The sequence below is a fragment of the Pseudoclavibacter endophyticus genome (assembly GCF_008831085.1).
Classification (GTDB): Bacteria; Actinomycetota; Actinomycetes; order Actinomycetales; family Microbacteriaceae; genus Pseudoclavibacter; species Pseudoclavibacter endophyticus.
This window is the reverse complement of record NZ_WBJY01000001.1, coordinates 1,887,933-2,003,275: the sequence shown is the minus strand read 5'-3', so window position 1 is coordinate 2,003,275 and position 115,343 is coordinate 1,887,933. Positions and strand designations below refer to the sequence as shown.

Sequence of the window (115,343 nt, the reverse complement as noted above, 5' to 3'; positions counted from 1 at the left end):
AGCTCAACGACCCGGAGAACGTTGCCAACGCGGTGCTGTTCGCCCTCTCCCAGCCGTCAGGATGCGAGGTGCGGGAACTCTTCATCGCCCACGCCGAGGAACCGTCGTGGCCATGATCGGGCGGGGTTGACCGGAGCGCGGCTCAAGCGTTCTCCACAGGTCTCCCCGAGTTCGCCGAGCGTTTGCGCGGCGGTGCCAGACTTCGTTCGCAGGGATGCTCGCGGCCGGTCCGCGGTGGCGCGCGCAGGTGCGCCCGGCCCGTCCCTGGTGCCGCACACGAAGGGGAGCGGATGCGACGCCATCGAACCGACCACGACGCGAAACGGTGCACCTCGGCAGGCCGCGGCTCGATCGGACGCGGACGTGACCGGAGCGAACGCGGGTCGGCGCAGGCCTTCCTGGTGCTCACGGTCGTGACGCTCATCGTCGTGATCGGCCTCGTCGTCGACGGCGCAGGTAAGGTCCAGGCGGCGACAGCGGCCCAGCAGGTCGCGGCATCCGCCGCGAGGGCGGCGACGAACGCGATCAGCGGCGACACCGTCGACGGCGCCTCCCTCGCCGTCGACCCGCACCTGGCCGAACACGCGGCGCTCGAATATCTCGCCGCAGCCGGCATGACGGGCGTCGCGGTCGCCACCGGATCGACGATCACGGTCACGACCGAAACGACGTACGAGACCCGCTTCGTGTCGATCATCGGCATCGGCGTCCTCACGGTGACGGGCGAGGCGGAGGCCAGTCTCATCACGGGCCCCGACGACCTTCCCTGAGGCACGGCTCACGGCTCCTGCAGGGGCGATCAGCGTGGCGGCGCGACCTCGCGGCGTGACCGCGCCCACAGCAGCACCGGGATGAGCAGCAGAGCCAGGACGCCACCGGAAACCGAGAGCCAGTGGAAGCTCGTCGCCGCCATGACCATCCCGGACATCGCCCCGCCACCGGCCCCGGCGAGCGCGACGAGCACGTCGATGGTCCCCTGTGCACGGGCGCGATTGGCCGGCACGGTCGCGTCGACCACGAGCGCAGTGCCCGCGATGAGGCCGACGTTCCAGCCGAGCCCGAGCAGGACAAGCGCGAGCAGGAGCATCCCGAGGGAATCGTCCGGCGCGAGCGCCGCGACGAGTCCGGCGGCGAGCAGGATGACACCGGATGCGATCGCCATACCGGTGCGCCCGACCCGGTCGACAAGCCATCCCGTCAACAGTGACGGAAGGAACATCGCCGCGACATGGAGACTGATCACGAGGCCGACCGCGTCGAGCTCGTGACCGTGCGCGCGCATGTGGACGGGCGTCATCGTCATGATCGCGACCATGGTGATCTGGGTGAGCACCATGATCGTGGCGCCCACGAACGCGTTGACGCCGATCCTCGGCGCGGGCCCGGCGGCGGCCTCGTTCCCGCCCCCATCATGAGGGACTCCGCCGATCCCGCCGGGGCCGGTCGCGTTCCGCTCCTCCGCCTGCTCCGCAGCATCCAACTTGCGCGCGAGCAGGAAGGGATCGGGCCGGAGGAACACGACGAGCGTCGCGCCGGCGAGCAGGTAGGCCGCCCCCGCGAGCAGGAACGGGCCCGTCAACGCCGGGATGCCGAGAGCCTCGGCGAACCGACCGAGCGGTTCGATGAGGTTCGGTCCTGCGACGGCGCCGAGCGTCGTCGAGACCAGCGCGACGCTGATCGAGGTCGCCCGGCGGGACGCCGGGGCGAGGTCGCCGCCCGCGTACCTGGCCAGGAGGTTCGTGGCCGTTCCGGCGCCGTACACGAAGAACGAGACGAACAGAAGCGGGACGCTGCCGATCACGGCCGCGAGGGTGACGCCGAGCGCGCCGATCCCGCCGGCGGCGAAGCCGATGCCGAGGCCGCTGCGGCGCCCCCAGCGCTGCGTCAACCGGCCGACCAGAAACGCGGTGAGTGCCGAGCCGAGCGTGAACAGTGCCGTCGGCAGGCCCGCAACGCTCCCGGTGCCGAGCAGGTCCTCCGCCAGCAGCGCGCCGACCGAGATTCCAGCGGCGAGCCCAGCCCCGCCGAGCACCTGGCTGACGACGACGACGGCGAGGGTGCGGCGCTGCACCCGTTCCCGCAGGGCCTCGCGCTCGTCGCGCGCCGTGGGTTGGCTCATGGCGGACGAGCCTAGCTCTGCAGACGCGATCGGGGCCGCGCCTCCGGTGTCGGTCGGCGGGCCTCGAGCGTGCGCGCTTGTTCAGCTCCGAGTGGCCGCCGTGCTAGTTCAGGGCCGGGGTGTCTTCGGGGATGACACCGTCGCCGTAGAGGTCGAGGGCAAGATCGCGAAGTGCCCGGAGCGCGACGCGCTGCGTAAGCGGGCCGTACGAGATGCGCGCGACCCCGAGTGATTCGTATTCGGCGGCGGACAGGGCGCCAGGCAGGCCGATCACGCTCAGGCGGTTCTCGCCGAGGCCCTCGACGAGCCGCTCCGTCGTCTCGCGATCGAGCACACCGGGTACGAACACGAGGCTCGCCCCCTCGTCGAGGAACGCGCGTCCGCGCTCGATCGCGTCGGCGACGCTCTCGTCGTGGGGCCGGTCACCCGCGCGGACGAACGCGTCGGTGCGGGCGTTCAGCTGAAATGGGACGCGTTCCGCCTCGCTCGCGGCGATCATCGACCGGACGTTCGCGACCGCATCCGGCAGGGGAACCAGCCGGTCTTCGACGTTCGCGCCGACGGCGCCGACCCCGATCGCCCGGCGGACCGTCTCACCCGGATCGCCGTATCCCGCGTCGAGGTCCGCCGAGACGGGCAGGTCCGTCGCCGCGACGATGCGCTCGACCGCCGCGATCATGAGGTCGACGGGCAGCTCGCCGTCCTGATAGCCGTGCGACGCGGCGATCGAATGACCGGCGGTCGCGATGGCCGAGGTCTCGGGCAGTTCGGCCACGGTTCGGGCTGAGATCGGATCCCACACGTTCACGACGCGCAAGATCGTGGGGGCTTGATGCAGATCGGCGAGGGTGCGGGCCTTGTTGATGACGACATCCGGTGTGCTCATATGCGGAACGTAGCGAACGCCCATCCCGAGCGCCTGGACGCGGTGCGCCTCCAGTTGCGGGGGCGCCGCGGCGATCGCACGACGGTCGTGCTCTGGCGCGTCCGCCGCACCCGTCAGCGAACCGTCGTCACGACTCGTGGGCCGTGCGGCGCGAGCGCAGGCGCACCCGCTGGCCGTTCGAGTCCTTCTCGAGCTCCGCGATTCGCGAGCGGGACTTCACGAAGTCGGTGAATGAGCCGTAGCCGATCGACTTCTCGTGGAACGACGGGTCGAGCCGTTTGATCTGCTGTTTCACCGCCGACGTGTGCAGCCATTCGTCGTCGTTCTTGTCATGCCCGAGCGCGAGGGCCCGCCGCAGTAAGGTCGTCGCGGCGCGCGCCGACATCTTCGTGGCCTGCGCGTCGTCGTCGACGTCGCCCTCGCCCGCCGCGCCCGCATCCGCCGACTGGTCGCCGGTGGGCTCGCCCGCCTTGCGCTTGCGCGACTTGCGGCCGCCGGCCCGGGTGGTGGGCGCGGCGTCGCCGTCCGTTGCCGGGTCGGACGCCGCCGCATCTGCGGTGGGAGCATCCGATTCCGACGCGACCGCGGCGTCGGCGATCGCCACGTCTGCGGCGCCGGCCCCGGCGCTGTTTCCCTCCGCGGCGTCGACCTCACCGTCGAGCTCGCCCGAGTCGGCGTCGGAGCCGCTGAAGCCCGGCAGGTCGTCGTAGAGGCTGAAGTCGTTGCACGCCGCGGGGAGTGCGCGGCTCGTCGCGCCGGCCACGCCGACCGCGATGATCGTGCGACCGAGGCGCTTGACGCGCTGTGCGAGGGCGACGTAGTCGGAATCGCCCGCGACGAGCACCACGTGGGTCACGTCGGCGAGCCGGAAAAGATCCTCGACGACGTCGATCGCGAGCCGGATGTCCGCGCCGTTTTTGGTGGCCGACAGCGGGAACATCTGCGTCAGATCGATGGCGCGGTCGACGAGCTGCCTTCGGTAGCCGGCGTTGACCGGCTGCGACCAGTCGGCGTACGCGCGGCTCACGACGATCCGCCCGAAGGACGAGGCGTAGTCGAGGACCGCGCCGATGTCGACGGTCGCCTCGGTGAGCCGCTCGAGCAGCTTCCGATCAGCGCTGACGCTGGCGTTGGGCTCGGTGCGGACCGACGCATCGGATGACGAGGCCGTGTCGTCGGCGGCCGACCTGCCGGAACGACCGCGTGCCCGTCCGGTCGCCGTGTGCGTCGTCGGGTTGAAATCGCGCACCCGATCGCTCTGGAACGCCCCGCGCCCGTACAGCTGGTTGTACCGGGAGATGACGATGTTGTCGAAGTCGATATAGACGGCGACACGGCCTTCGTTCTCCATAGACCCTCGGTCCTCCCGCTGGTTCGATACTGCTCGTTGGCGCTCGGCCGATCAGCAGTACCGTACCCGGGTCGACTGGCGTTGATGCGGCCGCATCGCCGCGCTCAGCCATTCGATCGGTACGAGTCGTCTCGTGGGCGCCGATGCTCCGTGACGGCGGTCAACCGCACCGCCAGCATGCCTCGCCGTCAGAATCGCGACCCGTCTCCCGCATGGCCCCGCACCCGGGACACACCAGGCCGAGCCAGCATGCGGCATCGCCTCCGCCGTCCTGGTCACCCGTCACCGTCTCGGAGCCGCCTCCGGCCTTCGCGCGGGCGCCGTGCACCGCACCGGCGATGGGCACCGCAGCGGCGTTGCGGTCGTCATCGTCACGGTTCACGGTGGCCTCCCTCATCCCGCGATCGTGGCGTGCGCATCGCCGAGCCCCGTTCCTCGCCGTCCGGTTCGCGGATGCACTCCTGCGCGCATGACCGTGCCTGCGCGCCGTGTCCGTGCTGCGTCGCGCGTCACCGCCGTCCCGCTCGTCGTGGCGTCGACGCTACGCCTTCGGCCCCTGCATCGGCACCCCGAAACGTGCGTCAAGGGCGTCCGTTCGAGTCGTGGCCGTGCCCGACCGACGGGATACGCTCTGGGCATGACCGTCGACGTCGCCCCTCGCCCGACGAGCTCCGCGCAGGCCGAGGCGACGAGGGCCGGCTTCGTCGCCGCACCCGAGCGCATCGACGGTGACACCTTCGTCGTGCCGATGCCCACGGGCATCCCCTTCGTGGTCTCGACGCTCTGCTACGTGCTCCGCGATCGCACGGGCGCGGCCCACGTGATCGATCCCGGCGTCAACGCACCCGACAACCTCGACCTCCTGTTTCGAGAGCTGCGGGCCCATGGCATCGACCGCGTGGCGACGGTGACGGCGACCCACCTGCACCCCGATCACGTCGGGCTCGCTCCACTCGTTCGCGAGCAGACCGGCGCGCGTCTGTGCCTCGGGCGCATCGAAGGCGACTCAGTCGACGCGCCGTGGCGGGAACGCGCCGGTCGCGTCGCCGCGCTCGACGCCTGGGGCGTGCCCGGCGATCGACGCGACGACCTGCTCGCGATCCCCGAATCGAAGGCCGGCGCGCGCGGGGCAGACGCGGACCTGCTCTTGGACGACGGCGACGAGCTCCCCGTCGTCGGCCGCAGCGTGCGTGCCCTCGTCACGCCAGGGCACACGCCGGGCCACCTCTGCTTCGTCGAGTCTGAGGCGAATCGGGTGTTCACCGGCGATCACGTGCTGCCGCACATCAATCCGGGCCTCGGTCTGGGACACCCCTTCGATGGCAACGCGACCTCCGTCGGCATCGCTGCGCTCGAGGCGATCGCGGCGCTGGACGCCACCGGTCCTCGCGCACGTTCGGGCGTCACCGTCGACGAGCCCGACCGAGAGCGGTACCTCGATCGCGATCGGCAAGACGCCCCGATCGGCGGCGATCGGGCCCGCCTCGCCGACCGCGATCGCCCGCTCGAGGCACTCCCCGGCCACGGCTACCGGTTCGTCGGGCTGCGCTCACGAGCCCTGGCGATCGCCGCGCACCACCGAGCCCGCACGGCAGAGGTCGCGGCCGTGCTCGAGCGGGATCCGGACGCGAGCGTGTGGGACACCGCCTCGAGGGTGCAGTGGACAGCGGGATGGGACGGCCTGTCCGGTTTCCACCGGTTGTCGGCCCTCGCGCAGACCGCGCAACACGTTGACCGTGCGCGGGCCCGGCAACCCGACGGATCGACGACATCGTGAGGAGACTCTGCGCCGCCCGCGTGCGACGAGAGGAGGGTCGCCGATGACGCAGCGCACCCATGCGGCCGAATCGGAGGTTCCGGCCGACGCCGTCGAACGCGCGCGCCTGCGCACGGGCTACGCTCGCCGGCTCGGACTGAGCGCCGAGGCAGAGGCCGCTCTGCGTCGAGGTGAGCACGCGGCCTTCGAGGACCTCGTCGCCGCCCACGTCGCGGCCATCCCCTTCGAGAACGCACGCGTGATACGTGGAGCCCGGATTCGCACCGACGCCCTCGGCGCCGTGCGTCGCATCGTCGACGATGGCGCGGGCGGCGTGTGCTACGAGCTCAACGGCGCGCTCGCCTGGCTGCTCGGCGAAATCGGGCTGTGCCCGAGGCTCTGGGCCGCGGAAGTGCGGCGCGGCGATCCGCCTCCGCGCGGCTCCGACTCGTCCGAGGAACGCTGGGGCATCCCTGCGGGGCACGGCTGCCTGGAAGTACCGAGGCCGGGCGGCGCTCTGCTCGTCGACGTTGGATTCGGGGGCGAGGGGATCGTCGGCCGCATGGTCGGTGCCGGTCACCGTGTCACGAGCCCGACGGGCCGGCTCTACCGTGTGTCGGGCCCCGTCCCGGGGCTCGAGGCATTCGCCCCAGGCGCCGCGTGGCACAGCACGTCGCCTGACTCGCGCTTCACCGGTTCGCTGGTCGTGAGCGTGACGGGGCGGGACGCGACCCGCACGCTCGTCGGCTCCCCGGGGCCAGGTCGTATCCGCGGGGGAGGCGGCGGCGACCGGGCAGGCGCCGGCGGCGTTCAGGGCGATGGAATCGGCTCGCGGGCGTTCGTCTTCTCGAGTCTCGTGACGTCGCGCGGCGGAGACCGCGAAGAACGGCGCCTCACTCGCGAACAGGCGGCGCGGTTCGCGCGGACGGAACTCGGGTTCGCCGAGGAGCTGCCGTCCCACGCGGTGTCCGCGGATGCGTCGAGTTCCGCGCCGGAACCGGGCCCCGTGCACCTTCATGGATGAGCGCCCCTCATCCGCATGGTCATCCTGAAGCATGAATGGGCCGCAACCGTTGATCCTCTGAGACAGGTGGCCAGTAGAGTGAGCCCCGAAAACACCCGGCCCCGTTGACGCAGCTGGTCGGCGCCCCGGGTGGAATGCCGCCGGCTCGGCGGTGAATCGGCAGATGGGCGCAGTCGTGAGCAGTTCTAACGGAGGCTGGGACTTCAGCGAGTACTCGTCGCCGCCCTCGGGTGCGGGCGGCGGCTCGGGCCTCGGCGGTCGGGGGGATGCCCAGGACGCGTTCGGCAGCTCGAGTCCGTTCGGAGGTCCCAGCCCGTTCGGGGGACAGGCAGCGCCCACGGGGGGACAATCCGGCCCGTTCGGCGAGCAGACCGCCGCGCCATACGACGGGCAGGCCGGTCCAGTGGGCCGGCAGGGGGGTGGCGCCGCCTTCGGCGCGGGCCGCGACCTCTTCGGGAACTCGTCGATGGGCGCCGGCAACGACCTCTTTGGTAGTGCCAGCTCACTCGGCGGCGCGCCAGCCCCGCTCGAGCCGGTCGCCGCGCCGACCGGCTGGCTCTTCGCCGCGGTCGCGCTCGCCCTGGTCTCGGGCGTCGTCGCGTCGGTCTTCGGGGGCATCCCGCTCGTCGCGATCATCTGCTGGGCCCTCGCCGGCCCCGTGGTCATCGGTCTCTTCGCCGTGTATCTCATGCGAGACGTGCGGGCGCGCGCCCACCTGACCTATTCGCCGCCGACCTGGGGCCCGATGCTGTACGCGGCGGGCCTCGTCGTCACGTTCGCCGCCGTCGTGATCGCATCCCTCCAGATCGCGTTCTGGGTCGGGAGGATGTAAGTGACCGTTCGCTCGAATCGCCGTGCTGCCGCGCGGGTCTGCGCCGCTGTGGCCGGCGTGCTCAGCATCGCCGGCCTGTCGCTCGCGGCCGCGGCACCGTCGGCTGCGGCGCCGGCGACGGCGGCATCCCTGATCGCGGCAGGGGCGTCGCCGACCTCGGCCCAGTCGCAGGCGCGGGCCGAGGTGCCCTTCCCTCCGGAACTTCTCGCGATGATGGCGGCGAACACGAAGGAAGACGACACGAGTGCGGTGCAGGAGTTCGGTGCCTGTCTGAACGGTGGTGGCGAGGCCGATTTGCTGCTGCTCGTCGACGAATCGTCGTCGCTCGCCACGACCGACCCCGGCGCCGCGCGGGCAGACAGCGCCTCCTACTTCGTCGGAGAGCTCGCCGACTATGTCTCCGAGGGCGGGCAGCCGGTCGATCTTCAACTCGATGTCTTCGCGCACTCCGCGGAAACCCTCATGCCCTGGTCGGCGCTCGACGACTCGAGCCTTTCGGGCATCCAGGACTCGATCGCGACGCTCGCCGACCGCGTCGACGGATTCGACACCGACTACTGGACCGCGCTCGACGCATCCCAGCGCGCGATGAACGCGAAAGCGGCGGAGAGCGCCGACGGCCCCCCGCGCTGCCAGGCGATCGTGATGTTCAGCGACGGCCAGCTCGACTACTTCCCGCGCACGACACCGGAGGAGCAGCAGCAGTACGGCACCGAGAAGCCGTTCGCACCGGGCGTGCAACTCACGACGCAGGAGGCTGCCGACGAGGTCCGCGAGGCCGCCCGCAACGACATCTGCCGCGACGGTGGGCTCGCCGACCAGCTGACGAGCTCCGGAATCAAGATCTTCGGGATCGGGCTTAGCGTGGACCCCGAGACGGCGAGCGAGTTCGAGCTGTTCCAAGCGATCGTCGAGGGCAGCGGCGAAGACGGCACAACGTGTGGCTCGCTCGGGGATGGCAGTCGAGGCGACTTCTTCCTCGCGGGCGACATCGACGATCTGCTCTTCGCCTTCGACTCGATCGTCGACGACCCCATCCAGGTCGATGGCGGCATCTGCCAGGAAGCGCCCTGTGCGTCGGAGGCGCACGAGTTCGTGCTCGATACGTCGACGCCGGACGTCGGGATCCTCGCGCAGGCGGACGTGCCGAACCTCCAGGTCACGATCCAACTGCCGAACGGCGAGCTCGTCGAGTTTCCCATGACCGACCTCGGCACCCCGTCGACCCTCGACGTCGGCGGCATCGAGTTCGCCTACACCTGGCAGACCGACCGCACGATCTCGATCGACGCGGCGCAGGCCCAGGCGAACAGCGACACGTGGATGGGGCTATGGCAGCTCGCCTTCACCGATCCATCAGGCCAGTCGGCCGGGCAGCAGAGCCGATCGAACATCCACATTTCGGGCTCGCTCCGTCCGTCGGTCGAGGGGCAGGACGCCCTGGAGTTCCATGCGGGCGGCTCGGCCGACATGCAGCTGGGCATCGACGATCGGCGCACGGGGCCGATCGACCCTGCGACGATCCCCGGCGAAATGCGCTTCTCCGCGACTCTGGTGGATGCGGCCGGCACCTCGTTCGACGTGCTCTCGACCGACAACCCGGCCGGGCTCGCCGGCCCGGCCTCGGTCGACCTTTCCGACGCCGCGGTCGGCGCGGCGCAGTTGCGGCTCGTGCTGAACATCACGACGGCGCCGGCGCAGCGGCAAGACGGCACCCCCGTGCCGGGGACGCAATTGGCGCCGGCCGCCGTCAACGTGCCCGTCAACATCCTGACTCCGGCGAGCTACCCGGTGCTCGGCCAGTCGATTGATTTCGGCAGCGCCTCGGGCGACGTCGATCTCACGGCGTCGCTGCCGGTCAGCGGCGAGGGATGCGCCTGGGTCGACCCGGCGGAGACGCCGACGATGGCCGCGGCGCCCGACGGTATCGGCAGCGTCTCGGTGACGGCCGACGACCATGCCTCGGCCGACGCGTGCCTGCAGGCCGGCGGTGATGGGCTCGAGCTCACGTTGCGCACCGACGAGCCGGGGAACGGGACGATCAACGGCACCGTGCCGATCATGCTCGGCTCCGCCGACGGCGCGGGCGAGCCGATTCGCGTCGACGTCCCGTTCACCGCGAACCTCGAGCGGCCGCTCAACACCCTCAATTTCCTGCTCGTGCTCATCGCCGCGCCGATCCTCGGCATCGGCCTGCCCCTGCTGCTGCTCTACCTCGCGAAGTGGGTCATCTCGAAGATCCCGTCGCGGCCCCTCGTCGCGACGACGATCGACGTGACCGTGCAGCACGGGCAAGTCATGCGCGGTGGCGGCCGCTTCGAGCTCGGGCCGCGCGACCTGGTCAACACGGTGGCGATTCCGCCGGGGGGTGGGCGCAGTCTGCGAGTGGGCGACGTCACGCTGAAGGCGCGGACCGGTGCGTCGCCGACGGGCGCCGGGTTCGTTACGGTCGACGCTCCGGGTCGCGCGTCGGCGGGCAGCACGATGCCGTCGACCGACAGGTCCGGGGTGCGTGCGCGGTTGCCGCTCGCGGTGCACAACACCTGGGTGGTGCTGCACCCGGACGGCGCCCCGGGCGACACCGCGCAGGTGCTCGTGCTCGTCGGCGGCGACGCAACGGCCGGTGCACGCGACGATCTGCAGAACGACATCAACCGCCGGCTGCCCGACCTGCTCGACAAGCTCGTGCGGGAGCGCGGCGGGTCGGTGTCGGGAGGCGGCGGCCACGAACTCGCGGCGGCCGGATCGCCGTTCGGCGGGGGGCCGACGCCGCAGCACCAGGGGTCGCCGTTCCAGGCCGGCGGCCAGGGTGCGGCGCCGTTCGGAGGCGGCGGCCAGGGCACGCCACCGGGCGGGGGCCGGGGACCGTCGCCGTTCCAGGGCGGCGGCCAGAGCCCCTGGGGCGCGCAGTAGGGCGTGGATGCGCCGCGGCGGAGTGATGTCGAAGGCACGCAATATCGTGGTCGCGTCCGGACGGCGCGGCGACTCGGCAGACCACCGACTCGGGTAAACGACTAGGGAAAACAAGGAGACAACGGTATGTACAAAGCCCTCGTCGTCGGATGCGGCGGTTCCGGTGGTTCGGCGCTCGCCTACATGATGGATCAGTTGAAGGGCGAGCTGAAGCCGTACGGGATCGACGAGATCCCCTCTGGCTGGCAGTTCGTCCACATTGATGTACCGACCGCGCCCGACACCAACATCGACGGTGTCGGCAACGTCCGCGAGCAGGGCGGCTCCTACATCTCGACCGCACCGACCACGGGCAAGTATCAGGTGCTCGACAACTCGATCTCGCAGTGGATCGGCCAGGCCGGCGCTTTCGGCGAGTTCGGCACCTGGGCCCCGCGCGACCCGGCGCAGATCACGGTGCCCGTGACCGTCGGCGCGGGACAGATGCGTGCCGTCGGCCGCGTGATCACGCTTGCCCGGGCCCGCGACGTCTTCGACGGGCTTAACGCGGCGGTGCGCCGCCTCAACACGGTCGAGACGAACTCGTCGATGGCCCAGTTGGCGGGCGCGCTGCCCGGCAGCGGCCGCTTCAGTCCCGAGAACCCGCCCCTCGTCCTCGTCGTGTCGTCGATGGCCGGCGGCGCCGGCGCCTCGATGGCGCTCGACATCTGCCGCATCCTTTCACTGGTCCCCGGCGTCGACCCGGGTCTGACTGGCGTGTTCATGGTCGCGCCCGACGCCTTCGACCAGCTGCCGGAAGCCGCTCGCGGCGGCGTGCGCGCCAATGCGCTCGCCATGCTCGGAGAGATCGTCGCCACACAGACCGGCGCGGCCGAAGACCACGACATCACGCTGCTGCGCGCGCTCGGCCTCGAGGTGCAGCCGACCGGGCGTCCGCCATTCGCGCGGGTATTTCCCGTCGGCCGTTTCGTCGGTGTCGAGAAGACGCTGTTCGGGGACGGCTCGCAGTCGGCCGTCTACCGTGGCCTCGGCCGCGGACTCGCGGCCTTGACGCTATCCGGCTCCGCCTCGGGCGACTTCGTCTCGTTCGACCTCGGCAACAACTCCGATCCCGCGCCGGCCAACCCCGACTTCCTCGGTTGGGGTGCATCCAACCCGATCCCGTGGGGGTCCTTCGGTTTCGCGAGCCTTTCGCTCGGCCGCGACCGGTATCGCCACTACGCCGCCCAGCGACTCGCCCGTTTCGCGGTCGACCGCCTTCGCACGGGCCACCTGCAGCCGGGCGTGACCACGTCGAGCGTTGATCAGCTGCGCGCGCTCGCCGATTCGCAGTGGAGCCGCGTCGCCAGCTCGGTCGGCTTCCCCGTCGCCGCGGGCTACGGCGCGCTCGCACCCGAGCAGGCTGCAAGCTGGTTCACGACGCAGGCGCTCAGCCGTCAGGAGGCCGACCAGACCGCTCGGCAGATCATCGACGCGAACTTCGCGCCGTTCGTCCCGCAGCCGGCTGGCCAGGCGAACCAGTGGCTGCCGACCCTTCAGCGATTCATGATCGACCGCGCCCCGACCCTGCAGTCGGCGGCGTCCGAGGGCGCGTACCGCTGGGCGTTCACCTGGTCGCAGCGCGTGCACCAGGCGCTCTTGCACCAGGTCCAGGAGGCCACCGAGCTCTTTGGCCTCTCATACGCGCGTGAGGTCCTCGATCGCATCGAGCGGCTCATCCGCGACGACCTCACGCCGCGGCTCGGCGACCTCGCCGGCTACCAGGCCGGCGACCTGTCGCAGATCCCGCCGCAGTTCATGGCCGAGCTCTCCGCGATGAAGGGGGGCATCGCGAATCCGCAGGGACTCGTGGAGCGGTTGTGCGACCTCGAGCGCGTGCAATTGACCGACACGGTCTACGCGCGCGCGGCGGATCTCGCGCGCGGCGTGCTGCTGTCGCTCGTGAGCGAGGTCATCGCACCACTGAAGTCGGCACTGTCCAACGCGATCGGCGTGCTCGACAACGCGGCCTCCGCGCCCCGCGTGGCCAGCGGTCTCGCGAACGTGCAGACCGACCAGTACGGGGTGTGGCCGAGCGAGGTCGACCAGATCGTCCCCGAGCGGTTCGACGTCGCGGAGAACGAGATCCTGCTCACGCCGTCTGCGGGTTTCGATCGCCAGTACGAGAATGATCTGCGTCGCGCCGTCTCCGTCGGCGAACAGCTGGCGACGCTCGACGATGCCCGCGTCATCGGCTCTCGCGCCGTCATCTCGGGGTACTGGCCGGTCGCGGAGGGGCAGCAGGCGCCGGGCGGGCTCCTCTCGGTGCACGCGAACTGGCGCCCGGCGATGTTCAATCGCGACCCGATGACGGGGCAGCCGCTCACGCCCTCGCATGGCAAATACGAACTGCACGTCACGCCCGCAGCGCTCCTCGACCGCGCGCTCCAGTTCGTTCGCCGCCCGGGTGAAGCGTTCGAGGCGTTCTGCTCCCTCTCGCTGCGCGACTACGCGACGGGGGTCGACATCCCGAGCGCCGAGCTGCCGCGCCGCCTGCACGACCTCGTCTCGAAGTTCAACGAGACGCTGACGCGAGCGCTCCCGCTCATCAGCCTCGACGCCGATGCCGTGAACGCCATCCACAACCGGGCGCCCGAATACCGCTTCAAGTTCTCGGCGGTCCCCTTCGAGCACCTGAACGAACTCGTGGGCGAGCTTCGCGGCGTCGTCCGCACCCGCCCGAACGTGGCCGAAGAGGTGGCCGACGCCTTTGACAAGGCACTCGCCAACGCCGACAGGCTCACTCGCATCGACGTGTTCGGGTCCTACCGCAACTACTCGCCGCTCGTGTTCGACGCGCTCCTCAAGCCGGTTTCGCAGCAGTGGACGGGAACGGCACCGCAGGGGCGACTCGCGTTCTGGGCACAGCGCCGGAGCCGACCCCTCGACTCCTCGCTGCCCGAGAGTGATGCGGAGCGCCGCACGATGATCCTGGGCTGGTACGTGGCCCAGATCACAGGCCAGCTGCGCTTCCCCCAGCCGCCCTACGATTCGCCGGTGGAGGTATGGGATGACGAGTCGCGCCGGTGGCTGGAGTTCCCGCACCCACTGCTGACACCTCCGAGCGAGTTCCGGGGGCAATCGGTCGACTGGCTGCCAGCCGTTCTCGAGTCGCACCTCATCGCGATCGCCCGCGCGCACGAGGTCCCGGTCATGTCGTCGCTCCGCCCCTACCGCCGGCTGCGTCGCCTCGCCGATTCCAACCTCCAGCATCCGGAGCGCGGTCTTGTCGACGCCAAGAACGCCGTGCTCGAGCTCGCCCGCTGGATCGAGTCGGGCGAGACCGCTTCCGGCAGCCCGAGTCGCATTGAGGGCGAAACGCTCGAGGAGCGATCGGCAAACGCTCGGCAGTGGGTCGAGCAGATTCGCGAATTCACGGCCGCGAACTTCATCGCGCCCGCGCGGCGGGGAGAATCCTCCGGCCCATACGGTGCGATTCAGAATCGCGACCATGCCGCGAACACTCCCCTCTACCGCGACATCGCGCCCGACATCATCGAGGTGACCTCCCAGCTCGTCGAACTCGTCGACGTCGCGACGCAGCGTGCGAAGCAGGGGACGGCGGCGGCACCCGTCAACTCCACGAACCTGGCCGACTCCGTCGGGCAGGGCGGCTCCAGCAGCGTGCCCGCCGTGCCCGACGCCGGCTTCGGGGCATTCTGATGCGGGTGCTGACGCTCCTCCTCGCGCCGGAGGGGCCCCTCGCCGGCGTGCGCGATGTGCTCGCCGACTGGTCGGCCGCGGGTCTCGTCGACGACTTCCACTGGGTCGAACCGGCCATGCTCGAGGGGGGAGCCGACGCCTCCATCCTCGTGCGCGGCGGTGAACTCCTGAGGGCGCCGTTGCAGTCGATCGCGGGGCGCGAACGGATCGACGGCATTCGGCTCGGGGTCCTCGTGCCGGCACTCGATGGCGTCACGCCATTGACGCGCGGTCAAGAACAGGACATCGTCGATGTGCTCGACCGGTCGTTCGCGAAGGTGCCCGTCACCCGGGTACGCGCGATCGTGACGCGGGCGGACCCCGGGGTGGCCGTGCCGGGCCTCGTCGTCGCCGGCTGGCACAACGTCGTCATCTCGCCGGAGGACTCGACGGGCCCCGGTCTCGGACGCACGCGGCTCGACGCCGCGAGCGACACGGCCGACCTCGGCCGGCACGCCGCCTCCGGTGTCGCCGGGCTGCTCGGCCTCTGGTCGGGCGTCGATCGCGCCCCGCTCGACGGGGAGCGCGTGATCGACGGGCAGCGCGCCCGACTGGCGCGCTCCTACTTCCGTCGCCTCGCGACCGACGAGGTCACGCTGCGCCTGCGCGAGGGCGTGCTCTCGGTGAACGACGGGCTGCCCCTGCCCTCGCAATTCGGCGTGCAGACCGTCTACGTCGACGACGTCGCGCAGGCGAACGAGAACATGGCGACGCGCCTCTGGGCGAAGCACGCGACCGTGCTGCGCGGGCCGCGGGAGACCCACGCACCGGCGCAGCAGCAGCCGATCGGCGCAGGCGAGGCGCTTCGCATGTTCTTCGGCTTCCTCTGGGCCGCGATCAAGAATGCCCCGCGGGCGTGGCTCAACGGCCTCTCGGCCGAGGTCAGCTCGAACGCGGCCGGGGCGATCCAGGGCCTCGTCTACGGTCGCGAGCCCGCCGCGTACTCGGTGTTCGTGCAGGGCGTCACCGCGAACGGGCTGCCGGCGAGCTGGCTCGACTACCGCAACGCGGCGTCGTCGCTCGACCGCCTGTTCGACGAGGCAACCGGTCAGCGTGAGCTTGCGGCGTACGCCGACCTCTCCGGGCTGTGGCAGGACTACGCGGCGGCCGCATTGACCCTCGGAGACGCGGGGGAGCGGGTACCCGGCCTGACCCCGATCGCCGTTGGCGGGCAGCCGGGTGTCATCAGGAACGTCGAGCAGATCGTGCCGAGCTCGTCGGAGGCGTTCGCCGATCTCAAACCGCACGTCGCGGCCAGCGTGAACGCCCGCGCCGTCGAGCCGTTCGACGCGCTCGGCACCCACGACCTGGAGAATCGCATCCGCGTGGTCGCCGAGCAGCCCGCGCTGAGCATCGATGCGTCGGGCGCCCTTGATCATCTGCAGCGGTGGAAGGGCCGCTACGGCCACAGTTTCGCGGCGCGGGTCGGCGGGCGGATCGCCGGCGCGATGGTCGACGTGCAGCAGGAGATCCGGGGCCTGTTCGAGCAGATCCATCGCGCGGCCACGAGCGGCGACGTGCTGTCCGGCCTGCAGCAGCAACAACGCCAGCTCGCGACCATCATGCAGGTCCTCGCGATCATGTCGCTCGTCGGCATCACCGTCACCGTCGTGTTCGGCATCATCGAGCTTCTGCAATGGTGGGTCGTGATCCTCGTCGTCCTCGGCATCCTCGCCGTCTGGTTCGGGGCCGCGCTCATCGTGTTCATGCAGGGACAACGGGCGCTCTTCGCGATCATCAACCGGCGACGAGAAGTCGTGTCGGCCGAGGAGGTCGCGCGGCGCAACCTTCGCCATGCGCTTCGAGATGCTCGGCGTCTCGGCGAGGCGTACGGCCAGTTCCTCGGTTGGTCACGAGTGATCGGTGGCGTGCTCGCCAATCCCTTCGGCGAGCGGCCCCTCCAGCGAGGCGACGACGACCAGAAGTTGACCGGGATGCCGATGTCGACCCGCGTCGGCACCGTCGCCGTCGACGAGACGCACTTGGGCAACACCGTGATGCGGCTCCGGCGCGATCTCTTCGCAACCGGCTGGCTCACGGAGTGCTGGAACGCCGCGCTTGAAGGGGCGGGTTCCCGCATCGGCCCACGCGGGGTCGAACTCGAAGGCCAGCCGCAGCTCATCTTCCGAGAGCGCGGTGACGGCGACGGTAGCCTGCTGCACCTCTGGGGGCGCTCGCTCATCGAGCACGGCATGGACCCGACGATCGGTGAGCGCAAATGGCAGGCCACCATGGCCGAGCTGCAGACGCAGCACGCGAACACCGTCACCGAGCTCGTCCGGCATGTCCGCGATGCCAACGAACCGTCCGGACCGCCCGTGGACTACGCAACGTTCATGGCGGGGCTCGACAGCGAGACCGACCCCGGCCTCGACCGGCTCGACGACCGCGTGCTCAGCGAGACCGCGCAGACCCGCGGTCGCAGCGGCATCGAACGCTCCGTCCCGCAGCGAGCGCAGCAGGGGCTCGATCGCGTCGCATGCCTCACGCAGCTCAGCCAATCGTTCGACGACTACGAGCTCGTCATCGCGGCGCCGCTCACGCGCGCGACATCGGCCGGTCCCGTCCTCGACGACCCAGGCAGGCCCCCCTCGTCCGCCGCGGCGGGGCGCGGTGCGTCCGGACACCGCCAGGACGACACGGAACTGCCGGGCCTCTTCGGCGGCTCACCGTTCTGATGCGACGTGCCGGTGTGAACCGAAAGGCTTCGAGACCCGAATGACCACCTCATCCAACGAGCAAGCGCGCTACGCCGTGCTCGAGCAGTGGGCGAACGCCGCCGCCGGTGGCGGGTTTCCCGTCCCGACGAAGCCGCACCTCGTCGCGATCGCGCAGTCGGGGGGCGTGACCCCGATGCTCCAGCGAGTGCGCGAGGTCGGCATGTGGCAAGGGACCATCGCGTGGCTCGTGCAGCAGGCGGATGCGGGCGTCGTCAACCCGCTCTCGCGGCTGCCCCAGCACCTGGTGCGGCCGGCCGGTGCACCGAGCGGCGGTGCTGGCGCCCCCGCCGGCACGCCAGCAGGCGAGGCCTCGCCGCCCCAGTCCCGCGAACAGCTGCGATTCGACCGATTGCGCGCATGGCACGGGCGCGCCGTGGAGAGCGGCGTCGCGGGGGCGGAGGGGCTCCGCGAGATGCACCTTCGCCTCGTCGCCAACTCGCATGTCACGACGGCGGGCGAGATCCGGTCGATCTTCCCGCCCGTCGTCGGCCGGTTCGCCGACCAGCTCGAGGCCGCGCTCGCGGGTGGCGCGCCGCGGAACGCGGCCGCCGAAGCACAGGTCGGAGGCGCGAACAGTGCGACGGTCCCGGGCGCAGCGGGGCGCGGCGCGGCCAATGGCGGTGCCAACGGCGCCGGCAGCGGGGTTGACGGGCCCGCCGGCGGTGCGAATGGCGGCGGGCGGCCTGACAACGGCCCGGCACCCACCTCGCCGGCGACCGGGGCACGCGCGGCGGGCCAGGGCGCCGCGCCTGGTGGGTCGGGGCAGTTCGTGGCCGGTGCCGTTGCCGGCATCGACGCGCAGCCGGATCGGCCGGCCGACGAGGTCGCGATGGACCCGGCGCGGTCTGGCTCGGGAGCCTCCGCCACGGCCGCCGCTGCGCCGGCCCCGCCGCCGAGCCCATCCCAGCCCGATCTCACGATCGGCCCCGAGGGGTTCGCGCCCTATGAATTCGGCGGCTCCGGCGATGAGCCACTCCCGATCACCCTCCGCCGTCGCCCGGACGGCGGAATCATGCTCACCTGGCCGCCCGAGCGACCGCGCCGAGCAGGGCACGACGGCGCCGGCGACGACCGCGAGGCTCGGCCGGTCGACGCGGGGAAGGCGGGTGAGGCGGACCGCGACGGGCCACCCATCGTCATCGACCGTCTCATCTCCTCGGACGAATACCCGCCGTACTCGCCCGACGCCGCGCGACTCGTCGTCGCGACGCGCGGAACCGAGGCGGTCGACGACCTTGACTTCGCGCACGCCGCCCGCCACTACCAGGTGTGGCGCAACGTCGGCACGTCGATCGAGGATGCGAAGCTCTCGCAGCCGGTGAAATACGCGTCAGGCGAGCTCGTGTCGCCCGTGCTCGACTTCGATCTTCGCGAAGACGAGGGGCGGGTCATCGGCCAGTGGCGTGTGCTTCCCGGCACCACCCGCGTCCAGGTGTTCCGCATCCCCATCCAGCGGGCCGCAGGCGCATCCGGCGACCCCACCTACCGCATCCTGCACGACGACGACAACTTGGGCGGTTTCGTCGACACGACGGCCGAGCGCGGCCAGCGGTACCTCTACCAGGTGTTCGCCGAGGCAGAGTTCGACGGCGTGGCCCGCCTGTCGGCCCCCACGAATCACGACCTCCTCGTCTCGGCGATCCACGAGCCGGTCCGCGACCTGTCGTTCGACCTGCATGACAGTGCGGATGAGCCGCTGTTCGACCTTTCGTGGACCGTGCCGCCCGGCGGGCAGGTCGTCATCTACCGGACTGAGCGGCCACCGCAACCGGGTATCGAGCGCAACGCCGTCAATGTCGCGGCGCTTCCCGGGGCCGGTCTCCCCGACGACCGCCGGCAGTCCCATCCCATCGTCGCCGATGGCGAGCGCGCGTCGATGCGGCAGGTGCCGTGGCCTCGAGGGTGGACCCGCGCGTACTTCACGGCGGTCGTGCTGCTCGGCGACTCGGCATATGTCGGCAACACGGTTCGCGGGGTGCGCGTGCCGAAGGTGTCGCGGCCAAAGGTGCTCGAGCGCGTCAACCGGCAGGTGCTCACCTTCGAATGGCCGGACGGCGCCGACATCGTGCTCGCCTACTCATCGATGACGGGTGTCTCGTCCGAGATCGCCATGCAGGGTCAGCCCATCGAAGTGTCGCGCAGCGATTACCGCGAGCAGGGCGGCCTCGAGTTTCCCCGCGGCCGGCTCGACACCAAGGGATGCGACCTCCACCTCGTCTCCGTCGCCTTCGACGGGGGGCGACGGGTACTCGCGGCACCGGAGGTCATCACGTATCCCGGACTGCTGCGCATCTGGTACCGCGTGCTGACCTCGGCCCTCCCGGACGGACGCCCCCTGATCCGCGTGCAGCTGCTCGCCGAGTCCGACGTCGACCCGGCCCCGCCGTTCGTGCTCGTCCACAATCCGGACCGGATGCCGCTGACGGTCGACGACGGACGACCGATCGCCGTGGTTCCCGAGACGGCGCCAAACTCGTCGCCCCAGCGGCGCTTCGTGCCTTCGCCGCTGCCCTCCCAGGGCAACGGGGTGTCGACCTGGATTGTCGAACCGGATCTCTTCACGCGCGAGGTCGCAGCAGCGGGCTATCTGCGCCTCTTCGCGGCCCTCCCGCCGGAGGTGCTGAAGCGGGTCGCGCTGCTCGACCCCGACGTCAGGACGCTCCGCCTGCAACCGCCTCCGACCGCTGCTGGCTCCGGTGCCGGACCGGCGGCAGCGACACCGGCCCCGGGCGGCCGGCGTGGCTGAGGCGTCGCGCTGGGGCCAGCTCACCTACGCGTCGTTCGATCCGGGCGGAGGCGCGGGCGGCTGGCAGATCAAAGAGACGCGGGGCGATTTCTCACCGGCGGAACTGCGCGAGATCTCCGCCCACCTGGTGACGTCGTTCGATTCGCACGTCCCGCTGCCCGAGTACCCGACGCCCGCCGACGTCGCCTCGCAGCCGCGGCGCTGCGTGCACCTGCTCGCGCACGGCGGCGCGATCGGCGCCGGAATCGGCACGCCGGCCACGGTGTCGGCGGGATGCACGGTGCACGCCGTACAGGCGGGGAACGACGCGACCGGTCGCCCCGGCAACGTCTTCTCGCAAACCGTCCTCGACCGCCGGCCGACCGCGCTTGAGCCCCGCATCCGCCCCATCGAGTTTTGGCGATCATTCGACCTGCTGACGCCGTATGGCGCGCAGGACGTGCTCGACGCCCGGCTCAGGGACGGCCAGTACCCCGCCCCGTCCGGCCTCATGGGACGCGACCTCGTGCTCGATTTCGTCTTCGACGCCGAGACGTGGCGCATGGGGGTGTTGAGCGTGCTCCTCGATGCCGTCGCGGAGGCGTTGCAGGGCGGGCGGCGGGTCGTCATGGTCACGGCGGGGCCCGACCAGGCGGCGCTGTGGATCGCGGCCGTCTCGTGGTGCATGGCGCCAACGACCGCCCGGGCGTTCTCGTGGTCGGTGTATGAGCGGGCGACGCGTCTCAGCGCCGCCTTCGAACGGGGTGTCCACCTCATCGGCGTCCCGCGCGACGACGTCGGGCGCATCGACCGCGACGAGGGCCAGTTCGTCGTCATCGATGAGGACGAGCTCCCATCGCTCGGCCAGCTCGGCGCAGCGCCGCATCGCACGGCCGCCGGCGACGAGGTGCAGGCGACGGCCTGGTCGCAGCTCGCCCAGGAATCGCTCGTCGACGCCCCGACGGCAGCCGGGGTGCTGGGAATGCTCGACGACGTCGCCGACCGGTCCGGACCACGCGTCCTCACGCCGGCGTGGCCACTCGCGGTCGCGCACCTCGTCACCGCCCCCAACGGGAGCGACACGAGCGTCGCCACTCGCGTTGCCGCCGCGGAAGCGCCGAGCGGCACCCTCGATGCATCGCTCGCGGAGCACGTGCGCAGCGCCGTGCGCCGACAGCTCGATACGGGGACGGCGGCGGCGTGGGAGGCCCTCCGCGCGACGCCGCCCGATACATTCCAGGCGTCGATCCTCGCCGAGGAGTACCTGTGCCGGGCGCTCGGCGATCCGGCGTGGCTCACCCGAGACGGCGACGTGCCGTTGCCTGCCCCTGCGGCGCTGGCCGGCGCTGCAACGGAAACGGTCCGGGCCGCCTACGTCGGTGCCCTCGCGACCGGGGAGCCAGAGGTCGGAAGCGGTGCTGCCCAGAGCGGCGTGGCCAAGGACGGCGTGGCCAAGGACGGTGGGGCCGAGGACAGTGCGGCCGAGGACAGTGCGGCCGAGGACAGTGGGGAGAGCGGCCAGGCAGGAGCCTCGGGCGCCGGCGACACCGCTGGCGGGGTGCCTGGCGCAGATCCCGTCGTCGTCCTCCGGCTCGCCGACTTGGGGGTGCGACTCGGGCTCGTCGATGATCCGGCCCTACGCGGGCGCACCGTCGATGCGCTCCGACGTGACGTGGCGCCGAAGCTGCTGCGCGACGACACCGGCCGGGAGCCGCAACAGCCGAGCGATGACGGGGCCGAGCCGATTCTGATGCGGGCCGGGCTGCTCGACCCGCGCCTGCACCTCGAGCTCGTGCCCGAAGCCCTCCGTGCGGTCGTCGCCGCGCGCGCGCCGGGCGCGGCGACGACCGCGAACCCCGACGGAACTCCGGCCGGGCTGCTGCTGCCCTCGGCGGTCGCGTGGATCGGCGAGCGCGGCCTGCCGAGAGCCGGCGTCGCGACCGACGACCTGAGAGATGACGCCATCGGCGACGAGGTCGCGGCCTGGCTCGTGCGGCATCGCCCGCGTGAGCCGGGAGCGGGCAAGGCGCTCGCTGGCCGTCTGCTCCGCCGCTATCGGTCGTGGTACGGCATCCCGAGCGCGCTCCGGGTCGTCCAACCGCGCCACCTGTGGCACCTGGACGAGCTGCTGGAGATCGAACGCGATCACCCGTCCGGCCTGCCTGGAGACTTCTTCGTGCCGCACTTCGCCTGCGCGCCGCCATCACTCGAGCTGACCCGACTCGCCGAGCGCCTCGCCATGCGGGGCAGCACTCGCGAAGCGCGCATCGCGCGCATGCGGCTCGACGCCGAGGCGGCGGGGAGCCGCCAGCCGTCCGTATCGATCGACGACACGCTCCGTCTCACGGAGCAGCTCTGGACGAGCTTCGGCCGCCACTTCGCGCTCGACGTGTTCGCACCCCTCGACCTCGAGGCCTCGCTGCTGAGCGCGGCGAGCAGTCTCGACGTGAGCGGATGGGCAGAGCCCCGTTTCGAACTGCTCCGCGCGGAGGCGGCTTCCGCCGATGCCGTCAACCGCGCCGCGACCATGCTCTCGAGCCATCTCGCGTCGGCGCCGGAATCGCTCGGCCGAGGAACGCTGGCCGGACTCCTCGCGCTCGACGTGATGACCGACCCGGCGAACGCCGACCTGCTCGACCACCCGGCGATCGCCCGAACCCGCCGCGTCGGCGACCTCGCCGATCCGACGGGGCGTCGGATCGTCACCATCGTCGTCGACGCGCTCGTGGGCGGTCTCGACGACGAGCTGCGCCGCGCTATCGTGACCGACGCGGTGGCTCGTCTCGCGTCGGTGGCGGGCGAGGTGTCCGACCGTCGGCGAACCGAGCTCGAACGGCTCGCGACGCAGCGTTTGCGCGGCGACGAACGGTCAAACGGCGACGGCTGGTTCCGCCCGTTCCGCAATCGTCAACTGAAGGAGCACTGATGCCCACCTACATGCTCGAGGGCCAGACGGCGGTGCGGCTGACGCCGAAGCCGTTGACGATCTCACTCCAGATGACGGGCCCGGTTCAGGGCAGGCTCATCGCCATGATGGGCAGCGAGCCGATCGCGGACGCCGTGCGCCCGCGTCCAGAACTCCTGATCCTGCCGACCGTCACCGATACCGTTACGCTCCGAATCGAACCCGTCGGCGCTGATGTGTTTCCGCAGGGGGCGCGCGGGAACGTCAGTGTCAGCGTCAACGAGCCGGGGGCGGTCGACCCCGAGCGCGCCGTGCTCCCGCCCCTCGACCTCGCCGGTCTCTCGCGGCAGACGGCACTTTCGATCGCCCGGGGCGACGACGGCCTGCGCGTACGGTCCGAGGTGCGCGAGGCCGTGCGAATCACGCTCAATCCGCTTGGTGACGCGGCGCGAGTCGTCGCGACCGAACTCGTCGGCAGGCAGCGGCTCGACGACGACGAGGCGATCGATGTCGTCGTCGCGGTCGACGCGTCGGCGTCGTTTCGTCGGCAGGTCGCCGCGGGGCAGCTTCGCCGCGTCGTTGACGTCGTCGAAGGCATCGCCGCGGTCATCGACCCCGATCGGCGGGCAGAGGGCCACGTGCTCACGGCGACCGGATATCCCGTCACGACAGCGCCCGGCCGCACGCTCGCGGCGGCGTTCGCCGCGGCATTCGACGCTGTCACGCCGGAAACCGGAGCGGCGCTTGCGAGCGGGGCGACCTCGCCCCTGCGCGGACTCGCCGCGCACCCCGGCAACGACGCCCCGCGCCGACTCACCTACGTCATCACGGATGCGGCGCCGGCCGACCGGAGCGCTTTCGAGTCGCTCGGGCTGCCGGGGCGGAGCGTTGCGCACCTCGTGGTGATCGGACGCGGCTCGGCGTGGCGGCTGCAGCGGGGACCGGACGTACCGACCACGCTGTTCGACCTGGAGCGAATCGGCGCTGCACCGGCCGACCCGGCGGCGGCCGACCCGCTCGCGACGCAGTTGCCAGCCCTGCGGCCCCTTGTCGCGGACCTGTTGCGGGGACGGCCCGAATGATGCGGAGTTGGGTGAGAGCGTTCCGAGACGAGGGATGCCCACACGAGGGAAGCTCAGATGAGAGGTGCCGAGTTGTGAGGTGCGCAGTTGAGTAAGTGCCCGAACTGCTTCCAGCTGCTGCCCACGATGCAGTACGCGTGGGTCTGCGAGAACCCCCGTTGCACGAAGTACCCGGACCAGGCGGCGAGCCGCTATTCCCCGACGCCGGTGAAGCGCGGCAAAGTGCTCGTGGCGACGGCCCCGCCGGGCGACCCGACCTGGCGCCCGCCGATCGCCGGCGACTGCCCTTCGTGCGCCGAGCCGCTGAGCGAGGCGTGCCCGCATTGCCACTGGGGGCTCATCGAGGGGTGGCGAGGCGGCCACACCGTGTGCGTGGCGATGAACGGGGCGCGTGCGACCGGCAAGAGCGTCTTCATCGCGGTGCTCATCAAGCAGCTGCAGCGCATGGCGCTGCAGTGGCACACGGTCGTGGGGTTCGCCGACGCGCGCACCCGCGACACCTATGAGCGGGTCTACGAGACGCCGCTCTTCGCCGAGCGCGGCCTCATGGGGCCGACGCCGGCCGCCATCACCGACAACGCGTATCAGGGGGCGCCGCTCGTCTTCGATCTCGGCATGATCGGCGGTCAGCGCCGATTTCTCGCGATCCGCGACATCGCAGGCGAAGAGATGGAACGCCCGCCGGCGGAAGCCGGTCACCTGCAGTTCCTCGCGCACGCGAACGCGATCTTCTTCATGTTCGATCCGCTCGCGGTCGCGAACATCCGCGAGAAGCTCGTCGACCTCATCCCCGCTCAGCTTCGCGTCGGCGGCGACCCCCTCACCGTCCTCGGCAATCTGCAGCGTCTCGTTGGCAGGCGCTCTCCCCAGGTGGCGGTCGTGCTGTCGAAGTTCGACGCGCTGCACGCGCTGCGGAACGTCGACGATGTGCAATGGTCGGGCATCATGTCGAACGCCGGCGCCGCCTTTCTGCGCGACCCCAGCGAAGACACGGGCGCGTACGCGGCGACGGACGGACTGCTGCTGAATGAGGAGGTCAAGAGCCTGCTCTACAAACTCGGGGGCGGCGGCGTCGTGCTCGCTATGGAGAATCCGCAGAGCGGAGTGCCGATCCAGCATCAGTTCTTCGCGGTCTCGGCGCTCGGCGAATCGCCCGACGGCCAGCGCCTGAATCCGCACGGCATCGCGCCGTTCCGCTGCCTCGACCCCCTGAAGTGGGTGCTGCACACGAACGGGGTGATCCCGGCCACCTGAGGCACGGCCGTCGCTGGCCTGAGGTACGGCCGTCGCTGGCCGCTTCCTTCGGCGCCGCGTCACTGGGGCGGGTCGCCGAGCGGCCGGTCGTCGAGCGGCTCGAGGCCGGCCGCTTCGAGCGCCCCTCGGATCGCGCGGAGCGCGCTGCGGCCGATGCCGTGCAGTTGCAGGAGCGTCGCCGTCCTCGCGCCGGCCAGGTCGTTGAGCGACGTGTAGCCCGCGCCCTTGAGCGCACGGGCGGCGGGTGCCGCGAGACGCGGGAGCGGTAGCGCCGCATCGTGCGGCTCCCTGCCGTGGCCGGCGTCGGCGAGACGAGCGCCGGCGAGCATCCGGCCGTCGGGGTCCAGCGCTTCGAGCATTGAGCCGAGCGCGCTGCCGAGGTGCTGCAGCTGTGCGGGCGTGAGGGGATCGATGACGAACCGGCGGACCGCGCCGACGTGCCCAGGCGCGGCCGCAGCGAGCTTCTCGTAGCCGGACTCGGTGAGCGTCGCGTTGGTCGCGCGTCGGTCGGCCTCGCATGGCGTGCGCCGCACGTAGCCGGCGGCCTCGAGACCGGCGACGACGCGGGAGAGTCGCGGAAGCGTCGCGGTCGTGTGCGCGGCGAGATCGCTCATGCGCAAGGTGCGGCCGTCGGCCTCCGACAGCATCGCGAGCACCATGTACTCGAACTGTGTCAAGTCGGCGTCACCGTGGAGTTGGGCATCGAGCGCGGCCGGGAGGAGCTGCAGCACGGCGGTCAACCGGAGCCAGGTCTCGCGCTCGTCGGGGGTGAGCCAGCGAGGAGGGTTCATGCCTCCATCATCGCAATTCGACAGTTGCGGCTACAACGTTTCGATGACCTTTCGGTGGACATCCTCCGCGGGCGCCGGGCCGGTCCCGCCGCCCTCCGAGCCTGCTGCGAGGCCCCGGGCGCCTCCGACCTGACCGCGCCCCGCGTAGGCGAGCACGAACCACACCCACGCCGTGGCACCCACGACGATGCCGGCGACGATCGACCAGAACAGGAAGGGCGTGCCGATCGCCCACATCGGGATGTCCCGCGCCGGCACGAACGCGGCGAAGCCGCCGGCGACCAGGGCGCCGAGCCAGCCGCCGACCATGTTGCCGACGTGAGCGCGGCGATGGCCGCGCCGGATGTTGACGACGCCCAGCGTTGTCGTGAGGAAGGTGAAGATCGCGAGCGCGTGAAAGGCGGTGAATCCGCCCGTGAGCGAGTAGATGAACATGCCGCTCACGCAGGTGACGTACATCGCGAGCACCCACGTCCGGCCGATGACGCGATGCGCCCGGTCGCGTCGTCGTCGGACGAGATTCACCGGGGCCAGCAGGACCACGAGGGATGCGGCGATCGCGTGGACCGGGATCACGACTGCGCTGAATTCCATACCAGACAAGATAGAGTCACTATCCAATAAGCGCACCGTGGCGAGCAACGGGGCGTTCCACTCTCCAAGACACGGATCCGGAAGGGCGGACGATGAAGCTCCGACAGCTGGCCGAGCGGACCGGCGCCTCGACGGCGACGATCAAGTACTGGATCCGGGAGGGGATCGTGCCGCCGGGGACGCTGCGGAATCAGACGACGGCCGAGTACGGCACGCCGCACGTCGAGCGGGTCGAGCTCGTTCGAACCCTGCGCGGCCACTTCGACCTGTCGATCGCGGAGGTGCGGCGGCTCACATCGATGATCGATGACGAACGCGCGCCCGTCCTCGGCATCATGGAAGCCTGCCAGCTCATCGCGACGGGTCTCCGCCGACCCGAAGCGCCGGTCGAGGCACGGCACGCGGACCTCGTCGGCGAGGTCGTACGGGGCGCGGATTGGCCGGACGTGGCGAGCGTCGCGCGCGATGCCCTCGCCGAGGCGCTGCACGTCGCAGAAGCCGCCGGGTTCGCCATCCCCGCCGAGCGTCTCGCACAGTACGCGGCGTCGCTCGCCGAGATCGCCGAGCGCGATATCGAGGTCGTGCGGCGTTTCACTGCGGAGCCGAGCCGGGCCGTGGCGGGCGGGCGTCCAGCGCGGCAGGGCGGCGCGACGAGCGAGCAGGACACCTGGAAGCCGAGCAGGGATGTGGTCGCGACGCGCATGCTGCGTGGCGCTCACGTGCAGGTACAGCTGCTGCTCGCGATGAACCAGCTCGCGCACACCTCCGCGGCCATTCGCGCCCATCGTGACGACGCCGGCGGCGATGTGCCGCCACCGGCGCCGTGACATCGCGGCGTCGATAGCGTCGCGGCGTCATCATGACGTCAGCTGCACGACTTCATGATGGCGCACACATTTCGTCACAAAGTTGCTCCCGGTTTGTCGACGGGTCACCGTTATCGAACTCGCGCGCGTCGGAGGCATCGGCCGGATGCCCCGCGCCGGGGCCGAGAAGACGGAGGAGGACGCGTGAACCCGACACTGGTGTACGTCGCCAAGCGGCTCGTGCAGGCGGTCTTCGTCGTCTGGGCGGCCTACACGGTGGCGTTCTTCGTCCTGTTCGCGCTGCCGAGTGATCCCGTCTCGCTGATCCTCGGGCCTGACGCGCAGAACTACCCGCCCGAGCAGCTCGAGGCGCTGCGCCAGCAGTACGGGCTCGACGAGAACCTGCTCGTGCAGTACTTCCAGCGCCTTGGCGGCGTGTTTGTCGGTGACCTCGGCACGTCGTTCGCAATGGGCAGGCCAGTCGGCGAGCTGGTGGGCGAGGCCCTGTGGCCGACCGCGCAGATCGCCACCCTCGGTCTGCTGTTCGCCGTCATCGGCGGAGCGGGGGTCGCGGTCGCCGCCAACTTCACGCGCAACCGATGGCTCGCGAACGTGCTGCTCGCGCTGCCCCCGCTCGGCGTCGCGATCCCCGCGTTCTGGCTCGGGCTCATGCTGATCCAGTGGTTCTCCTTCGGCCTGCCGATCTTCCCCGCGATGGGTGACCGGACGCCCGCGGCGCTCGTGCTGCCAGCGATCACGCTCGCGGTGCCGACGGGGGCGATGCTCGCGCAGTTGCTGTCGAAGAGCCTCACCATCACCCTGCGCGAGCCCTACGTCGACACGGTCCTCGCGAAGGGAGCCGATCGCACCCGCATCGTATTCGGTCATGCGCTCAAGAACGCCGCGCTTCCCGCATTCACCATGCTGGGCCTCATCGTCGGGCAGCTCATCGGGGGCGCTGTCGTGACCGAGACCGTCTTCAGCCGCCCCGGCATCGGGCGCGTGGCGGCCACCGCGGTTGGCGGCCAGGACATCCCGGTCGTTCTCGGCGTCGTCCTGCTCGCCGGGGTCGTGTTCGCGGTGACGAATCTCATCGTCGACCTCGTTTATCCGCTCCTCGACCCGAGAATCGTTCACGCCGCGAGCAGGAGACGGGCCGCCGGGGCTGCCGAGCCGGCCCCCGTTCGCGAAGGGACGACCGCATGACCGAGTTGACGCTCACCGAATCGCGCGAGCCTGCCACCTCCGCGGCACGCGGTGTCTCGCCGGCCGACGAGGCGACGCACCAGCAGGCGCGCGAACTCGACGACCGCTTCACAAGCGACCGGGGCGCCGTCTGGCGACGCCGGGTGCGCGGCATCGCCCGCCGCCCCTCCGTCTTGCTCGCGGTCGCCTGGCTCGCCCTCATGTTCGCGGCAGCCCTGGCGCCGCAGTGGTTGGCCCCGGGCGACCCGCTCACGGGCGTGCCGTCCGAGCACCTGCAGTCGCCGTCGCCGGCGCACTGGTTCGGCACCGACCAGACGGGACGCGACCTCTTCACGCGCGTGATCCACGGCACGGCGCTCACCCTCATGTCGTCGCTGCTCGCGGTCGCGGTCGGCCTCATCATCGGCTCGGTCCTCGGCATCGTCGCGGGATTCGTCGGTCGGTGGGTCGACGACATCATCATGCGCATCGCCGACGTGCTGCTGTCGATCCCGGCGATCCTGCTGTCGCTGGCGTTCATCGCCGCGCTCGGCGTCGGTACGCTCAACGTCGCGATCGCCGTCGGCATCGGCTCGATCGCCTCGGTCTCGCGGATCATGCGCTCCGAGGTGCTCCGCGTGCGATCGAGCCTGTACGTGGAGGCGGCGCACGCGTCGGGAAACACCTGGTTGCGCACGCTCCGGAGGCACGTGCTGCCCAACTCGCTCGGTCCCGTCATCGTGCTCGCCGCCCTCGAGTTCGGCACCGCGATCCTCGCCGTCTCGGCGCTGAGCTTCCTGGGGTACGGCGCGCAACCGCCGACGCCCGAGTGGGGCACGCTCGTCGCCGGAGGACGCGACTACCTCGCGACCGCCTGGTGGCTCACAACGCTCCCCGGCCTCACGATCGTGCTGACGGTCCTGTCCGCCAACCGCCTCGCGAGAGCCGTCGACGCGGAGGGGGTGCGCAACCGATGATCAACGCAACCCAATCTGCGCGCGGCACCGGACCATCGCTATCCGGCGCCGGGCTCTCCGCCGACGGGGCTTCCGGCGCCCCGCTGCTCGAACTCGACGACCTCCACGTGCGCTACCGCACGTCGCGCGGCCACGTCGACGCCGTTCGCGGCGTCTCGCTGTCGATCGCAGCGGGGGAGACCGTCGCGATCGTGGGCGAGTCGGGCTCCGGCAAGTCGACGACCGCGCACGCCATCATCCGGATGCTCGCTGCGAGCGCCGAGATCCCCGCGGGCGCGATCCGGTTCGGCGGTGTCGACCTCGCGAACGCGTCGAACAGCGAGCTGCGTGCCGTCCGCGGACGCGAGATCGGCTTCGTACCCCAAGACCCGACCGTGAGCCTCAACCCGGTCAAGCGCCTCGGCGACCAGGTGGGCGAAGTGCTGCGGATTCACGGGCTGGCCGATCGCCGGTCGGCAGCCGTCGCCGCCGTCGAGGCACTGGCGCAGGCCGGCATCCCCGACCCGGAGCTCCGGGCGCGCCAGTATCCCCACGAACTGTCCGGTGGCCTCAGGCAGCGGGTGCTCATCGCCATCGCGGTCATCGCGAGACCGCGCCTCCTCCTCGCCGACGAACCCACGAGTGCACTCGACGTGACGGTGCAGGCACAGCTGCTCGACCACCTCGACGCGCTGCAGGAGCAGCTCGGCATGGGCATGCTGCTCATCACCCACGACCTGGGAGTCGCGGCCGACCGGGCCGACCGTATCGCCGTGATGTCGCAGGGGCGCATCGTCGAGACCGGCGAGGCGGCGCAGGTGCTGCTCGCGCCACAGCACCCCTACACGCGCCGCCTCATCGATGCCGCCCCGTCGCTGCACACGACGGAGGGCATGGCCGCCCCGCTGCCACGTGCCATCGACGCACCGGCGGGAGCGCCGGGGCGGGACGCCGACGCGCCGGATGCGCTCGTCGTCGCGACGGACCTCGTCAAGAGTTTCGACGTGCGGGATGGCGGCGGTTCCTTCCGAGCCGTCGACGGCGTCGGCTTCGAACTGCGACGTGGCGAGACGTTCGCGCTCGTCGGAGAGTCGGGGTCGGGCAAGTCGACGACGGCCAGGCTCGTGCTCGGCCTCGAGACGCCGACGCAGGGCCGGGTCACGTTCGACGGCGTCGAGATCGCAGCGCTCAGGGGGAGCGCGAGGCGAGCGTTCCGCCGCCGGGCCCAGATCGTGCATCAGAATCCGTACGCATCGCTCAACCCGCGCCTCACGGTCGCGCAGATCATCCGCGACCCGCTCGACGCGTTTCGGGAGGGGACGCGGGCCGAGCGCGACGCCCGGGTGCGCGAGCTCATCGAGCTCGTCGCCCTGCCGCCCGAATCGGCCGACCGCAGACCGGCCGAGCTCAGCGGTGGGCAGCGCCAGCGCGTCGCGATCGCGCGAGCCCTCGCCATCAAGCCCGAACTCATCGTGCTCGACGAGCCCGTCTCGGCGCTCGACGTTTCGGTGCAGCATCAGATCCTCACCCTCCTCGTCGACATCCAGCGGCGCGTCGGTGTGGGCTACCTGTTCATCTCGCATGACCTCGCCGTCGTGCGGCAGATCGCCCATCGTGTCGGCGTGCTCCGCTTCGGCTCCCTCGTCGAGACCGGGCCCGTCGACCGCGTGCTGCTTGAGCCGCAGGCCGAGTACACGCGGACGCTCATCGACGCCATCCCCGGTTCCAGGCTCGCCGCCGTCGACTGACCGCCGCTCGCGGCCCTTCCACATGTCTTCCCCTGCATCACCACATCGCCCGATTCGCCGGGCAGAAGGAACATCACCACGATGACGACACCACGACGCTCGCTGCGCCGAACAGCCCTCGCCGCCGTTGCCTCCGCCTCGGCCCTCGCGCTCGCGCTCACGGGCTGCCAGGGAGGCAGCGCCGCCGACGACGCCCCGGTCGGCGACCCCGTCGCGGGTGGCGACCTCACGATCGCGGTCGGCAACGACCCCACGAACCTCAACCCGTCCGGCAACGGCGCGGGCAACGACACCTGGTATGTCACGCGCCAGCTCGTCGACTCACTGCTCTACCAGAACCCTGACACGAACGAACTCGAGCCGTGGCTCGCCGAGTCGTACGAGGTCAACGACGACGCGACCGTCTACACGTTCCACCTCCGCGACGACGTCACGTTCTCGGACGGGACGCCGCTGACCGCCAACGAGGTCAAGGGCACCTTCGACGATATTGTCGAGGCGGGAGCGCAGTCGTACGCGTTCCAGTTCCTCGACGGCTATGAGGCCACGAACGTGATTGACGAGCACACGGCCGAGGTCGTCTTCTCGACCCCGAACTCCGGCTTCGCGAACGCCACGGCGATCGTCGGGCTCGGTATCGTCGGGGCCGCGACGCTCGAGGTTCCCTACGAGGAACGCAATGACGGGCAGGCCGTCGTCGGGACCGGCCCGTTCACGCTCGGCTCGTACACGACCGACGTGTCGACCGTGCTCGAGAAGCGCGGCGACTACGCGTGGGCTCCGGCCTCGCTCGGGAACGACGGGGCGGCCTACCTCGACTCGGTCACCTTCCAGATCGTGCCCGAGGCGGGAAACCGCACCGGCAACCTGGCGAGCGGACAGGTCGATGTGGCCGGCGGCATCCAGCCCATCGACGTGCCGACGCTCGAGGGCCAGGGCTACAACGTGATGTCGCGCGGCAACCCCGGCATGCTCTTCGGCGTCGGTTTCAATCTCGGAAGCGACATCGTGTCCGACCCGGCCGTGCGCGAGGCAATCTCTCACGCCACGAACCCGCAAGAGATCGTCGATACGTCGCTCGGCGAGCTCTTCGCCGTCGGGACGAGCCCGCTCAGCTCGACGACACCCGGCTGGGCCGACCAGTCGCAGCACTACACGTTCGACACGGCGGAGGCCGAGTCGATTCTCGATGGGGCCGGCTGGGTCGCGGGGTCCGACGGCGTGCGAGAGAAGGATGGCGAGCGCCTGAGCCTGACGCTCGCCTGGATGACCAACTTCGGCCCGAACCAGACCTCGCTCGAACTGCTGCAGCAGCAGCTCGCGGCGATCGGCATCGAGATCGAGCTCGTGGGCGGACCTGTGCCCGACTACCTCGAGCGCACCGCGGGCGGCGATTTCGACCTCGCCTGGGCGAACTTCTCGCTTGCCGACCCGGACGCACTGCGATTCCAGTTCGATCCGGATGGGCGTAACAACTTCCATATCGACGACGCCGAGCTGGCAACGATGTTCGACGAGTCGCTCGCCGCCGCCGAGCCCGCGGAACGCGACGGGAAGTACGCCGAGATCCAGGAGTACATCGCCTCGAACGCGTACTACGTCCCCGTGCATGAGCTGACGACCATCATCGGCTCGAGCGAGCAGGTGCAGGGCCTGCAGTTCGGGGCCGACTCCCGACTCAATAGCCTGGTGGCGACCTGGCTGAACGCCTAGTGGCGCAGGCCCATCGCCTACCGTAACCGGTACCCCACCACCGACAGGAGCGTCATGCCGACCGGCACCATCCGCCTCATCGACCACGACCCGCGGCGGGGGTCGCGCTGCGTCACCGTGATCGGCGCCGGGCCCCGCGGTGTCGGCTGGCTCGAGCGCTTCGTCGAGAACCACCCCGAATACGGGTCAATGCCGCTCGTCGTTCATCTCGTCGACCCCCATCCCGTCGGGGGCGGCAAGATCTGGCGAGACGAGCAGTCAGGCCTGCTCAAGCTGAACTCGCTCGCGGCCGACGTCACGATGTTCACCGATGAGACCTCGACGATTGAGGGTCCGGTCGCCCCCGGCCCCTCGCTCGTCGAATGGGCGGAGGGCGTGCGGGACGGCTCGATCGACGATGTCGACCTCGACCGGGAGGCCGAGCCGGAGCTGGCCGAAGAGCTCGAGGCGCTCGGGCCGGGATCGTTCCCCACGCGTCGCCTTCAAGAGCGTTACCTGTCGTGGTTCTTCCGCCGCGCGGCCGCGAAGCTCGCGGCCGGCTCGCGCATCATGATCCACCCCACCTCGGTCACGGCCGTCATGGACCAGGCGAACGGCACCCAGCGCGTGCACCTCGCCGACGGCTCGAGCATGACGACCGACGTCGTGCTGTATGCCCTCGGGCACACCGAGTCGGAGCCGAGCGCCGAGTCGGCGGCCCTGCTCGAGTTCGCCGAGCAACACGGCCTCGCCTACCAGCAGCCGGCCTACACGGCCGACGCCGACCTGGCGAGGTTCATGCCGGGGGAGCCCGTGCTCGTGCGCGGCATGGGACTCGCCGCGATCGACCTGCTCGTGCTGCTCGGCGAGGGGCGCGGCGGCCGCTACGAGCCGGCGCCGGAGCTCGGCCCGACACGACTTCGCTACGTGCCCTCCGGCCTTGAGCCACGCATCCTCATCGGCTCCCGGCGCGGCGTGCCGTACCACGCCAAGCCGACCGCGCCACTCGCCGGCGACGTGCCTTCTTGCCGGTACGTGACGGCGGGAGCGCTGGCCAAGCTGCTCGATCGGCCGGCCCGCGTCGATTTCCGCGACGACCTCCTGCCGCTCATCCACAAGGAGCTGCTGTACGGCGTCGCCCGTGAACTGTTCACGGGTCACCCCGAGCGCACTCGGGGTTCGTTCGACGACCTCGTCGCGGTGCTGGACGCGCACCGGGCCGACAGCGACGAGGTGCGGCGGGCGGTCGCGGCGGCGATTCCGGATGCGCGCGACCGCTTCGACCTCGCGGCGTTCGACCGGCCCCTCGCCGGCCGCGAGTTCGCGGATCACGAGACCCTGCAGGAGGCGCTGCGCGAGTACGTGCGCGACGACCTCTACCGGCGTTCGTCGCCGGAGCAGAGCGCCACGACGGCGATGTTCTTCAGCCTCCTCTACGCCTACATGGCCCTCGTCGACGTGACGGATCACCCGAACTGGACGGCGCGCTCGATCGCGACGATGTACGGCCAGTGGCACCACTTCTTCAGCTACGTGGCGTCTGGCCCGCCAGGTCACCGGCTCGAGGAGCTCCTGGCACTGTCCGAGGCCGGCATCGTGGAGTTCCTCGGCGGCGACGTGCGCATCGTGCTGGACGAGGGCGATGGCGAGCGCCGGGATGCCGCATTCGTCGCGACGGGCGCCCACCTCGCCGAGCCGGTGCGAGCATCCGCACTCATCGACGCCTGGCTTCCCGACGCCGACGCCGAGACGAGCCTCAATGCGGCGCTCCGCGACCTCGTCGACTCGGGCGTCGGCAAGGTCCACGTGCACGATGACGGGCGCGATGTCGTCTCGACCGGGCGGATCGAGGTGCGCAGCAGCGATTCGCGCATCGTGCGCCCGGACGGGACGGCGCACCCGCGACGGTTCGCGATCGGCGCATACACGTCGGCGCCGTTCGTCGGCGCATTCTCGCGGCCGCGCACCAATGCGGTCGCGTTCCGCGAGAACGACACGGTTGCGCGCGCCATCCTGGAGGTCCTTCGCACGCGGAACGACGCCGCGGTCTGCCTGGCCGAGATCGGTCCCGAGGTGGAGGTGTTCGACGGCGTCGTGCTGGTGTAGGTGCGCCCGGCCGCGGGAGCGCGAGCTCTCGCGGCCGGGCGCGCCGAGCTACTCGGGCTTCGGGGTGCCGGGGGCGGGCACGTTCGCGCGCTCGGCCCCGATCGTGGTGTCGTCGCCGTGCCCCGTCTTGACGACCGTGTCGTCGGGCAGCGCGAACAGCACCGTGTTGATCGACTCGAGGATCACGTCCCAACTGGAGAAGCTGCGACCGGTCGCGCCGGGACCTCCGTTAAACAGGGTGTCGCCGGTAAAGACCGTGCCGAGCTCTTCCACGTAGAGGCACGAAGAGCCGGGGGAGTGGCCTGGCGTGTGCAGCACGCGCACCGTCGTGCCCGCGATCTCGAGCTCCTGCCCATCCGTGAGCTCGCCGTCGGGGGCGGTGTCGTGCGTCAGGTGCCACACCTCCAGGTCGGCCGGGTTGAGGAGCACGGGCGCGCCGACCGCGTCGGCGAGTTCGCGCGCGTACCGGACGTGGTCGTCGTGCGCGTGTGTGCACACGATCGCCTTCACGGTTCGCCCACCGACCGCATCCCGGATCGCCTGCACGTCGTGCGGCGCGTCGATCACGATGCACTCGGTGTCGTCGCCGAGGATCCACACGTTGTTGTCGACGTCGAACGTCTGCCCGTCGAGCGAGAACGTGCCGCTCGTGACGGCGTGGTCGATGCGGGCGGTCATGCGCGTGCCCCCGCCGGCGTCGAGGGCGAGGCGGCGTGCTCGTCGACGTCGTCCACGATCACCACGCTGCGCAGCACGTCGCCCCGATGCATCTTCTCGAACGCGGCCTCGATGTCGCCGATGCCGATCTCTTCGCTCACGAAGGCGTCGAGGTCGAGGCGCCCCTGCTGGTAGAGGTCGATGAGCATCGGGAAGTCGCGCGTCGGGAGGCAGTCGCCGTACCAGCTGGATTTGAGCGAGCCGCCCCGGCCGAACACGTCGAGCAGCGGCAGCTCGAGCTGCATGTCGGGCGTCGGCACGCCGACGAGCACGACCGTGCCAGCGAGGTCGCGCGCGTAGAACGCTTGCGTGTACGTCTCGGGGCGGCCGACGGCCTCGATCACGACATCCGCGCCGTTGCCGTCGGTCAGTTCGCGGATGGCCTCGACCGCGTCCCGCTCCTTCGAGTTGACGGTGTGCGTCGCCCCGAGCGACCTCGCCTGCTCGAGCTTGCGGTCGTCGAGGTCGACGGCGATGATCTTGGCCGCGCCGGCGAGCGCCGAGCCGACGATCGCGGCGGTACCGACACCGCCGCAGCCGATCACGGCGACCGAGTCGCCGCGGCCGACGCCGCCCGTATTGATGGCGGCGCCGAGGCCGGCCATGACACCGCAGCCGAGCAGGCCGGCGGCCGCGGGGCGGGCGTCCGGATCGACCTTCGTGCACTGTCCCGCGTGCACGAGCGTCTTCTCAGCGAAGGCGCCGATGCCGAGCGCCGGGCTCAGTTCGGTGCCGTCCTCCAGCGTCATCTTCTGCGTCGCGTTGTACGTGTTGAAGCAGTACCACGGCCGTCCGCGCTTGCACGCCCGGCATTCGCCGCAGACGGCGCGCCAGTTCAAGATCACGAAGTCGCCCGGGGCGACCCCCGTGACGCCTTCGCCGACGGCTTCGACGATGCCGGCGGCCTCGTGCCCGAGGAGATACGGGTACTCGTCGCCGATTCCACCCTGCTTGTAGTGCAGGTCGGTGTGGCACACGCCGCATGCCTGCACCTTGACGACGGCCTCACCGGGGCCCGGGGCGGGGATGTTGATCGTGACCAACTCGACGGGCGCGTTTTTCGCCCGTGAGATGACACCCTTGACCTGCTGCATGGTTGTGCTCCGATCTCGCGCAGAGCCGTCGGTGGCCGCGCGTCTTCCCAGCATTCCGGACATCGCCGCCCGGGAGCAAATGTGCCGTTCCGGGTTTCCCTGGGGAGGTACCGCGCAAACGCCATGGAACGCAGCGAGGGGTGTACGCCAGGTCTGGTCGCGGGTCAGCTCACCCCTCGGCGTCCGCGGCGACCGCGTCGAGCCCGCGTCGCAGGTCGGCGATGAGGTCGTCGACCGTTTCGATACCGACCGAGAGTCGCAGCAGGCCGTCGCCGATGCCGAGCCGGTCGCGTGTCTCCTGCGTGAAGCCCGCGTGCGTCGTGGTTGCGGGGTGCAGGATCATCGAACGCACGTCACCGATGTTCGTCATGCGGCTCCACAGCTCGACCCGGTCAAAGACGGCGCGGGCGGCGTCCTTTCCGCCGTGCACCGTAAATGCGAAGACGCTGCCGGGACGGCCCCCGTAGCAGCGATCGGCGATTTGGCGGTGGGGGCTCGAGGCGAGCGCTGCATAGTCGACCGACTCGACCTCGGGCTGGCCTTCGAGCCACGTGGCGATCGCGATCGAGTTGGCCAGGTGCTGCTCCATGCGCAGCGACAGGGTCTCGATGCCCTGCTGTAGCAGGAACCCGTTCATGGGCGACACCGCGAACCCGAACTCGTTGACCGACGTGTGCCGTGCGTACATGCCGAACGCGCGGTCGCCGTACTGTTCGAGCGGCGACCGCTTGCCGGGCGCCGGCGGCAGGGCGAGCCGCGGGTAGCGATCGGCGACGGCGCCCCAGTCGAATCGGCCGCCATCGACGATGACGCCCGAGATCGCCGTGCCGTGCCCGCCGAGGAACTTGGTCGAGGAGTGCACGACGATGTCGGCCCCGTGCTCGAGGGGCCGCGAGAGATACGGCGTCGCGATCGTGTTGTCGACCACGAGCGGGAGGCTGTGCGCTCGGGCGACGCGGGCGATGGCGGCGATGTCGATGACGTCGTTCTTCGGATTCGGAATCGACTCGGTGAAGATCGCCCTGGTCCGCGGCGTGATCGCTGCGGCCCAGGCTGCTTCGTCGGTCCAGTCCCACACGTCGGTGAAGGCGACCCCGGCGTCCGCCATCGCGTTCTGAAACAGGATGCGCGTGCCGCTGTAGATGCTCGCCGTCGTGACGAAGTGGTCGCCGGCCTTGCAGAGCGCGAGCATCGTCGCGGCAATCGCGCCCTGGCCCGACGACACCAGCACGGCCTCCGTGCCGCCCTCGAGGGCGGCGATCCGGCGTTCGGCGACCATGTTCGTCGGGTTGAGGTCGCGCGAGTACAGCTGGCCGTCTTCCGACGTGTCGAAGCGGGCCGCGGCCTGGTCGAAGCTGTCGAATCGAAAGGCGTTCGACAGGTAGATGGGTGGGATCCGGGCCCCGTAGTTGCGCTCGGGCACCTCACCGGCGTGCACCTGGCGGGTCTCGAAGCCGAAGCCGTGGAAGTCGTAGGTCGGCTCGGCCGGGCCCCGGCCGGTCGGTGACGGCGTCATTCGCCCGACGCCGCATCGTTGACGAGGGGCACGACCTGCTCGCCGAACCGCTCGAGCTCGGTCAGCGCCGGCGAGAACTGGATCAGCAGCGTGTCGACGCCGACCGCCTCGTATTCGCGAATGCGGTCGGCGACCTGCTGCGGTGTGCCGACGAAGTTGGGGCGCAGCCCCCTGTTCGACACGGAGTAGTCGCGCAGCGAGATCTCGACGTCGAGCTTCGACTTCGACACGAAATCGCGGTACGACTCGTAGGCGGCGCCTTCACGCACGTTGGTGATGCGCTCGAGCTCGGCCTGCGCCTCCTCCTCCGTGTCGCGCACGATCGCGAAGGCGGCCATGCCGAAGTGCGCGAACGGCGGGCGCCCGGCCTCTTCGCGGCGACGTCGCATGTCGTCGATCTTCGCGGCGAGCTCCTCCACCGTGCCGCCGTGCGTGAGGTAGGCGTCGGCGAAACCCGTGATGGATGCCCGGCCCGCTTCGCTCTCGCCCCCGGCGTAGATGAGTGGGAGGGTTTGCGGCTTGGGCTCGAGGTAGGTGCCGTCGAGCGAGAAATGCGTGCCGGTGAACGAGTACGGCGTCTCCGTCCAGAGGCCTCGCAGCACCTCGACGTACTCGGACGTCAGCCGGTAGCGGTCGTCGTGCGCGCTGAACTCAGCGCCGTACTGCCGGGCCTCCTCCGCCCACCACGACGAGACGAGGTTGAGAGTGAGGCGGCCGCCCGCGATCGCCTGGATCGTTGCCGCCTGTTTCGCCGCGAGCGCGACCGGCAGGTGATACGTCGGACGCATCGCGACCATGACCTCGAGTGAGGAGGTCGTGGCGGCGAGCGCGGTCGCGGTCGCCCACGCGTCGAAGACGGGCCCCTCCTGTCCCCGCAGGTCGTTGAGGTTGAGCTCGGGCACCAGCGTGACGTCGAAGCCGCCGCGCTCAGCGGCCAGGGCGATCTCGCGCAGGTGCTCGAACGTGAGCGGCGTGCGCTCGTCCTCTTCGGCGACGTTGCGCAGCCAGCCCCCGGACGTGGGGGTCCAATAGCCGAACCTCATTGGTGACCTTTCTCGATGCGCACCGCGTGCGTGACCTGCGTGTGGCCGGTGTCGGCCGCGACGCCCGGGTGGCCGTGACCTGTGGAATGGGGGGCGGGTGGAGTGGGGACTGGTGGAGAGGGGGACGGGGGTGGCGGCCCTGCGAACCGCCGTGCCCCGCGCGTCACCGTGCCCGGCGCGGACACCGGGCACGGCGTACCACGCTGGGTGCGGGCGGGCCGGCGGAGGCTCGCGTGCCGGTCAGGTGAGCGCCAGCGCCGGCGATAATCCGCCTCGCGCGTCAGCGACCGGCGAGTCGGTGTTCGAGCCACTCGCCGCTTCGCCCCGAAGCCCGCCGAGGAACCGCGCGACCGCACGGGCACCCGAGACCGACCCGTCGGACTCGACGTCCGGGTTGTAGTTCGTATTGGTGTTGATGTCGTACGGCACGAGGCGCCCGTCGGCCGTCTCGATGAACTCGACGCCGGCGATCTCGATGCCCGCGGCGCGCAGGAATGCGGTGAGCTGGGTGATGAGGGGATGATCGGCGTCCACATCGTCTCGCCGCTCGAACATGGGGCGCGCCTCGGGAGCGGCGGGCTCGCTCGCGCTCACGATCGGCCCGTCGGGGTCCGGCGCACCCGGCACGGCGCAGGTCGCCGGGGCCAGGCCGGGCTGGGGGAGCGCGCACGCCTCAGCGGGGCACAGCTCGAAGCTGCCGCCGGAGGTGTCGACGCGCACGGCGTAAAGGTACTGGCCGCCGACGAACTCGGCACGGGTGATGAAGGGCTCCGCCGACGCGATGTACTCCTGCAGCAGCAGGATGCCGTCGACGGGCTGCTCGACCGAGCCGGCCTCCCAGGCAGCGTCGAACTCGTCGTGCGAGTCGAAGCGCTGCACGCCGAGGCCCTTGCCACCCTGGTTGTGCTTCGTGATGAACGGCGCCTGGAGCGTTCGGGCTTGCTCGCGCGGGTCGGCACCCTCGGCGCTCACGAAAACCGCGATCGTGCGGGGCACGTCGAAACCGGCACCGCGCAGGGCCGCGTGTTGCGCGACCTTGCTCACCTCGAGCTCGAGCACATCGCTGCCGCCGACGACGCGGCGCCCGTGGCTCTCGAGCCACCGCAGGGTCGCGCGCGCCTGCTCCTTGGCGTGCACGTTGCCGCGGGTATGCGACGAGGCGCTCAGGCGCGACCAGAACACGCCAGGAGGGGGCGGGGCCGCGAGGTCGATGGCCCCTCCCGTCAGCGGCCACTCGATGAGCTCGACGCCTTCGGCGGTGAACGCCTCCGCAAGCGGCGGGATCCACTCGGGGTTGTCGTGGAGGACATAGACGGGAGTGCGATCGAGCGACGGCATGCCTCCAACGCTAGGGTACGAGCACTCGCCGCCACGCATCGAGGTGTCGTACGCGGTAATGTTCGCCCGGCCCGCGGCGGCGTCGTGGTAGGGATTGGTCGGGCAACGTGGCTCGCACGGTCACGCTGCAGTCGAACGTCCGCATGCAGGCAGCCGTATCGCCTGATATCAGCACAAGGGAGCATCCATGTCTCAGATCGTCGTTTTCGGCGCCACCGGCTACGCCGGGGGCAACATCGCGCGCGAGCTCGCGTCGCGGGGCCACCGCATCGTCGCGGTTTCGCGTTCGATCGAGGCCGAGCAGGCGCCGGACAACGGTGAGGCCCGAGCCGGGTCCATCTTCGACGGCGCGTTCGTGCGGGAGGTGACCGAGGGCGCCGACGTGGTCGTCGTCGCCCTGCGGTTCAACAATGGCGACGAGCCAAACCTTGTCGAGGCGTTCCCGACGCTCCTCGATGTCGCCGCCGAGCGCGGGGCGCGAGTTGGCATTGTCGGCGGAGCGGGCAGCCTGAACGTGGCCGAAGACGGCCCGAAGCTCATCGACACCCCGGACTTTCCCGACGCGTTCAAGGGCGAGGCAGGCGCGGCGGGCGAGGCGCTCGAGCACCTGCGCGCGTATGACGGCGCGGCCGACTGGTTCTACGTGAGCCCGGCGGCGGGCTTCGGGAGCTACAACCCGGGCGAGCGCACCGGCAGCTACCGCACGGGCGGCGACGTGCTCCTGACGGATGCCGAGGGCAACTCCAATATCTCGGGCGCCGACTTCGCGATCGCGTTCGCCGACGAGATCGAACAGCCGAAGCACCACCGCACCCGCTTCGGCGTGGCCTACTAGCGCCGGCGCCGCCCGCCGGGCACACCGCCCGGCGGGGTCAGCGCTGCTCGATGATGCTGTCGCCGCGTTGCGTCACGCGCACCTCGAGCCGTGCGGTGATCTGCTCGTGCATCGCCTCGACATGGCTGATAACGCCGACCGTGCGTCCGCCCGCTCGCAGGGCATCGAGCGTCGCCATCGCGACCTCGAGCGTCTCAGTGTCGAGTGAGCCGAATCCTTCGTCGATGAACAGCGTGTCGAGCCGCACGCCCCCGGCCTGGGCGGTGACGGTGTCGCTGAGACCGAGCGCTAGCGCGAGGGACGCCAGGAAGGTCTCGCCGCCCGATAGTGAGCGCGTGGGGCGGTCGCGGCCCGTGTAGGCGTCGAGCACGCGTAATCCGAGGCCGGATGCCCCACCTCCCTTTCGGCGTGCGTCGTCGTGTTCGAGGCGGTAGCGCCCAGAGGTCATGCTGGCGAGCCGCTCGTTGGCCGCCTCGACGATCTCCTCCATCTGCGCCGCGAGCACGAAGGTCTCGAGCGACATGCGCAACTCGTTCGTCTGCTGGCCTCGCAGGGCGTCGGCCAGGCGGCGCAATCGGTCGTGCCGGTCGCGCTCCGCCTCGGCGTCGGCGACGGCGCGCCGAGCCGTCTGCCCGAGTTCGCGGAGGTCGCCGACGATTCGCCCGAGGTCGCCGCTGAGCGCCAAGGCGCGGTCGCGTGTCTCGACGGCGCGCTGGCGACGCTCGGCCGGGGCGTCGAGGTCGACGGGCTCGGTGGGCAATCCGGCGAGGTCGGGCTCGTCGAGCCGCGCGGTCGTGGCCGTCAGGCGGTCGTCGAAGCCGCGGACCTTCGCTTCGAGTTCCTCCCGATCATGCGGCGCGAGATGCGCAGCGCGTACGGCGCCGAGGCGGCGATTCCAGCCATCGTCGTCGAGGTCGTCTCGAATGTCGGCGAAGGAGCCGTTGACGTCGAGCTCGCTCATCGCGCGGCCGAGTTCGGCCCTCGAGTCATCCCTGGCGCGGTCGGTCTCGAGGAGTTCGCGCAGCGCTCGGGCCGTCGTCGCCGCCTCGTCACGTTCCGCACGGGCGTCGGCCAGCGCGTCTGCCACGCTCGCATGATCGCCGCATAGTCGCGCGAGGCGCTCGTCGAGCTCGGCCAATGTCCGCTCACGATTCGCCACGTCGATGAGCCGGTCGTGCTGGCTCGCGGTCAGTCGCTCGAACTGGTCGTTGTCCGACGCGAGGCTCTGGTCGATCGCCGCGATCGCTTCCACCGTCTCATCGCGCAGACGAATCGCCTCGGCCGCCGCGTCGCGTGCCGCGAGGGCGGCCGCGACCGCCTCGTCGTGCTGGTCGACCGAGCGAGGCCCGGCCTCGCGGCTCGCCTCCCGCAGCTCGTCCTCGATCGCGTCGAGGATCTCCTGCGCCAGCTCAAGGGCTGACCTCGCCGCATCGGCGGCGTCTCCGGCGCTCCGGAGCGCCGCATCACTCACGTCTGCGGCGAGCTCGCCTCCGGGACCGTCGAGGGCGGGAGCCGGATGCTCGGTGCTGCCGCACACCTGGCACGGTGCGCCCGACTGAAGGTTGGCCGCCAGCAGGGCGACCGCGTTGTCGATGCGTGCACGCAGCAGCTCGTTGTGATGCTCGACGGCGCGGTCGGCGGCGAGCCGAGCTTCGCCGCGCGCACGTTCGGCGTCTGCCAACCTGGCCGAGATGCGCTCGGCCCGGAGCGCCGCGGCCCGGGCGGCCTCGGCCGCGGAGAGGTCGGCGGTCGCGCGTTGCTCTGTGGCCGCGATCTGCGCGTGGCCGGCCAGGCGCTCCTCGAGCGTGCGACGAGCCAATGGCGCGTCGGTCAGCCGCCGGCGAACCGATTGGAGACGCTCGGCCTCCTCGGTGACCGCGCGGCGCGCACGTTCGAGATCACGCGCCATCGTCGTCCGATTGCGCTCCTCGTGGGCAACGGGCTCGAGGAGGCCCAGTCGCGACGATGCCTCGTCACGTCGGCGCTCGGCGTCCGCGGCCGCGGCCGCGGCGGCCGACGCGTGCGCGGGGTGCGCGGGATCGTCGGGCCCGGCCCCACGAAGCACCGCCGGATGGCTCGCGTACCGGCGGTCGCGCGAGAGCGCTTGCGCGGCGGTTTGCGCGGCTCGGTCGCTGGCGCGATCCGTCCGCTCGCCGGCTTCGACGAGCGGCATCAACGGGGCGGCGATGGCGGCGTTTCGCAGGCGTTCGCGGTCGCGATCGACCTCGGCTCGCCGGCCCTCGAGGCGTCGCAGCTCGGCGAGGGCGCTGTCGCGGCGTCGCTGGCGGTCGGCCACGGCTCGCGCCTTCGCCAGATCGTCCTCGGCCGCGGCTACCTCGTCGTCGGCCTCGGCCCGCGCGGCCGCGGCGGATGCCACGAGCCGCGCGGTTCGCACGGACGCGGAGTCGATTCGCACCGCGAGGTGCGGTGCGGTGCGGGGGTCGGCGGACGGGTCGGTCACCGACGACGTGTCGAGCGCCGCTGTCGAATCGGGTGTCAGCCGCGCGTGGGTCTCGTTCGTCTGCTGCTCGAGTCGCGCGAACTGTCGCTCGTGGTCGTCGACGATCGCCATCGCGCGCTCGAAGGTCGCGCCGGCGACCCGCCTTCGGGCATCGACGCGCTCGGCGAGCCCGTTGAACCGGTGCGTCGCGAAGAGCGCGCGCAGGAGGGTAGTTCGCTCGGCCGAGTCGGCGACGAGGAACTCGTGGAACCGGTTCTGCGCCAGGAGCACGACCTGCAGGAACTCCTCGGCGGTGAGCGGCAGCAACGACGCCAGGCGTTGTCCCACCTCGCGGGGCTTCGCCGCCACGCCGACCCAGTCACCATCGGGCCGGGGGTCACCGTCGGGCAAGGGGGCGCCGTCGGGCTCAAGCGCGCGGCGACTCGGCTCGTCGACCTGTGCGGATCCGCTTGGTTCCCGCCACTCCCAGAGTTCGGCGTGGGCTTTCGTGAGGGTCATGCCATCGCCGCGCGCCTTCGGCCGCGCGTACTCGGGTGACCGCCTGACGCGGTAGCGTCCCTGCGCCACCTCGAACACCACCTCCACGAACGAGGGGTCGCCCGGCTCGGCGTGGTCGCTGCGGATGGCCCGCTCGGTGCCCCTCACGTCGTAGCGCGGGAGACGCTCGTACAGCGCGTACACGATGGCGTCGAGGATGCTCGATTTGCCCGCGCCCGTCTTGCCGGCGATGAGGAACAGCCCATCGCCCGCGAACGCGCGGAAGTCGACGACCTGCTCGGTGCGGAAGGGGCCGATTCCGGCCACCCGGAGCGAATCGACCCTCATCGGCCCGCTCCGTCGAGATCCGCGAGCGCATCGACGACGACGCCCCGCTCGTGCTCGTCGAGTCCCGCTCCGCGGACGTGCTCGAGGAACGCGTTGACGAGATCGACGTCACCGCGGGCGCCACGCACCCGCTGCCCGTACGTCGCCCCGGTGCGGTGCGCGCGATCTTCGGGGTCGAACTCGAGCAGCGCGCAGTGGGCGAAGCGGGTCTGCAGGCGCCGCATGGAATCGAGCGGCCGAATGCTGTCGGTCACGACGGCCTTGACCCAGTGATCACGCGCGAACTCGTGCGCCGCGTCGTCGAGCAATTCGCGGAGCGTGCCCCGGAGTTCGGCGAGCGGGCGAGGGACGGGCAGGTCGACCCAGGTCGCCGCGACCTCGGCGAGCTCGTCGTCGGACCCGGGGCGACGGGGCCCGAGGTCGATGAGCCACGCGCCGCGCGGCTTGCGTGCCTCGCTGAATGAGAAGTGCAGCGGGGCGCCCGAGTATCTGACCCGCGGCGAAAGCTCGGCACGCCCGTGCACGTGCCCGAGGAGCGTGAGGTCGATGCCATCGAAGACATCGAGCGGCACGAGGTCGATGCCGCCGGCCGTGATGTCCCGTTCGACGTCGATCGTGGGGGCCTCGGGGCTCACCCCGACGGCGAAGCAGTGGGAGACGACGACCGCGCGCGTCGCGGCGGGGCCGCCGGCGGCCCCGGAATCGGCGAGGGCACCCCGGCGCTGTTCGACCGCTGCGTGAACGCGTCCGAGGGCCCAGCGGAGGGCGTCGGCCTGCGACGCCATCGGCACATCACCGACGCGGTGCCGCAGGAGCGCGGGCTCCAAGAAGGGCACGGGATAGAGCTCGACGTCGCCGTGCGCGTCGGCCACGACGACGGGCTCGTCGAGCCGCTCTGGGTGGGTGCGCACATGCACTCCGGCGCGCTCGGCCCACACCGACTGGAAGCCGAGTCTGGTGGGGGAGTCGTGGTTGCCGCTGATCACCACGATCGTGGCGCCGGTGTCGCGGAGACCGAGCAGGACGCGCTCGAGCGTCTGCAGACTCTCGGCCGAGGGTACGGACGAATCGAAGACGTCGCCCGCGACGACGACGACGTCGACGTCGTGCTCGCGGACGAGATCGGGGAGCGCCGCGAGCACACCCGAGAGCGCCTCGTGCGTGGAGTGGCCGTGGAAGGTTCTGCCGAGGTGCCAATCGGACGTGTGCAGGATTCTCACGTCGCCGACGGTAGACCGCCCGTCCGACATGTGCGCAACCTGGTGCGCACGTCGCCCGGACTTGCGAGAATGGACGTATGCCTCACGACGCGCCATCAACCCCGGGACTGGGGGAAGCCGCGTCGACGCCGCCGCAGGGCGACCCGTCGCTGCTGCCGCCGACGAATCGGTGGCTCACGATCCCGAACGCAGTCACGCTGCTTCGCCTGCTCGTGTGCGTGCCCGTGACGGTCTGGTTCATCGCACAACCGGATCTCCAGATCGCCGCGGCCATCAGCCTGGCCGTGTTCGGTGCGACCGATTGGATCGACGGCGCGCTCGCGCGCAGACTCGGGCAGGTCTCGCGCGTCGGCGAGATCCTCGACCCGGTCTCCGATCGCGTCGGCATCGTGCTCATCGGCGTCGCGCTCGCAACTTTCGGCTACCTCCCGTGGATCGTCGTGGTCACCATCGCCGTCTGCGACCTCGCGCTCGGCACAATCGGGCTGACACGGATGTCGCGCGTGCTCGGGGGCCACGTCAATTTCGTCGGCAAGTTGCGCACTGCCGTGCTGATGGCGGCGATGCCGCTGCACCTGCTCTCGTTCGCGCCCCTGGTTCCAGACGAGCCGCTGCGGATGATCACCTTCTGGGCGCTCATGGCCGGCACGGTCCTGCACGTCGTCGCGGCCGGCGTCTACGCCGCGCGCTACCTCACGGCTTCGACGCCCGATCCGCGCCCGCCCGCGCAGCATCCCGCGAGTTGACGCCGACCGTCGCTCGGCGGCTCGAGGGCGCATTTACTGCGGCGCCGCGGTCACGAAGTCGATGAGCTCCTCGACGCGACCGCTCACGCTCGGCTCGAGGTCGCGGTAGTCGCGAACGCGGCCGAGGATGCGTTGCCAGCCCCGCGCGACGTCGGCCTGCTCCTCCCGCGGCCAGCCGAGGTGTCGGAGGATGCCGTGCTTCCACGACTCGCCCATCGGGATCGTCGGCCATTCCTGCAGTCCGAGCCGTTGCGGTCGCACGGCCTGCCAGACGTCGACGTACGGATGCCCAAGCACGAGCAGGGCGTCGTTCCCGTACTTCGCGGTCACGGCGTCGGCGATGCGTCGCTCTTTCGAACGGTCGACCAGGTGGTCGAGCAGCACGCCGACGCGCCGCCGTGGCCCCGGCCCGAACGCGCGCAGCGCGTCGTCGAGGTGGTCAGCGCCGTCGAGCAGTTCGACGACGACGCCTTCGATGCGAAGGTCGTGCCCCCACACCTTCTCGACGAGCTCGGCGTCGTGCTTGCCCTCGACGAAGATGCGGCCCGCGCGGGCGACGCGGGCCCGCGCACCCGCCACATGGAACGAGCCTGATGCGCTGCGTGCGCGACCGGGAGCGACCCGTCCCCCCTCCCCGCTGCGCGTCGGGGCCCGCTGGGGCGCCACGAGACGCACGGGCTCGTCGTCGAGCAGAAACAGACCGTTGCGGGGGAACGCGCGCTCCTGGCCGTCGAAGTCTCGCAGCCGTACGATGTCGGCCTCGGCGCCGACGAGCTCGCCGTAGAAGCCGCTCGCGGCGTCTTCGAGGAACAACCCGCGCGCCATGGGCACGTCGCGCGGCGTGCTCGGCGTCCCACCGCTGCGCATACGGGCAACGGGGTCGCCGGCATAGCGGTCATCGAGATCGCGGCTCGCATCATTCCGTGTTCGCACGCAGCGGAGTGTAAGCACAGAGCGGCCGTCAGCAGCGCTGTTTCCCAGCCTGTCGCGCAAGAATGCCGTGTTCCGGAGCGGGGAGGCCGTCGTCGACGCGCGCCCGCCGTCCGCTACGCTGAGTGACCTACTGAGGAGGACCACATGACGCATCCCGACGCTGCTGCAGATTCGTCGCGCCCCAACGAGGGCAGCGATGGGCAGGAGTCGTCGACGATGTCGTTCACGGGCGACTTCTCCGCACAGCTCGCCGCGCTCATCGCCGGCGGCGTGTCAAAAGAGGAGATGGACTCCATCAGCGCCCTCCCGAGTGGATCGGCGCTCCTCATCGTCCGCCGCGGCTCGAACGTCGGCGCGCGCTTCCTGCTCGACACCGACTCGCAGGTGGCCGGGCGCCACCCGAACGCGGAGATCTTCCTCGACGACGTGACCGTCTCACGGCGGCACGCCGAGTTCACCCGCAACGGGCGCCGCTTCACGATGCGCGACCTCGGGTCGCTCAACGGCACGTATTACAACGGCGAGCGCATCGACCAGGTGGAGCTCGTCAACGGCGGCGAGGTGCAGGTCGGCAAGTTCCGCCTCACCTTCTACAGCTCGCCGCTCGACACGTCGGTCGCACCGGCAACCCTGAGCGGGGAGTGACCGTGGCGGCCCGCGCCGCTGCCAGCAGTGGGCCCGCGCCGTCGACGCCGCGCCTCAGCATCGGCCAGGTCCTGCAGCGTCTCTGCAGCGACTTCCCCGATCTCACGAGCTCGAAGCTCCGTTTCTTCGAGGACAAAGGCCTCCTGCACCCGGCGAGAAGCGCATCCGGGTATCGCAAGTACTCGACCGATGACGTCGACCGCATCCGGCGCATCCTCACGATGCAGCGCGATCTGTACCTTCCGCTGAAGGTCATCGGCGAGTACCTCGACCAGGTCGACCGAGGGCTCGAGCCTGAGCTGCCGGGGTCGCGGGCGCCGCGCACGGCGACGATGCTGGCGCACGGCGACGACCTCGATCGCGGCGGTTTGCTCGAGCGCACGGGTGCGACCGGGGCGCTGCTCGACCAGGCGGTCGCCGCGGGCCTCATCGGTCCCGGCGCGCGTTTCTCGGCGGATGATGCGACGATGCTCGCGACGCTCGTCGAACTCGACCGCAGTGGCATCGGCCCTCGGCACCTCCGCCCGTTCAAGACGGCGGCCCAGCATGAGCTCGGTCTCGTCGAGCAAGTGCTGCCCCCTGCAGCCGCGCGGCGATCCGAGCCCGGCGCTCGCGAGCGGGCCGACGAGCGCGCCGGCGAACTCGCCGAACTGCTCTCGACCGTGCGCCGCACCCTGGTGCGCCAGGGGGTTCGCGAACTGCTCGGCGGCGACGAGCGCTAGGTGCGGAACCCGCCACAGGGTGCGGAGGCGCGGGGCGCCGCGCAGGGCCGCGATGCGCCCGGGCTCCGACTCACACGACTGTCATTCTGCCCTGGTCACCCGGGGTGCCGCGGCGTAGACTGACGCTGATCGACATGCGACACACCCGCGTGGCATCGGCCGAATACCACGAGACCGCGACAGACTCGGTAGCGTAGGTGCAGGAGTTCACTCCAGTCACATCAGTAACAGGCATTCGGCGCAGGAATGGCTGCACATCCGTCGATGCGCGGCTCGGGTTCCGAGTCGATTCCAACGAAAGGGCGAGGGAATGAGCGCACGAGAAGAGGGGCAAGCGGGGGCCCCACCGTCGGAGTTGCTGTTCACCGACGGCCTGCCAGACCTCGACCCGAACTCCGGCTACCGCGGCGCCGTCGCCGCCCGAGCCGCGGGGATCACGTACCGACAGCTCGATTACTGGGCGCGCACCGACCTCGTGACACCGACCGTTCGCGGGGCGAAGGGGTCGGGTTCGCAGCGCCTCTATTCGTTCCGCGACATCCTCGTCCTCAAGCTCGTCAAGCGCCTGCTCGAGACGGGGATCTCGTTGCAGCAGATCCGCACCGCCGTCAATCAGCTGCGCGAGTCGGGCGTCGTCGATCTCGCTCAGACGACGTTGATGTCCGACGGCGCTTCCGTGTACCTCTGCACGTCGAATGACGAGGTCATCGACCTCGTGCATCGCGGCCAGGGCGTCTTCGGCATCTCGGTCGGCCACGTGCTGCGCGAGGTCGAGTCGACACTCGTCGATTTCGAAGAGCAGACGGTCGACCCGATGGACGAGCTCGCCGTACGTCGCGCGAGCCGCGCGAGCTAGCCGCGCGCCCGAGTCGCGCCGACTAGTTCCCGCCCCGGGGCGCGGCTTCTCGGTGCTCACGCCCGCCGAGCGCCGCGTAGTGCCCGAGGCGCCCCGTGCGCATGATGCGCTCCATGAGCCGATCGAAGTGCTCGGCCATCTCCTCCGAGCTCGGACCGGGCCACAGGTGGACGGGCTTCGCGGCACCCTGCGCCTGCTGCAACGACGTGCGCTCGGGCAGGTGCGGCGCGAGCACGAGCGGCCCGAACATCTCTCGCAGCTCCTTCACTCGGAACTGGTGCTCGACCGACTGCATGCGCGTGCGGTTGACGATGATGCCCATCGGTTGCAGTCGCGGCGACAGGCCCCGGCGGATCTCCTCGATCGCCCGCAGAGCGCGATCGGCTGCCGCGACCGAGAACAGTCCAGGCTCCGTCACGATCGCCACCCTGTCCGACGCCGCCCATGCCGTGCGCGTCAGGGCGTTGAGCGAGGGCGGGCAGTCGATGAGCACGAGGTCGTAATCCTCCTCGACGATGGCGAGCCCTTCCTCGAGACGCCAGATGTCGCGGACCGAAGGATGCGGACCGTCGAACGTGATCGATGACGGACTGCCGATCATGAGATCGATCACGCGATTGTTCCCACGCGCCCACCCGGACCGCACGATGGCGCGGCGCACCGTCTCGGACTTCGGCGAGCCCAACACATCGGCGACGCTCGCGGCGTTGTCGGCCTGGACGTCCATTCCGGTCGAGACGTCCGCCTGAGGATCGAGGTCGACGACGAGCGTGCGGAGTCCGCGCGCCCACGCGGCTGACGCGATGCCGAGGGTGACGGTCGTCTTGCCGACGCCGCCCTTCAATGACGAGATGCTGAGCACGAACATATCCCGGTCACTCTAGACCGCGAGCTCCCGCGGATGCCGTGCGCGTCCGAGGGGCGGGGCTGCCTTTAGGCTGTCTGCCACTGGCAGAACATGCGCGATGACGCGCAGGAGGGCGGCACAGATGTTCAGGAAGATCCTCGTAGCGAACCGCGGCGAGATTGCGATCCGCGGTTTTCGCGCGGCCGTTGAACTGGGAGTCCGCACGGTCGCCGTCTTCCCTTACGAGGATCGGAATTCGCTGCACCGCCTGAAGGCGGACGAGGCGTATCAGATCGGCGACATCGGACATCCGGTCCGCGCCTACCTGGACGTCGACGAGATCATCCGCGTGGCGCGCATGAGCGGGGCCGACGCGATCTACCCCGGCTACGGCTTCCTCAGCGAGAATCCCAACCTTGCGCGTGCGGCCGCCGAGAACGGCATCACCTTCATCGGTCCGCCGCCCCGGGTGCTCGAGTCGGCGGGCAACAAGGTCACGGCGAAGCAGCAGGCGATCGCCGCCGGCGTGCCCGTGCTCGCCTCGTCCGATCCGACGACCGACATCGAGGCGCTCCTCGCGGCGGCCGATGACATCGGCTTCCCGATCTTCGCGAAGGCCGTTGCGGGCGGCGGCGGGCGCGGCATGCGTCGCGTCGAGCGCCGGGAAGACCTGCGGGCGGCGCTCGAGTCTGCCATGAAGGAGGCCGAGACGGCCTTCGGCGACGCGACCATGTTCCTCGAGCAGGCCGTGCTGCGGCCCCGGCACATCGAGGTCCAGGTGCTGGCCGATGCGCACGGCGAGACCGTTCACCTGTTCGAGCGCGACTGCTCCGTGCAGCGGCGACACCAGAAGGTCATCGAGATCGCCCCGGCGCCGAACCTGGACGACGGCATCCGTGAAGCGCTCTACCGCGACGCGGTCGCCTTCGCGCGATCGATCGACTACGTCAACGCGGGGACCGTCGAGTTCCTCGTCGACACCGCGGGCGAGCGGGCGGGAGACCACGTCTTCATCGAGATGAACCCGCGGATCCAGGTCGAGCACACCGTCACGGAGGAGATCACCGACGTCGATCTCGTCCAGGCGCAGATGCGCATCGCGGCGGGGGAGCGGCTCACCGACCTCGGGCTGAGCCAGGAAGAGATCCGGATGCACGGGGTCGCACTGCAGTGCCGGCTGACGACGGAAGACCCGACCCAGGACTTCCGCCCGGACACGGGGACCATCACGACGTACCGCTCGGCGGGTGGCTCCGGCATCCGCGTCGACGGCGGCACGATCGCGACGGGCGCCGAGGTGTTGCCGCACTTCGACTCGATGCTCGCGAAGCTCACGGCCAGAGGTCGCAGCTTCGAAGCGGCGACGGCGCGCGCGCAACGCGCGCTCGCCGAGTTCCGCATCCGCGGCGTTGCCACCAATATCCCATTCCTGCAGCAGGTGCTCGCCGACCCCGACTTCCAGCGCGGCGACGTGTCGACGAGCTTCATCGAGGAGCGCCCGCAGTTGATGCGGTACAAGCGCTCGCGCGACCGCGGGACCAAGCTCATGAACTGGCTCGCCGACGTCACGGTCAATGCGCCGAACGGCAATCGGCCCACGAGCGTCGAACTTCGATCGAAGTTGCCCGCGGTCGACCTCGCGCGCCCGGCCCCCGACGCCGGCCGGCAGCGGCTGCTCGACCTCGGACCCGCGCGCTTCGCAGCCGAGCTCCGGGAACGCACGTCGCTCGCGGTCACCGACACGACATTCCGCGACGCGCATCAATCCCTCTTGGCGACGCGCGTCCGCACCAAGGATCTCGTGACGATCGCGCCGCACCTCGCGCGACAGACTCCGGAGCTGCTGTCGATCGAGGCGTGGGGCGGCGCGACCTACGACGTCGCCCTGCGGTTCCTCGGCGAGGATCCGTGGGATCGCCTCGCCGCACTCCGCGAAGCCGTGCCGAACATCCCCCTGCAAATGCTCCTGCGGGGCCGCAACACGGTCGGATACACGCCATATCCCGCCAAGGTCACCGACGCGTTCGTGCGCGAGGCAACGTCGACCGGAATCGACATCTTCCGCATCTTTGACGCCCTCAACGACGTGTCGCAGATGCGCCCCGCGATCGACTCGGTGCTCGAGACGGGCACGTCGGTCGCCGAGGTCGCCCTGTGCTACACCGGCGACCTCTCGAACCCCGACGAAACGCTGTACACGCTCGACTACTATCTGCGGCTCGCCGAGCAGATCGTCGACGCCGGTGCCCACATCATCGCGATCAAGGACATGGCCGGGCTGCTCCGCCCACAGGCGGCGCGCACGCTCGTCTCGGCGCTCCGCGCACGCTTCGACCTGCCGGTGCACCTGCACACCCACGACACGGCGGGCGGTCAGCTCGCCACGTTGCTCGCCGCGAGCGAGGCCGGCGTCGACGCGGTCGACGCTGCGAGCGCGCCGATGTCGGGCACGACCAGCCAGCCGAGTCTCTCGGCGCTTGTCGCCGCCCTCGCGAACTGCGAGCGCGACACCGGCATCGACCTCGAGCGCGTCACCGACTTCGAGCCCTACTGGGAGGCCGTTCGTCTCGTCTACCGACCCTTCGAATCGGGCCTGCCCGGTCCGACGGGCCGCGTGTACACGCACGAGATCCCCGGCGGCCAGCTCTCGAACCTTCGCCAGCAGGCCATCGCGCTCGGCCTCGCCGACGATTTCGAACGCATCGAGGACATGTACGCGGCGGCCGATCGCATTCTCGGCCGCATCCCCAAGGTGACCCCTTCGTCGAAGGTCGTCGGCGACCTGGCCCTGCATCTCGTCGCCGTCGACGCCGACCCGGCTGATTTCGAGGCGAACCCGGGCGCGTACGACGTTCCCGACTCGGTGATCGGATTCATGGCCGGCGAGCTCGGCGAGCTCCCGGGCGGCTGGCCGGAGCCGTTCCGGTCGCGCGTGCTCGCCGGCCGTGAGGTGCAGGTGCGCGACACCGAGATCTCGGCGGATGACGAGGCCGCGCTCGACGGCGACAGTGCAACGCGGCGCCGCACCCTCAACCGCCTGCTCTTCCCGGGGCCCACGAGCATCTTCGAGGACACGGTCGAGCTCTTCGGCGACCTGTCGGTGCTCGACACGCTCGACTACCTCTACGGCCTTGAGCCCGGTGAGGAGCACGTCATCGACATCGCGCCCGGCGTGCAGCTCTACGTGGGGCTCGAGGCGATCGGCGAGCCCGACGAGGCGGGGATGCGCACGGTCATGGCGACGCTGAACGGCCAGCTTCGCCCCGTGTTCGTTCGCGACCGATCGATAACGGCCGACGCCGCCGAGCGGGAGCGCGCCGACCCGGGCAATAACGGGCACGTTCCGGCGCCGTTCTCGGGCGTCGTGACGCTGCACGCGGAACCCGGCCAGACCGTCGAGCGGGGGGCGACGGTCGCCACCATCGAGGCCATGAAGATGGAGGCGGGAATTACCGCCCCGGTGGCCGGTACGGTAGAGCGGTTGGCGATCGACTCGCCGAGCGAGGTCGCGCATGGCGATCTGCTCTTGGTCATCGCCCCGGGCGCGAGTCGTGCGGGGCTTGTTGGGAGTGAATGACATGGGCACGGCGAGCGCCGGAATCGACGAGGTGGAGCTGCTCATCATCGGCGCAGGCTCAGGGAACTCGATTCCGACGCCGCAGTTGTCCGCCCTCTCCATCGCGATCGTCGACGACGCGCCCTGGTTCGGCGGCACGTGCCTGAACGTGGGGTGCATCCCCACCAAGATGTTCGTCCACGTCGCCGATGTCGCCCGGAGCGCGCGCGACGCCGAGCGGCTCGGCCTGCGGAACGTGCACATCGACGTCGACTGGCCCGCGATCCGCGACCGCGTCTTCGGCCGCATCGATGCGATCGCGATGTCGGGCGAGGAATATCGTCGCTCCGGTGAGCCGAATGTGTCGCTCGTGCGCGAGTCGGTGCGCTTCACGGCGCCTCGCGAGGTCGAGACCGACTCCGGTCGGCGCATCCGGGCCGAACGCGTCGTGATCGCGGCGGGCTCCCGTCCCCGCGCGCATCCCGCCGTGCCGCCATCGCCGCGCGTGCTCACGTCGGACGAGATCATGCACATCGACGCACTGCCGGCCCGTCTCGCGATCGTGGGCGGCGGCGTCGTCGCGGTCGAGTTCGCCGCGATGTTCGAGGGCCTCGGGGTCGAGGTCGTGCAGATCGCGCGATCGACGCTGCTGCGCGACCTCGATCCCGAGCTTCAGGGGCGGTTCATGGCCGCGGCGGCGGCCTCGTGGGAGGTGCGGAGCGAGACCAACGTCGTGGCGTCGACCGAGACGGCCGACGGCGTGCGCCTCGAGTTGAGCGACGGCAGCGCCGTCTCGGCCGAGCTCGTGCTCGTCGCGATCGGCCGCGAGCCGAACACCGACAGGCTCGGCACCGAGGACGTCGGCTTCGATCACCACCCCGACGGGCGCCTCGTCGTCGACCGTTACCAGCGCGTGCTTTCCGGAGGCGAGGCGACGGCGGGCGTTTTCGCGCTCGGCGACATCGACGCGGCACACCAGTTGAAGCACGTCGCCAACCATGAGGCGCGCGTCGTACAGGCCAACCTTCTGGCCGGGCCGGACGCGCCCGAGGTGAAGCTCGTCGCGAACGACCTCGCGCCGGTTCCGAGCGCCGTGTTCTCGGCGCCGCAGGTCGCGTGGTTCGGCGAGACCCTCGCGACGGCCGAGCAGTGCGGCTTCGACGCGTTCGAGGTGCTGCACGAGTACGCCTGGACCGCGTGGGGCTGGGCGCTCGAAGACCGGGACAGCTGCTGCAAGCTGGTGGTCGAGGCCCTCACGGGGCGACTGCTCGGTGCCCATATCATCGGTCCGGATGCTCCCGTGCTGTTGCAGCCCCTCGTGCTGGCGGCGTCGAACGGCATGTCCGTGCGTGGCCTCGCGCGATCGCAGTACTGGCCGCATCCGGCCGCGTCCGAAATCGTCGAGAACGCGCTGCTGAAGGCCGAGGATTACCTTTTGGGGGCGGTGACATGACGGTCAGAGAGATCCGGCGCTACCCCGACCCCGTCCTGCGGCAGCCGGCCGCGCAGATCGTCGACATCGACGACGGTGTCCGGGCGCTCGTTCGTGACCTGCTCGAGACGACCGACATGGAGGGGAGGGCCGGCGTCGCGGCCCCGCAGATCGGGGTCGGTCTTGCGGTCTTCAGTTACAACATCGACGGAGAGGTCGGCTATCTCATCAACCCCGTGCTCGAGTCGGCATGGGGCGAGCAGCGCGAGATCGACGAGGGATGCCTGTCGGTGCCGGGCATTTGGGCGAAGGCGCCGCGGTACGAGTTCGCGCGCGCCCGCGGCATCGACCTCGAGGGCGCGGAGGTCGTGCTCGAGGGCGAGGGTCTCATGGCGCAGATGCTGCAGCACGAGACCGACCATTTGCGCGGCGTCGTCTACCTCGACGTGCTCAGCAAGGAACAGCGTCGCATGGCCTTGAAGCAGGTGCGCGAGAGCGACTGGTTCTAGGCGGCTACTGGAGCGTCACGCCCTGCGTGGGCGGTGCGGCGTCGTAGAGGCCCTTGATCACGGGCTCGTACCGTTCGAGCACGGCGTGCCGTTTGATCGAGAGCTTGGGGGTCAGAGTGCCCTTCACCTCCGTGAAGTCGTCGTCGAGCACCACGAACTTGCGAATCGACTCGGCGCGGCTCACGCGGGAGTTCGCCGTATCGACGATCTCTTGGATGGCCGCCAGCACGGTCGCGTTGTGCGCGGCGTCGGCGATCGACAGGTCCGGGTCTTGGCCGCGGGCCTCGAGCCAGCTCGGCAGCATCTCCGGGTCGAGCGTCACGAGCGCCGAGATGAAGGGGCGCTGGTCGCCGACCACGACGACCTGACTGATGATCGGATGCGCGCGGATCGGGTCTTCGAGGACGGCCGGTGCGACGTTCTTGCCGCCGGACGTGACGATGATCTCCTTCGACCGGCCCGTGACGGTGATGTAGCCGTCTTCGTCGAGGGTGCCCAGGTCGCCGGTCTTGAACCAGCCGTCTTCGAACGATTCCGCCGTGGCATCCGGATTCTTCCAATACTCGCGGAAGATGTTGATGCCCTTCGCGAAGATCTCGCCCTCGTCGGAAATTTTGACGGAGACGCCCGGAAGCGGCGGCCCGACGGTGCCGATCTTGAACTTCTCCGGCCGGTTGACGGAGATCGGGGCGGTCGTCTCGGTGAGGCCGTAGCCTTCGAGGATGTCCATGCCGATAGCCCGGTAGAAGTGGCTGAGGCGGTCGCCGAGGGGCGCGGATCCCGAGACGGCGTGTACGACGCGGCCGCCCATCGCGGCGCGCAGCTTGCTGTAGACGAGCTTGTCGAAGAGCTTGTGCTGCAGTTTGAGGCTCAGCGGCGTCCGTCCCCCGTCGAGCGAGTGCGAGTACGCGACGGCAACGGCGGCGGCGCGCCGAAAGATCTTGCCCCGGCCCCCGACCTCGGCCTTGTGCTCGGCCGAGTTGTAGACCTTTTCGAAGACCCTGGGCACTGCGAGCAGGAACGAGGGCTTGAACGACCCCAGCGCCTCCACCAGCTTGGTGGTGTCGTGCTGGTGGCCGACCTTGACGCCGCCGTACACGCAGAGCACCGAGATGAAGCGGGCGAAGATGTGCGCGAGCGTGATGAACAGCACCGTGGACGACTCACGATGGATGAGGGCGCTGAGCGGACCGACCACGTTGCGCGAGAGCTCGACGAAGTTCGAGTGGGTCAGGACGCAGCCCTTCGGCCGCCCGGTCGAGCCCGACGTGTAGATGAGCGTCGCGACGTCATCCGCGTTCGCGAGGCTGCGGCGCTCCTCGAGCGTCTCGTCCGTGACGCTCGCGCCCGCCTGCCGCAGCTTGCCGAGGCCGTCGTCGTGCAGGGCGTAGCGCAAGCGCATTCCCGTGATGAGCTCACCGAGCTCGCTGAGCTTCTCATCGTGCTCCGGCCGGTGGGTGATGAGCCCCTTGGCGCCCGAGTCTTCGATGATCCAGCCGATCTGCGACGCGGAACTCGTCTCGTAGATTGGCACCATGATGGCGCCCGCGAACCACAGCGCGAAGTCCACGAGCGTCCACTCGTAGCTCGTCTGGCCGATGAAGGCGATGTGGTCGCCCGGCTCCACCCCGTCGGCGATGAGCCCCTTGGCCACCTCGGCGACCTGGCGGTGGAACTCCGCGGCCGTCACGTCTCGCCAGCCGTCGCCGTCGGGCAGGGCGAAGATCGCGTGCTCGGGATCGGTGCGAACCTGCGAGAGCAGGAGGTCGGTCGTGTTCCACGTGGGCTCCGGCGCGACACCGGCCGGCATTTCGAATTGCTGCATCGTTGGTCCCCATCGAGCTCCGGCGAGCTCCGTCGATCGCCTGGATAGACAGTGAGTGTGGCCGGGCGGATACCCCGGCCTACGGTTCACTGTATCGGCCGCAAGGTCGGCAAACGCCGGATTGCATGCGATCGCGTCTCAACCGAGATGACGACGCCGTTACACTGTGAGTCTCCGACATTCCCGGGAGCGTTCGATGTTTTATTGGCTGCTGCACCGCCTCATCGCGGGGCCGATCCTCAAGAGCGCCTTCCGACTCCAAATCGTCGGGGCGGAGAGCGTGCCGAAGAAGGGCGCCGTCATCCTCGCCTCGAACCATCTCTCGGTGATCGATTCGATCTTCCTGCCGCTGACGATCAACCGGCACGTCTCGTTCCTCGCCAAGATCGAGTACTTCATGGGTACGGGCGTCAAGGGTTGGGCGATGCGCCAGTTCTTCCTCGCGACGGGGATGCTGCCGATGGACCGTTCCGGGGGCAAGAAGAGCGAGGCCTCCCTGCAGAAGGGCATCGAGGTGCTCGACAAGGGAGAGGTCCTCGGCATCTACCCGGAAGGCACGCGCAGCCCTGACGGACGCCTGTATCGAGGCCGCACGGGTATCGCACGCATGGTGCTCGAGGCGAAGCAGAACGTCACGGTTGTTCCCGTCGTCATGGTCGACACCGAGAAGGTGATGCCGATCGGCGAGAGCGTGCCCCGTCTTCGCAAGGTCGCGGTCGTCTACGGAAAGCCCATCGACTTCTCGCGGTATCGCGGCATCAAGGCCGACCGGTTCCTCCTGCGCTCCATCACCGATGAGATCATGAGCGAGTTGCACGCGCTCGGCGATCAGCAGTTTCGCGACGTCTATGCGTCGACGGTGCGGCAGCAACTCGAGGGTCCACGTTCGAGCGCCGCACCGTCGCCTTCGGCCTCAGCGGCGTAGGCAACGCCGCCTGCCGCCACGAAGTACACTCGGGCGACGGACACATCCTCCTTGCGCGCCCCGTATCGCCGGGCGCCACGAACGATCACGAACGGTTCATGCAGATTCTCGACAGCGCCCTTGGCACCTCAGCAGCTCCCGCTCCTATGCATCCAGAGCTGGACGCCTGGCGCGACTACCCCATCAAGCAGCAGCCGAACTGGCCTGACGCCGCGCACATCGAGCGCGTGCGGGCCGAGCTGACGAAGCTGCCTCCGCTCGTGTTCGCGGGTGAAGTCGACCGGCTGCGCGACCGGCTGGCGTCGGCCGCCGCGGGCGAGGCGTTCGTGCTGCAGGGCGGCGATTGCGCCGAGACGTTCGCCGGTGCGACGGCCGACAAGATCCGCGCGCGCATCCGCACGATCCTGCAGATGGCGGTCGTGCTCACGTACGGCGCGTCGATGCCGGTCGTGAAGATGGGCCGCATGGCGGGCCAGTTCGCGAAGCCGCGCTCGAAGGACATCGAGACGCGCGGCGATGAGACGCTGCCGGCGTACCGCGGTGACATCGTCAACGGCTTCGATTTCACGCGCGATGCGCGCACCCCCGATCCCGAGCGAATTCTCCGGGGGTACCACACGGCGGCCTCGACGCTGAACCTCGTACGCGGCTTCACGACAGGCGGCTTCGCCGACCTCCGCGAGGTGCACGAATGGAACCAGGGCTTCGCGCGCAACCCCGCGATGGCTCGCTACGAAGCGCTCGCAGCCGAGATCGACCGCGCGATCCGGTTCATGGCCGCGTGCGGCGCCGACTTCCAGTCGCTGCGCGACGTCGAATTCTACGTCGGCCACGAGGGGCTCCTCATGGACTACGAGCGGCCGCTCACGCGCATCGACTCTCGCACCGACCTGCCCTACGACACGTCGGCGCACTTCATCTGGATCGGCGAGCGCACGCGCGGCCTCGACGAGGCGCACGTCGAGTTCTTCCGGCACGTGCGCAACCCGATCGGCGTGAAGCTCGGGCCCACAACGACGCCTGAAATGATGATGCAGCTGGCCGATGCCCTCGATCCCGACCGCGAGCCCGGCCGCCTGACGTTCATCACGCGCATGGGGGCCGGGAACATCCGGGAGGCGCTGCCGCCGCTGCTCGAAGCGTCGAAGCGGGAGGGGATCACGCCCCTGTGGATCACTGACCCGATGCACGGCAACGGCATCACGACGCCCAACGGCTACAAGTCGCGCCGCTTCGACGACATCGTTGACGAGGTGAAGGGTTTCTTCGAGGCGCACCGCGCGGCTGGGACGCACCCCGGTGGCGTGCACGTCGAGCTGACGGGCGACGACGTGACGGAGTGCCTGGGTGGCTCGGAGTTCATCGACGAGGCGACGCTCGAGTCGCGCTACGAGACGCTGTGTGATCCGCGGCTCAACCACATGCAGTCGCTCGAGCTCGGCTTCCTCGTGGCGGAGGAGCTGCGCCGCAGCAGCTGAGTCCCGGACACGGCGGCGCGGCGGGCGACCGGCCGTCGCGTCGTCTCGTGCGAGCCCTCGAGGCGGCGTCAGGCCCGAACCTGAGACGGCGCCCGTGCTTCCGCGCCGCGGAACTCAGGCCGCGGGCGACGGCCTGGATCGGCAGACTGGCGTCCGCCGAGCGCCGGGCGATGTCGCCCGGCCGACCCAAGGGAGTGCTTCATGACCGAGACCCGCGTCGCGATGATCACCGGATGCGGAAAGCCGGACGGAGCGGGGCAGGGGATCGCCCGCAGGTTGGCCGACGACGGGTTCGCGATCGTCGCGACGGACCGCGCGCCGGCCGGTGTGCCGAACGCGGGGCAGGTCGTCGCGACAGCGGAGTCGGGGCTCGACCGGCTCGTCGCCGACCTGAGGGCGGGCGGCACCGAGGCGGTCGCGGTGCTCGGCGACATCGGGGAGCGCGATGACGTCGAGCGCATGTTCGCCGAGGTCGACGCCGCGTTCGGGCGGCTCGACGTGCTCGTGAACAACGCCGCGATGCCGCAGGGTCCCGACCGCGCCGACGTCGCCGAGGTGCCGCTCGAGGCCTGGGACGAGTCGCTGCGTATCAACCTCACCGGCACGTTCCTCATGTGCCGCGCCGCCATCGCCAGGATGCGCGAGCGGCGGTACGGCCGCATCGTCAACATCTCCTCCATGGCCGGTATCACGCCCGCCGCACGCTCTGCCGCGTACTCGGCGACGAAGGCGGGCGTCCTCGGACTCACGCGCGCGCTCGCGATGGACGTCGCCGCGTGGGGGATCACCGTCAACGCCATCGCACCCGGCCTGGTCGGAACGAGCCGCTCGATGCTCGGGCGCTCGGAGCAGGACCGTGAGCAGGTGCTCGCGCAGTGGGCAGATCGCATCGCCGTCGGCCGCGTCGGGATGCCCGAAGACGTCGGCAACGCCGTGTCGTTCTTCGCCGATGAGCGAACGAGCCACGTCACGGCGCAGGTGCTGCAGCTCGACGGCGGTGGGTCGAACACGTTCGGCGGGAGCAAGCCGCCCGAGAAGCAGTAGCAGCTCGGAACGCCTGGACCTTTCTCGGCGCGATTCCGCGGGAGGGGCTACCGCACCGTGAGCTGAACCGTCGTGTTGGCGACGTCGCTCTCGGGCACCTCGGTGTTCGCGCCCGGTGTCTGCGCCGTGACGACGGCGATGCCGACGAGCGGGGGAGCCACCTTGTGGTCGGCCTTGAACCCTGCGGCTTCGAGCGCCGACACGGCCTGCGAGACGGTCATGCCCACGACATCCGGCACCTGCACGATCGGCTCGGGGCCGAGCGAGACCGTCAGGTTGATCGTGTCTCCGGGCCGAACGGGGTCGGTCGTCGCCGTCGCCGCGACGACGTTGCCGGCAGGCACGTTGTCGGAGTACTGGTTGGCCGCGACCTCGCCCTTCAGGCCGACGTCCTCGAGCTGCTGAATTGCGCTGCCCTGTCCGTAGCCGACGACGTCGGGGACGATACCGGCCGACACGACAAGACGGATCGGCTGCTGCTCGGCCATCTCTGCGGGCAGGGGGCCGCCCTGTCCGTCCGTCGCCGCGAGCACATCGCCCGCCTTGACATCGGAGAACTGATAGATCGTCGTGTTCTCGTCGTACGTGAACCCGGCCTGCTCGATCGCGAACTGCGCCTGCGTCTCGGTCAGGCCCACAACGTCCGGAACCTCGATCACCGCCGGGCCCGACGACACGACCAGGTCGATGAGCGTGCCCGGCGCGGCGTTGACGCCGGCGTCGGGCGACATGCGCATGACCTGTCCCTCGGGAGTCTCGAGCGACGGCTCCTCGGCTACCTCGCCGACCGCGAATCCGAGCGCCTCGATGTTTGCCTGCGCCTCCTCGAGCGACTGGCCCTTGACATCGGGCGTCGCCTCGTAGGAGCCGGGCCCGGCGAGGAAGTACCAGCCGGCGCCACCGCCGACGAGGGCGAGCACGAGCACGATGACGATCGACGCCGCGAGCCACCGACGCCGCGCGCGCGTGCGGGTCTGCGGCTCGGCCGGCTCGCCGTGGGCCGCATCATCGACCGCAACCAGATCGCCACCGTCGCGCTGTACGAGCCCGGCCCAGAGGGCCTGCGAATCATTGTCCTCCGACGTGTCGGTCGCGACGAGCACCTGCGTCGACGGGTCGGTCGGCTCGCCGTCGCGCCAGTCATCCCAGTTCACGGATTCGCCGCTGGCGATGATCGGGTCGCGGGACTCGTTGCCGATCGGCACCCCCGCAACGGTGGACGGGGTAGAGCCCGGCCTCCCGCTGAGATCGGACTCGGCCTGTCGCAGCGCGGCGAGCATGGCGCCCGCGTCGGCCGGCCGCTCATCGGGGTCGCGCTCCGTCGCCCACGCAACGAGGTCGTCGAGCTCGCCCGGCACGTCTGGTTGCACGTCACTCGGCGGCGGCACGTCCTCGTTCGCGTGCCGGTAGGCGATGTTGACGGGCTGGTCGCCGCGGTACGGCTGCTCGCCCGTGAGCATCTCGTACATCATGATGCCGAGCGAATAGATGTCGCTGCGGATGCCTGCGGTGCCCTTCGTCACGAGCTCTGGGCTGAGGTACGCGATCGTGCCGAGCAGCACCTGGCCCGACGCGGTGTTGGCGCTCGCAGCCCGCGCGAGCCCGAAGTCGCTGAGCTTAATGCGGCCATCGTCGGCGAGCAGCACGTTCTCGGGCTTGAGGTCGCGGTGGACGATGCCGACGCGGTGCGCGGCCTGAAGGCCGGACAGCACCGCGTCCATCACATCGATGGCCTGCTCTGAGGTCAGGCGATGGTGGTCGTGCAAGAGGTCGCGGAGCGTGATGCCCGGCACGTACTCCATGACGATGTACGCGAACGACTGGTCCTCGCCCTGGTCGTACACGTTGACGACGTTGGGATGTTGCAGCTTCGCTGCCGCACGCGCCTCACGGATGAACCTGGCGCGGAAATTGTCGTCGGCAGCGAGGTGGTCGTGCATGATCTTGATCGCGACGCGGCGCTCGAGGCGCAGGTCGGTCGCGACGTACACGGTAGCCATGCCGCCGCGGGCGATGAGCGACCGGATCTGGTACCGACCGTCGATTAAACGGCCGATCATGTCATCCGGATTGGCAGGGCTCACGGAGAGCAGGGTAGTCGGGATGCTCATCGGCTGCGCCCAGAAACTCCGCTGGCGCCGCCGCCGGCCGTGGTTCCCGCGTCGACCGGCACTTCGCCGGTGTCGCGCGGGTCCGTCGACGTGGGCACGACGAGCACGACCCCCGGCGTCACGCACGACGCGGTCGCGAGTCCGTTCGCGGCCAGGAGGACACGGGTCGAGACGCCGAAGCGCCGGCACAGGTCCGCAACGCTTTCACCTGGCATCACCGCGTGCCGCGTGATGTCAACGGGCTCGAGGCGCCGCGCTTCACGGCAGCCGGCACCACCCCGCTCGACAATGAGTTCGGTCCCGGGGACGGGCTCATCGCGCAGCCGCATGCCGTTGCGCACGAGCAGCGATGCCGCGCTGAGGCCGTGCGCGATCGCGATTGACGCGGCCGTGTCGCCGGGCCTGACGCGGTACGTGCGCGGCGCGCGCGGCGACGCCGCTGCAGTGACCGTCGCTGCGGCCGCCCGCGCTGCGCGGCGCCGGGGGTGGGTGGCGTCGGCGAGTCGTCGCGCGCCGAGACGCAGCGCGGCGGCGAGGGGGTGAGTGGGGTCCATCGCGATCGTCATGCGCATCCCTTCCCGGGGCGTCGGCCGGTGCACCGAGTGATGTGACGAGTGTGACTGATGTTGTGTAAGTGTCACGCGATGTTGGCTGGCGTGTCGGCATTGTCGTGACGAGCGGGGCCACTCCGTGCGACGATGTCCTCGTGTCTGACGCGTCCGCTCCCTCCGTGTCCGCCGTGTACGCCGCTCGTGAGTGGCTGACGCTCCCGCAGGTCGGTGACCTGCTCGGGCTCTCCGCCGGCAAGGTCTCGAGACTCGTGCAGGAACGGCATCTGCTCAGTCTCCGCATCGACGGCGAACCCCGGGTGCCGGCCGACTTCCTCAAGGATGGCGAGCCCGTTCCCGGCCTTCGCGGCACGCTCATACTGCTGTTCGATGCCGGACTCAGCGACGACGAGATCATGACCTGGCTGCTCACCGACGACGACGCGCTCGGCGCGGCGCCCGTGGACGCCCTGCGCGAGGGCCGCAAGACGCAGGTCCGCCACAGCGTGCAACTCCTCGCGATCTAGCCGCCAACCGCCGACCCGTCCGCCGGGGAGCCTGGCAAATCCGGTGTCGCTGGTGCCACGGCGCGGAGGATGCTCGGCGTGTCGCCCGTCTGAGTGCACTCGGAATGCCGCGGTGGCTGCATTCCGGCGAGGCTCAGTAGTCGCGCGCCGCCGTTCGGCGAGCGAGGCGCTCGAGCATCCCGCGCGATGCAGCGTCCAACCCCGCCGAATCGAGCGCCGTCAGCGCCTCGCCGAGCAATCGGGCGATCTCGGCCTCGACGTCGTCGAGCGCGCCGCAGCCGCGGATGCGGCGCTGCAGCTCGGCAACGGTGGCCTCGTCGAGGTCGTCGCGCCCGAGGCGGGCGTCGAACCACTCGCGCTCGGCGTCGCTCGACCGGTCAGAGAAGCGCGCGATGAGATACGTGCGCTTGCCCTCGCGCAGATCGTCGCCCGCGGGCTTACCCATGATCTCCGCGTCGCCGAAGACGCCAAGCACGTCGTCGCGCAACTGGAAGGCGAGGCCGAGTGGCGTGCCGAAGGCGCGAATCGCGTCGACCCGTTCGTCGTCGGCGCCGGCGAGTCTGGCGCCGATCACGAGCGGTGCCTCGATGCTGTACCGGGCCGACTTGGAGACCGCGATCGTGATGGCTCGCTCGGCTCGCTCGCCGACGGGCACCGTCGGCCAGGCATGCTCCTCCGCCACGTCGAGGTACTGCCCCAGTGTCACCTCGACCCGCATCCGCGAGATCTCGCCGCGTGCGGCCTCCGCCGCGGTCGGGTCGACGGCAGCGCACGCCGCGACGAAGAGGTCATCGCTCCAGGTCAACAGGAGGTCGCCCACGAGGATCGCGGCCGCCTCACCGAACCGCGCCCCGTCGCCCGCCCAGCCGGACGCCCCGTGGTGGGCCTCGAAGGCGCGATGCGTCGAGGGGGCTCCGCGCCGAGTATCGGATCGGTCGATGACGTCGTCGTGCGCGAGGGCGGCGGCGTGGAAGAGCTCGAGCGCGGCCGCGGCGTCGGGCAGCGCGGGCGCGTCGGCGGCGCCCATCGCGCGGAAACCCGCGGCGCAGAACTGGGCTCGCAGTCGCTTGCCGCCCGCCGTGAATCGTCGGGCGTGCCCAAAGACGGCATCGAGCTCGCGACTGATACCTTCAAACCGCTCGCGCTGCTCGGCGATCAACTTCGCGAGGCGAGCGTTCACGAGGTCTACCAGCACGGAACTATCAGTCACCTCTCTACCCTAGGGTGCACGCTCCGCATAGAATGGGCGACTGAGTACGCGGGCGTCCGCGTCGTACATGTTCGAAAGGCGTGAGGTCTGCCATGGCACTCTCCGAGCAAGAGCAGCGACTGCTCGATGAGATGGAACGGCATCTCTATCAGAACGAGGCCGACGTGATGTCGACCGCGCCTCGGTCGGCTCAGACCGTCTCGACCCGATCCATCGTGCTCGCCATCCTCGCGGTCGCGGTCGGCCTCGGCATCGTGATGGTCGGGCTCTCGTTCCAGCAGCCCGTCATCGGCATCGCCGGATTCGTCGTGATGCTGCTCGGCGTGCTGCTCGCATTCCGTCGCGGCAACCGCAAGGCGGGCACCGAGAGCGGCTCGGGCGACGACGTGCCGACCGCCACGACGGCCAAGGGGTCGAACGCGACGAAGGGCGGCGCCACCGGCGGCGCGACCGCACAGGGGGGCGGCTTCATGGATCGCCTCGAAGACCGCTGGGATCGTCGCCGCAACGGTGACTGACCTGTGAGGCCTTCGCGGCCTCCACTTCCATCCACTCGCGCACCCTGAGCGCGCAAAGGGCGGGACCGGATCACTCCGGTCCCGCCCTTTTTCGTGCCCTCCCGCCGGCTCGCCCCGCGCCGGCGAGCCGGCGAGCCGTCCGCCCGCGCCACCGCCCGCGCCACCGCTCGCGGTTTCGCTCCACTTCGCTCCACCCGGCACTTCACGCGGAATCTCAAGGAACTCGCAGGCGGTATCCGCGATAAATCGCCCAAAGGGCGACATAGGTGGGGGGATGTGGAGTAAAGTGGAGTTATGCGGATCGACCGAGCGAAGGGAGCGCGTGCATGTTTCTCGGCACGTACTCGCCGAAGCTCGACGAGAAGGGCCGGCTCATCCTGCCGGCCAAGTTCCGCGACGAGCTCGAGGGCGGCCTCGTGATGACCCGCGGGCAGGATCGCTGCGTGTACGTGTTCTCGAACGCCGAGTTCCAAGATCTGCACGACCGCATCCGCCAGGCGCCCGTCACGAGCAAACAGGCGCGTGACTACCTCCGCCTGTTGCTCTCCGGCGCTCACGCCGAGGTGCCCGACAAGCAGGGTCGCGTCACGATCCCCGCGCAGCTGCGCCAGTACGCCGGCCTCGGCCGTGAGCTTGCCGTCATCGGGGCCGGCACCCGCGCCGAGGTGTGGGACGCGACCGCGTGGAACGACTACGTGACCGAGAACGAGGCCGCATTCTCCGAGACCGCCGAGGAGGTGATCCCCGGACTCTTCTGATCGTGCGCCGCGACCCCCAGCCGTTCGCCGCTTCTGAGGCACCTTCCCCGGCAGCAGAACGGATCGCCCTGACACACCTTCCCCGGTGGCAGGACGGAATGGATGGGGATCGGGACGCACGAACAGGGCGGGGCGACGATGACCGACTCGACACCAGCGACGCCGAACGGCAGCGAGGCGGACCGCTCACACGCGGCCGCCGACGTTCACGTCCCCGTGCTCCGCGACCGCTGCGTCGATCTCTTGGCGCCCGCACTTGAGGCCCCAGGCGCCGTGGTCGTCGACGCGACGCTCGGCATGGGCGGTCACGCCGAGGCGCTCCTCGAGCGGTGCCCGACCGTACGCCTCGTCGGGTTCGACCGGGACACCGACGCCCTGGACCTCGCTCGGCGCAGACTCGAGCGATTCGGCGACCGGGCCTCGTTCGTCCACGCGGTGTTCGACGAGCTCGAGCCCGCCCTCGACGACCTCGGCATCTCCGCCATTAACGGTGTGCTGTTCGACCTCGGCGTCTCGTCGCTGCAGCTCGACCAGCCCGAGCGGGGATTCTCGTACGCACGCGACGCTCCGCTCGACATGAGAATGGATCAGTCGGCCGGCACGACCGCGGCCGACATCCTCGCCTCGTACACCGAGGCGGAGCTGCGGGACCTTTTCTACCGGTACGGCGACGAGAAGCTCGCGCCCAGGTACGCGAGCCGCATCGTCGCCGCGCGCGAGCGGGCCCCCATCCGCACGACGGCCGCGCTCGTCGACGTGCTGCAAGCCGCGACGCCCGCCGCCCTCCGCGCGTCCGGTCATCCGGCGAAACGGGTGTTCCAGGCGCTGCGCGTCGAGGTGAACAGCGAGCTCGCGGCGATCGAGCGCGCCGTGCCGGCGGCGATGCGGCGGCTCGCCGTCGGCGGGCGCATCGTTGTCATGTCGTACCAGTCGTTGGAAGACCGGCTCGTCAAGCGATTCTTCCAACGCGCATCCACGTCGACCGCCCCCGCCAGGCTTCCCGTCGAGCTGCCGGAGCATCGCCCCGAGTTCGCCCTGCTCGTCCGCGGCGCCGAGCGGGCCGGCGAATCCGAGGCCGCCATGAATCCGCGAGCCATCCCCGTGCGTCTGCGCGGGGCCGAGCGAGTTCTGAGGCACGAGTCATGACGGCGCCCGCACGCGACAGCCGCACGCGCGCGCGCCGGGCGTCCGCGGCCCCCGCCCGGTCGGTCGGCACTCGGCACCGCGGGGCCGCGACCCAGACGGTCGGGGGGCGCCCTCCTCGGCGTGCGGGGAAGGCGTCGGCGGCCCCGCGCAGGGGTGCTTCCAAAGCGCCGACGCCGGCACCGAACCTGCGACTCGTCCCGGGCATCGCTGTCCGTTCGCGACCGGCACTGAAGTGGGTCATCGCCTCGCTCGCCCTCATGAGCGCCGTGCTCGTCGGACAGCTCGCGCTGAGCATCGCCGTCCAGCAGGGCGCCTACGAGGTCGCGCAGCTCGAGGCGCAGCAGATCCGGCTCGACCGCGCGGCCACCGCGCTCGGCGAGGACGTCGCAGGCCTGAGCTCTCCGCAGCACCTCGCAGAGCAGGCGACCGAGATGGGCATGGTGCCCGGCGAGAGTTTCGCCATCCTCGACACCGGCGCCGGTCAGAGCACGGGCGGCGACTCCGCGGTGGCACCGCCGATCGACCCCGCGCTCGTCGGCAATGAGGCCCTGCACCCAACCGCGCCGAACGCGGCGAACCCGAATGTCGCCCCGGCTGAGGCCCCTGACGGCGATTCGTCCGCCGAGGGCGGCGAGGGTGACGTACCGTCGGCAACCGAACTCGAGGCGCCGACGACCCACTAGCTCGCCTCGACGGACCGGCCCCGTCCGGTCCGCAGGCCGGTGCCACGATCGAAGGGAGCAGCGTGCGGCGCATCTCGATCCGATCCCGCGGCCTCACCATCCTCATCGTGGTCGGCCTCATCGTCGCGGCCTTCGTCGTGCGGCTCGTCGACGTGCAGATCGTCAGCGCGAGCGAGATCAACGCGGAAGCCGAAGGGCGACGCGGCATCACGTCGACCGTCTGGGGCGACCGCGGTCAGATCGTCGACGCCAACGGCACCGTGCTCGCAGGAAGCGTCGATCGTTTCGACATCACGATGTCGCCGCGCAACGCCGGCGCGTTCGAGCGCACCGGGGAGGACGGCCAGACCGTCGAGGTCAGTCGAGACGAGGCACTCGCCGACATCGCGAGCGTCACCGGGCAGGACCCGCAGGAGCTCGTCGAGCTCGTCGACAGCGTGCTCGCCGACGACCCCGACAGCAACTTCGGCTATCTCGTGCGCATGGTCACGCTCGAGCAATACGAGCAGATCAGGGCCCTCGGCATTCCGTGGCTCTACTACGAGCGGCATCCGGCGCGGACTTACCCCAACGGCGCCGTGGCCGGGAACCTCACCGGATTCATGCAGGGCGCCTACGGTGATCCGCTCGCCGGCCTCGAGCTCGCGCAGGACAAGTGCCTCGCGGGGACCGATGGCAGCGTCTCATACGAGGCGGGCGCCGACGGCGTGCCGATCCCGGGCAGCGAGGTGACCGAGGTCGAGATGCAGTCGGGCGGCGACCTCGTGCTCACGATCGACGCCGACACCCAGTGGTACGCGCAGCAGGTGATCGCGCAAGAGGTCATCGCCATGGGCGGTCAGTACGGGCACATCACGGTCATGGACGCCAAGACGGGCAAGCTGGTGGCGGTCGCCGAGTACCCGACCGTCGACCCGAACAACCCGGGGCTCGCCGACCCGGATGCTCGTGGGTCCCGCGCCTTCACGGCACCATTCGAGCCCGGATCGACGATGAAGGCCGTGACCGCTGCGGCCGCCTTCGACCAAGGCCTGTCGACGCCGGACGAGAAGTTCGTGGTACCCGGCCTCTTCGACCGCAACGACGCGACCTTCCGTGACGATTGGGATCACGGCGACATCAAGCTCACGGCCGCCGGAATCATGGCTCGCTCGTCGAACATCGGTATCGCCTTGATGGGGGAGCGGCTCAGCGCCGCCGACCGCTACTCCTACCTCGAAAGATTCGGGCTCGGGCAGACGACCGCCGTCGACTTCCTCGGCGAGGAGCCGGGCACGCTCCACGACTGGCAGGACTGGGACGGCCAGACGAACTACGCCACGATGTTCGGACAGGGCCTCAGCGTGACGGCGCCGCAGATGGCGAGCATCTATCAGGCCCTCGCGAACGGCGGCGTACGCATGCCCGCGCAGTTGATCGAGGGCTGTCGCGCCCCCGACGGCACCCTCACGCCCAACGAAACCGGCGAGCCAGCGCAGGTCGTGTCAGCGGCGGCCGCCGAACAGACGCTCACCCTGCTCGAGGCGACCGCCCAGTCGGGCAGCACTGCCGCCGAGGTCGCCATCCCCGGGTACCGCGTCGGGGTGAAGACGGGCACCGCGGAAGTGTCAGGCGGCGATGGCAGCTACCTGTCCGGGCAGTACATGACGTCGATGGCCGGGATCGCCCCCATTGATGATCCTCGCTACGTTGTCTCGGTATCGATCATGGAGCCGACTACGATGAGGTCGAGTGCCGCGACCGCCCCGGCCTGGCACGACGTCATGGCGTACGTGCTCCAGAAGAACCGCGTGCCGATGTCGCCGCAGCCGTGGCCGCAGATCGCCACGACGTTCTAAATCGTTCGTTCCCCAGGAAGACATGCCCGCTGCTAGCATCCGACCGCTCCATCCGGTCGCCCGCTCCCTCTCTGAACTCGCTGTCCGATTCGGCCTCGAAGAACCCGACGGCGTCGACCAGGTCGAGGTCACCGGTGTCGCCATCTCGTCGTTTGACGTGCGCGCTGGCGACCTCTTCGTCGGCCTCTGCGGCACGCGGACGCACGGCGCTGCGTTCTCGCCGCAGGCCGTGGCTGCGGGCGCCGTGGCCGTTTTGACCGACGCGGACGGCGCGAAGCTCGTCGCCGACGCCGGCGTCACCGTACCGGTGCTCGTGACCGACTCGCCGCGGGAGGCTCTCGGCGAGGTCGCCGCATGGGTGTATCGCACCGACCACGACGAGCCGAAGCTCTTCGGCATCACCGGCACGAACGGGAAGACCACCGTCGCATACCTTCTGGACGCCCTCCTCACCCAGCTGGGGGCGGTCACGGGGCTCTCCACGACCGTCGAGCGTCGCATCGGGGATGAGCGCATCGAGGCCACCCTCACAACGCCGGAGGCCTCAGAACTGCACGCGCTGATCGCCCGCATGCGCGAGGAGGGTGTCCACGCCGCGAGCATCGAGGTGTCGGCGCAGGCCGTCACCCGCCACCGCATCGATGGGCTCGCGTTCGACGTCGTCGGCTTCACGAACCTCTCGCACGACCACCTCGACGACTACGCGGGCTTCGATGACTACTTCGCCGCCAAGCTCGCCCTGTTCACCCCCGAGTGCGCCAGGAGAGGAGTCGTCTCGCTTGACTCGCGGTGGGGGAGCGACCTGGTCGAGAACAGCCGGATCCCTGTGACGACGGTCGCCTCTCGCGCCGACACCGATGCCGACTGGCACATCGAGGTGGGTCCGCAATCGCAGGCCGGCACCGAGTTCGCGCTTCGCAGCCCCGACGGTCGCGTCATCGCGAGCCGCGTGCCCATTCCGGGCTGGTTCTCGGGCGCCAACGCCGGCCTAGCGATCGTCATGCTGGTGGAGTCGGGGTACGACCTCGAGCAGATCGGCGAGGTGCTCGAGCGTGACGGCGGGATCGACGCCTATGTGCCCGGGCGCCTCGAGCTGGTTTCCAACGGCGAGGGCCCGCGCCTCTACGTCGACTACGGGCACACACCGGACGCCTTCGAACAGGCCCTGCTCGCGATGCGGGAACTGACCGAGGGGCGCGTGATCATGGTCTTCGGTGCCGACGGAGATCGCGACATGACGAAGCGGCCGGAGATGGGGCGCATCGCTGCCAGCCTCGCCGATGTGGTCATCGTGACCGACTACAACCCGCGGACCGAGGATCCGGCAGCGATCCGTCGCGTGCTCGTCGACGCGGCGCGGGCGACGCGACCGGACGGCGAACTGCACGAGATCCCGGACGAGCGAGCCGGCATCCGAAAGGCCGTCGAACTCGCGCAGCCGGGTGACACGATCCTCATCGCCGGGCCCGGGCACGAGACGTCGACCGAGGTCGCCGGCCATAAACTCGCCTACTCGGCCCGGGATGAGGCCCGGGTGGCGTTGCGAGAGGCAGGTTGGCAATCATGATGGAATTCACGCTCGGGGAGATCGCGCGTGTCACTGGCGGCGACCTGGTGGTGCGCGGCGCTGCTGGGCCCGACACGATCGTGAGCGGTCTCGTCGACACCGACTCGCGCAAGATTCGGCCTGGCGATCTCTTCGTCGCCAAGCCGGGGGAGACGACCGATGGGCACCGCTTCGTCGGCGCCGCGATCGAGCAGGGCGCGGCGGCCTGCATCGTCGAGCGCGACGTGGAGGGCGAAGTCCCCCTCATCATCGTCGACGACGCGGTGCTGGCGCTCGGCGCCCTCGCGACCGAGAACATCCGCAAGGCGCGGGAAGCCGGCAACCTCCGTGTCATCGCCGTCACCGGGTCGAACGGGAAGACCACCACCAAGACACTCCTGAACGAGATCCTCTCGCGCCTGGCGGCGACCGTCGCCCCCATCGCGTCGTTCAACAACGAGGTCGGCGCTCCCGTCACGTTCTGCCGAGTGGACGCCGGCACGAGGTATCTCGTCGCCGAGATGGGTGCGAGCGCGCCCGGCGAGATCACCCGCTTGACCGACATGGCGCGGCCCGACGTCGGCATCGTGCTGACGGTCGGGCTTGCCCACGCCGGGGAGTTCGGCGGCATCGACGTCACGCTCCGCGCGAAGACCGAGATGGTCCAGGCCCTCGACGAATCGGGCGTCGCGGTGCTGAACGCGGACGACCCGCGCGTGAGCTCCATGGCCGACAAGACGCTCGGGCGCGTCGTGCGCTTCGGACGTGGCGACGGCACCCGCGCGACCGCCGTGGACGTTCGCGCGAGCGAGGTCGTCGCGAGCAGCGACGGCACACGCTTCACCCTGCACGTTCCGGGCGAGGCGCCCGTGGCCGTTCACTTCCCGGTCATCGGCGAGCACCACGTCACGAATGCGCTCGCCGCCGCGGCGGCGGCCCACGTGGAGGGGGTCCCCGCGACGCAGATCCGCGACGCGCTGGAGTCGGTCACGCGCGCCGAGCACGGCCGCATGGAGGTCGTGCACCGCGGGGCCGTGACCGTCATCAACGACGCGTACAACGCGAGCCCCGACTCGATGGCCGCAGCCCTCCGCACGCTCGCGCAGATCGCGGAGCCCGACCAGCGCACCGTCGCCGTGCTCGGCGAGATGAGCGAACTCGGGCCGTACGCGATCGAGGAGCACGACCGCATCGGCCTGCTCGCGGTACGACTCAACATCGGACAGCTCGTCGTCGTGGGACACGGCGCTCGCGCGCTGCATCTGGGCGCGATCGCGCAGGGCTCCTGGGACGGTGAGTCGGTGCACGTCGAGAACGCGGACGCCGCATATGATCTCCTGAACCGCGAACTGCGGGAAGGAGATCTCGTGCTCGTGAAGTCGTCGAACGCCGCTGGCCTGATGTCGCTCGGCGATCGGCTCGGAGAGCTCGCTCGCGAGCGCGAGGTCGGTACGGGTGCTCCGCCCGCAGCGTCAGGGCTCGGCACGGCCGGGCACGGGGGAGCCGCGTGATCGGCGTTCTGGTCGCCGGTTCCGTCGGCCTGCTGTTCACGCTCTTCGCGACCCCCCTCTTCGTCAAACTGTTCCACCGCCTCCAGTGGGGCCAGTTCATCCGGGAGGACGGCCCCAAGGGTCACCACTCGAAGCGCGGCACTGCCTCGATGGGTGGCATCGTCTTCACGATCGGTGCGGTGCTCGGTTACTTCGTCGCGTGCCTCGTGACCTGGGACCCCCCGGCGGCGTCAGGGCTGCTCGTGCTCGGCATGATGGTCGGCCTCGCCGTCATCGGCTTCATCGACGACTACATGAAGGTCAGGCAGAAGCAGAGCCTCGGCATCGGCGGGTGGACCAAGATCGCCGGTCAGGTCGTCGTCGCCTCGGTCTTCGCGATCGTCGGTCTGCAGTTCGTGAACGAATCGGGCGTGCGCCCGATCTCTTCGAGCGTCTCGTTCATCCGCGACCTGCCGATCGACTTCATGTCGCTCGGCGTCATCGCCGGCACGGTGCTGCTCGTCGTCTGGATCGTGCTCATCACGACCGCGACCTCGAACGCCGTGAACGTCACCGACGGCCTCGACGGTCTCGCGACCGGGGCATCCATCATCTCGATCGGGTCGTTCGGCTTCATCGCCTATTGGCAGTTCAACCAGCTGTGCGGGACGCCGCGCGTGGCGAGCGCTGTCGAGGCGGCCTGCTACGACGTGTACGCGCCGCTCGATGTGGCCGTCGCAGCTGCAGCGATCGTCGGGGCGCTCATCGGCTTCCTGTGGTGGAACACGTCGCCCGCTCAGATCTTCATGGGCGACACCGGCTCGCTCGGCCTCGGCGGCGCGCTCGCCGCACTGGCGGTGGTCACGCGCACCGAGCTGCTGCTCGTCTTCATCGGCGGCCTGTTCGTCGTCACGACCGGCTCCGTCATCGTGCAGCGGATCTACTTCAAGCTCACGGGCGGTAAACGCATCTTCCTCATGAGCCCCATCCATCATCATTTCGAGTTGAAGGGATGGGCCGAGGTCACGATCGTCGTGCGGTTCTGGATCATCGCCGGCATCTTCGCCGCGATCGGTCTCGGGCTGTTCTACGCCGAATGGTGGTCACTGGCGTGAGCGCCAGCCCGAGCGCACTCACGAGCTGGCACGACGACTGGCGCGGCCTGCGGGTCGCCGTGCTCGGGCTCGGCGTGACCGGGTTCTCCGTGGCCGACACCCTCGCCGAGCTCGGGGCCTCGGTCCTCGTCATCGCCGGCGCGCACGACGACGATCGGGAGCGAATCCTCGAGGTGCTCGGGGTGCCCGTCGTCGTGCGGACGCCCCTCGACGTCGTGCCGGACGAGCTCGCCGCCTTCGAGCCGGAGCTCGTCGTCGCTTCGCCCGGCTTCGCGCCCCACCACCCGCTGATGCGGTGGGCAGCAGACCGCGAGCTGCCGATCTGGGGCGACATCGAACTCGCGTGGCGCCTGCGCGACAAAACCGGCCGCGTCGCCGAATGGCTGTGCGTCACGGGAACCAACGGGAAGACCACGACGACGCAGCTAACCGCCCACATGCTGCACACCGCCGGCATGCGCGCCGTGCCCTGCGGCAACATCGGCACGCCGATCCTCGACGCCATTCGCGACCCGCAGGGGTATGACGTGCTCGTCGTGGAGCTCTCGAGCTACCAGCTGCACTCGATCACCTCCGTCGCGCCCACGTCCTCCGTGGTGTTGAACCTCGCCGACGACCACCTCGATTGGCACGGTTCTGCTGAGGCCTATCGCCTCGCCAAGGGCCGCGTCTACGAGCACACGCGCATCGCCTGCGTGTACAACCTCGCCGACGACGCCACGAGGCGACTCGTCGAGGACGCCGAGGTGCAGGAGGGATGCCGCGCCATCGGCTTCGGCCTCGGAACACCGGGCCCAAGCGACCTCGGCGTCGTCGACGGCGTCCTGATCGACCGTGCCTTTCTCGAAGAGCGGCGCACGAGCGCGCTCGAGCTCGCGACCGTCGAGGAGCTGCGCGCCGTCGGTCTCGGCGCGGGGCACCTCGTGCAGAACACGCTCGCTGCGGCGGCGCTGGCCCGCAGCATCGGTGTCGCGCCCGAGCACATCCACGACGCCCTCGCGACCTTCGCCGTCGACCGGCACCGGAACGAGCTCGTCGGCGAGCGCGACGGTGTCGCCTGGGTCGACGATTCCAAGGCGACGAACGCGCACGCCGCCAATGCCTCGCTGCACGCCTACCCCAGCGTCGTGTGGGTCGTCGGCGGACTCCTCAAGGGCGTCGACCTCTCACCGCTGGTCGCGAAGCACGCGACACGCCTCCGTGCGGCCGTCGTCATCGGCGCTGACAGGGCGGCCGTCGGAGCCGCGTTCGCGCAACACGCGCCCGACGTCCCCGTCCATCTGATCGACGTGACCGACACTGATGACGTCATGCCGCGCGTCATCGCCTGTGCGGAGGCGATCGCCCAGCCGGGCGACACGGTGCTCCTCGCGCCAGCCGCGGCATCGATGGACCAGTTCATCAGCTACAGCGATCGCGGCCAGAGATTCGCGGCCGCCGTGCGCAGCGCGTGGGAGGCCGAGTCGCATGACCGGGACAGTGCCCCCGAGATCACCCGCATCGACGACGCGAACCGGAACGCGGGCCACGACCCCGACGGGCCGAACGACGCAGCCGATCACTGAGGGAACCGACGCACGGCGGGGCGGGGCGCCCGGAGCGAGTCGGCCGAACGGCAGCGGGCAGAGTGCCGACCGCCCCACGGGGCTCCGCGCGGTCACCGTCTCGCTGGGCCGTCGCTTCTCCGAGGGCGACCGCGACGTCTCGCTGCTGATCGCGGTCACGCTCGCGCTCGTGGTCTACGGGCTCGTCATGGTGCTCTCGAGCTCCTCGGTCGAGGAGTTCGCGGCAGGCAACAGTATCTCCGACAAGTTCGTCAGACAGGGGCTCTTCGCGCTCGTCGGCGTGCCACTCATGCTCATCGCCTCGCGTCTGCCGGAGCGATTCTGGAGCGCCATGGCGTGGCCTCTCCTCGTCGTCGGCGTCGCCCTGCAGGCGCTCGTGCTCACGCCCCTCGGTTACGAGGTGAACGGGAACCGAGCCTGGATCGACCTCGCGGGGTTCTCGATGCAGCCGGCCGAGGTGCTCAAGATCGCCCTCATCGTGTGGCTCGCGTCGGTGATCAGCCGGAAGGAGAAGCTGCTGAACGACTGGCGGCACGCCTTCATCCCCGTCGTGCCGGTGCTCGTGATCGCCATCGGGATCGCGCTGCTGACGAAAGACCTCGGCACGGTCATGGTGATCGCCGTGTGTGTGCTCGGCGCGCTGTTCTGCGGGGGCTTCCCACTCACGTACCTCGCGCTCGGCGGAATTGCCGCGGCGGGCATGTCGATCGTCTTCGCGGCGACGAGCCCCAACCGCGTCGCCCGCATCAGTGCCTTCTACACGGGTGACTGCGATTACGAGGACCTGTGCTGGCAATCGACGCACGGGCTCTATGCCCTGTCGGCCGGCGGATTCTTCGGCGTCGGGCTCGGGAATTCCCGGGCGAAGTGGTCGTGGCTCCCCGAGGCCGACAACGACTTCATCTTCGCCATCGTCGGGGAGGAGTTCGGTCTCGTGGGCGCCCTCGTTATGATCGCGCTGTTCGTTGCGCTGGCGGTGCTCATGGTCCGGCTGCTCGTGCGGAGCACGAGCACGTTCCGTCGAACCATCATCGGCGGGGTCCTCGTGTGGCTCCTGTTCCAGGGGTTCGTGAACATCGCCGTCGTGCTCGGGCTGCTCCCCGTGCTCGGCGTCCCGCTTCCCCTCGTGTCGTCGGGGGGCTCGGCGCTGCTTACGACGCTCGGCGCGATCGGTATCGTCTTAGCCATGGCCCACGCCGACACGAACGAGACCGCCGCCCGCTCACGGCCCCGATCCGGCGAAGGTGCTCGCCGAACCTCGCCGACCGCATCGCGAGCGCGCGAGCGATGACGACCTACCTGCTTGCCGGCGGCGGTACCGCCGGTCACGTGAACCCGCTGCTCGCCGTCGCCGACGTGCTTCGCGAGCGCGAGCCCGACGCCGGGATCATCGTGCTCGGCACCCGCGAAGGCCTCGAAGCGCGCCTGGTGCCGGAGCGCGGCTACGAGCTCACCACGATCGCCAAGGTCCCGTTCCCGCGGCGACCGAATCGCGCCGCCCTCGCATTCCCCGCGACCTTCCTCGGCGCGGTCCGCGACGTGCGCCGGGTCATCGACGATCGCGACGTCGACGTGGTCGTCGGCTTCGGCGGGTACGCCGCGACTCCCGCGTACGTCGCCGCCCGCGGTCGCGTGCCCGTCGTGATCCACGAGGCCAACGCGATGCCGGGCATGGCGAACAAGCTGGGGGCGAAGTGGGCGAGCCGCATCGGCACCGCCTTCACGCAGACGCCGCTGCCGGGCGCGCAGTTTGTTGGCATGCCCCTTCGGCGCGAGATCGAACTGCTCGACCGGGCAGCGCGTCGATCCGAGGCGATCGACGCCTTCGGCCTCGACCCGGATCGCCCGACCCTGCTGGTGACGGGCGGATCGCTCGGTGCGAAGCAGCTCAACGAGACGATGCGCGTCTCCGGCACCCGGATCGTCGAGGCGGGGTGGCAGCTGCTGCACATCGTCGGCCGGCTCTCGGCGTTCGACGACCCGGGTATCGGCCATTACCACGTTGTCGAGTACTGCGACCGGATGGACCTGGCCTTTTCCGCGGCCGACCTCGTCGTGTGCCGCTCAGGTTCCTCGACCGTGAGCGAGATCACGGCCGTCGGCCTCCCGGCGGTGTACGTGCCCTATCCCGCCGGGAACGGCGAGCAGGCGGTCAACATCCGCGAGCACGTCGCCACGGGAGCCGCTCGCACGGTGCGCGACGCCGACTTCACGCCCGGCTGGGTCGAGGTCGAGCTGCTGCCGCTCCTCGGCGACCGAGCGACACTCGAGCGGATGGGCGCGGTCGCGTCGCGGATCGGCGTGCGAGACGGCGCCGCCCGCGTCGTGCGCCTCGTCGATCACGCGCTTGGCCGTGCCGCGTAACCTTGATCGGTCGCGACCGTGATCGGACGCGCACCGCGACGAGCCCGAACGGGCAGGAGCACGCAGGAGGCAGGATGATCAAGCCAGACCCGAACGTCGCCATACCCGACGACCTGGGGGCAGTGCACCTCGTCGGCATCGGCGGGTCGGGCATGAGCGGTATCGCGCGCATGCTGCTCGACCGGGGGATCCGCGTCTCCGGGTCGGACCGCACCGAGAACGCGGCTACGACGGAACTCCGTGAGCGGGGCGCGCGCATCGCCATCGGCCACGACGCGGCGAATGTGGGCGACGCCGAGACGCTCGTCGTCACGAGCGCCCTGTGGCCGGACAACCCGGAGCTCGTGCGGGCACGCGAGCTCGGGCTCACGGTGCTGCATCGGTCGCAGGCGCTCGCGTGGCTTACCCGTGGACGCCGCCTCGTCGCCGTCGCGGGTGCGCACGGCAAGACCACGTCGACCGGGATGATCGTCACGGCGCTCGAGGCGATGGGGGCCGACCCGAGCTTCGTCAACGGCGGCGTCATCGGCGGTCTCGGGACGTCGTCGCGCCTCGGGACCGGCGAGACCTTCGTCGTCGAGGCCGACGAGTCGGACGGGTCGTTCCTCTTCTACGACACGGCCGTTGCGCTCATCACGAACGTCGATGACGACCACCTCGACCATTACGGCACGATCGACGCCTTCGAGCGGGCATTCGTCGACTTCGCAAGCCGCGCGAGCGAGGGGGACGTCATCTCGAGCGACGATCCCCTCGCGGTCGAGATCACGCCCCGGATCGGCAACGAGCGGGTCATCACCTTCGGCGAGGCCGAGACCGCCGATGTCCGGCTGAGCAGCGTCGCGACCGCAGGTGGCGCGACGACGTTCCGCATCGCGTACGACGGCGGCGTCTACGACGGTGAGCTCGAGGTCCCCGGTCACCACAACGCGCTCAACGCGGCCGGAGCCTTCGCGGTCCTCGTGCATCTCGGCTTCGCTCCGCGAGCCGTGCTCGATGGCCTCTCGCGCTTCGGTGGCACGAAGCGACGCTTCGAACTGCACGACACCGTGCGTGGCGTGCGGGTCTATGACGACTACGCGCATCACCCGGCAGAGGTGGAGGCCGCGCTCACCGCCGCGCGCACCGTCGTCGGCGACGGGCGGATCATCGCGGTTCACCAGCCGCATCTGTACTCGCGCACGCAGGCCATGAGCGACGTGTTCGCGGAGGTCTACGAGCGGCTCGCCGATCACACGGTCGTGCTCGACGTGTGCGGTGCCCGCGAGGATCCGATCCCCGGGGTCACCGGCGAGCTCGTCTCGAAGGAGTTCTCCGACCCGGGCCGGGTCTCCTACCAACCCGATTGGCAGGACGCGGCCGACCACACGGCGTCAGTCGCCCGGGCGGGCGACGTCGTCATCACCTTCGGCTGCGGCGACGTGTACCGGATCATCCCGCAGCTGCTCGACGCACTGCGGGGCGGTGGTCCGGGACAGGGCCGCGGCGCGTGACCGTCGGGGCGGGCGGCGGCCGCCAAGCGGATGGCACGGGTGGCGGTGCGTCGCGCCGTCCCTCGGAAGCGCGCCGGTTCACCCGCCATCGCACTCGACGGCGCGGCGTGATCGTCGCGATCGTCGCGCCCCTCGTGGCGCTGGCGGTGTTCGTTGCCGTCGCCCTGTTCTCACCGGTGATGTCGGTGCGCACGATCGAGGTGGAGGGGCTCGATCGCCTTGACGAGGCGACGGTCCACCAGGCGCTCGCCGATCTCGAGGGCCGACCGCTCGCCCTGGTCGGGAGCGGTGACATCGCCGAGCGGCTCGCGCCCTTCGTGTTGGTGCAGAGCTATTCCACGCGGGCCGAGCCGCCCTCGACCCTCGTCGTTGAGGTCATCGAGCGACAGGCGATCGGCGCCCTTCCGAACGGGGGCGGTTTCACCGTCTACGACGCCGCGGGCATTGCGCTCTGGGATGCCGCGACCGCGCCGATGGACGTGCCCTCGCTCGAGCTCCGCGGTGGCGACCCGGGCTCGGACGCCTTCGCCTCGGCCGCAGAAGTGTCGCTCGCGTTGCCGAGCGCGTTCCGCTCGCAGGTCGCCACGATCGAGGCGGCCTCACTGGACGACGTGACGCTCGAGCTGCGCGACGGTACGAGTGTCGTGTGGGGAAGCGCCGATGAGTCGACGAAGAAGGTCGAGGTGCTCCTGGCGCTCATCGCCGCCACCAGCGACGCCCCGCCGTCGCAGTACGACGTCTCGAGCCCGGAGGCTCCCGTCACCCGGTGAGGCGGGCACACGCCGGACCTTCAAGTTTCACCTCAAGGTTGAGGCGACCTGGGGATTCATAGCAGGGTGCGCGCGACACTCCCCACGCCCTCCGCGCCGGAGGGGCGGCCCAGACGTACCGTCGTGACCAGGAATCGCAGACCGCGACGAATCCGCTCCCGCGTCGTCACGATCGGGCAGTCCACACGGTGTGGCCGCCACGAGGTGCCGGCGGGATCGGACAATCAACGAGGGGCCGGACACGTGTCGAACACCAACAATTACCTCGCCGTCATCAAGGTCGTCGGCATCGGCGGTGGCGGCGTCAATGCCGTCAACCGCATGATCGAGCTCGGCCTGCGCGGCGTGGAATTCATCGCCATCAACACCGACGCACAGGCGCTGCTCATGAGCGACGCCGACGTCAAGCTCGACGTGGGCCGCGAGCTCACGCGCGGGCTCGGCGCGGGAGCCGACCCCGAGATCGGCCGCCGTGCCGCCGAAGACCACGCGGAAGAGATCGAGCAGGCGCTTGCTGGCGCCGACATGGTGTTCGTCACCGCCGGGGAGGGCGGCGGCACCGGAACGGGCGGCGCGCCCGTGGTCGCGCGCATTGCCCGCTCCATCGGCGCGCTCACCATCGGTGTGGTCACGAAGCCCTTCGGCTTCGAGGGCCGCCGCCGCATGCAGCAGGCCGAAGTCGGCGTCGCGGCCCTCAAGGAAGAGGTCGACACCCTCATCGTCGTGCCGAACGACCGGCTGCTCGAGATCAGCGACCGCGGCATCTCCATGCTCGAGGCCTTCTCGACGGCCGACCAGGTGCTCCTCGCCGGCGTCCAGGGCATCACCGACCTCATCACCACGCCCGGCCTCGTCAACCTCGACTTCGCCGACGTGAAGTCGGTCATGAAGGGCGCCGGCACGGCACTCATGGGCATCGGCTCGTCCCGGGGGGCCGACCGGGCGATCAAGGCGTCGGAACTCGCCGTCGCATCCCCGCTCCTCGAGGCATCGATCGAGGGGGCGCACGGTGTGCTGCTGTCGATCCAGGGTGGCTCGAACCTCGGCCTGCTGGAGATCAGCGACGCCGCGCGGCTCGTCGAAGAGGTCGTCCACTCCGACGCGAACATCATCTTCGGCACGGCGATCGACGACTCGCTCGGCGACGAGGTGCGGGTGACGGTCATCGCCGCCGGCTTCGACTCCGGCGAGCCGAAGGTCCGAAAGGATGTTGACGCCGGCGCCACCCTCGGGGCCCAGACGAGCGGCGGCTCGACCGCAGGTGCGGGCTCGACCCAGCGAGCCGACGACGCCTCGCGCGCCGTCACGATCGGTCACCCGGCGGCGACCGCGCACGAGGCCGAGCCACGGCCCGAGCCGGTCGGCGTCAGCGCGTACGGCTCGTCGGCGAACGGCGCGGGTGCGGCGACGCCGAGCGACGCCGCACCGCGTCGTCAGGAAGCGGCTCGCACCGAGCACTCGCAGTCTGCGACGAACGCCCCGGCCCCCGCCTGGTCCACGGCAGAGGCTCCGACCGTGCAGCCCGCGCAGCCGCAGCGCAGCTACGACGACGTCAGCGACGACCCCTTCGACATCCCCGACTTCCTGAAGTAGGCCACGTGTCGACGCCCATCGCGGAGCCCGGCGATCCCGCCGACCCCGAGCTCGCCGGGCGTCTCGCACGCGTCCGCGAGGAGATCCGCGACGCCAGCGCCCGGGCCGGTCGTGCCGATGACCTGCCGGCGCTCATCGTCGTGACGAAGTTCCACCCCGCCACGCTCGTGCGCGACCTCATCGCGCTCGGCGAGCGCCGATTCGGCGAGAGTCGACACCCCGAGTCGAGGGAGAAGGCCGCGGCCGTGGCCGGGCTCCTCGCCGACTCGCCTGCCCCCGAGTGGCACTTCGTCGGCCAGATACAAACGAACAAGGCGCGACAGATCGCCGCGTACGCGAGCTGCCTGCATGCGATCGACCGGCCTGAGCTCGTGAATGCGCTGGCGTCGATCTCACGCCCGTCCCCGCTCGACGTCTTCGTGCAGGTGAATCTCACGGACGATGCGGGGCGCGGCGGCGTCGACGACGCAGGGCTCGAACCGCTCGTCGAGCAGGTGCTCGCGACCCCGACGCTTCGCCTCCGCGGACTCATGGCAGTCGCCCCGCTCGGCGACGATCCCGATCACGCCTTCGAGACCGTTCGCCGGCGCTCCGAGCGCATCCGGTCCATCGCTCCCGAGGCGACCGCGCTCTCGATGGGGATGAGCGGCGACTTTCGTTCAGCGATTTCACAGGGGGCGACACACCTTCGAATCGGCGCGGCAATCACGGGAAAACGCCCCCGCCGGCCGTAGCGTTCTCGAAGGCGACATCACGGAGGTACAACATGGCGAACCCGCTGCGCAATGCAATGGTCTATCTCGGACTGGCCGAAGAGGACGACGAGCAGTATGAGGCGCCGCGCCAGGCTCCGCCGGCCGCGGCCACCCGCACGGAGCGCACCGAGCGGGCGAGCCGCCAGGAACCGTACGTGCGGTCGGAGCGCCACGAGGCCGTCGATGAGCAGCCTCCCGCACCGGTCACCCCCATCAATCCGAACGCATCGAAGCCGGTGCAGAACCCAGTGGCGAGCGAGATGAACGAGATCCTCACCGTGAACCCCAAGGCGTACAAGGACGCGCAAGTGATCGCTGAGCACTTCCGCGACGGCGTGCCCGTCATCATCAACCTCTCGCAGATGGAAGATGCCGAGGCCCGTCGCCTCATCGACTTCGCGAGCGGTCTCAGTCAGGGCCTCTATGGCAAAATCGAGCGCGTCACGAATCGCGTGTTCCTGCTCTCGCCCCACCACGTGGCGGTGCACACGGAACAGCAGCGCGACGGCGCCGCAAAGGAAGCATCCTTCTTCGCCTGAGTCGCCGCCTGCGAACGGGACGGACCCCGCGGGGCCCGTCCCGTTCCACGTGTCGGGACACCTGCCACGCCAATCACCTGGCCTGAACTAGAGGAACCAATGCTCCAGATCGTCGGCGCACTGCTCGGTTTCGTCATCGGCCTCTACATCTTCGTGATGTGGGGACGGCTGATTCTCGACTACGTGCAGCTGTTCGCGCGCACCTGGAGGCCCAAGGGCGTCGTGCTCCTGCTGTGCGAGCTCGTCTACACCCTGACCGATCCGCCGTTGAAGTTCGTACGTCGCTTCGTCCCGCCCCTGCGGCTCGGCAACATCGCCATTGATCTCGCCTGGCTCATCGTGATGTTCGCGTTGATCATCCTGTCGAACCTGGTCATCTTCATCCGCTAATGCACAGCCGTCAGCGCCCGGAAGGGATGTGACGGACGGGGACGATGTGTCGTAGTGTGATCGTGTCCGCGTGGGCGTCACCCGTCAGCGGCGAGCGCGAGCGGAACCAGGTAACGATAGTGTTACCGATTGACCACCGCGTCGTGCGGACCACGGCAGTAGGCAAGACCGTTGCACAGAACCATTGAGTAGGGAGTCGGGATGGCACTTACGCCGGAAGACGTCGTCAACAAGCGGTTTCAGCAGACGAAGTTCCGTGAGGGCTACGACCAGGACGAGGTCGATGACTTTCTCGACGAGATCGTGGTTGAACTTCGCCGGCTGATTGCCGAGAACGAAGAGCTCCGCCGAGCCCTCGACGAGGCCCCGAAGGGCGCACCGGCGCCCGCGGCCGCACCGCAGGTCGAGGCCCCGACCGAGACTCCCGCAAACCAGGCGCAGGCGCCCGAGCAGACGCCGGCCGCCGCCCCCGCTACGCAGGGGATGCCCTCGCAGTTCGACGACCTCGCCAGCATTCAGGACGATTCGTCGACACCCGAGAACGAGGCTGAGACGTCGAACTCGCTGCTGTTGCTCGCGCGGCGCCTGCACGACGAGCACGTTGCCGACGGCGCTCGCCGCCGCGACGAGCTGATCGCGGAAGCCGAGTCGAAGGCCCAGCAGGTACTCGCCGAGGCCGAGTTGAACGCGAAGAACCTCGCGAGCGAGGGCCAGGCGCGCGCCGCGCAGATCGTGGCCGACGCCGAGCGACGCGAGCGCGAGACTGTAGGTCGCGCGGAGGAGCAGAAGCAGAAGCTCGAGGCGCGCATCGAGGAACTGCGTATCTTCGAGCGCGAATACCGCAACGAGCTGCGCGCCTACATCGAGGGACAGCTCAACGATCTCAACAAGCAGGCGTCGAACATCGAGCCGCAGGGCCCGGTTGCCCAGCAACCGTAGCCCCAGGTGACGCAGCAACACGCTCACGGTGCCGCGGCACCGACTTCCCAGCCGTCGCGAAGCAGGGCGATCGCCCTCGCCCTCCTCGCGACGGTTGCGGTGGTTTGGTACGCGGTTGACCAGTTCGTCAAGATCGTGGTCGAGACGAACATGGTCGAGGGACAGGTCATCGAGGTGCTCGGCCCCGTGCTGCAATGGCACTTCGTGCGCAACCCCGGTGCGGCATTCTCGTTAGCGGCCGGACAGACCTGGATCTTCACGGCCTTCGCCGTCATCGTCGTGATCGTGATCGCCGTCCTGGCACGGCGCATCCGGTCGTTCGCGTGGGCCACCGTCTTCGGCCTCGTGCTCGGGGGGGTGCTCGGCAATCTCACCGACCGCCTGTTCCGGCCCCCGGGCTTCGGCGTCGGCCACGTCGTGGACGTCATCTCGACCCCGTGGTTGCTGCCCGCGATCTACAACGTCGCCGACATGGGCATCGTGTTCGGCATGATCCTGTTCGTGTGGCTCACACTGCGCGACGTGCGCCTCGACGGAACCCGGGGCCGCACGCCAAAGCGGCAGCCTGAGCCGGGGGAGCTCGAGCCGGGGGAACCCGAGCCGGGGGAGCCCAAGCCGGGGGAACCTGAGACCGACGCGCCGGGGATTCGCGCATGAGCGAGTCGCGCACTCTCCCCGTGCCCGAGGGGCTCGACGGCGCACGCGTCGACGCCGGCCTCGCGAAGCTCCTCGGGCTCAGCCGCACGGCGGTCGCCGAGATCGCCGCGGACGGCGGCGTCGTCGTCGACGGACGGCCGGCTGCCAAGTCCGATCGGCTCGTCGCCGGCACCCTCGTTGAGGTCACGTGGCAGCCCGCGGCGCCCGTCAAAGTTGTGCCGATCGAGGTGCCGGGCCTCCGCGTGGTGCACGATGAGCCCGGTTTCGTCGTGATCGACAAGCCCGTCGGTGTCGCCGCCCACCCCTCGGTGGGTTGGGAGGGGCCGACCGTGCTCGGGGCGCTCGCGGCGGGCGGCTTCCGCATTTCCACCTCCGGCGCGGCCGAGCGGCAGGGCATCGTGCACCGACTGGATGTCGGCACCTCCGGCCTCATGGTCGTCGCGAAGAGCGAGGGCGCCTACGCCGCCCTCAAACGCGCCTTTCACGATCGCGAGGTCGGCAAGGTCTATCACGCCGCCGTGCAGGGACATCCAGACCCCCTTCGCGGCACCATCGACGCGCCGATCGGCCGCCACCCGGGCTCGCAGTGGAAGTTTGCGGTCACGGCCGAGGGCAAGCCGTCCGTGACCCACTACGAGACCCTTGAGGCGTTCCGCCGGGGCAGCCTGCTCGAAGTGCACCTGGAAACGGGTCGCACGCATCAGATTCGCGTCCACATGGCGGCGCAGCGCCATCCCTGCGTCGGCGACCCCCTGTACGGAGGCGATCCCACGCTCGCCGAGGCGCTCGGCCTCACGCGGCAGTGGCTGCATGCTATGCGCCTGTCGTTCGCACACCCCGAGACGGGCGAACTCCGTGAGTTCGTGAGCGCGTACCCCGACGATCTCGCACACGCCCTCGAGCTGCTGCGCGACGGGATCGTGTAGTCCTCACGCGCGGACCGGTCGCCGGCCCGCACGGAGCGAGCGGCGACACGAGCGGCCGACGCGCCGCGAGCGTCCGGATCCGCTTCGCGCGTAGGCTGGTGGGCCGGATCTGGGGAGGCTACGTGTCTGAGAAAGACTCGTTCGTACATCTGCACGTGCACACGGAGTTCTCGATGCTCGACGGCGCCGCGCGCCTCGATGAACTCATGGCGGCGGCCGCCGCCGAGAACATGCCGGCCATCGCCATGACTGACCACGGCAACGTCTTCGGCGCCAAGGCGTTCGCCGACGCTGCGACGAAGGCCGGCATCAAGCCGATCATCGGCACCGAGGCGTACCTGACACCGCGAACGCACCGCTCCGACCGCACGCGCGTCAAGTGGGGCGACGGCGGCGGCGACGACGTCTCGGGCTCGGGCGCGTACACGCATATGACGATGTTCAGCGAGTCGACCGAGGGGATGCACAATCTCTTCCGCCTCAACTCGCTCGCGTCGCTCGAGGGGTACTACTTCAAGCCGCGCATGGACCGTGAGCTCCTGCAGCAGTACGGCAAGGGGCTCATCGCCACGACCGGATGCCCCTCCGGCGAGGTGCAGACGCGGTTGCGACTCGGTCAGTACCGGGAGGCGCGCGAGGCTGCGGCCGAGTTCCGCGACATCTTCGGCAAGGAGAACTTCTACTGCGAGCTCATGGACCACGGCATCGACATCGAGCGCCGCGTCATGGGCGATCTGCTGCAGCTCGCGAAGGACCTCGACCTGCCGTTGCTCGCGACGAACGACCTGCACTACACGCACGCGCACGACGCCGAGGCGCACTCCGCGCTGCTCTGCGTGCAATCGGGGTCGACAATGGACGACCCGAACCGGTTCCAGTTCAACGGCACGGGGTACTACCTGAAGTCGGCCGGCGAGATGCGGTTCATCTTCCGCGATCATCCCGAGGCCTGCGACAACACGCTGCTCGTCGCCGAGCGCTGCAACGCAGCCTTCGACACCGAGACGAGCTACATGCCGCGGTTCCCCGTTCCCGAGGGCGAGACCGAGGAGACGTGGTTCGTCAAGGAGGTCGACAAGGGTCTTGCCTACCGCTATCCGGACGGCGTGCCGGATCAGGTGCGCAGGCAGGCCGACTACGAGATCGACGTCATCAGGAGCATGGGGTTCCCCGGCTACTTCCTCGTCGTCGCCGACTTCATCAACTGGGCGAAGGACAACGGCATCCGGGTCGGTCCCGGCCGCGGCTCCGGAGCCGGGTCGATGGTCGCGTACGCGATGCGCATCACCGACCTCGACCCGCTCGAGCACGGTCTCATCTTCGAGCGCTTCCTCAACCCGGACCGCGTCTCGATGCCGGACTTCGATGTCGACTTCGATGACCGTCGTCGCTCCGAGGTCATCCACTACGTGACGGAGAAATACGGCTCCGACCGCGTGGCCATGATCGTCACCTACGGCACGATCAAGGCGAAGCAGGCGCTCAAGGACGCCTCCCGTGTGCTCGGCTACCCATTCTCGACGGGCGAGCAGCTCACGAAGGCGATGCCGCCGGCCGTCATGGGGAAGGACATTCCGCTCGGCGGCATCGTCGATTCGGACCATCCCCGATACCAGGAGGCGGGCGAGGTTCGCGCGCTCATCGAGCAGAGCCCCGACTCGAAGAAGGTGTTCGAGACCGCCCGTGGCATCGAGAACCTGAAGCGGCAATGGGGCGTGCACGCGGCGGGCGTGATCATGTCGTCCGACCCGCTCATCGACATCATCCCGATCATGAAGCGGGAGCAGGACGGGCAGATCGTCACGCAGTTCGACTACCCGGCGTGCGAGTCGCTCGGGCTGATCAAGATGGACTTCCTCGGGCTGCGGAACCTGACGATCATCTCGGATGCGCTCGACAACATCGAGTCGAACCGGGACGAGACGCTCGACCTCGAGACGCTACCCCTTGATGATCGCGCGGCGTACGAGCTGCTGTCCCGCGGCGACACCCTCGGTGTGTTCCAGCTGGATGGCGGGCCGCTGCGCTCGCTGCTCCGGCTCATGAAGCCCGACAAGTTCGAGGACATCTCGGCGGTCATCGCGCTGTACCGCCCGGGCCCGATGGGCGCCGACTCCCACACGAACTACGCGCTGCGGAAGAACGGCCTCCAAGAGATCACGCCGATCCATCCGGAGCTTGAGGAGCCGCTGGCCGAGATCCTCGGCGAGACCTACGGCCTCATCATCTACCAGGAGCAGGTGATGGCCGTCGCCCAGAGGGTTGCGGGCTACAGCCTCGGCCAGGCGGACATCCTGCGCCGCGCGATGGGCAAGAAGAAGAAGTCGGAGCTCGACAAGCAGTTCGTGGCCTTCTCTGGAGGCATGCGCGAGCGGGGCTATTCGGACGAGGCGATCACGAAGCTGTGGGACATCCTGCTGCCGTTCTCGGACTACGCGTTCAACAAGGCGCACTCGGCGGCCTACGGCGTGGTGTCGTACTGGACGGCCTACCTCAAAGCCCACTACCCGGCCGAGTACATGGCGGCGCTGCTGACGTCGGTGGGTGATTCGCGTGACAAGCTCGCGCTGTACCTCAACGAGTGCCGCCGCATGCACATCGACGTGCTCCCGCCCGACGTCAACGAGTCGAAGCTGCGTTTCGCCGCCGTCGGCGACGACATCCGCTTCGGCATGGGCGCGGTGCGCAACGTCGGGGCGAACGTGGTGGACGAGATCGTGCGCGCCCGGGCGGAGCAGGGCCGCTTCGAGAGCTTCCACGACTTCCTTCGCAAGGTGCCGCTCGGCGTCGCCAACAAGCGCACGATCGAATCGCTCATCAAGGCCGGCGGTTTCGACTCGCTCGGGAACACGCGCCGCGCGCTCGTCGAGATCCACGAGGATGCGATCGACGCGTCGACATCACGCAAGCGCAATGAAGCCCACGGGCAGATCGACCTCTTCGCCGGGCTCGTGGAGTTCGAGGAGGACACCGAGCAGGTGCCCGACCTGCCGGAGTTCCAGCGCCGCGAAAAGCTCGCGTTCGAGCGCGACATGCTCGGCCTGTACGTCTCGGATCACCCCCTGAAGGGCTTGGAGCAGGAACTCGGCAAGCTCGCATCGACCTCGATCCTCGACCTGCAGGACGAGAACGGCGGCTACTCCGACGGTGACACGGTCACGGTCTCGGGCCTCATCACGTCGGTGCAGCACCGCGTCGCTCGCTCGAGCGGCAACCCGTTCGGGCAGATCACCATCGAAGACTTCGGCGGCGAGATCAGCGTCATGTTTCTCGGCCGCTCCTACAAAGACTTCCATGAGCTCCTCAAGCCCGACACGATCGTCGTGCTCGAAGCGCGCGTGCAGCTGCGCGATGACGGCGTCAGCCTGCACGCAAAGCGGCTCTCGCAGCCGAGGCTGCAGGGCGGCGTCGAGCAGCGGTCGCTCACGATCGACCTCGTCGACACGGTTGCGACAACGAAGGTCGTGACGGATCTGGGGGCGACCCTGCGGCGTCATCCCGGCGACAACGAAGTGCGACTGCGGCTGCACACGGCACAGTCGATCCGAACGTTCGAGCTGCCGCACCGCGTGCGCGGCGGAGCCGACCTGGCCGGTGAGCTGCTCACATTGCTCGGGCCCGGCGCCGTGTCGTAGGGCGGGGCGAGCCGCCTAGTGCTCTTCCCGCCAGGCGTATCCCCGCAGTCGGGTGAGCAGGCCTGCCGGGGGTTCGAGCGGTTCCGGGCCGGCGAGGTCGCCGAACCACCGGAGCTCGATCACGTGCGGGCTGGCCACCGTGTCGAGGCGTTCCCCTCGGTGGCGCGCGCCGGGCTCGGGTTCAAGAACGAGCGACGTCCTCGGCATTCGTTCGACGTCGTGCGGTTCGTCGAGGGCGTCGTAGAGGTCCGCCGCCACGAACTCGATGGATCGTGCGTCGGCGCCCGTGATGGGGTCGTGGTGCACCCATGAGTCCGGCGCCCGCAGCGACAACAGGAACGGCAGGGGAGGACGATCGAAGAGAACCGTGACAAGCGCATCGCTCGTGCCGATCGCGACGAGGGTGGGAGGGATGGCGGATGGTCGGTCCCGGGCGAGAAGCAGGAAACCGTGGAGCGTCGCCGCGACCCGCGCGGTCGTCGAACTCGGGTCGTTCGGCGGCGCGAACACGACGTCGAGCCGATCGGCGTGGAAGGACGGCGTGCCATCGTACGAGGCGGAGTAGCAGACTCCCGCCCGGTCGGACGCTTCGCCCTCGGAGCCACCCCGTGCATTCACGCGCCAACGCTACCGGTGTCGGCGCGCGTTCACTCGCCTGAGTCCATCGGCCGTGCCAGTACGATTGACCAATCATGCTGCGCACCATCGACTTCCGCCGCACGTTCCCGCAACCGCACGAACTGCATGCCGCGCTGCCCCGTCCGGCCGTCGACGTGTCCGCCGCCCTCGCGACCGCCGCGGAGCTGATCGACGACGTTCGCGACCGCGGCGAGCCGGCGCTCCGCGAGCAGTCCGCTCGCTTCGACGGCGCCGAGCCGGCGACCGTCCGCGTGGGCGCGGCGGAGCTGAATACGGCCCTGACCGGGCTCGACCCCGCCGTGCGTGAGGCCCTCGAACTCATGATCGCGCGTGTCCGGAAGGCGTCGGCCGCGCAGGTGCCCCCGCCGAAGACCACCACCCTCGCCCCCGGCGCGGTCGTCGTGCAGCGCTGGCAGCCCGTCGACCGGGTCGGCCTCTATGTGCCCGGGGGCAAGGCGGTCTACCCATCGAGCGTCGTCATGAACGTCGTCGCGGCCCAGGCGGCCGCAGTGCCGTCGATCGCCATCGCCTCGCCGCCGCAGCGCGCCTTCGGCGGCGGAGTGCACCCGACGATCCTCGGCGCCGCCGCGCTGCTCGGTGTCGATGAGGTGTACGCCATGGGCGGCGCCGGGGCGATCGGCGCATTCGCCCACGGTGTCCCGGCGATTGGCCTCGGGAAGGTCGACGTCATCACCGGGCCGGGCAACATCTACGTCGCGGCCGCGAAGCGCGTCGTGCAGTCGCTCGTCGGCATCGACGCAGAGGCTGGGCCGACCGAGATCCTCGTGATCGCTGACGAGTCGGCCGACATCGAGGCGGTCGCGAGCGATCTCGTCAGCCAAGCCGAGCACGACGAGATGGCCGCATCCGTGCTCGTCACGACGGCGCCGGATGCGTGGGTCGAGCGGGTGCGCGCGGCGACGCTGCGGCGCGCGAAGGCGACGAGGCACGCCGACCGGGTCGCCGCCGCGCTCGGCGGGCCCCAGTCGGCGATCGTTCGGGTCGGCGACCTCGGGCAAGCCGCGCTCATCTCGAACGCCTACGCGCCCGAACACCTCGAGTTGCAGACGTCCGACGATGACGCCCTGCTGACGGGCATCACGAACGCCGGCGCTATTTTTGTCGGGCGCGACTCGCCCGTGAGCCTCGGCGACTACGTCGCCGGATCGAACCACGTGCTGCCGACGGGCGGGCAATCGGCGCACACCGCCGGGCTCGGCGCGCACACCTTCCTCCGGCCCCAGCAGATCATCCGGTACGACGCCGCGGCGCTTGCCGAGGTCGCGCCGCAGCTCGTCGCCCTCGCAGCTGCGGAGGATCTGCCCGCGCACGGCGAGGCGGCCAAGGCGCGCGCCCGCTGATGCACTGCCCGTTCTGCCGACACCCCGACTCGCGCGTCGTCGACTCGCGCACGACCGACGATGGCAACGCCGTGCGCCGCCGCCGGCAGTGTCCGGAATGCGGGCGCCGGTTCACGACCACGGAGTCGGCGAGCCTCAACGTCGTCAAGCGAAACGGCATCGTCGAGCCCTTCTCTCGCGAGAAGATCGTCGCGGGGGTGCGCAAGGCCTGCCAGGGCCGCCCGGTGACCGATGCCGACCTCGGTCTGCTCGCCCAGCGCGTCGAGGAGGCGGTACGTGCCTCCGGCATCTCGCAGATCGAGGCGAACGACATCGGACTCGCGATTCTGCCCCCGCTTCGTGAGCTCGACGAGGTCGCCTACCTGCGCTTCGCATCCGTGTATCAGTCGTTCGCCGGCCTCGAGGACTTCGAGCGGGCGATCGAGAGCCTGCGGAGCGATGGCGTGACCTCACGGCACGGCGGCGAGCCGCTCGACGACGAGGAGTGACCGTGTACCGCCTTCGCCTCTACCCGCTGGTGTTCGAGCTCGTACTACGCCGTCTCGAGACCGAACGCGCGCACGCGCTCGGCTCCGTCGCCATTCGGATGCTCGGCTCGGCCCCGCTCGCCACGATCGTCCGCCGGTTCACCGCACCGCATCCGAGCCTGCGAACCGAGGCGCTCGGGCTCACGTTCCCGAGTCCGTTCGGGCTCGCCGCCGGATTCGACAAAGATGCACGCGACGTCGACGGACTCCATGCGCTCGGGTTCGGGCACGTCGAGGTGGGCACCGTGACGCCGGTGCCGCAGCCCGGCAATCCGCGGCCACGAATGTATCGGCTCATCGACGACCGAGGGCTCATCAATCGCATGGGATTCAACAACCTCGGCGCGGTGCAGGCGGCGAGCGCCCTGCGTCGCCGCGCAACCGGCCCGGCCACGGGCGGCCGGATCATCGTCGGCGTCAACATCGGCAAGAACAAGGACACTCCCGCCGACCAGGCTGCGCGGGACTACGTTGCCGCGGCGCAGGCGGTCCGTGACGTCGCCGACTACCTCGTCGTCAATGTCTCCTCGCCGAACACGCCCGGCCTCCGCGGGCTGCAGGAGCTTGACGCGCTCGAACCGATCCTTCGAGCGACCCTCGACGCCGCGGGGGGCGTCCCCCTGCTGGTGAAGATCGCGCCGGACCTGAGCGATGACGAGATCCGCCGCATCGCCGGGCTCGCGACGAACGCGGGGCTTGCCGGCGTCGTCGCGACGAACACGACCGTGTCACGTGAGGGACTGCGGGCATCCGCCCGCGTTGTCGAGGCGTACGGGGCCGGCGGGCTCTCGGGCGGGCCGCTCCGTGAGCGATCGCTCCATGTGCTGCGCGTTCTGCGTGATGCGCTGCCCGCCGACCGGTGCCTCGTCTCGGTCGGTGGGGTCACTTCGGCCGACGACGTGCTCGAGCGGCTCGAGGCGGGCGCGAATCTCGTGCAGGGCTACACGGCGTTTCTCTACGAGGGCCCGCTCTGGGCGGCGCGCATCAATCGGGCACTGCGCCGGCGAGGCCTGCCGCGCACCGTATCGGCGGCGTGAAACGGGGATCGGATTCTACCCGATCCGGGGGCATGCGTTCTCAGCGGGCTACCTGGAAGCGTTGAGCGACGATTCGGGTGGCTCGCCTACAGTTACCACCACGAAGGCCCGCACGGAGTACCGAGCGGGCCTTTGGGTTTCGTAGCGGCGTGGCAGCCGGAGGTCGCGCGTCAGTCAGCGGTGCTGCGGCGGCGACGGTCAATGTCCGGTGAAGACGATGCGTTCGCCGCGCTTGACCTGCGGCTTCGGCATCCGCAGCATCCGCAGCTGCATGATGCGGGCGAGGGTTCCAAAGATGAACCCCTTCTCGAGTTTGGACTCGCCGACGACCGCACGGATCCGCCGCTTAATGAGGTTCGCGATGATCACGGCCTCCGTGATGGCGATCGCGAGGTAGGCCCAGATGAACGTCATGGCCCAGATGCCGGCCTCGGGCGCGGGGACGAACGTCACGAAGATCACCACGAACATGAGCGGCAAGAGCAGCTCGCCGAACGAAAACCGCGCGTCGATGTAATCACGCATGTAGCGCTTCTGCGGGCCGCGGTCGTTCTCGCGCAGGTAACGGTCGTCGCCCCGGGCCATGCCCTCGCGCGCCTCCTGCTGCTTGCGGCGCATCTGCGCCTGCATCTCCTTCTTCGCCTGCTTGCGATCGTCTGGGACGAGCGGACGGAAGTTTGCGGCCTCGCGCTCCCGTCGTTTCGGGGTCGGGCCCTTCTTCCCGTCGCCGGTCTTCTTCGGGGCGGTGGGCTCGCTCATGGGTGCCTCCGGGGAAACGCCGATGCGCACGTCACGCAGCCCGGCTGCGGCGCATCGCGCCGGCCGTGGCTGCGGCCGGCTTCGAAAGAGATGAAACCTAAGCTTATCGACATGCAGCAGCCGACGACGCCCGACGCCAGCGATCCAGCAACCGTCGCCGCCGGGAGGGAGACGGCCCGCGATGACCGGACCGGTGCGCTCGTGGGCGACCGCGACGACGTCGCGCTCGAGAGAGACCTCGGTGAGCGAGTCGACCTGCTGTTTCCCAGCGCGGTCGCGAGGCTCGCGGAGCTCGTTCGCATCCCGTCGGTCTCGTGGGCGTCGTTCGATCCCGAGCACGTCGAGCGCAGTGCGGCGCGCGTCGCCGAGATCGTGCGGGCGCTCGGCGTGTTCGAACGCGTCGACGTGCTGCGCTCGAATCGAGCCGACGGCACGCCCGGCCAGCCGGCGGTCGTCGCGGTGCGACCGGCACCTGACGGTGCGCCCACCGTGCTGCTTTACGCGCACCACGACGTGCAGCCGCCCGGTGACGAGGACGGCTGGCGCACGCCCGCCTTTGAGCCGACCGTCGTCGGCGACCGCCTCTACGGACGCGGCGCGAGCGACGACAAGGCCGGCATTGCGCTGCACCTCGCGGCGATCGAGGCCCTGCGGGATGTCACCGGCGGCGACCTGCCGCTCGGACTCGCGCTGTTCATCGAGGGTGAGGAGGAAGACGGCTCGCCGAGTTTCGACCGCTTCCTCGCCGACCACGGCGACGCGCTCAGGGCAGACGCGATCATCGTCGCCGACAGCGAGAACCCCTCGGTCTCGACCCCCGGGCTGACGGTGTCGCTGCGCGGCAACATCACGTTCCGACTCACGGTGCGCACCCTCGAACACGCCTGGCACTCCGGCATGTTCGGCGGTGCGGTGCCGGATGCCGTGCTTGCGATGGTGCGGACCCTCGACTCCCTGTGGGGCCCTGACGGAGGCGTCGCCGTCGCGGGGCTCACGGCTCGCGAGGGCGCGGACCCGGGCATCGAGGGGGACGAGCGGCGCATCGTCGAAGCGGGACTGCATGGCGCCGCGACGCCCATTGGGCGGGGATCGGTGCGCGACCGGACCGCGAATCAACCGGCCATCACGGTCACGGGCATCGATGCGCCCTCGGTCGCCACCGCCTCGAACACCCTCGTTCCGAGTGTGAGTGCGCGCGTTTCGGTGCGCGTCGCGCCAGGGCAGGATGCCGACGCCGCGCGGGACGCCGTCGTCGCGCACCTGCGTGCCCACGCACCCTTCGGTGCCACCGTGGAGATGAGCGAATTCGACATCGGCCAGGGGTTCCTGGTCGACCACGGGACTCCCGCCGTCACGACGATGCTCGACGCCATGCGCGACACCTGGGGGAGCGAGCCCGCGCTCGTCGGCATCGGCGGATCGATTCCGTTCATCGCGTCGCTGGTTGAGCGCTACCCCGACGCGCAGATCCTCGTCACGGGCGTCGAAGACCCGGCCACCATGGCGCACAGCCCGAACGAGTCACAGCACCTCGGCGTGTTGCGGCGGGCGACGCAGGCCGAGGCGCGGTTCCTGCTGCGCTTCGGTCGCGGCGTCGCCGAGCGGTGATTTGGGAATATCGCGTACGCTCCAAGTGTTGCTGCTAGAGCGGCGGCGGAGGAACGCGACGACCGACCCCACGACGGCCGTCGGACGCGCACCGCGGTGCAGCGTGGGCTGGTCCGCGCCTCCGCGCAATGGCAGTACCGCGCATCGGCACCTGAGGCGCTTGACGAAGGAGGAACCATGAGCACGACGCTCGACGGGATCACGATGACCGAGAACACGCACGGCGTGACGCTCTCGCCGACGGCGGCAGCCAAGGTCAAGAGCCTGCTCAGTCAAGAGGGCCGCGACGACCTGCGCCTGCGCGTCGCCGTGCAGCCCGGCGGCTGCTCGGGCCTCATCTACCAGCTGTACTTCGATGAGCGCGAGCTCGAGGGCGACGCCTCGGTCGATTTCGACGGCGTCGAGGTCATCATCGACCCGATGAGCACACCGTACCTCGAGGGCGCCTCGATCGACTTCGAAGACACGATCCAGAAGCAGGGGTTCACGATCGACAACCCCAACGCGGTCGGCTCGTGCGCGTGCGGCGACTCATTCCACTGACCGACGGCTGACCGGGCTCCGACACGCCCGGGCTGAACGGCGCGACGGCGGCATTCTCCTGCGGGAGAGCCGCCGTCTCTCGTTCGACGAGCTGTCGAAGTCGGCGCGCCCGAATCGTTCTGACGCGGCAGGACCCACTAGACTGACAGCCACCTGTATGCGTCACCCCGAAAGGTCTGTCGTGCGAAAAGACCACCGATCCAAGTGGATCGCGCTTCCCCTCGCGGGACTCATCGTCGCGGTTCTCGCGGCCTGCACTCCCCAGCAGTATCAGCAGGGCTGGCTGCCCGGTGAGCCCGGGGTCAGCTCGATCGGCGACATGGTGATGCCGTTCTGGGTCAACAGCTGGATCACGCTCGTCGCGCTCGGCGTCTTCGTGTGGGGCCTCATCATCTGGTGCCTCGTGGCGTATCGCCGACGCAAGACCGACACGGCCGCGCCGCGCCAGCTCCGCTACCACATGCCCATCGAGATCCTCTTCACGGTGATGCCGTTGATCTTGGTCGGCGGGTTCTTCGCCTTCACGGCACGCGACTCGGCCGCGATCGAGAACAACTACGCGGTCGGCGAAGACGCCGCGCTCGACCCCGACAACGCGGCGGACGTGCACATCGAGGTGTACGGAAAGCAATGGGCGTGGGACTTCAACTATCTCCCCGTCGACGGCAGCGAGTACGACGGTGACGTCTACTACGAGGGCGTCCAGGCTCAGCCGACCTTCGACGAGGACGGCAACACGACCGGCGAGATCGATGAGGCGTCGCTCCCCGTGCTGTACGTGCCCGTCGGCGCGCAGGTACTCGTCGATCTCAAGAGCCGCGACGTCGCCCACTCGTTCTGGATCATCGACTTCCACTACAAGGAAGACACGATTCCGGGCAAGACCAACCAGATGTCGTTCACGGCCGACCGAGTCGGAACGTACCTCGGCAAGTGCGCGGAGCTGTGCGGCGAGTACCACGCGATGATGCTGTTCCAGGTGCACGTGGTGGAGGCCGACGAGTACAACGCCTACATCCAGTCACTGCGCGACGAGGGCAACGTCGGCTCACGGGGCGACGAATACAACCGCAACAACAACCTTCCGGGTACTGAGGTTCCGCACCACGGCCCCGAAGAGACCGAGTAGGACAGGCGAAGATCATGACTTCGACGTTGAACCGTCCGGCGAAGACCATCCCGGTCAGCGAGGCGAACCCCGTCCCGAGCCGCACCGTCGCCCGCAAGGGGAACACGCTCGTCAACTGGCTCTCGAGCACCGACCACAAGGTGATCGGGTACATGTACCTGATCTCGAGCGTGATCTGGTTCTGCATCGGCGGCGTCATGGCGCTGCTTATCCGCGCACAGCTCTTCGAGCCCGGTATGGAGCTCATCGCCTCGCGCGACCAGTACAACCAGCTGTTCACGATGCACGGCACGATCATGCTGCTCATGTTCGCGACGCCGCTCTTCTCGGGCTTCGCGAATGTGCTGGTACCGCTGCAGATCGGTACGGCCGACGTCGCGTTCCCCCGCTTGAACGCGTTCGCCTTCTGGCTGTTCACCTTCGGTGCGATCGTCGCCGTCGCCGGGTTCCTCACGCCGAGCGGAGCGGCGGCGTTCGGCTGGACGGCGTACACGCCCCTCTCGCTGACAACGTTCTCGCCCGGGGTCGGGGGGAATCTCTGGACCGCGGGCCTTGCCGCGACCGGTTTCTCCACAATCTTCGGTGCCGTGAACTTCATCACCACGATCGTGACGATGCGCGCGCCCGGTATGACCATGTGGCGCATGCCGATCTTCACGTGGAACGCTCTCATCACTTCGATCCTCGTGCTGTTCGCGTTCCCCGTGCTTGCCGTGGCCTGGTTCGGCCTCCTGATGGACCGCGTCTTCCTCACGCACATCTATGACGTGGATGCCGGTGGCACGATCCTCTACCAGCACCTGTTCTGGTTCTTCGGGCATCCGGAGGTCTACGTCATCGCGCTGCCGTTCTTCGGCATCGTCTCGGAGATCTTCCCGGTCTTCAGCCGCAAGCCGATCTTCGGCTACAAAACGCTCGTCGGGGCCACCATCGCGATCGCTGCGCTGTCGGCGTCGGTGTGGGCCCACCACATGTACGTGACCGGTTCGGTCCTCCTTCCGTTCTTCGCGCTCATGACGATGCTCATCGCGGTGCCGACTGGCGTGAAGATCTTCAACTGGATCGGCACGATGTGGCGAGGTTCGATCACGTTCGAGACGCCGATGCTATGGTCGCTCGGGTTCCTCGTCACGTTCATCTTCGGCGGTCTGACCGGTGTGATCCTCGCGTCTCCCGTGCTCGACTTCCACCTGTCAGACACCTACTTCGTTGTCGCGCACTTCCACTACGTGGTGTTCGGCACGGTCGTGTTCGCCATGTTTGCCGGCTTCTACTTCTGGTGGCCCAAGTGGACGGGCAAGATGCTCAACGAGCGGCTCGGCAAGATCCATTTCTGGTTGCTGTTCGTCGGTTTCCACATGACCTTCCTCATCCAGCACTGGCTTGGCGTCATGGGCATGCCTCGGCGCTACTCCACGTACCAGCCGGAGGACGATTTGACGTGGATGAACCAGCTTTCGTCGCTCGGGGCGATCGTGCTGGCCATCTCGATGATTCCGTTCTTCCTCAACCTGCTTGTGACGGCCGTCAAAGCGCCCAAGGTCGAGGTCGACGACCCCTGGGGTTACGGAGCCTCGCTTGAGTGGGCGACGAGCTGCCCCCCGCCGCGGCACAACTTCACGTCGATCCCGCGCATCCGGTCGGAGCGACCGGCATTTGACCTGCACCACCCCGAGCTTCAGACCGTCATGGTTGGGCGTGGCCCGCTGAAGGACGCGCCGCAAGTGCCGGTGACCGATGAGCACTCCGGAGAGGTGAAGTAGGGACCATGAAGTCGCTCGAGCGAATCCTCCTCGTCATCGGAGGCTTCTTTCTCATCGTCGCGATCGCGTACTCGGTCTGGACGACGGTCGACCAGGGTCAGCCCGAATGGGTCGGCGTGGTCGCCCTCACACTGCTGTTCGTATTCTCGGGGTTCATCGCGTTCTACCTCTGGTTCGAGCGCAAGCCGTTCCGAGTGAAGATCCTGCCCGAAGACCGGCTTGACGCCGATGTTGACGAGGCCGAGTTCGAGCTCGGTCAGTTCAGCCCGTGGAGCTGGTGGCCCATCCTGCTCGCCGCTACGGTCGGCTTCGCGATGTTCGGCATGGCGGTCGGCATCTGGCCCGCGTTCTTCGTCGCTCCGCTCGTGCTGTGGGGCATCATCGGCTGGTCCTTCGAGTACTACCGGGGTCACCTGAAGCACTGACGCGCTCCGTCTGGCGCACCGCCGCGACGACAGGCCCCCGCCGCCCGGCAGGGGCCTGTCGTCGTAGGCGTCTGCTGCATCCCCATCGGAGCGGGTGGTCGGGGACTCGGGGGCTTCGCCCCGTGAGCCATCCGGGCGCCTCCTGCCAACGCTCGTCGTGGCCGTGGGGGCTTCGCCCCGTGAGCCATCCGGGCGGCTCCTGCCAACGCTCGTCGTGGCTGTGTGGGTGTGCCACCACTCCTGGCCACGCGCCCCGTCTGTTCTGAACCTCGAGGATTCGCTGCCAAATACGTACGGGCGGCCGGGCCGAGCGTCATGCTCGTCCCGACCGCCCGTACGTGGCAGCGCGTTGTCGCTAGGCGGTGCGGCGACGCAGCAGCAGGGCGGCTCCACCGAGAGTGAGCGCCGCTGCGGCAACGGCGGCGATCAGCAGACCGTTCCCGCCATCGGTCGATGCGAGTCCGTCGTCATCGCCAGTGCCGTTGCCACCGGTGCCCTGTCCGGGCGTGGTCGGCGTGGTGGGGTCGGCGGGGTCGGTGGGGTCAGCCGTCGCCGTCGGGGTCGCGGTCTCCGTTGGCGTCTCCGTCGGGGTCGCGGTCTCCGTTGGCGTCGGCGTCGGTGCCTCGGCCAGCGTGACCGTGAACGTAGCGCGGTCGAACGATGACGTCAGGTCGCTCCTCGCGATCGTGTAGACGCCCGTGCCGGCGTTGGTCACCGTCAATGCCTCGCCCCCGGAGTTCGTCGCCGTGACGCTTTCGACGACGTACCCGTCGACGGGGGTCACAACGACACCCATGGCAGCCTCGAGGAAGTTGTACTGGGTCGCCCCGCCGGGCGCCGTGACGGCCAGGTAGTCCCCGTTCGACGCGCTCTCGTACGACGCGATCTCGTCCGCGCCGTCGATGAACGCGATGCTCGCGGCCTCGTACGTCGGCTCCTCCGAGCCGGGAGTGAACACCACCGCGGTCGACGAGATCATCGAGACGCCCACTTGCAGCATGTCACTGCCCGAGCTCACCGTCACCGTCGTGACCGAGCGCTCGCCGGCGACCGTTGAGAAGGTCGAACGTTCGCCCGTGCGTGAGTTGATCCACGTGGCATCGGTCACCCGCGGGACCTCGACAACCTCCATGCGCTCATTGCCATCGACGTTGAACGCCGTAGAACGCGGGTTCGCGAGCTGGAAGTACACCTGGTACTCGCCGGCGGGAAGGTCTGCGAAGTTGAACGTGCCGTCGTCGCCGGCGCCGGTGCCGTACCAGTTGCCGGCAGCGTCCTGCGCGTAGAGCAGGCCCGGGTTCAGGTCTTCGCCCTCGTCGTACTGACCGTTCGGCTGCTGGTCGCGGAAGTAGGTGACGCTGAGGTCGGAGGTGGCGCCGGCCGCCGAGGCGGGCTGGGCAGGGGCGATGAGCAGCAGGCCGCCAACCCCCATGGCAACCGCGATCGTCGCGGCAGAGATGCTCGAGAACAGGCTTCGCATTTTCGTCACTTTCTTCGGTGAAGGAACTGGCGCGCAAGTGACGCCGCCCGAAGGCTAGGGAACGCCAATGAACGTCGGGTATCGAGCGCGCGATGAGGCGGCGCCCGACGAAACGCCGAGGGGCAGCATCCGGACGTTGGATGCTGCCCCTCGGCGTGCGGAGCGCGGGTCAGTCGTGGTGCTTCGCCCGCTCGAGCTCCGTCTTCGTGATGGGTTCGATGCGGTCCTCGAAGAACCAGCGGCTGACCGCGGCTCGAACACGCTGGACCGTGCTGATCTTGCCGTTCGCGTCGGGCCGCACCACGAGCGGGCCGTAGTCGTTGTACGACGTGATGGACCAGCGCTCCTCATCCGCGAGTGGCACGTGCACCTCGACGAACTCGCCGTGCGGGAGTCGCACGACGCGGCCGGACTCGATGCCGTGCAGCGCGATCGAGCGGTCCTTCTTCTGCAGGCCGAGGCAGATGCGCTTGGTGACGAAGAACGCGACGAACGGGCTGACGATCAGCAAGAACTGCAGCACGTGGATGACATGCTCCAAGGCGACGTGGAAGTGCGTCGCGATGAGGTCGGACGATGCCGCTGCCCACATGACGCCGTAGTACATCGTGCCGGCGGCACCGATCGCCGTTCGCGTCGGGGCGTTGCGCGGACGGTCGACGAGGTGGTGCTCGCGCTTGTCGCCCGTGATCCAGTTCTCAATGAACGGCCAGACCGCAACAGGGATCAACAGCAGCATGATCAGCGCGATCGGCACGAGGATCGCCCACGACCAGGTGAAGCCGAACCAGTACGTCTCCCAGCCCGGGGGAATAAGACGCAACATGCCGTCGGCGAAGCCGATGTACCAGTCGGGCTGCGTGCCGGCCGAAACGGGGGAGGGGTCGTATGGGCCGTAGTTCCACACCGGGTTGATCTGGAACAGCGAGGCGATCAGGAAGATGAACCCGAACACCATGAAGAAGAAGCCGATCGCCTTGCCGCCGAAGACGGGCAACACGGGATTACCGACGACGTTCTCGTTGGTACGCCCGGGGCCGGGCCACTGCGTGTGCTTGTTGATGATCATCAACAGCAGATGCAGGGCCAGGAAGAGGATCAGGATCGCGGGCAGGATCATGATGTGCAGCGAATACAGGCGCCCCACGATGTCGAGGCCGGGGAACTCGCCACCGAAGAGCAGGAACGAGATCCAAGTGCCGATCAGCGGGATGCCCTTCACCATGCCGTCGATGATGCGCAATCCGTTGCCCGAGAGCAGATCGTCGGGGAGCGAGTAGCCGGTGAAGCCCTCCGCCATCGCGAGGATGAACAGCACGAAGCCGATCACCCAGTTGAGCTCGCGGGGCTTGCGGAATGCGCCCGTGAAGAACACGCGGAGCATGTGCACGCCGATCGAGGCGACGAAGAGTAGCGCCGCCCAGTGGTGCACCTGACGCATGAGCAGGCCGCCGCGGACATCGAAGGAGATGTCGAGCGTAGAGGCCATCGCCGCCGACATGCCGACGCCCTTGAGGGGAATGTACGAGCCCTCGTAGGTGGTGTGCGTCATCGTCGGGTCGAAAAAGAACGTCAGGAACGTTCCACTCAGCAGAACGGCAACGAAGCTGTACAGCGCCACCTCGCCGAGCATGAACGACCAGTGATCGGGGAAGATCTTGCGCCCGAGTTCCTTCACGAGCCCGGACATGCTGGTCCGTTGGTCGAGGTAGTCGGCCGTCTTCGCGATGAGGCCGGTCTCGCGCACCGGGCTAGACGTTGTAGTCATGCTTGCGCTCCCAGAAGCTCGGGCCGACAGGTTCGAGGAAGTCGCTCTGTGCGACCAGGTAGCCCTCGCCGTCGACCGTGATGGGCAGCTGTGGCAGCGGACGGCCCGCTGGACCGAAAATGACCTTGCAGTGCTCCGTCACATCGAACTGCGACTGGTGGCAGGGGCAGAGCAGGTGGTGGGTCTGCTGCTCGTAGAGGGCGACGGGGCATCCGACGTGCGTGCAGACCTTCGAGTACGCGACGATGCCGTTGTAGGACCACGACTTGCGGTGCTCTTCTTCCTTCAGGCGCTCCTCGGGGAGGCGCATGAGGAGCACGACGGCCTTGGCCTTCTCCTCGAGCATGTGGTGCTCGAGGTCGATGAGGCCATCCGGGATCACATGGAAGACCGAACCGATCGTCACGTCGGATGCCTTGATCGGCGTTCCGATGGGGTCGCGCACGAGCCGGACGCCCTCGTCCCACATGGTCTCGTGCAGGAGGTCGACGGGCGCGGGGTTATTGCCGTTGTACAGGTCGCGGAAGAGCACGATGCCGGGAATCGGCAGGGCGAGGACCGCGCCGATGAGCGAGTTGCGCAGCAACGTCCGGCGTCCGAATCCGGACTCCTCGTTCGCCTGCTGGAAGACCTCGACGGCGCGGGCGCGCGTGGCGGGCGACCCCTCGGTCTTATGACGCGACTCGACCATCTCGTGGTCTTTCATGAGGTACTTCGACCACATGACGGCCCCGATGCCGATCGTCATCATCGAGAGTGCGATGCCGAGCCCGAGGAACATGTTGTTGGCCCGCACCGACGTGATGTCTTCTCGATCGATCGGCCAGATGAAGTACGCGGCGACCGTGAACACGGTCGCGGCGAACGAAAGCCAGAAAAGGAAGATGATGAAGCGCTCGACCCGCTTCGCGGCACGGGGATCCGTGTCGGTCACGCGGGGCCGGTGCTCCGGCAGCCCGGGATTCTGGAAGCCGTCAGTGGGGAGCAGGGCGGTGCCCCGGCTCACCGTCCGCTCGGACGAAGTGGCGGTGCGCAACTCGCCGCCGTGTTCGTCTTCAGCCATTGAAGTCCCTTTCTGGGTAAAGCAGATATCGAAGTCTGTACGCGCGCCGGACTGGCTTGACGCTACCTAGCTCGGCCGCGACGTGATCCAGATGGCCATCGCGATCGCGCCGCCGATGCCGAAGACCCAGACGAACAGGCCCTCCGAGACGGGACCGATCGAACCGAGGCCGTAGCCGGCGACACCGTCCGAGACCTCGGTCTGCCAGCGGATGGCGGTGATGATGTCGGCCTTGTCCTGGGGGGTGAGGTTGGCGTCGTTGAACACGGGCATGTTCTGCGGCCCCGTGATCATGGCCTCGTAGAGGTGCACTGGCTCGACGGTCTGGAGCTCAGGGGCGAACTTGCCCTGCGTGAGCGCGCCGCCCGCCGCCGCGACGTTGTGACACATGGCGCAGTTGATGCGGAAGAGCTCGGCGCCGTGCGCCGCATCGCCGTCCGCCTGCAAATACTGCTCGTCGGGAATCGCTGGCCCGGGCGCGAGTGACGCGACGTAGGCCGCCATCTGGTCGATCTGCTCGTCGGTGAACTGCACCGGTTTCTTCGGGGCCTGTGGCGACTGCGACTGCATCGGCATGCGGCCCGTGCCCACCTGGAAGTCGACCGAAGCGGCACCGACGCCGATCAGGCTCGGACCGTTCTCGGTGCCGACGGCATCCATGCCGTGGCAGGTTGCGCAGTTGGCGTTGAACAGCGCCTTGCCCTCCGCGACCTTCGAGGCGTCATCGATGGTTGCCGCGTGGGCCGTCGGCGTGCTGATCGCAGCGTCGATGCCGGTGTAGGCACCGCCCGTCGCGAGCAGCCCGAGACCGAGCAGCGCTGCAGTGGCGAATGGGGCGCGGCGAGCTGCCGTCTTCCGTGTCGCCCGTGTCCGAGTCGTCTTCTTGCGTTGCATGATGTGTATCCCTCGGCGGCTTACGAGATGAACGGCAGGATGTAGATGACGAAGAACAGACCGATCCAGACCACGTCGACGAAGTGCCAGTAGTACGAGATGCAGATCGCGCTCGTCGCTTCGCGGTGCCCCATCCGTCGAGCCGCGTAGATGCGCCCGATCACGATGAGGAACACGATGAGACCGCCGGTCACGTGCAGACCGTGGAAGCCGGTCGACATGTAGAAGGTGCTCGTGAACGCGTTGAGGTTGAGCACATAGCCCTCACTCACGAGCGTGGCGTACTCCCATACCTGGCCGCCGACAAAGATCGACCCGAGCACGACCGTGGCGTAGAACCACTCGATCGTGCCCCATTTCGCCGGTGACCAGCCGGTCGCGCGCGGCTTGCTGTGCTCTGCGGCGAAGACGCCGAACTGGCAGGTGACCGAGGACAGCACGAGGATCGAGGTGTTGATCGACGCGAACGGGATGTTCATGATGTCGTGGCCAGCCGCGAACTGCTCCGGCGCCATTGCGCGCAGCGTGAAGTAGATCGCGAAGAGACCCGCGAAGAACATCACCTCACTGCCGAGCCAGACGATGACGCCGATCGCTGTCGTGTTCGGTCGCTTGACCGCGGGGAGCGCGGTGGTGGGAGATGCAGCAGTCACGCACACCATTATGTCTGAAATCACAGGTAGGGGTGCCACGCGCGGCTCCATGCGCGTGTCGACAGCGTGTAGAAGTCGTTCGATCGGCGTGTCGCCGGCCCCACTACAGTTGACCGCATGTCGAACGCTCCCACGTGGCCCGGCCTGCTCGAATCGCTTCTCACGCGCGAGGACCTGACGGTCTCTGAGGCGACATGGGCGATGGAGCAGATCATGCGCGGGCAGGTCTCACCCGCACGTCTCGCCGGCTTCCTCATCGCGCTGCGCTCGAAGGGCGAGACGGTCGAAGAAGTGGTGGGCTTCCGGGATGCGGTGCTCGCCAACGCGGTTCCGCTCGACATCACGACCGACGCACTCGACATCGTCGGCACCGGCGGCGACATGGTCGGCACCGTGAACGTGTCCACGATGTCGGCGATGGTGTGCGCAGGAGCCGGGGTTCCGGTCATCAAACACGGGGGGCGGGCCGCGAGCGCCAAATCGGGATCGTCCGACGTGCTCACCGCGCTGGGAGCGGTGCACAGCAGCGACCCCGACCGCGCGCGGCGCATCTTCGAGGAGGTGGGACTGACCTTCCTGTTCGCAAGCGAGTTCCATCCCGGGTTCGCCCACGCCGGACCCGTGCGCAAGGAGCTTGGCGTCTCGTCGGTCTTTAACTTCCTCGGCCCCCTCACCAACCCCGCCCGACCGGAGGCGAACGCGGTCGGCGTGGCGAAGGAATCGGCGATCCCCATGATCACGGGAGTGTTCGCCAAGCGGGGTGCGTCCGCACTCGTCTTCCGCGGAGACGACGGCCTCGATGAGCTGACCGTGACGGGGTACAGCCGCATCTGGCAGGTCTCGAAGGGCGTCATTACCGAGCACGACGTGCATCCGCGTGATCTCGGCCTCGGAACCTACCCGATGGATGACCTTCTCGGCGGCGCTCCCGAGCTCAATGCCGAGATCGCAAGACGTGCCCTGAGCGGCGAGCAGCATGGCGCCGTGCGCGACATCGTGCTGTTCAATGCGGCAGCAGGCATGGTCGCCTACGACCTGTCGACCGATCCCGCGAGCGACGAGGTGCCCATCCGAGAGCGGCTGACCGGCAAGATCGAAGTCGCGCGCGAAACGATCGATTCGGGGGCGGCGATCGCGCTCCTCGACCGATGGCTCGCTGCCACGCAGGCGGACTAACTGCCCGCGACAGCATCGAAAGGTCACGCACCCGGCGCGCCGTCGCCTTGAGCGCGGCGCGTGACAGGTGACCGAGCTGCACGAACGGGTGAGTCCCGTCATGCACGGGACGGATGCTGCAGGCGCAAACGCGGCGCGCCTGCACGACGAAGCCAGACCACAGCATGACCTGCCGTTCGCGCCACACCGATAGGCTCTGAGACGCACCACGGCAAACTCTCGGAGCACACACAGCGCATGACACTTTTCATCATCCTCGGCGGCGTCGGCCTGGCGCTCTTGCTGGTGACGCTCATTTTCGGCGATTTTCTTGATTTCGACGGCGGCGGGCTGGTCTCACTCCCCGGCATCGCGGTGGGACTCGTGCTGTTCGGCGCGTCCGGCGCGATCACCCTGAGCGCGGGTCTGGACATGATCTGGGTCTACGTGATCGCGATCATGATGGGCCTGGTCGCCTACGCCCTCGCGGCTCTTGTCGTTCGGAGCCTGCAGCGCTCGAGTGACGGCGAGGCCAGGGACGTGACGGGTGACACGGGCGTGACGATGAGCCGCATCACGGTCTCGACCGGCGAGGTGTACCTCGACGCCCCCGGCGAGATCGAGCGGCGCCAGGCGTTCGCCGACGAGGAGATTCCGCAGGGCGTTCGCATTCGCGTCGTGCGCGTCTACGGCCCGAGAGTCAAGGTCGAGCGGGAGACGCCCGCCCCGGCGGATCCAGCGCAGCCTGCCGCCCCGGACTCACCGAACGCGCCCGCGTCCGGCTAGCCCGCCCATAGCATCCGCCCCATCGCGGGCGCTCACCCACCGCCCGACACCAGCAAGAGAGAGCACCAGCAACCGATGGACTTCATACAGAACAACGTCACCGTCATCGCGGTGATGGCGGTCATCATCGCCCTCCTGGCGGTGGTGATCTTCATCTCGTCCCGAATCCGCCGCGTTCCTCCGAACGAGGCGCTCATCATCGTCGGACGCGGCGCGGGCCAAGGCCCGACCGCCGATCTCACCGGACAGCGCGTCGTCATCGGCGGCCGTACCTTCATCTGGCCGATCCTGCAGCAGGGCTTCCCGATCTCGCTCGAGCAGCGCCAGATCGGCATCAACGTCGAGGGCGTCGACAAGAACCGCATCAAGATCGCGATCAAGGCGTCGATCAACTTCAAGGTGTCGGGCTCGGAGGACGGCGTGCGCCGCGCCGCGCAGCGATTCCTCGACCAGCAAGAGGCGCTCAACGACATCATTCGCGAGTCGCTCGAAGGGTCGCTCCGTTCGATCGTCGGCGACATGACGATCGAGCAGATCATCTCCGATCGCAAGTTCCTCGGCGACCGCGTCGTCGCCGAGACGAAGGCCGACCTGATCGAGCAGGGTCTGCAGGTCGACCTGCTCAACATCTCGGACATCTCGACGCCGGGCAACGACTACCTGCAGAACCTCGGCCGCGCCGAGGCCGCCCGCGCTCGTCAGGTCGCCGAGGTCAGCGAGGCCGAGGCCGCACGTATCAGCGAGTTCGCCAAGATCGAGGCCTCCGAGCGCATCGCCGAGCGTGAGAAGGAACTGCGCTTGCGTCAGGCGACCATCAAGGCCGAGACCGACCGCGCGAACGCCGAGGCCGATGCGGCGGGCCAGTTCGCCCGCGCCGAGCAGGACCGCCTCGTTGCCCAGCAGGAGCGCGAAGCGCTCGCCGAACAAGCGCGCGTGACCCAGGAGCGTCTCGACATCGAGGTCCGGAAGCCCGCGGAGGCCCAAGCCTACGCCAAGGTGCAGGAGGCGACTGCTCGCCGCGACACCGAGAACGCGGCGACCGACGCCGAGGTGTACCGGCGCACGCGAACGGCCGAGGCCAACAAGGTCGCCGCCGTGCAGGACGCCGAGGCCGCGGCCACTTCGGTCCGCTTCGCCGGTGAGGCCGAGCGTGACCGGCAGATCGCCCTCGCCGAAGGTATCAAGGCCGAGGGTGACGCCCGGGCTGCCGCGACGCAGGCCGAGGGTCTTGCCGAGGCTGCCGCGACCGACGCGAAGGCCCAGGCCCTCCGGAAGTACGGCGAGGCCGCGCTCGCGCAGGAGATCATCTCGCGTCTGCCCGAGATCGTGTCGGCGGTCGCTGCCCCGGTCGGCAACATCGACCAGCTCACCGTCGTCTCGACCGACGGCGCCTCGGCCGTCACGAAGGTCGTCGGTCAGGTGCTGGGCGAGAGCACCGAAGTACTTGAAACCCTCACGGGCATCGACCTTCGCGCGCTGCTCAGCAACGTCGGCAAAGCCTCCGGCCTCGGCTCGCGACGCGACGACGGCAACGGCGCTGGCAGCGGCGACGGCGCTGACTTTGAGGAGTCGCGCGCCTGATCGGCAATGGATGGCTGCCCGCGCTCCAGCGCTGAGTCGGACGCCGCTGAGGGGCCCCGGGCGCGCGCCCGGGGCCTTTTCGCGCCCCCGACGCGGTGCAGCCGCAACTAAATCCTTACTTTATGTTCGGCATCCGGGCGAGGTGCGCATGTACGGTAAACATGCGCGGAACTCCCACGCAATACGAAAGCTGTCACTGGAGGACAACATGCTCGGTCTCAGTTTCATCCCCTGGATCATCGTCGGGCTCATCGCAGGTGCAGTCGCGAAGCTCATCCTTCCAGGCCGGCAGGGTGGCGGCTTCTGGCTGACGCTGCTGCTCGGCGTCATTGGATCCGTCGTGGGCGGCCTGATCGCCTCGATCTTCTTCAACCCCGAAGAGTGGGGCTTCTGGAACATCTGGACATGGGTGTTCGCGGTCGTCGGTTCGATCGTCGTCCTGCTTATCTGGGGCCTCATCACCCGCGGACGTCGACGCGACACCACCGTCTAGTTCGACGGGCGTCTCTGCACCGTGGCTCCGGTGCGACCGCATTCGGCGGTCGCACCGGAGCTTCGTCGTTCTCGCCGCGTTCCCGCTTAGCCGCTGGCGTCGCCTGCGCCACGTACACTGAGCCCGTGTTCAAGCGACGTGGTCGGCGGTCGGACGACGATCAATCGCCCGAGCGACTGCCGTCGCGCGACGACGTCGCCGACGAACTGGCCGATGCGAGGCCCGACGACACGCCGGTCGATGCCGCCGATCTCGACGAGCATCTGGAGCTCGTGGCCTTTCGGCCCGCCATGCTCCCAACGGTGAAACGCGTCGCCCCGGCGCTCCTGATCGTCGGCATGCTCCTGTGCATCCCGTTCGCCACGGCGACCCCGCAGGGCCGGGAGCTCGTCGTCGAGCGCGGCGTGCTCGGTCTCGCCTTCACGTGGCTCGGCATGATCGCGATCATTGTGCTCGCCGCGCTCGTCGCGATCTCGCTGTCGCGGGCGATCTCGAACCCCGCGCGACGCTCGCGGCGCACCGACACCATCAAGCTCGCCTTCGGCGAGTCGGCGTTCGCGGCGTCGGGGGCAACCCTGGCCGGCGTCGTCATCATGTCGATCGACTTTCTCGACATGGTGACCGTCATCGCGATCGTATTCACCATGACGTTCCTCTTCACGTGGGCCTCGGTCTTTCCGCTCTACCGCGCGTCGTGGGACGCCGAGTCGACTCGAGGTCCGCAGTAGGGTTCGCCGGTCACTGGAGGTGGCGCTCCGCGTCCGGTGACGGGCTTCAGGCCTCGACGTAGTCGAAGCCCGGGATCGGGCGGTCGACGACCTTGTTCGTGATCCGCATCGAGCACAACCGCGTGCCCGACTCGTCTTCGATGATGACGTCGTGGCTGGTGAGCGAACGGCCGAGCGAAATCGGCGTCGCGGTCACCGTGATCGTGCCGTCCGTGGCCGAGCGGTGGTGCGTCGCCGAGACATCGACGCCGACGGCCGACTTGCCGAGGGTCGAGGCGTAGATCACGGCGGCCCAAGAACCCACCGCCTCGCCGATCGCGAGCGAGGCGCCGCCGTGCAGGAGCCCAAACGACTGGCGATTGCCGGCAACGGGCATCGTCGCGACGACGCGGTCGATTGACTGTTCGAGGACGCGAACGCCCATGCGCTCATCGAGCTCGCCGAGGGTGATCGTCCAGGGTTGGAACGGCATTGGGGTCTCCGATTCGTGCGGAAAGGTCGAGGGTGGTCGGGTACGCTGAGACAATACCGACCGCCAAGTCAGTAATTCATGCTCGGCGAGGCCCCATGCGGTGCGCACTCCGCCCTCGATCGTCCCGATCGTACGGTGCTGGAGCCGTGGCACCGTCGAAGCTCAGTGGAGAGAAGAGACAGCATGAACGCAACGGAAACGGCCGCGGTGGCCGCGCCCTACGTGCAGAGCTACGTCGGAGGCGCCTGGTGGTCGCCGGCCGACGATGCCTCGGGAACGCCGGTGCTCGACGCCAACACGGGCGAGCAGATCGCCCGCTCGTCGACCGAGGGGCTCGACCTCGCCGCCGTCATCGACCACGCCCGCACGGTCGGCCGGCGGGTCATCCAATCGATGACCTTTCACGAGCGGGCGTTCACGCTGAAGCAGCTCGCCCTGTTTCTGCAGGAGCGGAAGGAGACGCTCTACGACGTCTCGCGGCGCACGGGGGCGACGGCGCGCGACAACCTCGTCGACGTCGACGGCGGCATCGGAGTGCTGTTCACCTACGGCTCGAAAGGGCGCCGTGAGCTGCCCAACTCGACGATCATCATCGACGGCGACGTCGAGTCGCTGTCGAAGGACGGCACGTTCCTGGGAGAGCACGTCTACACGTCGATGCCGGGCGTGGCCGTGCAGATCAACGCCTTCAACTTCCCCGTCTGGGGCATGCTCGAGAAGTTCGCCCCCGCCTTCATCGCCGGGGTCCCGTCGATCGTGAAGCCGGCGACACCGACCGGGTTCGTGACCGAAGCGGCGGTGCGGCTCATCATCGAGTCGGGCATTCTTCCGGATGGCGCCCTGCAGCTCGTCTCGGGCTCGGCGCGCGGCCTGCTCGACCACCTCGACTACCGCGACGCGGTGGCCTTCACCGGCTCGGCATCGACCGCGAACGCGCTCCGCGCTCACGTCAACGTCGCGGAGGGCGGGGTCCGATTCACCGCCGAGGCGGACTCGCTGAACGCGGCCATTCTCGGCCCGGATGCCGTTCCGGGCACGCCGGAGTTCGACGCGTTCGTGCGTTCGGTCGTCACTGAGACGACGGCGAAGGCCGGCCAGAAGTGCACCGCGATCCGTCGCACGATCGTTCCGAGCGGCCTCGTGCAACCCGTGGTCGACGCGGTCGCCGAACGTATCGCGAAGCGCGTCGTCGTCGGCGACGCGCACGACGAGACGACGACGATGGGGCCCCTCGCGTCGCTCGAGCAGCTGCGCGACGTCGGGGGAGCGGTCGACGAGCTCCTCGCCGCCGGTGCGCGTGTCGCGTATCGCGGCGCCCTGCCCGACTCGCTCGCCGCCCGCGGGGCGTACATGAGCCCTGTCGTGCTGACCTGGGACGACAACCGGGCCGAGCTGCTGCACTCGCGCGAGGCGTTCGGGCCGGTCACGAGCGTCGTCGGCTACGAGTCGCTCGGCGACGCCGTTGAACTCGCCGCGCTCGGCGCGGGCTCGCTCGTCGCGACGATCTGCACGAACGACGGCAACACGGCCCGCACGCTGCTGACGGGCATTGCGGGGCACCACGGCCGGGTGCTGCTCCTCAACCGCGACGACGCGAAGACCTCGACGGGCCACGGCTCGCCGATGCCGCACCTCGTACACGGTGGGCCGGGCCGCGCGGGCGGCGGCGAAGAGCTCGGCGGCATCCGCGCCGTGCACCACTACATGCAGCGTTCGGCGCTCCAGGGATCGCCCGATCTCCTGACGCAGGTCACGGGCGTCTGGCATCGGGGAGCGCCGCAGCGCGTCGCGGGCGAGGCGGCGTTCGGAGGCTCCGAGGAATTCGTGCACCCGTTCCGCAAGGCCCTCGACACGCTCCGCGTCGGCGACGCGTTCGCGTCGGGCTTGCGGCAGGCCACGCTCGACGAGATCACGGCGTTCGCCGAGTCGACCGGCGACATCTTCTACGCGCACGTCAACGACGAGGCGGCGACGGCGAACCCTTTCTTCCCCGGCATCGTCGCGCACGGCTACCTGCTCGTGTCGTGGGCCGCCGGTCTGTTCGTCGCACCGGGCCGCAGCCCCGTGCTCGCGAACTACGGGCTTGAAAAGCTGCGGTTCACCACGCCGATCGGCGCGGGCGACTCGGTGCGCGTCGTGCTGACGGCGAAGGAGATCCGCTCCCGCGTGGATGCCGACTACGGCGAGGTCGTGTGGGATGCCGTGCTGTACAACCAGCACGACGAGCTCGTCGCGACCTACGACGTGCTCACGCTCGTCGCGAAGGACGAGTCACAGGCTCTGGGGTAGGCCGCCTAGGCGCTCGGCCGTGGAGCTACCAAAACGGACACCGGCTACCGGAGGAGCGGTAGCAATCGTCCCAACCGGTAGCCGACGCCGACCGAGCTGCCCCGCGTTCGGGGCCGACCGGGGAGCTGCCCCCGCGTTCGGGGCCGACCTATCCGCGCGGGCGCAGGCCGTCAAAGGCGATCGCGACGACGCTGTCGCCGAGTTCCTCTCGCCGCAGGGGGCCATCGGGCCGGTACCACTCCGTGATCCAGTTGATCATGCCGAACAGGAGGCGGGTGACGACGCGCGGCTGCAGATCCGAGCGCAGGGCGCCAGACTTCGCCGCCTCCTCGATGAGATCGGCCACTGCGTGGTCGAAGGCTCGCCGCCGCTCCATGGCGCGTCGCTCCATCGGCGTGTTGCCTCGCACCCGCAGCAGCAGGGTCACGTTCGAGAGCTCGTCGACGAGCACGCCGACCATGGCCCGCAGCACGTATTCGAGCCGCTGGTCGACGGGTCGTTCGCGGGCCGCGGGCCGATCCAGCACGGCCTCCAGCTCGCTGATCGCGCGGTCGAGCGCCACCTCGAGCAGCTGCTCCTTGCCGGGCACGTGGTGATAGATGGCCGACTTCGAGATGCCGAGGCGATCGGCGATCATTCCCATGCTCGTCGCCTCGTAGCCGTGCCGGTTGAAGAGCTCGACGGCAGCGGCGACCACGGCATCCTGGTCGTAACCCGGGCGGCCGCGGCGCGGGGCGGGCTTGCTGGTCGTTGGCACGGCGCTCATCGTAGTGCCGTGCCGTCGCCCGCCGCGGGCAGCTCGCGGTGGGTCATTCGCCGAGCCCGCGGCGGTCGTAGACGCGCTTCATCTTGCCCGCAGACCGCTCGATCGTGTTCGGCTCCGCGACCTGGACGCGCACCGACGAGCCGATGTGGACCTTGATATCTTTCACGAGTCGCTCCGCCCCCGCCTCGGCCTCCCCGCGCGCGACCTCCGGCCGACGTTCGATGACGACCGTGAGCTCGTCCATGCGATTCGGGCGCGTGAGCTCGAGCTGGTAGTGGGGGCTCAGCTCGGGCACGGGCAGCGCGAGCTCCTCGATCTGCGACGGGAACAGGTTGACGCCCCGCAAAATGATCATGTCGTCGGTGCGCGCTCTGATCTTCTGCATGCGGCGCATGTTGGGCCGCGCGTCGCCCGGCAGCAGGCGCGAGAGGTCCTTCGTGCGGTACCGGATGATCGGCATGGCTTCTTTCGTCAGCGACGTGAAGACCAGCTCACCCTCTTCGCCGTCCGCGAGCACGGCCGCGAGATCGTCGCGGTCGCAGATCTCTGGCAGGA

At 69.6% G+C, this 115,343-nt stretch carries 93 protein-coding genes (2 of these 93 cut by a window edge); 65 read left to right on the top strand and 28 right to left on the bottom strand.

Going from position 1 to position 115,343, the window contains the following annotated elements; translation table 11 throughout:
• A protein-coding gene (locus F8O04_RS08960; RefSeq protein WP_158028886.1) for an SDR family oxidoreductase crosses the window boundary here: on the top strand, positions 1-116 show its end. It extends 586 nt beyond the left edge of the window; only the last 116 of its 702 coding nucleotides appear in the window; its start codon lies beyond the left edge, outside the window; the stop codon is at positions 114-116.
• A 174-nt stretch (positions 117-290) separates the two neighbouring features.
• Positions 291-770 (top strand): hypothetical protein, encoded by a 480-nt coding sequence (locus tag F8O04_RS08955; protein ID WP_158028885.1) that lies wholly within the window; start codon positions 291-293, stop codon positions 768-770.
• A 29-nt stretch (positions 771-799) separates the two neighbouring features.
• Here F8O04_RS08955 and F8O04_RS08950 read toward each other — a convergent pair whose 3' ends face one another.
• The 3 genes from F8O04_RS08950 to F8O04_RS08940 all read right to left on the bottom strand — a co-directional run bounded on the left by F8O04_RS08950 (position 800) and on the right by F8O04_RS08940 (position 4,356).
• Positions 800-2,119 (bottom strand): MFS transporter, encoded by a 1,320-nt coding sequence (locus tag F8O04_RS08950; RefSeq protein WP_158028884.1) that lies wholly within the window; start codon positions 2,117-2,119, stop codon positions 800-802.
• A 103-nt stretch (positions 2,120-2,222) separates the two neighbouring features.
• Entirely contained in the window at positions 2,223-3,005 is a 783-nt protein-coding gene (locus tag F8O04_RS08945; protein WP_158028883.1) for an isocitrate lyase/PEP mutase family protein, read from the bottom strand.
• 127 nt (positions 3,006-3,132) lie between these two features.
• Positions 3,133-4,356: an NYN domain-containing protein gene (locus F8O04_RS08940; RefSeq protein ID WP_158029179.1), complete on the bottom strand. Its 1,224-nt coding sequence runs from the start codon at positions 4,354-4,356 to the stop codon at positions 3,133-3,135.
• A gap of 637 nt (positions 4,357-4,993) precedes the next feature.
• Between F8O04_RS08940 and F8O04_RS08935 the strand changes: the two genes are divergently transcribed.
• From F8O04_RS08935 to F8O04_RS08890, 10 genes are all read left to right on the top strand, one after another.
• Positions 4,994-6,133 carry an MBL fold metallo-hydrolase gene (locus F8O04_RS08935; RefSeq protein ID WP_188726193.1) on the top strand — a complete coding sequence of 380 codons (1,140 nt, stop codon included), beginning with the start codon at positions 4,994-4,996 and terminating at the stop codon, positions 6,131-6,133.
• A 43-nt stretch (positions 6,134-6,176) separates the two neighbouring features.
• On the top strand, positions 6,177-7,136 hold the full coding sequence (locus tag F8O04_RS08930; protein WP_158028881.1) for an arylamine N-acetyltransferase family protein: 960 nt from the start codon (positions 6,177-6,179) through the stop codon (positions 7,134-7,136).
• Between the two features lie 175 nt (positions 7,137-7,311).
• On the top strand, positions 7,312-7,968 hold the full coding sequence (locus tag F8O04_RS08925; protein WP_158028880.1) for a hypothetical protein: 657 nt from the start codon (positions 7,312-7,314) through the stop codon (positions 7,966-7,968).
• Complete coding sequence (locus F8O04_RS08920) at positions 7,969-10,881, top strand: vWA domain-containing protein (RefSeq protein WP_158028879.1); 2,913 nt, start codon at positions 7,969-7,971, stop codon at positions 10,879-10,881.
• Positions 10,882-11,007: 126 nt separating this feature from the next.
• The gene (locus tag F8O04_RS08915) at positions 11,008-14,583 is read left to right on the top strand and encodes a tubulin-like doman-containing protein (protein ID WP_158028878.1); all 3,576 of its coding nucleotides are present in this window, start codon (positions 11,008-11,010) and stop codon (positions 14,581-14,583) included.
• Between the two features lie 5 nt (positions 14,584-14,588).
• Positions 14,589-17,300 carry a hypothetical protein gene (locus F8O04_RS08910; RefSeq protein ID WP_158028877.1) on the top strand — a complete coding sequence of 904 codons (2,712 nt, stop codon included), beginning with the start codon at positions 14,589-14,591 and terminating at the stop codon, positions 17,298-17,300.
• A 40-nt stretch (positions 17,301-17,340) separates the two neighbouring features.
• Positions 17,341-20,088 carry a hypothetical protein gene (locus tag F8O04_RS08905; RefSeq protein WP_158028876.1) on the top strand — a complete coding sequence of 916 codons (2,748 nt, stop codon included), beginning with the start codon at positions 17,341-17,343 and terminating at the stop codon, positions 20,086-20,088.
• Positions 20,081-22,993, top strand: coding sequence for a GAP1-N2 domain-containing protein (locus F8O04_RS08900; RefSeq protein WP_158028875.1), 2,913 nt, complete (start codon positions 20,081-20,083; stop codon positions 22,991-22,993). Before F8O04_RS08905 ends, F8O04_RS08900 begins: the two co-directional genes overlap by 8 nt.
• Positions 22,993-24,054 carry a hypothetical protein gene (locus F8O04_RS08895; protein WP_158028874.1) on the top strand — a complete coding sequence of 354 codons (1,062 nt, stop codon included), beginning with the start codon at positions 22,993-22,995 and terminating at the stop codon, positions 24,052-24,054. Before F8O04_RS08900 ends, F8O04_RS08895 begins: the two co-directional genes overlap by 1 nt.
• An 87-nt stretch (positions 24,055-24,141) precedes the next feature.
• The gene (locus F8O04_RS08890) at positions 24,142-25,308 is read left to right on the top strand and encodes a TRAFAC clade GTPase domain-containing protein (protein WP_158028873.1); all 1,167 of its coding nucleotides are present in this window, start codon (positions 24,142-24,144) and stop codon (positions 25,306-25,308) included.
• Positions 25,309-25,367: 59 nt separating this feature from the next.
• On the opposite strand, the gene F8O04_RS15230 is transcribed toward F8O04_RS08890, so the two are convergent.
• Positions 25,368-26,099 carry a MarR family winged helix-turn-helix transcriptional regulator gene (locus F8O04_RS15230; protein ID WP_158028872.1) on the bottom strand — a complete coding sequence of 244 codons (732 nt, stop codon included), beginning with the start codon at positions 26,097-26,099 and terminating at the stop codon, positions 25,368-25,370.
• A gap of 30 nt (positions 26,100-26,129) precedes the next feature.
• On the bottom strand, positions 26,130-26,693 hold the full coding sequence (locus F8O04_RS08880) for a DUF2306 domain-containing protein (protein WP_158028871.1): 564 nt from the start codon (positions 26,691-26,693) through the stop codon (positions 26,130-26,132).
• Positions 26,694-26,785: 92 nt separating this feature from the next.
• Here F8O04_RS08880 and F8O04_RS08875 point away from each other — a divergent pair, with 92 nt between their 5' ends.
• From F8O04_RS08875 to F8O04_RS08850, 6 genes are all read left to right on the top strand, one after another.
• Positions 26,786-27,520, top strand: coding sequence for a MerR family transcriptional regulator (locus F8O04_RS08875; protein ID WP_158028870.1), 735 nt, complete (start codon positions 26,786-26,788; stop codon positions 27,518-27,520).
• Positions 27,521-27,703: 183 nt separating this feature from the next.
• Positions 27,704-28,705: an ABC transporter permease gene (locus tag F8O04_RS08870; protein WP_225734930.1), complete on the top strand. Its 1,002-nt coding sequence runs from the start codon at positions 27,704-27,706 to the stop codon at positions 28,703-28,705.
• Positions 28,702-29,661 (top strand): ABC transporter permease, encoded by a 960-nt coding sequence (locus F8O04_RS08865; protein WP_158028868.1) that lies wholly within the window; start codon positions 28,702-28,704, stop codon positions 29,659-29,661. The genes F8O04_RS08870 and F8O04_RS08865 overlap by 4 nt, the downstream gene beginning before the upstream one ends.
• Positions 29,658-31,388, top strand: coding sequence for a dipeptide ABC transporter ATP-binding protein (locus F8O04_RS08860; protein ID WP_158028867.1), 1,731 nt, complete (start codon positions 29,658-29,660; stop codon positions 31,386-31,388). Before F8O04_RS08865 ends, F8O04_RS08860 begins: the two co-directional genes overlap by 4 nt.
• Before the next feature lie 81 nt (positions 31,389-31,469).
• Entirely contained in the window at positions 31,470-33,101 is a 1,632-nt protein-coding gene (locus F8O04_RS08855; protein WP_158028866.1) for an ABC transporter substrate-binding protein, read from the top strand.
• A gap of 54 nt (positions 33,102-33,155) precedes the next feature.
• Positions 33,156-35,186: an FAD/NAD(P)-binding protein gene (locus F8O04_RS08850; protein ID WP_158028865.1), complete on the top strand. Its 2,031-nt coding sequence runs from the start codon at positions 33,156-33,158 to the stop codon at positions 35,184-35,186.
• Between the two features lie 48 nt (positions 35,187-35,234).
• On the opposite strand, the gene F8O04_RS08845 is transcribed toward F8O04_RS08850, so the two are convergent.
• The 5 genes from F8O04_RS08845 to F8O04_RS08825 form a co-directional block, all read right to left on the bottom strand.
• Positions 35,235-35,864 (bottom strand): MBL fold metallo-hydrolase, encoded by a 630-nt coding sequence (locus F8O04_RS08845; protein ID WP_158028864.1) that lies wholly within the window; start codon positions 35,862-35,864, stop codon positions 35,235-35,237.
• Entirely contained in the window at positions 35,861-36,997 is a 1,137-nt protein-coding gene (locus F8O04_RS08840; RefSeq protein ID WP_158028863.1) for an S-(hydroxymethyl)mycothiol dehydrogenase, read from the bottom strand. Before F8O04_RS08840 ends, F8O04_RS08845 begins: the two co-directional genes overlap by 4 nt.
• A gap of 169 nt (positions 36,998-37,166) precedes the next feature.
• Positions 37,167-38,513: an O-acetylhomoserine aminocarboxypropyltransferase/cysteine synthase family protein gene (locus tag F8O04_RS08835; protein ID WP_158028862.1), complete on the bottom strand. Its 1,347-nt coding sequence runs from the start codon at positions 38,511-38,513 to the stop codon at positions 37,167-37,169.
• Positions 38,510-39,556, bottom strand: coding sequence for an LLM class flavin-dependent oxidoreductase (locus F8O04_RS08830; protein WP_158028861.1), 1,047 nt, complete (start codon positions 39,554-39,556; stop codon positions 38,510-38,512). Before F8O04_RS08830 ends, F8O04_RS08835 begins: the two co-directional genes overlap by 4 nt.
• A gap of 240 nt (positions 39,557-39,796) precedes the next feature.
• Positions 39,797-40,894 (bottom strand): ATP-grasp domain-containing protein, encoded by a 1,098-nt coding sequence (locus tag F8O04_RS08825; RefSeq protein WP_225734929.1) that lies wholly within the window; start codon positions 40,892-40,894, stop codon positions 39,797-39,799.
• A gap of 187 nt (positions 40,895-41,081) precedes the next feature.
• Here F8O04_RS08825 and F8O04_RS08820 point away from each other — a divergent pair, with 187 nt between their 5' ends.
• Positions 41,082-41,729 (top strand): NAD(P)-dependent oxidoreductase, encoded by a 648-nt coding sequence (locus F8O04_RS08820; RefSeq protein ID WP_158028860.1) that lies wholly within the window; start codon positions 41,082-41,084, stop codon positions 41,727-41,729.
• 37 nt (positions 41,730-41,766) lie between these two features.
• Here the strand turns inward: F8O04_RS08820 and F8O04_RS08815 are convergent, their stop codons facing one another.
• Positions 41,767-45,015 (bottom strand): AAA family ATPase, encoded by a 3,249-nt coding sequence (locus tag F8O04_RS08815; RefSeq protein ID WP_158028859.1) that lies wholly within the window; start codon positions 45,013-45,015, stop codon positions 41,767-41,769.
• Positions 45,012-46,235: an exonuclease SbcCD subunit D gene (locus F8O04_RS08810; protein WP_158028858.1), complete on the bottom strand. Its 1,224-nt coding sequence runs from the start codon at positions 46,233-46,235 to the stop codon at positions 45,012-45,014. The genes F8O04_RS08815 and F8O04_RS08810 overlap by 4 nt, the downstream gene beginning before the upstream one ends.
• 77 nt (positions 46,236-46,312) lie before the next feature.
• Here F8O04_RS08810 and F8O04_RS08805 point away from each other — a divergent pair, with 77 nt between their 5' ends.
• Positions 46,313-46,981, top strand: a complete 669-nt coding sequence (locus F8O04_RS08805; protein WP_158028857.1) for a CDP-alcohol phosphatidyltransferase family protein — start codon at positions 46,313-46,315, stop codon at positions 46,979-46,981.
• 33 nt (positions 46,982-47,014) lie between these two features.
• Here the strand turns inward: F8O04_RS08805 and F8O04_RS08800 are convergent, their stop codons facing one another.
• Positions 47,015-47,848, bottom strand: coding sequence for a DUF3097 family protein (locus F8O04_RS08800; protein ID WP_229741712.1), 834 nt, complete (start codon positions 47,846-47,848; stop codon positions 47,015-47,017).
• A 210-nt stretch (positions 47,849-48,058) separates the two neighbouring features.
• Between F8O04_RS08800 and F8O04_RS08795 the strand changes: the two genes are divergently transcribed.
• From F8O04_RS08795 to F8O04_RS08785, 3 genes are all read left to right on the top strand, one after another.
• Complete coding sequence (locus F8O04_RS08795; RefSeq protein WP_158028855.1) at positions 48,059-48,559, top strand: FHA domain-containing protein; 501 nt, start codon at positions 48,059-48,061, stop codon at positions 48,557-48,559.
• 2 nt (positions 48,560-48,561) lie between these two features.
• The gene (ftsR, locus tag F8O04_RS08790; protein ID WP_158028854.1) at positions 48,562-49,281 is read left to right on the top strand and encodes a transcriptional regulator FtsR; all 720 of its coding nucleotides are present in this window, start codon (positions 48,562-48,564) and stop codon (positions 49,279-49,281) included.
• A 310-nt stretch (positions 49,282-49,591) separates the two neighbouring features.
• Positions 49,592-50,137 carry a MerR family transcriptional regulator gene (locus F8O04_RS08785; protein WP_158028853.1) on the top strand — a complete coding sequence of 182 codons (546 nt, stop codon included), beginning with the start codon at positions 49,592-49,594 and terminating at the stop codon, positions 50,135-50,137.
• A gap of 22 nt (positions 50,138-50,159) precedes the next feature.
• Here F8O04_RS08785 and F8O04_RS08780 read toward each other — a convergent pair whose 3' ends face one another.
• On the bottom strand, positions 50,160-51,005 hold the full coding sequence (locus F8O04_RS08780; RefSeq protein ID WP_158028852.1) for a ParA family protein: 846 nt from the start codon (positions 51,003-51,005) through the stop codon (positions 50,160-50,162).
• Between the two features lie 121 nt (positions 51,006-51,126).
• On the opposite strand from F8O04_RS08780, the gene F8O04_RS08775 reads away from it, so the two are divergent.
• From F8O04_RS08775 to def, 3 genes are read left to right on the top strand one after another with little or no spacing between them, the layout of a single operon-like run.
• Entirely contained in the window at positions 51,127-54,561 is a 3,435-nt protein-coding gene (locus tag F8O04_RS08775; protein ID WP_158028851.1) for a pyruvate carboxylase, read from the top strand.
• A gap of 1 nt (position 54,562) precedes the next feature.
• The gene (locus F8O04_RS08770; RefSeq protein WP_225734927.1) at positions 54,563-55,993 is read left to right on the top strand and encodes a mycothione reductase; all 1,431 of its coding nucleotides are present in this window, start codon (positions 54,563-54,565) and stop codon (positions 55,991-55,993) included.
• On the top strand, positions 55,990-56,481 hold the full coding sequence (def, locus tag F8O04_RS08765) for a peptide deformylase (RefSeq protein WP_158028850.1): 492 nt from the start codon (positions 55,990-55,992) through the stop codon (positions 56,479-56,481). Before F8O04_RS08770 ends, def begins: the two co-directional genes overlap by 4 nt.
• 4 nt (positions 56,482-56,485) lie before the next feature.
• Here def and F8O04_RS08760 read toward each other — a convergent pair whose 3' ends face one another.
• Positions 56,486-58,306, bottom strand: a complete 1,821-nt coding sequence (locus F8O04_RS08760) for an AMP-dependent synthetase/ligase (RefSeq protein ID WP_158028849.1) — start codon at positions 58,304-58,306, stop codon at positions 56,486-56,488.
• A gap of 196 nt (positions 58,307-58,502) precedes the next feature.
• Between F8O04_RS08760 and F8O04_RS08755 the strand changes: the two genes are divergently transcribed.
• The 3 genes from F8O04_RS08755 (at position 58,503) to F8O04_RS08745 (ending at position 61,753) form a co-directional block, all read left to right on the top strand.
• On the top strand, positions 58,503-59,231 hold the full coding sequence (locus tag F8O04_RS08755; RefSeq protein WP_158028848.1) for a lysophospholipid acyltransferase family protein: 729 nt from the start codon (positions 58,503-58,505) through the stop codon (positions 59,229-59,231).
• Positions 59,232-59,329: 98 nt separating this feature from the next.
• Entirely contained in the window at positions 59,330-60,709 is a 1,380-nt protein-coding gene (locus F8O04_RS08750; protein ID WP_373285857.1) for a class II 3-deoxy-7-phosphoheptulonate synthase, read from the top strand.
• A gap of 201 nt (positions 60,710-60,910) precedes the next feature.
• Positions 60,911-61,753 carry an SDR family NAD(P)-dependent oxidoreductase gene (locus F8O04_RS08745; RefSeq protein WP_158028847.1) on the top strand — a complete coding sequence of 281 codons (843 nt, stop codon included), beginning with the start codon at positions 60,911-60,913 and terminating at the stop codon, positions 61,751-61,753.
• A 47-nt stretch (positions 61,754-61,800) separates the two neighbouring features.
• Here the strand turns inward: F8O04_RS08745 and pknB are convergent, their stop codons facing one another.
• Complete coding sequence (pknB, locus tag F8O04_RS08740; RefSeq protein WP_225734997.1) at positions 61,801-63,813, bottom strand: Stk1 family PASTA domain-containing Ser/Thr kinase; 2,013 nt, start codon at positions 63,811-63,813, stop codon at positions 61,801-61,803.
• A 47-nt stretch (positions 63,814-63,860) separates the two neighbouring features.
• Positions 63,861-64,430: a LysM peptidoglycan-binding domain-containing protein gene (locus F8O04_RS08735; protein WP_188726194.1), complete on the bottom strand. Its 570-nt coding sequence runs from the start codon at positions 64,428-64,430 to the stop codon at positions 63,861-63,863.
• Positions 64,431-64,570: 140 nt separating this feature from the next.
• Between F8O04_RS08735 and F8O04_RS08730 the strand changes: the two genes are divergently transcribed.
• The gene (locus tag F8O04_RS08730; RefSeq protein ID WP_225734926.1) at positions 64,571-64,939 is read left to right on the top strand and encodes an Rv2175c family DNA-binding protein; all 369 of its coding nucleotides are present in this window, start codon (positions 64,571-64,573) and stop codon (positions 64,937-64,939) included.
• Positions 64,940-65,072: 133 nt separating this feature from the next.
• On the opposite strand, the gene F8O04_RS08725 is transcribed toward F8O04_RS08730, so the two are convergent.
• On the bottom strand, positions 65,073-66,149 hold the full coding sequence (locus F8O04_RS08725) for a polyprenyl synthetase family protein (protein WP_158028844.1): 1,077 nt from the start codon (positions 66,147-66,149) through the stop codon (positions 65,073-65,075).
• A 92-nt stretch (positions 66,150-66,241) separates the two neighbouring features.
• Here F8O04_RS08725 and F8O04_RS08720 point away from each other — a divergent pair, with 92 nt between their 5' ends.
• The 21 genes from F8O04_RS08720 to dnaE all read left to right on the top strand — a co-directional run bounded on the left by F8O04_RS08720 (position 66,242) and on the right by dnaE (position 90,869).
• Positions 66,242-66,667: a DUF3040 domain-containing protein gene (locus F8O04_RS08720; protein ID WP_158028843.1), complete on the top strand. Its 426-nt coding sequence runs from the start codon at positions 66,242-66,244 to the stop codon at positions 66,665-66,667.
• Positions 66,668-66,993: 326 nt separating this feature from the next.
• Positions 66,994-67,425 (top strand): division/cell wall cluster transcriptional repressor MraZ, encoded by a 432-nt coding sequence (mraZ, locus tag F8O04_RS08715; RefSeq protein ID WP_158028842.1) that lies wholly within the window; start codon positions 66,994-66,996, stop codon positions 67,423-67,425.
• Between the two features lie 138 nt (positions 67,426-67,563).
• Positions 67,564-68,571: a 16S rRNA (cytosine(1402)-N(4))-methyltransferase RsmH gene (rsmH, locus tag F8O04_RS08710; protein ID WP_158029175.1), complete on the top strand. Its 1,008-nt coding sequence runs from the start codon at positions 67,564-67,566 to the stop codon at positions 68,569-68,571.
• Between the two features lie 257 nt (positions 68,572-68,828).
• Entirely contained in the window at positions 68,829-69,254 is a 426-nt protein-coding gene (locus tag F8O04_RS08705; protein WP_158028841.1) for a hypothetical protein, read from the top strand.
• Between the two features lie 62 nt (positions 69,255-69,316).
• Positions 69,317-71,092, top strand: coding sequence for a peptidoglycan D,D-transpeptidase FtsI family protein (locus F8O04_RS08700; RefSeq protein WP_158028840.1), 1,776 nt, complete (start codon positions 69,317-69,319; stop codon positions 71,090-71,092).
• 22 nt (positions 71,093-71,114) lie between these two features.
• Positions 71,115-72,659 (top strand): Mur ligase family protein, encoded by a 1,545-nt coding sequence (locus F8O04_RS08695; RefSeq protein ID WP_158028839.1) that lies wholly within the window; start codon positions 71,115-71,117, stop codon positions 72,657-72,659.
• A complete protein-coding gene (locus tag F8O04_RS08690) occupies positions 72,656-74,149 on the top strand; it encodes a UDP-N-acetylmuramoyl-tripeptide--D-alanyl-D-alanine ligase (protein WP_158028838.1) in 1,494 nt (497 codons plus the stop codon). The genes F8O04_RS08695 and F8O04_RS08690 overlap by 4 nt, the downstream gene beginning before the upstream one ends.
• Positions 74,146-75,243 carry a phospho-N-acetylmuramoyl-pentapeptide-transferase gene (mraY, locus tag F8O04_RS08685; protein WP_158028837.1) on the top strand — a complete coding sequence of 366 codons (1,098 nt, stop codon included), beginning with the start codon at positions 74,146-74,148 and terminating at the stop codon, positions 75,241-75,243. Before F8O04_RS08690 ends, mraY begins: the two co-directional genes overlap by 4 nt.
• The gene (gene murD, locus F8O04_RS08680) at positions 75,225-76,808 is read left to right on the top strand and encodes a UDP-N-acetylmuramoyl-L-alanine--D-glutamate ligase (protein ID WP_158028836.1); all 1,584 of its coding nucleotides are present in this window, start codon (positions 75,225-75,227) and stop codon (positions 76,806-76,808) included. Before mraY ends, murD begins: the two co-directional genes overlap by 19 nt.
• Positions 76,711-78,099, top strand: a complete 1,389-nt coding sequence (gene ftsW / locus F8O04_RS08675; protein WP_158028835.1) for a putative lipid II flippase FtsW — start codon at positions 76,711-76,713, stop codon at positions 78,097-78,099. The genes murD and ftsW overlap by 98 nt, the downstream gene beginning before the upstream one ends.
• Positions 78,096-79,172, top strand: a complete 1,077-nt coding sequence (locus F8O04_RS08670; protein ID WP_158028834.1) for a UDP-N-acetylglucosamine--N-acetylmuramyl-(pentapeptide) pyrophosphoryl-undecaprenol N-acetylglucosamine transferase — start codon at positions 78,096-78,098, stop codon at positions 79,170-79,172. Before ftsW ends, F8O04_RS08670 begins: the two co-directional genes overlap by 4 nt.
• Positions 79,173-79,246: 74 nt before the next feature.
• Positions 79,247-80,665, top strand: a complete 1,419-nt coding sequence (murC, locus tag F8O04_RS08665) for a UDP-N-acetylmuramate--L-alanine ligase (RefSeq protein WP_158028833.1) — start codon at positions 79,247-79,249, stop codon at positions 80,663-80,665.
• A 107-nt stretch (positions 80,666-80,772) separates the two neighbouring features.
• Positions 80,773-81,435 (top strand): FtsQ-type POTRA domain-containing protein, encoded by a 663-nt coding sequence (locus F8O04_RS08660; RefSeq protein WP_158028832.1) that lies wholly within the window; start codon positions 80,773-80,775, stop codon positions 81,433-81,435.
• A 243-nt stretch (positions 81,436-81,678) separates the two neighbouring features.
• Entirely contained in the window at positions 81,679-83,028 is a 1,350-nt protein-coding gene (ftsZ, locus tag F8O04_RS08655) for a cell division protein FtsZ (protein ID WP_158028831.1), read from the top strand.
• A gap of 5 nt (positions 83,029-83,033) precedes the next feature.
• Positions 83,034-83,762: a YggS family pyridoxal phosphate-dependent enzyme gene (locus tag F8O04_RS08650; protein ID WP_225734924.1), complete on the top strand. Its 729-nt coding sequence runs from the start codon at positions 83,034-83,036 to the stop codon at positions 83,760-83,762.
• Between the two features lie 32 nt (positions 83,763-83,794).
• A complete protein-coding gene (locus F8O04_RS08645; protein WP_158028830.1) occupies positions 83,795-84,322 on the top strand; it encodes a cell division protein SepF in 528 nt (175 codons plus the stop codon).
• A 99-nt stretch (positions 84,323-84,421) separates the two neighbouring features.
• Entirely contained in the window at positions 84,422-84,712 is a 291-nt protein-coding gene (locus tag F8O04_RS08640) for a YggT family protein (RefSeq protein WP_158028829.1), read from the top strand.
• A gap of 201 nt (positions 84,713-84,913) precedes the next feature.
• Positions 84,914-85,651 (top strand): DivIVA domain-containing protein, encoded by a 738-nt coding sequence (locus F8O04_RS08635; protein ID WP_158028828.1) that lies wholly within the window; start codon positions 84,914-84,916, stop codon positions 85,649-85,651.
• 6 nt (positions 85,652-85,657) lie between these two features.
• Positions 85,658-86,308: a signal peptidase II gene (gene lspA / locus F8O04_RS08630; protein WP_225734923.1), complete on the top strand. Its 651-nt coding sequence runs from the start codon at positions 85,658-85,660 to the stop codon at positions 86,306-86,308.
• Complete coding sequence (locus F8O04_RS08625; protein WP_158028827.1) at positions 86,305-87,234, top strand: RluA family pseudouridine synthase; 930 nt, start codon at positions 86,305-86,307, stop codon at positions 87,232-87,234. Before lspA ends, F8O04_RS08625 begins: the two co-directional genes overlap by 4 nt.
• A 122-nt stretch (positions 87,235-87,356) precedes the next feature.
• On the top strand, positions 87,357-90,869 hold the full coding sequence (gene dnaE / locus F8O04_RS08620; protein ID WP_158028826.1) for a DNA polymerase III subunit alpha: 3,513 nt from the start codon (positions 87,357-87,359) through the stop codon (positions 90,867-90,869).
• 15 nt (positions 90,870-90,884) lie between these two features.
• Here the strand turns inward: dnaE and F8O04_RS08615 are convergent, their stop codons facing one another.
• Positions 90,885-91,487, bottom strand: a complete 603-nt coding sequence (locus tag F8O04_RS08615) for a hypothetical protein (protein ID WP_158028825.1) — start codon at positions 91,485-91,487, stop codon at positions 90,885-90,887.
• Between the two features lie 74 nt (positions 91,488-91,561).
• On the opposite strand from F8O04_RS08615, the gene hisD reads away from it, so the two are divergent.
• Genes hisD through F8O04_RS08600 form a run of 3 tightly spaced genes read left to right on the top strand, consistent with a single transcriptional unit; the run spans position 91,562 to position 94,433 of the window.
• On the top strand, positions 91,562-92,869 hold the full coding sequence (gene hisD / locus F8O04_RS08610; RefSeq protein ID WP_158028824.1) for a histidinol dehydrogenase: 1,308 nt from the start codon (positions 91,562-91,564) through the stop codon (positions 92,867-92,869).
• Positions 92,869-93,357: a transcriptional regulator NrdR gene (gene nrdR / locus F8O04_RS08605; RefSeq protein WP_158028823.1), complete on the top strand. Its 489-nt coding sequence runs from the start codon at positions 92,869-92,871 to the stop codon at positions 93,355-93,357. Before hisD ends, nrdR begins: the two co-directional genes overlap by 1 nt.
• A 2-nt stretch (positions 93,358-93,359) precedes the next feature.
• On the top strand, positions 93,360-94,433 hold the full coding sequence (locus F8O04_RS08600; protein ID WP_158028822.1) for a quinone-dependent dihydroorotate dehydrogenase: 1,074 nt from the start codon (positions 93,360-93,362) through the stop codon (positions 94,431-94,433).
• A gap of 198 nt (positions 94,434-94,631) precedes the next feature.
• Here F8O04_RS08600 and F8O04_RS08595 read toward each other — a convergent pair whose 3' ends face one another.
• Entirely contained in the window at positions 94,632-95,192 is a 561-nt protein-coding gene (locus F8O04_RS08595; RefSeq protein WP_158028821.1) for a DUF3043 domain-containing protein, read from the bottom strand.
• A gap of 111 nt (positions 95,193-95,303) precedes the next feature.
• On the opposite strand from F8O04_RS08595, the gene F8O04_RS08590 reads away from it, so the two are divergent.
• From F8O04_RS08590 to ctaF, 5 genes are all read left to right on the top strand, one after another.
• Positions 95,304-96,800 carry a M20/M25/M40 family metallo-hydrolase gene (locus F8O04_RS08590; RefSeq protein WP_158028820.1) on the top strand — a complete coding sequence of 499 codons (1,497 nt, stop codon included), beginning with the start codon at positions 95,304-95,306 and terminating at the stop codon, positions 96,798-96,800.
• Positions 96,801-96,977: 177 nt separating this feature from the next.
• On the top strand, positions 96,978-97,343 hold the full coding sequence (erpA, locus tag F8O04_RS08585) for an iron-sulfur cluster insertion protein ErpA (RefSeq protein WP_158028819.1): 366 nt from the start codon (positions 96,978-96,980) through the stop codon (positions 97,341-97,343).
• Positions 97,344-97,524: 181 nt separating this feature from the next.
• Entirely contained in the window at positions 97,525-98,472 is a 948-nt protein-coding gene (gene ctaC / locus F8O04_RS08580; RefSeq protein ID WP_225734922.1) for an aa3-type cytochrome oxidase subunit II, read from the top strand.
• 14 nt (positions 98,473-98,486) lie between these two features.
• On the top strand, positions 98,487-100,235 hold the full coding sequence (gene ctaD, locus F8O04_RS08575) for an aa3-type cytochrome oxidase subunit I (protein WP_158028817.1): 1,749 nt from the start codon (positions 98,487-98,489) through the stop codon (positions 100,233-100,235).
• A gap of 5 nt (positions 100,236-100,240) precedes the next feature.
• Positions 100,241-100,660, top strand: coding sequence for an aa3-type cytochrome oxidase subunit IV (gene ctaF, locus F8O04_RS08570; RefSeq protein ID WP_158028816.1), 420 nt, complete (start codon positions 100,241-100,243; stop codon positions 100,658-100,660).
• 355 nt (positions 100,661-101,015) lie between these two features.
• On the opposite strand, the gene F8O04_RS08565 is transcribed toward ctaF, so the two are convergent.
• The 5 genes from F8O04_RS08565 to ctaE all read right to left on the bottom strand — a co-directional run bounded on the left by F8O04_RS08565 (position 101,016) and on the right by ctaE (position 106,527).
• The gene (locus tag F8O04_RS08565) at positions 101,016-102,140 is read right to left on the bottom strand and encodes a hypothetical protein (RefSeq protein ID WP_158028815.1); all 1,125 of its coding nucleotides are present in this window, start codon (positions 102,138-102,140) and stop codon (positions 101,016-101,018) included.
• A 169-nt stretch (positions 102,141-102,309) separates the two neighbouring features.
• The gene (gene qcrB, locus F8O04_RS08560) at positions 102,310-103,908 is read right to left on the bottom strand and encodes a cytochrome bc1 complex cytochrome b subunit (RefSeq protein ID WP_158028814.1); all 1,599 of its coding nucleotides are present in this window, start codon (positions 103,906-103,908) and stop codon (positions 102,310-102,312) included.
• Positions 103,892-104,971 (bottom strand): cytochrome bc1 complex Rieske iron-sulfur subunit, encoded by a 1,080-nt coding sequence (qcrA, locus tag F8O04_RS08555; protein ID WP_158028813.1) that lies wholly within the window; start codon positions 104,969-104,971, stop codon positions 103,892-103,894. The genes qcrB and qcrA overlap by 17 nt, the downstream gene beginning before the upstream one ends.
• 66 nt (positions 104,972-105,037) lie before the next feature.
• A complete protein-coding gene (gene qcrC, locus F8O04_RS08550; protein ID WP_158028812.1) occupies positions 105,038-105,865 on the bottom strand; it encodes a cytochrome bc1 complex diheme cytochrome c subunit in 828 nt (275 codons plus the stop codon).
• Positions 105,866-105,885: 20 nt separating this feature from the next.
• A complete protein-coding gene (gene ctaE / locus F8O04_RS08545; RefSeq protein ID WP_158029172.1) occupies positions 105,886-106,527 on the bottom strand; it encodes an aa3-type cytochrome oxidase subunit III in 642 nt (213 codons plus the stop codon).
• A 108-nt stretch (positions 106,528-106,635) separates the two neighbouring features.
• Here ctaE and trpD point away from each other — a divergent pair, with 108 nt between their 5' ends.
• The 5 genes from trpD to F8O04_RS08520 all read left to right on the top strand — a co-directional run bounded on the left by trpD (position 106,636) and on the right by F8O04_RS08520 (position 111,261).
• Positions 106,636-107,694 (top strand): anthranilate phosphoribosyltransferase, encoded by a 1,059-nt coding sequence (gene trpD, locus F8O04_RS08540; RefSeq protein ID WP_158028811.1) that lies wholly within the window; start codon positions 106,636-106,638, stop codon positions 107,692-107,694.
• 237 nt (positions 107,695-107,931) lie between these two features.
• A complete protein-coding gene (locus F8O04_RS08535) occupies positions 107,932-108,459 on the top strand; it encodes an NfeD family protein (protein WP_158028810.1) in 528 nt (175 codons plus the stop codon).
• Between the two features lie 75 nt (positions 108,460-108,534).
• The gene (locus F8O04_RS08530) at positions 108,535-110,040 is read left to right on the top strand and encodes a flotillin family protein (RefSeq protein WP_158028809.1); all 1,506 of its coding nucleotides are present in this window, start codon (positions 108,535-108,537) and stop codon (positions 110,038-110,040) included.
• Between the two features lie 208 nt (positions 110,041-110,248).
• Positions 110,249-110,533, top strand: a complete 285-nt coding sequence (locus F8O04_RS08525) for a GlsB/YeaQ/YmgE family stress response membrane protein (protein ID WP_158028808.1) — start codon at positions 110,249-110,251, stop codon at positions 110,531-110,533.
• Positions 110,534-110,658: 125 nt separating this feature from the next.
• Positions 110,659-111,261 (top strand): hypothetical protein, encoded by a 603-nt coding sequence (locus tag F8O04_RS08520; protein ID WP_158028807.1) that lies wholly within the window; start codon positions 110,659-110,661, stop codon positions 111,259-111,261.
• Between the two features lie 46 nt (positions 111,262-111,307).
• Here the strand turns inward: F8O04_RS08520 and F8O04_RS08515 are convergent, their stop codons facing one another.
• Positions 111,308-111,733 carry a hotdog fold thioesterase gene (locus F8O04_RS08515; protein WP_158028806.1) on the bottom strand — a complete coding sequence of 142 codons (426 nt, stop codon included), beginning with the start codon at positions 111,731-111,733 and terminating at the stop codon, positions 111,308-111,310.
• A 183-nt stretch (positions 111,734-111,916) separates the two neighbouring features.
• Here F8O04_RS08515 and paaZ point away from each other — a divergent pair, with 183 nt between their 5' ends.
• A complete protein-coding gene (gene paaZ, locus F8O04_RS08510) occupies positions 111,917-114,022 on the top strand; it encodes a phenylacetic acid degradation bifunctional protein PaaZ (RefSeq protein WP_158028805.1) in 2,106 nt (701 codons plus the stop codon).
• Between the two features lie 148 nt (positions 114,023-114,170).
• Here paaZ and F8O04_RS08505 read toward each other — a convergent pair whose 3' ends face one another.
• Positions 114,171-114,788 carry a TetR/AcrR family transcriptional regulator gene (locus F8O04_RS08505; protein ID WP_158028804.1) on the bottom strand — a complete coding sequence of 206 codons (618 nt, stop codon included), beginning with the start codon at positions 114,786-114,788 and terminating at the stop codon, positions 114,171-114,173.
• Between the two features lie 43 nt (positions 114,789-114,831).
• Positions 114,832-115,343 carry the end of a phenylacetate--CoA ligase PaaK gene (gene paaK / locus F8O04_RS08500; protein ID WP_158029171.1) on the bottom strand. Its footprint extends 757 nt past the window's final position, so 512 of the gene's 1,269 nt are visible here — the last part of the coding sequence; its start codon lies off the right edge, out of view; it ends in the stop codon at positions 114,832-114,834.

What these genes read in the sequence shown, in the direction of transcription:
- F8O04_RS08955 (WP_158028885.1), top strand. Translation starts at nt 291, where the DNA reads ATGCGACGCCATCGAACCGACCACGACGCGAAACGGTGCACCTCGGCA.
- F8O04_RS08950 (WP_158028884.1), bottom strand. Translation starts at nt 2,119, where the DNA reads ATGAGCCAACCCACGGCGCGCGACGAGCGCGAGGCCCTGCGGGAACGG.
- F8O04_RS08945 (WP_158028883.1), bottom strand. Translation starts at nt 3,005, where the DNA reads ATGAGCACACCGGATGTCGTCATCAACAAGGCCCGCACCCTCGCCGAT.
- F8O04_RS08940 (WP_158029179.1), bottom strand. Translation starts at nt 4,356, where the DNA reads ATGGAGAACGAAGGCCGTGTCGCCGTCTATATCGACTTCGACAACATC.
- F8O04_RS08935 (WP_188726193.1), top strand. Translation starts at nt 4,994, where the DNA reads ATGACCGTCGACGTCGCCCCTCGCCCGACGAGCTCCGCGCAGGCCGAG.
- F8O04_RS08930 (WP_158028881.1), top strand. Translation starts at nt 6,177, where the DNA reads ATGACGCAGCGCACCCATGCGGCCGAATCGGAGGTTCCGGCCGACGCC.
- F8O04_RS08915 (WP_158028878.1), top strand. Translation starts at nt 11,008, where the DNA reads ATGTACAAAGCCCTCGTCGTCGGATGCGGCGGTTCCGGTGGTTCGGCG.
- F8O04_RS08905 (WP_158028876.1), top strand. Translation starts at nt 17,341, where the DNA reads ATGACCACCTCATCCAACGAGCAAGCGCGCTACGCCGTGCTCGAGCAG.
- F8O04_RS08895 (WP_158028874.1), top strand. Translation starts at nt 22,993, where the DNA reads ATGCCCACCTACATGCTCGAGGGCCAGACGGCGGTGCGGCTGACGCCG.
- F8O04_RS15230 (WP_158028872.1), bottom strand. Translation starts at nt 26,099, where the DNA reads ATGAACCCTCCTCGCTGGCTCACCCCCGACGAGCGCGAGACCTGGCTC.
- F8O04_RS08880 (WP_158028871.1), bottom strand. Translation starts at nt 26,693, where the DNA reads ATGGAATTCAGCGCAGTCGTGATCCCGGTCCACGCGATCGCCGCATCC.
- F8O04_RS08875 (WP_158028870.1), top strand. Translation starts at nt 26,786, where the DNA reads ATGAAGCTCCGACAGCTGGCCGAGCGGACCGGCGCCTCGACGGCGACG.
- F8O04_RS08865 (WP_158028868.1), top strand. Translation starts at nt 28,702, where the DNA reads ATGACCGAGTTGACGCTCACCGAATCGCGCGAGCCTGCCACCTCCGCG.
- F8O04_RS08860 (WP_158028867.1), top strand. Translation starts at nt 29,658, where the DNA reads ATGATCAACGCAACCCAATCTGCGCGCGGCACCGGACCATCGCTATCC.
- F8O04_RS08855 (WP_158028866.1), top strand. Translation starts at nt 31,470, where the DNA reads ATGACGACACCACGACGCTCGCTGCGCCGAACAGCCCTCGCCGCCGTT.
- F8O04_RS08850 (WP_158028865.1), top strand. Translation starts at nt 33,156, where the DNA reads ATGCCGACCGGCACCATCCGCCTCATCGACCACGACCCGCGGCGGGGG.
- F8O04_RS08845 (WP_158028864.1), bottom strand. Translation starts at nt 35,864, where the DNA reads ATGACCGCCCGCATCGACCACGCCGTCACGAGCGGCACGTTCTCGCTC.
- F8O04_RS08840 (WP_158028863.1), bottom strand. Translation starts at nt 36,997, where the DNA reads ATGCAGCAGGTCAAGGGTGTCATCTCACGGGCGAAAAACGCGCCCGTC.
- F8O04_RS08835 (WP_158028862.1), bottom strand. Translation starts at nt 38,513, where the DNA reads ATGACGCCGTCACCGACCGGCCGGGGCCCGGCCGAGCCGACCTACGAC.
- F8O04_RS08830 (WP_158028861.1), bottom strand. Translation starts at nt 39,556, where the DNA reads ATGAGGTTCGGCTATTGGACCCCCACGTCCGGGGGCTGGCTGCGCAAC.
- F8O04_RS08825 (WP_225734929.1), bottom strand. Translation starts at nt 40,894, where the DNA reads ATGCCGTCGCTCGATCGCACTCCCGTCTATGTCCTCCACGACAACCCC.
- F8O04_RS08820 (WP_158028860.1), top strand. Translation starts at nt 41,082, where the DNA reads ATGTCTCAGATCGTCGTTTTCGGCGCCACCGGCTACGCCGGGGGCAAC.
- F8O04_RS08815 (WP_158028859.1), bottom strand. Translation starts at nt 45,015, where the DNA reads ATGAGGGTCGATTCGCTCCGGGTGGCCGGAATCGGCCCCTTCCGCACC.
- F8O04_RS08805 (WP_158028857.1), top strand. Translation starts at nt 46,313, where the DNA reads ATGCCTCACGACGCGCCATCAACCCCGGGACTGGGGGAAGCCGCGTCG.
- F8O04_RS08800 (WP_229741712.1), bottom strand. Translation starts at nt 47,848, where the DNA reads ATGCGCAGCGGTGGGACGCCGAGCACGCCGCGCGACGTGCCCATGGCG.
- F8O04_RS08795 (WP_158028855.1), top strand. Translation starts at nt 48,059, where the DNA reads ATGACGCATCCCGACGCTGCTGCAGATTCGTCGCGCCCCAACGAGGGC.
- F8O04_RS08785 (WP_158028853.1), top strand. Translation starts at nt 49,592, where the DNA reads ATGAGCGCACGAGAAGAGGGGCAAGCGGGGGCCCCACCGTCGGAGTTG.
- F8O04_RS08780 (WP_158028852.1), bottom strand. Translation starts at nt 51,005, where the DNA reads ATGTTCGTGCTCAGCATCTCGTCATTGAAGGGCGGCGTCGGCAAGACG.
- F8O04_RS08775 (WP_158028851.1), top strand. Translation starts at nt 51,127, where the DNA reads ATGTTCAGGAAGATCCTCGTAGCGAACCGCGGCGAGATTGCGATCCGC.
- F8O04_RS08770 (WP_225734927.1), top strand. Translation starts at nt 54,563, where the DNA reads ATGGGCACGGCGAGCGCCGGAATCGACGAGGTGGAGCTGCTCATCATC.
- def (WP_158028850.1), top strand. Translation starts at nt 55,990, where the DNA reads ATGACGGTCAGAGAGATCCGGCGCTACCCCGACCCCGTCCTGCGGCAG.
- F8O04_RS08760 (WP_158028849.1), bottom strand. Translation starts at nt 58,306, where the DNA reads ATGCAGCAATTCGAAATGCCGGCCGGTGTCGCGCCGGAGCCCACGTGG.
- F8O04_RS08755 (WP_158028848.1), top strand. Translation starts at nt 58,503, where the DNA reads ATGTTTTATTGGCTGCTGCACCGCCTCATCGCGGGGCCGATCCTCAAG.
- F8O04_RS08750 (WP_373285857.1), top strand. Translation starts at nt 59,330, where the DNA reads ATGCAGATTCTCGACAGCGCCCTTGGCACCTCAGCAGCTCCCGCTCCT.
- F8O04_RS08745 (WP_158028847.1), top strand. Translation starts at nt 60,911, where the DNA reads ATGACCGAGACCCGCGTCGCGATGATCACCGGATGCGGAAAGCCGGAC.
- pknB (WP_225734997.1), bottom strand. Translation starts at nt 63,813, where the DNA reads ATGATCGGCCGTTTAATCGACGGTCGGTACCAGATCCGGTCGCTCATC.
- F8O04_RS08735 (WP_188726194.1), bottom strand. Translation starts at nt 64,430, where the DNA reads ATGACGATCGCGATGGACCCCACTCACCCCCTCGCCGCCGCGCTGCGT.
- F8O04_RS08720 (WP_158028843.1), top strand. Translation starts at nt 66,242, where the DNA reads ATGGCACTCTCCGAGCAAGAGCAGCGACTGCTCGATGAGATGGAACGG.
- mraZ (WP_158028842.1), top strand. Translation starts at nt 66,994, where the DNA reads ATGTTTCTCGGCACGTACTCGCCGAAGCTCGACGAGAAGGGCCGGCTC.
- rsmH (WP_158029175.1), top strand. Translation starts at nt 67,564, where the DNA reads ATGACCGACTCGACACCAGCGACGCCGAACGGCAGCGAGGCGGACCGC.
- F8O04_RS08705 (WP_158028841.1), top strand. Translation starts at nt 68,829, where the DNA reads ATGAGCGCCGTGCTCGTCGGACAGCTCGCGCTGAGCATCGCCGTCCAG.
- F8O04_RS08695 (WP_158028839.1), top strand. Translation starts at nt 71,115, where the DNA reads ATGCCCGCTGCTAGCATCCGACCGCTCCATCCGGTCGCCCGCTCCCTC.
- F8O04_RS08690 (WP_158028838.1), top strand. Translation starts at nt 72,656, where the DNA reads ATGATGGAATTCACGCTCGGGGAGATCGCGCGTGTCACTGGCGGCGAC.
- murD (WP_158028836.1), top strand. Translation starts at nt 75,225, where the DNA reads ATGGTGGTCACTGGCGTGAGCGCCAGCCCGAGCGCACTCACGAGCTGG.
- ftsW (WP_158028835.1), top strand. Translation starts at nt 76,711, where the DNA reads ATGACCGGGACAGTGCCCCCGAGATCACCCGCATCGACGACGCGAACC.
- F8O04_RS08670 (WP_158028834.1), top strand. Translation starts at nt 78,096, where the DNA reads ATGACGACCTACCTGCTTGCCGGCGGCGGTACCGCCGGTCACGTGAAC.
- murC (WP_158028833.1), top strand. Translation starts at nt 79,247, where the DNA reads ATGATCAAGCCAGACCCGAACGTCGCCATACCCGACGACCTGGGGGCA.
- F8O04_RS08645 (WP_158028830.1), top strand. Translation starts at nt 83,795, where the DNA reads ATGGCGAACCCGCTGCGCAATGCAATGGTCTATCTCGGACTGGCCGAA.
- F8O04_RS08640 (WP_158028829.1), top strand. Translation starts at nt 84,422, where the DNA reads ATGCTCCAGATCGTCGGCGCACTGCTCGGTTTCGTCATCGGCCTCTAC.
- F8O04_RS08635 (WP_158028828.1), top strand. Translation starts at nt 84,914, where the DNA reads ATGGCACTTACGCCGGAAGACGTCGTCAACAAGCGGTTTCAGCAGACG.
- F8O04_RS08625 (WP_158028827.1), top strand. Translation starts at nt 86,305, where the DNA reads ATGAGCGAGTCGCGCACTCTCCCCGTGCCCGAGGGGCTCGACGGCGCA.
- hisD (WP_158028824.1), top strand. Translation starts at nt 91,562, where the DNA reads ATGCTGCGCACCATCGACTTCCGCCGCACGTTCCCGCAACCGCACGAA.
- nrdR (WP_158028823.1), top strand. Translation starts at nt 92,869, where the DNA reads ATGCACTGCCCGTTCTGCCGACACCCCGACTCGCGCGTCGTCGACTCG.
- F8O04_RS08595 (WP_158028821.1), bottom strand. Translation starts at nt 95,192, where the DNA reads ATGAGCGAGCCCACCGCCCCGAAGAAGACCGGCGACGGGAAGAAGGGC.
- F8O04_RS08590 (WP_158028820.1), top strand. Translation starts at nt 95,304, where the DNA reads ATGCAGCAGCCGACGACGCCCGACGCCAGCGATCCAGCAACCGTCGCC.
- erpA (WP_158028819.1), top strand. Translation starts at nt 96,978, where the DNA reads ATGAGCACGACGCTCGACGGGATCACGATGACCGAGAACACGCACGGC.
- ctaD (WP_158028817.1), top strand. Translation starts at nt 98,487, where the DNA reads ATGACTTCGACGTTGAACCGTCCGGCGAAGACCATCCCGGTCAGCGAG.
- ctaF (WP_158028816.1), top strand. Translation starts at nt 100,241, where the DNA reads ATGAAGTCGCTCGAGCGAATCCTCCTCGTCATCGGAGGCTTCTTTCTC.
- F8O04_RS08565 (WP_158028815.1), bottom strand. Translation starts at nt 102,140, where the DNA reads ATGCGAAGCCTGTTCTCGAGCATCTCTGCCGCGACGATCGCGGTTGCC.
- qcrB (WP_158028814.1), bottom strand. Translation starts at nt 103,908, where the DNA reads ATGACTACAACGTCTAGCCCGGTGCGCGAGACCGGCCTCATCGCGAAG.
- qcrA (WP_158028813.1), bottom strand. Translation starts at nt 104,971, where the DNA reads ATGGCTGAAGACGAACACGGCGGCGAGTTGCGCACCGCCACTTCGTCC.
- qcrC (WP_158028812.1), bottom strand. Translation starts at nt 105,865, where the DNA reads ATGCAACGCAAGAAGACGACTCGGACACGGGCGACACGGAAGACGGCA.
- ctaE (WP_158029172.1), bottom strand. Translation starts at nt 106,527, where the DNA reads ATGGTGTGCGTGACTGCTGCATCTCCCACCACCGCGCTCCCCGCGGTC.
- trpD (WP_158028811.1), top strand. Translation starts at nt 106,636, where the DNA reads ATGTCGAACGCTCCCACGTGGCCCGGCCTGCTCGAATCGCTTCTCACG.
- F8O04_RS08535 (WP_158028810.1), top strand. Translation starts at nt 107,932, where the DNA reads ATGACACTTTTCATCATCCTCGGCGGCGTCGGCCTGGCGCTCTTGCTG.
- F8O04_RS08530 (WP_158028809.1), top strand. Translation starts at nt 108,535, where the DNA reads ATGGACTTCATACAGAACAACGTCACCGTCATCGCGGTGATGGCGGTC.
- F8O04_RS08525 (WP_158028808.1), top strand. Translation starts at nt 110,249, where the DNA reads ATGCTCGGTCTCAGTTTCATCCCCTGGATCATCGTCGGGCTCATCGCA.
- F8O04_RS08515 (WP_158028806.1), bottom strand. Translation starts at nt 111,733, where the DNA reads ATGCCGTTCCAACCCTGGACGATCACCCTCGGCGAGCTCGATGAGCGC.
- paaZ (WP_158028805.1), top strand. Translation starts at nt 111,917, where the DNA reads ATGAACGCAACGGAAACGGCCGCGGTGGCCGCGCCCTACGTGCAGAGC.
- F8O04_RS08505 (WP_158028804.1), bottom strand. Translation starts at nt 114,788, where the DNA reads ATGAGCGCCGTGCCAACGACCAGCAAGCCCGCCCCGCGCCGCGGCCGC.